Origin of the sequence: Limnothrix redekei LRLZ20PSL1 (assembly GCF_043235035.1) — a bacterium.
Classification (GTDB): Bacteria; Cyanobacteriota; Cyanobacteriia; order CACIAM-69d; family CACIAM-69d; genus CACIAM-69d.
Map to the genome: position 1 here is coordinate 1 of NZ_JAZAQF010000086.1, position 115,343 is coordinate 115,343.

Sequence of the window (115,343 nt, forward strand, 5' to 3'; positions counted from 1 at the left end):
AGTATCGGTGATTCTCAGTCGGTGAAAACCACGGAAAAAAGGGGGTGGTCTACGGCTTCGATGGTGGCAAAAAGGTTAAGGGACGTAAACGCCACATTATCGTTGACTCGCAAGGGTTCCTAATGGGGGTGTTGGTGACTGAAGCGAATGCTTCTGAGCGATTGGGAGCAATTGTGGTGTTAGGGGAAGTGAAAGAGAAGCTATCTCGGCTAGAGGTCATTTGGGTTGATCAGGGGTATTCCGGGAAAAAGTTTGCGGATGCTGTGAAGCATGTGTGTGGTGAGAGTGTGCGCGTGGAGGTGATCAGCCGAATCGGTAAAGGGTTTGAGACGTTGCCCAAGCGATGGATTGTCGAGCGGACGTTTGGCTGGCTGAACCGATTTCGGCGATTGAGCAAGGACTATGAGTTGTATTCGGAGACGAGTGAAGGGATGATCTATGGCTGCTTAATGCATTTGATGGTGAGAAGATTGGCTGCTCTAGATGCTTAATAATTGATTTATAAATCAGCTCTCAGGCCCATATCCAAAACGGACAACAAGATCAGATCTGAGATCACCAATATCAAGCTAATTAGCAAATTGTGAACGCAATGATGAAACTTCAACCGGCTGGTTCAAGAATGCGTTTTCGATGCCTAATGCAGTTGTTCGCAACGCAAAATGCTCGTAACATCGTCCTGTTTCGACCAATGTTTCTTTTTAAAAAAAAGTGCGATCGCCCGTTTCACTTCACTGGGTTCTCAGTCGCCAGACTGTTCATCCCCCAAGCGTTGTGCATTGTTCACAGCAAGATAACGTTTCGGCTGAGCGGCTACCGATACCCTGGACAACACAACTGAATTTATCAACAGTCCGTTCTAGTTGGGTTGTTATGCGGCCGCAACGGCTTAACTGGATTGCTCTGATTCAAGCGGTAATTCCGAGGGGTTTGTCCTGTCCAGCGCTTGAAGGCACGATGGAAAGCGCTCGGCTCTGAGAAACCTAAGAGAAATGCCAGATCATGGATGGAGGTACCGGGGAGATTGAATTGACTCAGGGCAAGCTCTCTGCGAGTTTCATCGAGAAGCTGTTGGTAGGAGGTGTTCTCAGTTTGTAACTCTCGTTGAAGCTGGCGCACACTGAGCATTAAGTGATGCGCGATCGCCTCAATCGATGGCACTTCTCCCTGTAAGCGATGGGTGATCGCGGTGATTACTTGTTGACGATAGCTCTGGGTCTCCGTTTGCGCATGGAGCATTGTGTTGGCGTGAAGTTCAAACACGGAGAGCAAGCTTGGATTTGATGATCGCACCCGCCAATTCAAATAAGGTTCTGGAAAGATGATGCGGTTTGCCACCTGGGAAAACCAAACGGTGGTTTGAAAAATTCGTTCATGCTCCGAGGTGTTTTCGGAGCGGGGATGTTGAAACCAGACAGCATCGGCTTTGAGGCGATTACCGGTTAACTGTTGAGTTGCAGTGATGAGGGCGGAAAAGGTGCTTTCGATCGGATGGCGCGGTTCATCCAGCAAATAATTTTTGATATTGCCAACAATATCGCAATCACAATGTACCCAGCCTGCCGAAACATGATGGTGAATGGCAACACCTCGGCTAAACAGGCGTGTGTATTGAGAAAGCTTTTCTAACACTTGTCCATAGGTTTTGCAATTCAGCAACACATAACCAACAATACCGATCGCCGCAAGATCGAAGGCTTCCCCAATGTGTAAGCCCAGATCGCGATCGCCCGTTTGTATAACAGCTTCCCGCCACAACTTTTGAAGAACTTCGCTGCCAACCTGGCGATCGGGGTCATCCAACCAGGATGGGGAAATTTGAGCAGCCCGGTACAGCTTTGGGGCGGCAACTCCCTGGGCTACGGCATATTGCACAATGTCCCGGACGATCGCGGTTGAAAAAGTTGCCTCTTGCATACGGGACTCTTCAGATTGGCATCATGGGTCAACTTTCTGGCGCAGTGCGTCAATTCTTACCCTAACAGAAAGCCTTACCGTTGAATTGTTCAACCAAGCAATCAACCTTACGAAGAACGCAGGGCATGGCAAGCTCAGAAACAACCGAAATGGAAACCATTGTGAACCCAGTGACGGGCGATCGCATGACCTTCATGCAGCCGTCCTCCCAACATCAAGGGCAGTACGCCAAAATTCGCTTTGATTTGCCCCCTGGTGCAAAAGGGAGTCCTTTGCACTACCACACCAAAATGGATGAAACATTCACGGTTTTAAGCGGCTGTTTGGATATGGAAGTGGGGCGAAAAAACAACCGTCGCACGTTGCAAGCCGGGGAAAGTTTACAAGTACCCGCAGGAATGCACCATAGCTTTTGCAATTCTTCTGGCGAATGGGTCACGTTCACCACAGAAAATCGCCCCGCCGCAGGATTTGAGCAGTTTCTGCGCGGACTTTATGGCTTGGCGATCGACAGCAAGGTGAACAGTGACGGGATGCCGACTAATGTCTTAGAGATGGCTATTTTACTGAAGCTGTCAGATACCATTCCTGTCGGTATTCCATCCTTTCTCTTTGGTCTGCTGTTAAACACTTTGGTGTGGGTCGCTCGAGTCTTCAACGCCGATCATGCGATCACAAAATATTGGCGTTAAAGTCATCCAGGGTTTTAGGGTTCTGACCACTTCCAGCAAATTGTTAGAGCTTCAATCGTTCATTGAGTTTCTTTCACTGACATGCATTCACACATCCAATGGAGATGAATTTTCATGCACCGCTTAAAACTGATTCGGACTACGGGTATTTTACTGATCCTGCTGATCATTCTGTCGAATATTCCGTACATGCTGCTGATAAAAATGTTTGAGTATGACGATATTTTGCGCGAACCAGTCGATGTCGTATTAACAAAGTTCAAAGCTGGTGGAACTGAGTTGATTCTAATTTGGTTTGGCTTTGGTTTGGCGGCGTTACTATTTATTCCCGCCAGCCTGCTACTGCACCAGGTTCTGAATTTACCAACCCAACGCAACGATCAGCCCTATCTCTCTATTACAACGCTGATGGGAGCACTTTCTGGTATCTTGCAGGCGATCGGACTCATGCGCTGGGTCTTTGTTGTACCGGTTTTAGCCAGTCTCTATACCAATTCTGGTGCTAGTCAAACAACCCGTGAGGCGGTGAGCGTAGTCTATCAAGCCGTGCATCAGTACGGTGGCGTTGTCATCGGTGAATATTTGGGGCAGACCTTGCTAATCGGCTGGACGCTGGGCGTTGGCTGGTCTATGCGATCGTCAACCTTGTTCAAATCCTGGGTTGCCTGGTGGGGCTTGTTGACAACTCCCCTACTGCTCTTGGGGCAAAGTGAACTTTTGGCAACCGTGATTCCGCATATGCCCGTCCTGGAAGCCACTCCAATTGGGTTTATCCTCTGGGAAGTCTGGTTGCTAATCGTGGGTATCTGTCTGTTGCGCGTTCCGCCAAGACGACTGATCGCTCAGCCTGAAGCAATGTTCAATCTATCAACGGGGAATAATCCATGAAAACCTTTCGGGCTTTCTTGGCAAAACAATTGGGTCTACCATCCGGTTGGTTTGGACAACTGCTGCTGCGCTTGCTGAATCGCAAGAATGCGCCCATGAACGATCTCGTGTTGTCAGAACTTCAAGTCCAATTTGGTAGCCGCATTCTGGAAATCGGGTTTGGCGGTGGTGATTTGATGGGCAAATTGGTGAAAACAGGACTACCCGCCCAGATTGTCGGGGTAGAGCGATCGCCCGATGCCTTCAAGGTTTGTCAAGATCGATTTCAACGGCTAATTCAACAGGGAGCGATCGAGATCCATTTAGCCGATGCAGCAGCGTTACCATTCTTGGATCAGTCATTTACCCAAATTTGTACTGTCAATACGCTCTACTTTTGGCCAGACGCACCCCAAGTATTAATTGAGTGCCACCGAGTGCTAGCTCCTGGCAGCGCACTGGTGATTGGCTACGCATCCAAAACTTATCTAGAGCAACAAAAACTAGCGCAACATGGATTTGCTGTCTATGAAGTCACTGAAGTGGAAATGATGATGCGTAGAGCGGGATTTACCCGAATTAACACTGTTTCTGGTAATAACAGCCACCAAAAATTTTTCTGCACCTCTGGGCTACGAGATTCTTGATATAAGCAACAAACTGAGAGCTGCTCTTCACAGATAGCTTAAGACCGTATAACGGGTCTGCTGAGCGGCTGCTGCTCAACGTTGCTGTAACATCGATCAACTTTTTCAGCTTGTTCTAACAAGTTCGTTTTACTGCTGGTGCTTATCAAGTAGCTTGCTTTTCTTGAAATGGGCTTGCGTACCACTGTAAGTACCACAGTTCTGAATTCTCATCATTTGAACAGTCTTCATACTTTGGAATATGAATCTGGTAAGAATCATGAAAAAACAAGTAAAGACTGTTATCTTCCAAAAATTCGTACCCTGTAAATACGCTTTGATTTAACGGATGAAATAGATTGCACCACTCTGGGAATCTTAGCCTGTAATCAATATCTTCATGGTGTGGGCACAAGTAGGCATCTGTGATCAGTTCTCCATTCTGCATAAATGACCAAGGTGGGTCAATCCAAATGTAACCTTGCTTTTTTAACTTGTCTCTTTTTTCAAATTGGATTTTGATTGAATTACACGCGATCGAGTAGTAGCAAGTTTCTCCAACGAAATTTCTCAAAATTGGTTCATACTGCTGTCGGTCACTAACGGTGTAATCCAATTTTCTGCCTCATTCCCAGTGCTAAAAATATGCTAACAACCTTCCATCTTCGAGCTATTCACCTTGACGACTGACAAGGGGTCTGCCAGACACGTCTATAACCTTACCGAAACCTTGCCGATCGCCCTGAAAATGCCACAGCCCTAGCCCAACAGCGCGATCGCCCGTTTCTCCAGGTTCGCAGCCATCAAACCATTGAGGCTCATCAGACGATCGGCTCCAGCATCGCACTTGTGCCACCGGTCACGCCCGACAACGCATCACTGAGGGGCGATCGAACGCTGTGCATCATCCACAGCGAGATAACGACCCAGACTCAGCGACCCGGCGCACGGGGCGTAACGATTGCAAACTAGGTGTCATGGTCTGTAACTCTCTCACTTCGGCCTCCAACTCTCCGGCAAGAATCGCCCTAACTACGCGAAAACGTCTTCACCGTAGGCTTTCGCAATCGCGGTGGCGAAACGGCTGGCAAACTCGCAGAACTCCTGCCCCCAACCACTGCTCACACTGACCTCCTGGATTGGGCCGGCGGGAAGAAACAAAAGTTCAATGTCGGAACGCTTGGGTATGTCGCCAGACTCAATGCGAGAAACAATGCTGTCAATCTCTCGAAGTGCTGCCGGTGCATCCTTCCATGAAGACCAATCAAAGTTGTTGTCGGGCCGCGAAAGGAACTGGCGCGCCTCTCGGAGAACCTCAACTAACTGTTGGTGCTTGGAATTCATAGAAAAGTGCGAATGACACCTAATTATTTATTAGACCGCAGTTGCGGGATGACTCTTTCAGCAGAGCGTTGTCAAGCAGTTGCAGTGTAATTTCAGTATGAAGGGGATTATCCCGCAGTTACGAGATAATATCCCCACTTATAGAACTTCTACCGCAACGATCGCCCTGGGATCATCACAGCCCTAGCCCAACAGCGCGATCGCCCGTTTCACCAGGTTCTCCGCCGTCAGACCGTTGAGACCCATCAGTTGATCAGCGGTAGCCGTCGTTTCGCCGCGCTTCCAGGCAAACACATCGCGCGAGGCTGTGCTGCGGGGCCTGCATGGCGATTGCGCGAAGAGGCGATCGAGCATTGTGTATCATCTCACATTAGGATAACGTTGCCCATCACCCGCCGCAAATAATCTTTGCCTTACAACCGATCATCTCTCGGCGGTCGATGTGCATGGGCGTTGTTAGCCTACGCTCACTACGATCGCCGCTCCAAAATTTTTCTGATATTAGGTAAAGCAGCTTCTATAACTTCAGGTGGCGGTGTTGTTTGTTGCCAACTTTCACGCATTGCAAGCCTTTCTGACCAAGCTTTTAGGCGAGGATAGGCATCCAGAGAAAAACCAAACATGGACAGCGAAGGCACTAAAGTTCCAGCAACAATATCTGCCAATGTGATGTCTTCTTCGACAAAGTACGAATCATCGCCTAAAAGATTCTCGTAAAACTGCATAACGGAAATAACTCGTTCTTTCGCAGCGTCAAACTTCTGATTGTCAACATCCAGCCCTACTAAGGGTCGGGTTAACAGCATCGCAGCAGGCTGAAGCTCATTGATAGCGAGCATCTCTACCATCCGAACCGTAGCAACGCTTTCAGGATTGCTCGGCATCAATGAGGGTGTTGGGTATTTTGCTTCTAGGTAATCTAAAATTGCCAACGACTCAATGACCCGAACTCCATCATTCACGATGACAGGAATTCGCTGAAGTGGATTAACTACTGTAAAGGCATTTTCAAACTGATCGCCGTCCAGATTAACCAGAATTGGTTCAAACGGTATTTGTTTTTCCAGCAATGCGATCCACACTCGACGCGCATTGCCAGAGACCGGGTTGTAGTAAAACTTCAGCATTGAAATACTCACTTATAAACTACATTTCCACCGATTCCTTGAAGTCTAACACCAACTGAATTTTGAGCAACAACCACACCGATCGCTTTCAAACAACTCAATCTTGAAAATCCATGGCTATAACCGTAAATTTCTTTTAATTCCTCAGTTGTAATAAATCCGTGTTGCAAGATGTGGTCAATGACTGCTTTCGGTCTCTTGGCTGTTACAGAACGGCAAAGTTCCAGGAAGTCATCGGGTAGCTGCTGCGAATTCTCCATGTGTTTCCAAAAGGGTTAGCTGCTTTGGTTGTTGGTCAATATAGCTAAAATCATAAATTTTAGTATTCATTAAGTTTTTGGATAAGCTTGGTGACAAGTACAGCGACTCAATTGTATTTTCCGCTTTGCCTAGTAAGGTAGACTGTGAAGATCTGCCAACTTCGATTTCGATTTTTTCAAGGTTTAAGCGCTTAGGAAGAACTTTGCCAAACGCCTTGTCACCCAATTTACCGTCATAACTGATGATAAATGCAGATCCTTTGCGATTTAACTGTTCAAGCGCTAACACAAAATCATCGAAATTTATTCCAGACAAATATCTTGAATCTCTATTGCCGCATACGCCTTGATATGGAGGATCCATGTAGATAAAATCATCTTCCTGGATTTGCTCTAATACTTCTCGGTAATCCAAATTGGTAAACTTACATTTGCTTCTGAGCAAACTAGAAACACCGACTATATTTTTTCTCATTGTTTCGGGTCGTGTTCCTTTCCGTCTTTTGTCCGGACTTTGGTTAAACAATCCTTCGGAATTGTAGCGAACTGACCCTTTAACGCATCTTGCTAGTAGATAAAGAAGTAGTTTTGGATCGTTGGTCTCATTGAATTTTGATCTGACTTCAAAGTAATGGTCTACAGAATTGGGATGTTGTTGATTCCATAGCTCTAAGTAAAAATCGGCTATTTCGTCTGGTTTTTCTACAGCTAGTTCTAGGAGCTTGATGAGCGGATGGTTCAGATCATTTAACCAAAAACTCTGGGTGATCTGACTTGCGGACGTAGCAACACTAATTGCAGCAGTTCCAGCAAAAGGCTCTACTAGCCTATTGAATTTTTTGGGAAAGAACTGGAGGATGTGCTTTGCTAGCTTCCTTTTGCTGCCTTGATATTGAATGAAGTGGGGTAGGTTTGCCATCGTCATGCAAGGACAAATGATCTTATAGCGGCTTATCAGGATGGTTTGAGCTTATCGCTTAATTCAAGCATTTTTTTGAGGGCGACAGGGGGGCGAGGCTGAAGTCTAAGACGGCTAACGATTCATTCGGCTGCAATGATCACCTTTCACCAGGTTCTCCGCCGTCAGACCGTTGAGGCTCATCAAACGATCGGCTCCAGCATCGCACTCGTGCCACCGGTCACACCCGACAACGTATCACTGCCAGAGGGGCGATCGAGCGTTGCATCATCCACAGAAAGAGAACGGCAAAATGCAGCGGCGCGGCAGACAACCTTAAACTGAGCACCAGCGGCTTTCGTTCGTCCGTCCGCTACTATGACGTGTTAGGTTGCGCCAGGAAAGGAGAAGTCCAGCAAGCTACCATGATTGCCTGATTTCAAATGTCTTGCCTTGCTTGGTGGCATCCTCAATCTGCTGAAACACATCGTAAACTCCAATGACTATAGGAGTAAAAACTGCTTCCCTTTCTTTAGAGATACTCTTTAAGATGCAGAGACCAGATAGAGAATCTGCTATCCCTGTTTCTAACCCAAAATTATGATAAGAGGTGTCTGTCGTCATCCAAGCAAGATTGAGAGGTAAATAAAGCTTTACATCCTCTACTTGGAGATACAAATGAGGATCTTTTTTGTAAATCCCGTGCATTGTTGGTCTTTCACAGTATTTATCCCAGAATTTGATATTTTTTGCTCTAAAGTCAGTTTGAAAAAATTCAAAAGCACATCCAATAAAATCTTTAGTTAAATTATTTACGTTTTGTAGATTTAAGACTTTAGGTTGCCAGTATTTTAGCACCTGTACTGTAAATGCCATAAGCTCGTGGTAATCGTCATAAGGTAAAGCCCGTATACTACCCAGTTCATCAAGATTCCCTGCCGGAATATCCACAAATTGAAGTCCACTAGCCGCAGCAATACTGAGAAGTCTGTGAACATTTACATAATGAGTAAGCAGAGGTTGATACTGCCAGGTATGCAGTCTATCAGGATCGCAATTTATGCTGTCTAACTTCTTAAACGCACGAATTTCTCTTGCTGTTTTAGATATTTCCGTCTCAATGAAATTATGTATTTGCTCCAACTTCTTGATTTCTAAGCATTGAATTTTCGTGAGTAAGAATTTGAAATCAATGATATTGTTGTTCTCATTAAAATCGAAGTGGTTTTGTGTATCAAATTTCCTATAGCGTTGCTGCCTTCCTTTTAGGATGAAAACATATAACTGTGAGTATTTTTCATAAAGCTTATAGGTAAGAAATTTATCAATTGTTGTCTTAACTTTCTCCCGATTAGTTGTAGATGTAACTTGAACTGCAACTTTATTTACAATGTCACCCAAATCAATACCTGCTTGATTTAAATTGACTGAGTTTAGATTTTTAAGCTGAAAATCAAAGACGATATTGAGCAATTCTTTTACAAAATCTTCTGCAAATATTCCTAAGTCATGCAAATTGGAGGCTGTGCGAAACTCGATAGACTGTTGCAACAATGCTAGGTTGTTACTGATCTCTTTAAAATAGATTTCTCTAGTCAGTACCATGTTAGCGAAATCAGTCCTGTTTTAGCTTACTTTTGTCTTCAAATAGTCAGTGCTGCTTCCCTCAATAGATTCGCAACACTGAATTATTGAAAGGATTTGCAGTAAATAGCTTAACAATTATCAATCTCGTCCCCGAATAGAAAGTTGGTGGTTCCGTCCTAGCCAGCAGCCAAGCAGCATAACTATTTATTAGACCGCATGTGCAGGATAACTCCTTCAGCAGAGTGTTATCAAGCAGTTTCAGTCTGACTCCGGTACAGAGGGCATTATCCCGCAGTTGCGAGATAATACCCCCACTTATAGCACTTCTACCACGACGATCGCCCTGGGATCGTCACAGCCCTAGCCCAACAGCGCGATCGCTCGTTTCACCAGGTTCTCAGCCGTCAGACCGTTGAGGCCCATCAGTTGGCCAGCGGTCGCCGTCGTTTCGCCGCGCTTCCAGGCAAACACATCGCGCGGGGCCGTGCTACGCAGGACGATCGGCTCCAGCATGGCGCTTGTGCCGCCGGTCACACCCAACAACGCATCACCGCCAAACAGCCGATCGAACGTCGCATCATCCACAAAGTGAGCATCCGGCTCCGAGCACATCTCCACCGCCACATCGGTCGATCGGTAGAGGCGACGGGGACTGACCACCGCCACGATCCGCGAGCCGATGCCCTGGGCCGCCAACTGTTCCGCCGCCGTGATCGCCGGGGTCAGCGTCATGTCGCCAATCACCGCCAAGACCACGGTTTTCTCACCGGGCGTTTCTTGCAGCACAAAACCACCATCCTGCAAAGCTTGGCGCGTTTGCTCAAAGGTCGAGACGATCGGCAGCGGCGACTTGCTGACCGTAATCGTGATCCCCTTGTTCACCTGAGCCAGCGCCCACTCATAACAAGCCTGGGTGCTGTTGGCATCGCAGGGGAACAGCGGGAAGATGTTGCCGTTGCGCATCATCGCCGCGAAGTAGTTTTCGATTTCCGGGCGTTGGTGCGTCCAGCCGTTGCGCCCTTGCTCCAGCGCACCCGCCGTGAACAGGCAGACCGTGGCGGGGGTGGGGCGGCGCAGTTCGGCCATGGCTTGAGTGACGGTTTGCCAAATCGGCAGCCCGTTGATCGCAAAGGACTCGTAGGAACACCAGAGCGATCGCGCCCCAAACAGCGCTTGACCCACCGCCAACCCAGCGCAGGCATCTTCGTTCAGGGGTTCGTAGACCTGACCATCGGGCTGTTGGAAATAGGTGGGGTCAGTGGTCGGGTGAACGATTTTCAGGCCCACGTTGATGTTGTTGATGCCCGAAGCGGCGTTACCGTCGGCATTGGTGACAATGAAATCCGGGTCGGCCTTGCCCACTTGCACCACCAGATCGCCCATGGCCGTGGTCGAAACTTTCTTTTCGCCGGCCGGGAATTCCACCAGGTTCAGCGCGCCCAACTCCGCCAGGGGGCGAACGCTTTCGGTGACGGCCACTTGGGAGCCGGGGCCACCGCCCGATCGCTCAAAATTCGTCCGCACCAGTTGCCAGGCTTCCGGCGACAGGGCCCGTTCCTTCAGGGCCGCCACAATGTAGTCCCGTTCCAGGTTGTCGCCGGGATAGAGGTTGTGAGATTGGGCCCCGCGCTTGTGAACACCCGCCCCCTTCAGTTGCTTGATGATCAACACCGTCAGCTTGCCGCCCAAGGCCAGTTTCGCGGCTTTGTCGGTGGCTTCCAGCACCGCCTGGGCAAACACCAACCGCTGGGCAAAGGAGAACTGGGTGCTATCGACGTAATTGCCCGGTTGGTTGGCATCGTCAAAGGCCTTGGCATCCAGCAGCACCACTTCTTCAAAGCCATTGCCGCGCCAGTAGGCTTCCATGGCGGCGTTGGATTTGGTGGAGACCATGCTGTGGTGCTCTTGGCTGTAGCCGTTCCAAATCAGAATCGGCAGGAAGTTGGTGGCCTGCGGATAGGCGGTGTTGAAGTGGCCAAAGCTGCTCATGATGTAGGGTTCGCCCAGGCCGCCATCCCCGATCGTCACGGGGAAGAGGGTTCCGGGGAACAGCTTTGCGCCGGCCATGGCGAAGTGCTGGCCCTGGCCGAGGGGGCCGGCGGGTGCGAGCAGGCCGGGAATTTGTCCCGACAGGTGACCCAGCAGCCCGTGGGTTTCCCGGAACCGATCGCGCAGTTGCTGCACCGTCGTGATGCCCATGGCTTCGAGCGATCGATCCAAGAACACCTGGGAATAGAAACCGGGCGCGTGGTGGCCCACTTCGGTGGTGAAGTTCTTGTAGCCCAGCATGATCAGCGCCGCCATCACATCGGCGGCACTGGCATAGCCGCCGGGGTGGCCCGATTCCTTGCTGGCGGTCATTTGCACGGTCAGGTAGCGCAGGGCATCGGCCGCCAGGAGAGTTTGGAAGGCCGCCGCTCGATCGCTCGGACTGGCGATCGCCCCTGTGGTCGCATCCACGGCTGGCGCAGCACCCAGGGTGTCAAATTCGGGCCAAGGCGCACCGAAGTATTGAATGCCGTCGCAAAACGCAGGCGTGGTCGTGGGTGCGGGGGTTGTGGCGGTCATGGGCAATTCACCTAGTGGTTCGACTCTCTCGACTGTAAGGCCAGTCTTGAGGCGATATTTTACAACCTTGATGTTGCTAAAGTCGCAAGCCGATCAAAACCGGCCCCTTGGCTGTCTGTGGTGCGGGTGGCCAGTTGGCGGGCAGCGGGCGGCGACCATCGGTCAAACTAGCTGAATAAAAATCAACATGGGTCACTGGTAATGTGGTCTTCCCAGTTGCGATCGCTGTTAATTGGTGAACTGAGTTGGCAGCGATTGATTCGATCGGTTGTTTTTGTGTATGTGGCGATTACGCTTTATGTCTTCTTTCGGGCGGATAGCATGATCTTTTTGCCACCGCCGCCGAGCTATGTTGACAGTCCTGAAATTTTGAAAATTCCGGTCAACCCTCGGGAAAAAATTTCAGCCCTTTATTTGCCACAGAAAAACGCCCGATCGACCATTCTTTATATTCATGGTAATGCCAGTGACTTGGGGCAAATTCGGCCCTGGCTGTTTCAGTTGCATAACTGGGGCTATCCGGTGTTTGCCTACGATTATCGTGGTTATGGAACCAGTGACGGCAGCCCCAGCGAGGCCAAGGCCTATGAAGATGCGGAAGCGGCCTATCAATATCTCACCCAAACTTTGAAAATTGCGCCGCGCAATCTTCTGGTTTATGGGCAATCGCTCGGGGGTGGATCGGCCACAGAGTTGGCGCGACGGCATCCGGTGGGAGGCTTAATTTTGGAAAGCACTTTCACCTCTGCTTTTCGGGTGGTGTTGCCGATTGCGATTTTCCCCTTTGATAAGTTCACCAATCACAGTAAGTTGCCCCAGGTGCGATCGCCCGTTTTAGTCATTCATGGTCAACAGGATCGAACGATTGATTGGTCTCATGGGCAGCAACTCTACGCCGCCGCCCCCGGAATGAAGCGATCGCTCTGGATCGCTGGTGCCGGCCACAATGATTTGAGTGAAGTGGCGGGCGATCGATTGCGGCAGTCTCTCGCTGAATTTGCCGCCCTAGTCCAGACTCAAAACACCGCGCCCTAGGCCATCAAGCCTGTTGATAGACTGGGGGAAATTCCCCGATCGAAACTGGTCGCCTATGTTGACCCTGGCGCAATGGACTGTGGCGGAATATCACCAAATGATCGCGGCGGGCCTGCTGGTCGATCGCCGCGTGGAACTGTTGAACGGGCAAATTATTGAGATGTCACCGGAAGGGCCGGAGCATACCTATCGCGGCGAAACCCTGGCGGAGTGGCTGCGCGATCGCCTGCGGGGGCGAGCCTATGTGCGGGAAGCGCGACCGATTACCCTAGACCATTCGGAACCGGAGCCGGATATTGCAGTGGTGCGGGGCGATCGATCCCAATTTGTCCAACGACATCCCGGCGCGGCGGATCTGTTTTGGGTGGTGGAAATTTCCCGATCGACCCTGACCACAGACCTGACCCACAAGCGGGATCTCTACGCGCGGGTGGGAATTCCGGAATATTGGGTGGTGGATTTGGTAAATCGGCGGGTGGTGGTGTTTCGGCAACCGGAGGCGGGCCGCTACAGCCAAGAGGAAACGGTGAGCGATCGCCCGATCGCACCGCTGGCCTTCCCGGACTGCGCGATCGACTTAGCCCAGCTCTTTCAACCGTAGGAAAACCGGGCGTAGGAAAATCGAGAATTTCCTGCGCTATGGGCCGGTGCGAAACGAGGGCAAGGCTTCAAATTGGGCAAACTCCGATTCAAGTTTCCACTGCACCCGGGCGCGATCGCTCTGGGCCAAAAAGCCCCGACAACCCGCCGAAATGGAAGCAGCGTTGGGCGAATCTTGGGCACAGGCGGCAGTCACTGCGTCAAAATTTGACGAATTCCAAAGACTGGCTCCCGAGAGGAAACTATATTCCAAACTATTGCGCGCCAACCGTTTGAGATCGGCATAGCTCAACTGATAGCGCAGGATCGCCAATCCATACTCGTTGCTCAAATCAATGCGAGCAATGCCCTCATCATCGGAAGCCAACGTCATCGGCACACCGGCCGCGAGATATTCGCGGAAGGGATGTTGGTTGCCAGCCACATTCAAAATCACCTCATTGCTGGTGAGGCAAATTTCGACTAACACCCCCCGTTTGCGCATTTCTGCCATCAGTTGAAAGGGGTTGTTTTCATAGAGAATGCTCACCCCATGGCCAATGCGACTGGCCTGAGCCACTTCCACCGCTTGATGAATATGAAAACGCAGATCATTTGGTGGCACTAAGCCCAGGGTTAATTCCCCCGCATGAAGAGAAATTTTGACTTCCGGAAACTGCGTTTTTAGAAATTGCAACATCTGCATTTGTTGCTGGTAGTCGCGCAGGGCCACCGGGTTATCTTCGGGCGCAACTAAGTTGATCCCCACAACGCGGGAATTCGCTTTGGCCAACTCAAAGGCATAAACAAATTGGGCAAAAACTTCTTCGGGCGCTTTGGTGCGTGTGGTTTGTTGCAAATAGCGCACCGTCACTTCACAGCCCGGTTGAGCCATGGGCGTATCGCAGCGTAAAGTGCTGGCGACCTGGCGTTCAAGATTCGCCACCTCCTGGCTCCCTCGGGCAACCAGATCCATTAAGCCGCGATCGAGCAGCGCGCGCCGCATTTGGGCAAAGTCGCCACTCCAGCCCACCGCCCGCCCCAGTTGACGCACTTCAGCGCCTTGAACGGTCATCAACAGTTCTAAATAGAAAATATGCTGATCAGCAGCGCGATTGGCGACCTCCGCCACCATGTCGTCCTGGCGCGACGGAGCAGAAGAAATCTCCGAAAAGCCGCCAAACGCCTGGAAAAATTGATCATGTCCCGATCGATTGGCAAAAGGCAGATTGCGCGTTGACCACAAATTAATCAGGGCATCGTAGGTGTCAGGACGATTGGGCAACTGCGAGGCGGGAAAATAGCGGCTGTTTTGGCCACAGGCACTCGGTGGAATCAGGGTCAGGGCCTGGGGATCAATGCAGTAGCCATCGGCGGCGGCCCACTCCAAATAACGCTCCGCATAAACGGCCCCGCTCAGGTGTGTATGAATGTCGCCTCCTTTCGGCATTCGCTGCACAAAGGCCCGGATCGCAGGGGGACTGGCGCGGTGTTGCTCCAGCCATTGGCTCACTTGGGCTTCGGCATCACGGCGCGATCGCAGGTTTACGGGAGCTTCTTGGGCGGCAACGCTGGAAACAACCAGGCCAGAACCAAGCAACAGTCCCCATAAAACAGCGAAGGAGGAAAGTTTGGGCATGGAAAACCGGGGAGCGGTGGGAGAATTTTGGTGAACTGTACCGCCAATTTTTGCTCAATCATTCAAGCATATTCAAATTCTAAATAAATTTACATTTTTGTTCTCAATATCTGTCTAAAAATTGGCTAAGGTTTGCAATATCTTTCTGGAAATTATCCATTGTTTACATCGGTTACCTTGTTAACAAGGGGCTTAAGCTCCTTGTTTCACATGATTTCATGGCGGCAATGTCAAGGTTTTGGGTGATTTGATTAATGGCTTGAAGCCCTTTTTTTGTTGATTAATGGACTGAGCATTAGATCAGTGTTTGGCTTGATTCAGTGTTTGGCTTGATTTGGCTTTTTAAGCATCCTCTAGGGGCTGTTTTTGGGTTTGGAATCAGCTTGAAACGGTTGCAAAATTGCTTGGGTTTCCGGGTTGTAGAGCCGGAGATAATTCCAATAATTGCCCAACACGTTTTCCACATAGCCGCGCGTTTCCGAAAAGGGAATCTGCTCCACAAATCGATCGAGATCCGCCGTGCCAAATTGCTTCACCCAGCGGTTCACATTGCCCGGCCCGGCGTTGTAGGCGGCCACGGCTAGCAGACTGTTGTTGTCATATTCCCGGTGGGTATAGTCCAAAAACCAAGTGCCGAGTTTGATGTTGTCCGGGGGATTTTCCAGGGTGTAATCCTTGAAGCCGATTTTGTTGGCTACCCATTCGCCCGTGGAAGGCAACACCTGCATTAAGCCCACGGCATTGGCGATCGAGCGAATGTCGCGCTCAAAGTGAGACTCTTGGCGAATTAACCCCAACACGAGGGCCGGATTCAGGTTTTGGGCCCGGGCCCCGGCGGCGATCGCATCCCAATAGGGACGGGGATAGAGCCGCCGCCAATAGTTCAGGTCTCGACGGGCGGCTGCAAACTGTTCCCGATCGCCCGGTTCCTCTCGCCACCGCAAATTGGCCAGGGCAAAAAGACCGGCTAAATAATCGCCATTGCCCAGTCGCAACGTGCCGTCCGTATATTGCTCTGCAAAGGTGGGCTGGTTGCGGTTTTGGAATTCCGTTTGCCAATAGTCAAAGGCGGCGCGGTCTTGCTCCAGTTGATAGAGCGCTTGCAGGGTGGGCGATCCGGCGGGTAAGGGAGAGCGGGGCGGCGGCGGTTGCAGGGTGGGTTGCCCCGATCGAATGGTGGTGAAATCTCCGACCGGTAACCCCAACTTCACCGCCGATCGCCAGGCGTAGTAGGACTCGGGATACTGTTGCAGGGTGTGGCGGTAGGCCGCTTGGGCGGCCGCTTGGTCTCCCAACTGGGCGGCCCATTGCCCGGCCCAAAAGCTGGCCCGGGGGGCATCTTCATGCTCAGGGTTCTGTTGCACCAGGGCGATCGCCCATTGGCGGGCCGCTTGGGGGCTGGTGGTGGCGGCTTCTTCGGCCAGTTGCCAGCGCAAATCGCCGGCCGCGTCGCTGTTGCTGAAGGTTTTGAAGAGTCGATCGCGATCGGCCGTGGTGGGCTGTTGCTGATTTTTCAGGATCCGCACTCGCTCCAGCAGGGCCCGAGGGGCATGGTTGGGGTTGGCCAGGGCGCGATCGAGCAGGGCCAAACCTTCGGCCGGCGGCACTAACCGGGCCAAACGGGTCATGCCAAAGGCCGCTTCTGGAGCTTGGGGAAATTGCTGAATCAGACGACGATAGCGGGCGATCGCCTCGGGCCGTTTGCCGCCCAGTTGCGCCCCCCGCCCGGCCCGATAGGCATGGAGGGGGTTAGGGGTGGCTTTGGCGTAGGCATCACCGGCCTTGGCGTATTGACGACGATCCCAATAAATCCGCCCGATCGTGGCCCAATCGGCGGGGGTGATGGCGGTGGCGAACTGACTTTCTAAGGGCCCCAGATAGTTGCCCACGTCCCGCGCATCGGGGGCATGGCGCAATAGATATAGGAACCAGTCGGGGCGATCGGGTGTTTGGGCTAACCGTTGCTTGGCTACCGCGATCGCCCGGGGATGCGATTTCCAGGGAGAATCGGCTGCCACCAGGCGATCGAGCCACTTTGGATCCTGTTGACCCAACCCATAGAGCGCTTCCGCCGTGGCCGGATCCTGGGGAAATTGCTTCAGCAGGGTTTGCCAGGTTTGGCTGGCCCCAGCCCGATCGCCCCCTTGGAGTTGCGCCTTGGCCCGCAGGGCCAACACCGGAGCCAACAGCACCGGATCATCAGCATTTTCCAGCCACTTCAGGGCCGTTGCATGGTCTTTGACGCTCAGGGCTTCCGTGGCCAACACATAGCGTGCCCCCGATCGAGTCAAGGAGTTGGCCGATTCCGCCAACTCTGTCAGGGGAGGCACTTTGGCCGCTTTGGGATCCTTGGCCTCGGGACTGGGCGTTTCTTGGTGAATTCGGGCCGCGGCCACTTCGGCTAATCCCGTTGTGGGAGGCTGGTTAGCCTGACGATTAGCCAACCAATCTCCCATGGGCGACAGGGCCGCACCAACCCCCAAGGCCACGGCTCCCGCAGCCCCCAAACCCACCACCCAGGGGCGATCGCGCCACAGGTGACGTAAACCCACTGTCCAAGTTGCAAACTTCACGGCCAGCCTCGATCGCAAGACACCTAGCCATTGTGCCGCAGTCCCTAGGCCGATGTGGGCTGGGCCACCACCTCCGCCACCGGCACCACCTCCGCCCCTTGACAAGCCGGCAAGGGTTCAATCAAGGGTTGATTCAACAACACCATCGTGGTGCTTTGGTTTTCCTGGAAACCAATCCGTTCATAAAACGCCTGTTGATTGGTTGTCATTAAATAGACCCGCTCCACCCGGCAGAGTTGCGGGTGCGCCAAAACCGTTTGCACCAATTTGCGCCCAATGCCAGCCCCTTGATAGGTGGGATGAACCACCACATCCCAAATCGTGGCCCGATAGATGCCATCGGAAGTGGCCCGGGCAAACCCAATCAACCGATCGCCATCCCAAGCGCTAATGACCGGCAAACTGTTGGCCACGGCCAATTCCACGTCCTCTCGGCGGCGATCGCGCGCCCAAAATGCCGTGTCCTGAAACAGTTGATGGAGCTGGTCAAAATCAATCTCTTCGGCGCGATCGCGAAACTGAATATGGCTGCAATCGAGAGGCATGGCAGTCGCAGGCAAACAACGACAATTGCAGTTGATGGTAAACGACCCATCCCAACTTTGGCAGCGTCCTGGCACACGGAAATGCAGCCAGGTTCGATCGGCTCAAAACGCTTTCCCAAATTCCTTGCTCCGAAGCCTGGCCCTAATCAGTCTCTAACCCGTTCCTAATCGATCCCTAACTTGTCTCTGGTAGGGTGCTGGGCAATGGCTGCCGGGAATGTATCGCCCCCCGCCAGCGCCCGATCGCGCCCTTGATCCCGACTCGATCCAAAAGCTGGGATCAACAAGCCGGGATCAGCCTTTGCCGCAACATCTGAAATATGAAGGGCGATCGCGTTAATTTTCCCCAACCCGCTAGCAAGCACTATTGGGTTCATAACCATTTGTAAGCAAATCGCAATTAAAAAGCCCCATTTTTGACTTCTTTATTGCTATAGATCGCATTTTTTTACAGTTGCGAATTATTTCCACCTATGGGGATCAAACCCATTAAAATCAAATCAGTTAGCGCTAGATAGCCTAGTTAGTTAACTCTCTTAACCATCGTTTCAAGTTATTGCCTCGTTTCGTAGAGGGCTACATAAACCTTGTGGCTCTGTTCGTTAACCAAAACCCCAGTGGTTTTGATGGGCTTGTAACATGCAGCATTGTCATTGATTCTGAATCAGAATCCCCTCGGAAGTCTTAGTTGGCTAAAATAATCATTAGCCAATTCGTTAGCCAATTAGTTAGCTCAGTTAAAGCGCAGTTGGTTATCCGTCTTTCGCAGTTGGCTTGTCACGATTTTGCGGTTCGCTGTTTCTCATTGATCGTTTGATCAGTCAGTTCTTGCTTGTTTTGTGGAACTGCTGGCAACTGAAGACAGGCTTTCTCGGCTTTTCGACCTTGATGATGTTGATGGCTGGCTTGAGTTCTGATTAACTCGCTGGCTCCGCTGAACATCACGGGTCACCCTTTCGATATCTCAAAATCTCAAACATTTCGCCTCAAATATTTCTGATGACTTAGGAGGTTCCCTAATTCCTCTCTGATTGCTGTTTGATTTTGATTTGACTTGCATTTGACTTGTATTTGACGACGATTGATGGTGTTGAATTTTGGTTGGGCTTGGTTTGACGAAAACTGGATTAAGTCGTTTTCAGTCTCAAAGATTCAGTTGGAAAGATTCAGTCGGTCTGAATTCGCCTAATGCCAAGCCCCCATTCCACCATCCAATTCTCAAGTATCGGCCATGAGCATGGTGATCTGAGGCTCAAAACAAGACCGGAAACGGCCATGTCGGCAACCGCTGGAGCACTGTCCTAGCAATCGCCAGCCCAAGCATTGGCCTCGATTTGGTCAAAGGGTTTGGGTCGCCTGTGTCGGTTGCAAGCCTGCCCATGGCAACGTTTGTTGTTGATGTTTCTGAGGTTTTTGAACGTTTCTTGCCAGAAGCTTTCCTGCCGAAGGCTTGCTGTTGAATTCCGAACTGTTTCCATTGTCGAATTGCGTCCAATTATTTCAATTGAAAATTCAATTGAATTCTGAAGGTTCATTCCATTAGCTGAATTAGCCGAGTCAGTCGGCTGAACATTGGGAGCTTGCTAGATCAAATCTCGAACGTCGAATCTCGAATCTCGAACCTTGACTAAAAACTGAATACTGATCGAAGAATCCTGATCGAAAGGGGATTGATATTGATCGAGTTCGGGTTGGGGCCTTGAGTCCTGAACGAACGCTAACCGAATGCTAATTGTACATTAGCTGATCAATTCGAGGCTTTAAGTCCTGAGAAATTGCTAATTACAAATTGGCTAGTTGAACACAGATCGAACGCTGATCAAATACTGATCAAACATTGCTTGAATAATGGATCAAAGAGCCACCCTCATCGGGTGGTTTCTTTTTGGGATGATTTGCTGGGAGATGATTTGCTGGGAATTAGCCACAGCTTCCTGGAGGAGAAATTAGGAGTTCGGAGAGGTGCGATCGGGCGGCTTTGGTTGCGGCGCAGTTTCTTGGGCGATCGGTTGCACCACTTTCGCGATCGCCTGTTGCACAAACCGTTTTACAAACTGATCGCGTTGTTCTAGCTGAAACTGTTTTTTGACCACTTCGCTAATGCCACCATCGCCCCAATCTTGATCGTGACGAAAATATTCAATGAAACTGCGGCCGGCAATGCGGGTTAAATAGGCCGCTGTCACCGCTTGGATGGCTCGGCTGATGATGGCAGTAGCGATGTTCACTTGGAGCGCAGTAGTCAAAATCCCCATGGCTCCCTTGACAATGCCCAAGCCGGTCATGGTTTTGGCGAGGGACAGGGCCAACTCCTGCGCCCGATCGCCACTTAAGTTGCAGCCATAAACCTTGCCCAACTCCAAAATCATCTGGGCATTGACCGCCGCCGTGGCCAGCAAATCCACCACCGGAATAGGCGTGACGGCCACGGCTCCCGCCCCCAGCCACTGATAGCGATCGACCACGGCTTCGGCCTGTCGTCGTCGCTGGGCATCAATGAGTTGGCGGGCCCGATCGCTCAAGCGCTGGGCTTGCAGCAACATATTGTCCGCAATCAATTCTTCCCCTTCGGCCCGCAACACCGCCACGATCCGCCGAATCAGGGGCATAATTTCCGGGTCGGGGGTCAGGGTTTCCCCGTTGGGCAACCGCACCGCCGCCGGCCGCGCCGCGATCGGGACAATATCCGCCGTGGGGAGCTGTTCTGCCAACCGTTCCCGCAACTTGGCCAAAATCGCCGTGCGATCGGCCTCGGGGTAGCGATCGGTTTTGTTGAACGCCAGCAGCGATCGCTTCCCGATCGCCAACAACTGTTGCAATGGCTCCAATTCCGACTGCTGCAAGTCGCCTTCCACCACAAAAATCAGCAAGTCCGCTTCAGCCGCCAGCCGCCGTGCCTGGCGATCGCGCTGGGTTCCCGCCACCCCCGCTTCCAAAATGCCCGGCGTATCCGTAATCAACACGGCGCGATCAATTTCCGGCAACGCCAGCCGATAGGTTTCACCCTCTTCCGTTGTGCCCATGGTGGGGCCAATGGTTCCGGCCACCCGTCCCAGCAGGGCATTCACCAAGGAAGTTTTGCCCGCTGACCCCGTGCCAAACACCACCAACAACAACTCGCCCCGGGCCAAGCTGCTTTCAATTTCGCGCGATCGATCCAACAGGGCCTGCCGCGCCACCCGATCGCGAATTAAGTCCACCTGGGCCCGCACGGCCTCCAGCGCCGCGCCGGCCGCTTCGGTTTTCACTTCGGAAACGGTGGGGTTGGGTTCCGGCGGAGTGGGGGGCGTTTGTCCGGTGATCGATCGTTGGGTCACCTGCCAGAGCGATCGCCAATCTTGGGGCCAATCCAGGGGCCGCACATACCGAAAAAACGCCACCAGCAAGGCCCCCAACAGGGCCAAGGTCAACAGGACGACCACCGGCCCCAAAAATGGGGCTGTCCAACTCACCTGCCAGTAGAGCTGTTGCAGGGCGCTGACGAGCCAGAGCACCAGCGCCAAGATGACGCAAAGCCCAGTCAGGACAACAATAAAGCGAGTTAGGGTCACGAGAGTTGGGTGATGGCTCCACCAAATTTTGTTTCCCTAACCAATACCATCAATTTCAATGGTCATGGCCTGGGCAAAATCGAAGGGTGGCGCGATCGGGAACGTGTCAATGGCTAATCGCGTTTCGGCTGCGGCTTGCTTGCGGGCTTTGGCATAACCTTTGGCAACGGCTGCCGCCAGCCAAGGTTGGAAGCTGGGGTTATCTTCCAGCAATTCTTCAATTTCGATGCGAGCATTTTGAATCGACAATTCCCAAGAGCGCGATCGTCTTTGGGGTTGGTGTTGCCACTTCAAGAGGTGGAGATACAGCCGTGCAATTTGGTTAACTAATGCAGCCCGTTGCGATGCCCCCAAACCCTCGATTTCCTCAATCAAATGTTCAAGATCTAGTTCTGTGAGTTGCCCAGTTTTCAGCAGTTTCACCTGTTGCTGAATCCAGCCATAATAGTCTGATTCATAGGTGATCGAATCAGTCGTATTCATAGGGCGATCGTTTGCAGTGAATACTGATTGATTAACAGTATTGTCCGTCTGGCCCCCACGATGTCAACGTGGTGCTCTCGCAAGCACAATTTGCGGTCGCCATTGACGTGTCGCCAAGCACGGTAAGCAACTGGGAGAGGGGTAAATTTTCTAACCAGAAGTTTACCCTGCCTCAAATCAAGAGACTGATGGACATAACCGGCTGCTCGTTTGAAGAGATTCTGGCCGCGTTCGAGCCAGAGCAATGCGGATTGAACTGATGCGCCATCCAGCAAAGCCCACCCGATCGGTCGAGTGGGCTTTGTTTTTTGTGACTTCGATCGCCATCAGTGCTCACACTGGGCTGTAGAGTCTCGGCAGCATCAACGGTGACGGCAATGGAAGACTTAGTGCTGACAGAACTCAAGGAAGCTCGCCGTAAGGGCTGGCGGCGAGTCAAGGAATTGGTTGGCGAGATGGCCGCTGAGTGGCTATCCCTAGACGAAGAAAACCCATCACCAGAAACCGAAGAGCGCCTAGAAAATTTGAAACAGCAAGCCTTTGAGCTGCTAGACACGCTCATCCCTGACTGCGGGTGGATTCGCTATGGGGTCTACGATCCTGAAGATGGCAACGTTGGAATCGTGATGGTCAGAATTTGCCACAATGACGTGGATTTTTCGCGAAGTGAGTGCATCACCACACCGATCGTGCGTCCCGCCACCGAGTCACCAGCGCCTGAGTCATCCGCGATCGACCTGCTGAAGGCCCTGGGGGAATAGATGCGGGGAATCGTTGCGTTTTTCGCTTGGGCCGCCATGGGTGGGGCGATCGGCTGGGGCTGGGCTGCAATCAAAGCCGCTCTAATCGCCAGTGACCCCGCCTGGGGGGGAGGATTCTACATACTCACCATCTTTGTTTGGCTGCTGAGCATCGCGGCTGGATGTGGACTCCTGGCGAGTTTTTTTTGGATGGAGCGCCGGGCAGCGATCGCCCTCGGACTTTTAGCCGTCTTCACCTGCGTCCTGGGCGAACTGACCCACGACTATCGGCGCTGGCTCTCAGCCCAGCCGCCCACCAAGCCCGCAGACCTCACCACACCACTCGCCTGGTGGTCGCAAGCCAGCAACGAAGAAATCCAAAGCCGCAGTCGTCGCCGTGGCACGGTTGGCCTTCCCCGGTGGCTGGACTTGGGATTGCAATGGGGCATTGTCAGCTTTGTTGTAGGAGGGGCAATCGGCAAGCATTACGACGACTAATCGATCGCCGTAATGATGTTCCCTACGAAAGCTTACCCCCTGAATAGTTATGCAAGGACTGACTGGATTTTTGGCTGTGTCTGTGGTCAACTATGTGATCGGACTGCTTGTGGCCTGGCTGCGCCGCCTGGTGCATCATCCATCGTTTCACCCGTTGGTGGGTGCAATTTTTGATGTTCTCGATCCCTATGTCACCGGATTTGTGTTGATTGCAATCCTGGCCGTTGTGAATGGGTCACTCCTGAAACGGTTTGGGCTTTGGGGTTTAGGTGCAATCTCAATCAGCATTTGGGGGTTCTTTCTCGCCTGGATGGCCAACCAAGTCAGCGACTATCACGCTTGGCTAGCCATCCAGTCGCCCAAGGCTCCTGATGTCCTAAAAACACCCCTTTCATGGTGGTCACAGTCCGGGGAGAAAGAAGTCATTGGCTGGCACAACCGCCGCACCGGAGATTCAGTGCCGATGCCTTTGTGGGTGGCGCGTTCTCTGCAATTGGCGATCGGTTCCCTAGCGGTTGGCTTCAGCAGCACCAGCAACGACGATTAGGCGATCGCTAGGATATGGCCGCGCATGTCAACGTCAGTTCTAATGTTTTTCTGTGTGAGAAAAATCAAGAAAGACGTGATCTAAGAACCGGATTCAACGCTCTGTTTACCAACCGGAATGAGATAAATTGCGCCGGAGATGATGGTTAGGGCCACAGAAGCCCAGAAGAGACCGATCGCCCAAAGGGAGTAAGCATCCATCACTGGGGCCAACAACAGGGCGATCGCGGCAATTTGGCTGACGGTTTTCAGTTTGCCCCAGAGGTTTGCCCCCGAAATGCTGGTTTGGTTCACGCGCCAACCGGCGATCGTCAGCTCCCGCGCCAAAATCACAAAAACGCCCCAAGCCGGAATCTGCCCCAGTTCCACCAACAGGAGCAGGGGAGCCAAAACCAGCAACTTATCGACCAACGGATCCAAAAATTTGCCCAAGTCTGTCACTTGGTTCAGCTTGCGGGCCAAGTATCCATCCAGCCAGTCTGTGCCCGCAGCCAACAGAAACACACCCAATGCCCACCAGCGATCGGCTGTGGTGGGTTCGCCGCTGAGCCACCACAACAATAGGGGCACGGCTGCCAACCGTGACACGGTGATCCAAGTGGGCAAATTCACGACTGTTTCTCCAATGCTTGGGTTTGCTGACGAGCAACGGTGAGCAGACCATCGGCCAGGCTGGCTCCATTTACTCCCAAAATCGATCGATCTTGAACGGCTTGAATGCCCGCTTGGGCGTGCCACCAGGCGGCTGTGGCGGCCCAATAGCCCCAATCGGTGAGGGCGGTGGGGCGGGCTTGGGCCACCAATCCCCCCAGTAACCCGGCCAAAACATCGCCGCTGCCACCCCGAGCCAGGCCGGGAGTGCTTTCGGGCACCATCCAGCTTTGGCCGCCGGGTTCGGCCACCACGGTGCGGGCCCCTTTCAACAGGACGATCGCCCCGGTTTGCTGGGCCGCCCGCTGGGCTAGTTCCAGTCGATCGCTGGTTTGGGCGACCAAGTTGGGAAACAGCCGCTGAAATTCTCCCCAGTGGGGGGTGAGAACGACGGGGCCTTGGCGATCGCGCCAACCCAGTTGGGCCAGGGCGTTTAACCCATCTGCATCCAGCACGAGGGGCCGATCGCTCTCCCAAACCGCTTGGACGATCGGGGTGGCTTCTCGGGTGAGGCCACAACCACAGGCGATCGCGTCGTAGCGAGCGAGATCCAAATCAACGCGGGCAATTTTGCCCATATCCGTTTCGGGACAGGCCACCACGAGGGCTTCGGGAATTTGGGCCACCAACCAAGGCTTCAGACTGGCGGGCACGGCGACGGTTAACATGCCCACGCCGCTCGATCGGGCCCCCAAGGCGGCCAGGAATGCGGCCCCCATATAAACAGCGGAACCCGCCACCACTAGCAAGTGACCTTGCTCGTATTTGTGGGTGGCGGGCGATCGGTTGAGGGGTAATTGGGCGAGGTGGGCGGTGATTCGGTTCAGTTGGGGGTCTGGGCCCAGGATGGCTTGAATGTCGGCTAGGGGCAGGTCAAAGTCAATCAGTTCCGCTTGGCCGACCCAATCCAGGGCCCGATCGAGCAGAAGGCCCCGTTTCCAAAGGCCCAAACAGAGGGTGAGGGTCGATCGAATTGCTTTGCCCAGGACTGCGCCGCTGTCGGTGTGGAGGCCGGAGGGGAGATCAATACTCACGATCGGTTTGCCGCTGTTGTTCACCTGATCGATCGCCTCGGCCAAGGCTCCCTCGATCGGCCGTTCCAAACCAAAGCCAAATAATCCATCCACCAGCCAATCGGCCGCCAAAACGGGGGCTAGATCAGGACTGACCTCAATACCCAGGCTGGCGGCGTATTGGGCATGGCGATCGGTTAGCTCCTTGCGCCGTTCAAAGGGGAGGTAAACGGCAACTTGATAGCCGCGCAGGTGTAACTCTCGGGCCACCACCAGGGCATCACCGCCGTTGTGGCCGGGGCCGGCCAAAATTCCCACCCGCGGCCCTTGGGCGATCGATCGCCAAGCCATGACTCGCTGGGTAATGAGTCCGGCCACTTTTTCCATCAAGGCTGCGACGGGCATTCCCGCCGCAAACACCCGAGACTCGATCGCCTGCATTTGGGCCGCCGTGACGACGTAGCGATCGCGCATCCCCCCCATTGGCCCGTTTGACGGTTGCACACCAAGCTTCCTCAAAACCATGCCTCCTCAAAACCACGGAGCAGGGACTGGCCAACCCAGCCAGACCCGATCGTACAGGATTGAGAGGCTAGGGATAGCTCAGTGGCTCAATCCTGTCGATGAATGGCTTTGCTGCAAAAATTGGCCCCATCGGGTATTTTGCGCCACAAGTTTCAGTTTCAATGGCCGCTTTTAGCGTTGGGTTCTTGTGGACGGCGCTAGCGGCTGATTGTATGGGCCATTGCTAGATTAGCGATCGCTGGCCTGTTGCGCCTCTTTGATCATGTCTACCAAAACATGATGGGCGGCCTTCGCGTCGGCCAGAGGTGCTTTGAATTCGATGCGCAGGGGCTGGAGATGGCCGTCCACTTCCACGGCTAAGTCCATGCCGGCCGCGTCGATCAACCGCATTCGGGCGCTGGTGGCCGTCGTGATCTGGCCGAAATATTGGGCATAGACCAACACCGCGTCGGCGTGGTCATCGTTCATGTGCTTACAGATTCGATCGCTCACTTGGGCCGTGAACGGATTTTCGGGGGCTGCGGTTGCCGAGTCGCTCATGGGTCTGGATGGTTTGAAATCGATTTTGCTGTTTTGGGGTTACGAAAGCCGGTTGAAGTTGGGATGCAACCCAGGCGAAATATTGGGCGCGATCGTTAGCAGATTTTGGGAGCAAGGGGCTTAAGCCCCTTGTCTTTGTCCTTATTAAGGCTTTTTCTATTCAACCATTTCTGCCACCACGTCCCGGAGGGTTTGGGCCAGCGATCGGGGTTGCCAGCCCAGCTCTTGACGGGCTTTGGTGGCATCCACTCGTACACAGCGATCGTAGATGTAGCGAACGCGCTCGCGGCTGAGGGGTGGTTGCCAACGAAATAACCGCCCGATCGGGTCGAGAATTGCCCCCAAAATTCGCACCAGCCAGGCGGGCACTTCCTTGGGGGGAGGGATTTCAGTCGTCTCGCCCACCATCCGAAACATTTCCCGCGTGGGGCATTCTCCAGCCGAGAGGATATACCAGCCGCCCGGTGTGCCCCGTTCGGCTGCCAAGATCATGCCCGCCACCAGGTCATCCACATGCACAATCCCGGTGGGGCGATCGCCCCCGACCCAAAAGGGCAGTTTCCCGCGCAAAAACTGGCGCAGGACGGGGCCAAAGTGTGGATCATCGCCACCAAAAATGCCGGAGGGCATGACGCTGATGGTGTCCAGACCGTTTTGGGCTGCGCGATCGACCAGCACTTGGGCTTCATATTTGGTGTGGTCGTAGGCGGAATCAAACTGAGCCTGTACCCGCTGGAACGTTTCGTCCACCACTTGACCAAAGGTGTGGCCAAACACCCCGATCGTGCTGCAATAGACCAACCGTTTCACCCCAGCGGCCTGGGCCGCCGCCAGCACTTGGCGGGTTCCTTCCACGTTGGTTTGCCACATTTTTTCGCTGTCCACCAGGCCCAATTCCACATAGGCCGCCGTGTGAAATACCCAGTCCGCTTCGGCCATCCCTTGGGCCAGGGCAGCGGGCTGCTGAAGATCGCCTTCAATGATTTCAATGGGCAGGCCGGCCAGGCGCGATCGATCCGCCCGGGGCCGCACCAGAGCCACCACCCGATCGCCCCGTTTCACCAGGGCCCGCACCAAATGAGACCCGGTAAATCCCGTTGCACCGGTCACAAATACCCGCACGATCGCCCCCTGCTGTCCTAGCCCAATGGTGTGGATTTGCGGTTTTCGAGCCACAGGGACACGGCCACCACCAGCCCGATCGCCAGCAGCGCCACCCAGGTGAACTGACTAGCCCAGCTCATCAGGGTTTCCAAGGACACCAGCCGCCCGCAGAAGTAGGCCGCTGTGACCGTGACTCCGGCCCAAACGGCGGCCCCGGCTGCGTTATAGGCTAAAAATTTGCCATAGGGCATTTCCACTAAGCCCGCCATGGGGCCCGCAAAAATCCGCAGCAGGGCCACAAAGCGGCCCCAAAACACGGCCTTACCGGCGTTGTTGCTAAATTGCTCGCGAGCGCCTTCCAGCTTCTCTTCACCAATCCGGAAGAGTTTACCCAGCCGCACCAACAGCGACCAACCGCCCCAGCGGCCCAGCCAGTAACCCAGGTTGTCGCCCAAAATTGCGCCGCCGATGGCCGTTCCCAGAACGCCGCCATAGCTCAGTTCGCCACTGCCCGCCAAAAAACCGCCCACAAGGGTGATGGTTTCGCCCGGCAGGGGGATACCGGCGTTTTCCAGGGCAATTCCCAGGAATACGGCCCAGTAGCCATATTCTTGCGCGAGCGCTTCGATAGTTTCGAGCGTAATCAGCTCGGGAATCAAAGCGAGCATGGAGGAGGATAGGGGTGGTGTAAAACTTTGTTAACTCATTCTAAACGGCGGGTTGGCGATCGCGGCCATGGAGTGACGAAGTTTTGGGTGGTTGGGGCGAATCCACACCCGATCGCCCGGGGCCGGCAATTCAAAATAGCCAGTGATAGCCAAGTCAGGACAGCCAGTTCAAGACAGCCGATTCAGGACAGCCAATTCAGGACAGCAACCGACGAATGGAACCAGCGCATTACTCGGAACGGGATTTGGAACAGGATTCGGAGCCTCGGGGGACGCGATCGCCCCGGCCCTATTTGGATGCGATCGCCTATGGCCAGGCCCTGAGCGCTTTGGTGATTACCTGTGTGGATTTGTTGTTCTGCGAGGGCGATCGACGGCTTTTAGGCTTTCGACGACGGCCGCCCCGGGTGGGTTGGTGGTTGGTGGGTGGGCGAATGTTTCCCGGCGAAAGTCCCCAGCGCACCGCCATCCGCAAGGCGAAGGAGGAAGCTGGCCTAGAAATTTTGCCCAGCCAGTTGCAGTGGATTGGGGTCTATTCCACGGAGTTTGCGGAGCGATCGCAACCCCCGGCCGAGGAAGGGTTACACAGCGTGAATCTGACCTTTGCCGTGAGGCTGACGGCAACCCAGGCGGCCCAGGTGCAACTCAGCGAGGATGAATATTCCGAATGGGCTTGGGTGCGATCGAGTGAGTTGCCCCAGTGGGTGACGGGCCAGGGCCCGATGGATGAAGCCCTATTGGCGATCGGGCGGGCTTGCGATCAGTTGAGCAATTGACATACTCCCCGCCCTAAAGGAACGGGGATTCTCTAAGCCTCGCGACCAACATGATTTCGATCAATATTTCGATCAATGCCTCGATCAATATTAGGTATTGATTAACTTATTGAAGTCCATTCCAATTGCCGACCTTGATCGGAATCTCCAACGTGATCCAGAGAGTAATCCAGCGAGCAATCCGAACCATCATCCAACGTCGCTCGGGGCGATCGGCGGGACGACGCTGGCCATTGGGGGCGATCGTCCTGGGGCTGATCCTCTGGTTGGGGGCCAGCAGTCCCCTGAATGCTCAGGCTCCTGCGGCGGCTGGCTCGACCCTGGAAACCAACTGGGCCAATAGCCTCATTCAGCCTTGGGCTGCTCCTTGGGTGGGAGCCGAGGCCGATCGCCCCCAAGCCGCATGGATTGAATTTGATGGGCGGCCGGTGTTCCAGATTGCGGCTCCCCCCAAAGAGTTGGCTCGGCGGACTGCCACCATCACCACCCAGCTACAGGGAGCGGGCGATCGCTTCCTCAGCGACCCCAAGGGATCGTTGGCGGTCACGATCGAACTCAGCGCGTCCGCCCCCGCTACGAATCCCAATCCCAATGCGGCGGTTCCCGGCTCGGGGTCGGCTCCCGCCGTTGCTGCTCCTGCGGCCCCCGCTGCGCCCTTGCCTGCTACGACCTTGCCTGCTGCGGCCTTGGTCGATGCGCCTCGAATTTTGGTCAATGGTCGCTACATCATGACGGTGACGGCCCTGGATGCGGGAACCCAGCTCACCCAGCCCCGAATCTATGCCACTTCTGTGAAAACGGCCATTGAGGAATCCTTGCAACAGGCCCGGGCCGATCGACAACCGGCGGCCTTGGGGCAACAGGTGCGATCGAGCTTGGCCATTTGGTTGGTGGCCTTGGGGGCCCATCTGATGTTGGGTTGGGGTCTGCAACGGCTCGATCGACTTAGCCACAGCACCCCGCCCGTTGACCCGAAACCCAACGACAGTTTTCCTCTGGCCGCTTGGTTGCAACGCCAGCGCCGAGATCATTGGCTGGCGATCGGGCGGATTCTGATTCAAATTGCCCAGCCTTCCGTATGGGCCACCGCCAGTTTGTGGGTGTTGGGCAACTTCCCCGCCACCCGCTGGCTCCAGGCCCGGATCTTTGATGCCCTTGAGGCCTACCTCAAGCTGGGCTTGGCTACCCTGGTCACCTACATTGCAATTTTGTTGAGTTACATCGCCGTCGATCGGGCAACGGCGATCCTCACGGCCGGAACCCAAATTGCTCCCCGCACTCGCCCCCGTTTGCAACAGCGTGTTCTCACCCTATCCAGCATCCTCAAAAGTTTCCTGACCGTGTTGCTGGTCATTCTGGGGGCGATCGTCGGCCTGGCTGGCATTGGCGTAGATGTGGGGCCACTGATTGCCGGGGCGGGGTTAATTGGGGTGGCCCTGTCGCTGGCTTCCCAAAACCTGATTAAGGATGCGATTAACGGGTTTTTGATTTTGGCGGAGGATCAATTTTCCGTGGGCGACGCGATCGCGGTGGGCAACCTGACCGGGCGGGTGGAGGCGCTCACCCTGCGGGTCACGAAGCTGCGGGATGCAGAACAGCGGCTGATCGTGATTCCCAACAGCGAAATCCGCACGGTGGCCAACCTGTCCAACCACTATTCCCAAGCGGATTTGCGAATCCCGATCGCCTATGGAGCCGATTTGGATCAAGCCCTGGCAATTTTGAATCAGCTCAGTGATGATTTGGCGGCGGATCCGCAGTGGTCAGAAATTTTGCTCGATCGTCCCCAAGTGTTGGGGATTGATGAGTTTTCCGCCAGTGGTTCTATGGTGCGGGTTTGGATTCGCACCACTCCCTTGCAACAGTGGGGTGCGGCCCGAGAATTTCGGCGGCGAGTGGCGATCGCCTTCAATGCGGCCCAAATTGGTCTTGCGGGTCAGGCCGAAGCGCCTGTGCCGATCGTGCCTTTGGAAACAGAGGGTAATGGCGCGCGCGATCGGGCAGAGGACCGCGACAATGCGGAGCGCGACACCCTGGCTCAACAATCCCAGCCCCGAAACCCAGACCCTGCAACCATCACAACCACAACCACAACGACCACAACAACCAACAAATCACCGAAGTCCGACAGTAACGGCCAGGGCGCTCACCATGCCCATGCTTCTCGAGATCGGGATGGAGGCGACCCGTCCCCGATTTCCCCGATCGCGGATAGAAGTACCGCTTCTGTGCCCAATCCGGGGGCTGATCTGGATGCGGGCCCGATCGACCCATCGGCAAAAACCAGCTAGCTACCTCGTCCAGGGATTTGCACAGGCCTGGTTGATGCCAGTCTTGTCCGTATTAGTTGTGTTTAAATAGGTTGCAATAATTACCCTTGCCCCCGTGCGATCGTCTCCGATAGGCGATCGCTTCTTTTTTGCACCAATTTGCATCGAATTTGCATCGACCCAAGCAAGGTTCCCCCCGCCGCAATCCTATTGGGGCCGGAGTTTGGGGCTGACCGCGAACTGCACCCTAAACGGCCATAGAACTGTTAGACAAGCATGGAGTCTTCGTAATAGTCACTTTGGGCAGCTAGAACCCAAATTTGACGAAACAGGGTTTATTTAGGAAGGAAAAGCTGCTTTCTGAAATAAAAAGAGGGGAGCTAATCGAGATTAGCTTCCCCAAACTACAGGTTCTTGATACCTGCTATACCATTTCAATTATTGACATAATGATGGCCGCTTTGCCGAATCATCCCGCAGTTAGTAACATTTTGAAGCCAAGCAAAATCAGAATCACACCGCCCACAATCTCCACCTTGCCCACATGGGAGTAGAGTCGGCAGCCAAAAGACTTCCCTAAAAAGACCCCCGTCAAGCAGACTGCAAAGGTGATGAGGCCAATCACGCCGGCCACTTGCAGGATGGGTGTATTGACCACCGTCAGTCCTACACCTGCCGCCAGGGCATCGATGCTTGTGGCGATCGCGAGGCCCGTGAGCATTCTGGTGTCAGCGGGGTTGCAGGCTTGCTCGCTGGGGTTGTTGTCGTCATCCCCCAGGGCTTCGCGAATTGTCTTGGCCCCGATCGCCACCAACAACAAGAAGGCAATCCACTGATCGTAGGCTTCAATGGTCGATCGCCAAGTCAGGCTCAGACCCCAACCCAGGATCGGCATCAACATTTGAAACCCACCAAAAAACAGAGCAATTTTGATGGCTTTGTGCCAGCGAGCATACTTCATCGATAAGCCGCTGGAAACAGAGACTGCGAAGGCATCTGCTGATAGTCCTAACCCTAAAGAAGCCGCCGTTAAAATGTCCATGATGGTTGTTTGGAAACTGAGTTGAGTTGGAGATCAGAGATTTTTCTAAAAATGCTTGATTATTTGTCAGAGATAATTCATCAAGCATTATCGTTAAGCGTAAAATTAAAATTTTTTGATTTCGATTTTGAAACAGTGTCATTATAGATAGAATTCTGATTTCTTTGTTTCATATTCAATTCATCTTTTTGTTTTTAATTCATTTTTAATTCATTTTTTAGCTTCAATCAGCTTCAATGGATTGAGCAAAACTGGATCCGTGAAAAGATCATTCTGAGCAAAATAATTATGCTTTTGAGCTGTCTTCAGACTAAGATTGTGCCTTGATTTGAATTGAAACGTGGGCTTCAAAGACTGATTGACAGAATATTTCAAAGAATTAGGATATGATTTAATCTGGATTGAATGCGTAATAGTAGTGGCTCAGTAATTTTCAAAAATGATGATGAATTCATTTTGATCAAAAAATGAAATGATGATGAATAAAAAATGAATAGAATTTGAATCTCAAATCAAAATCTTGCACTCTATTTTCCGTAATTTCTTGACAGCTTGCGAATGCTTCAAGATACTTTCCGAATGTTCTTTTGATCATTGATCTTGATTTTCAGTAGATGCGGATTGTTTGACATTGTGCAGCCCATTATGCAGCCCATTTTTTCTGAAATTCCTTAAACTATTTAAACGGTATTCAACCAGTGAGATGGTCTTTTACGACGATCTTTTTTAGCCAGTCAGGATGACTTGAGAGGAAAATTCATGGCCAAGGCTCAGCCCTATCAACCTTCGTTATTGCGGTTTTTGCATGGCATCAGCGCCAGCTTGGGGATTGGGGCGATTGTGACGGCGGCCCTGACCTACAACACTTACGATGGCCGGTGGGGACGGTTGCCGTTGCCCCCGATCGCGGACATTGAAGGTTTGCACGGCACATTCGGTCTGTTTTTCCTGGTGATGTTGTTGCCGCTGGCGCTATATAGCTTTTATTTAGGTTCCCATCGGTTGCTTTCGATCGCGGCGCTGCGGCAACTGGGCAATCAGCAGGCGGGTCAAACCTGGCGATCGCTCCATCGCCTGGCGAATACGTTGATGTTGTTGGCGGCGGGGCTGGCGGTGGTTTCCGGCCGACAAATTAAGGAGGAATGGCTGCCGGCCGGGGAGTTTCACCATGTTTGGTATTCCGTACATTTGGCGGCTTGGGTGGTGATGGTGTTGTGTTTGGGGCTGCATGTGGCGGCGGCGTTGCGATCGGGCGGCTGGCCTCTAATTCGATCGATGTTGAGCTGGCAGGTGCGATCGAGCGATCGGCCCCAAGCTTGGTGGTCACAGGTTCAAGGCATTTGGCGACGTTCGTAGGGGCAGGGTTTCCCTGCCCAGTTCCCGTGATCCTTGGGTGTTCCCAGGGGGGGACAGGGTTGCCGCGATCGCCTGGGTTAGGGTTGGGAGACCCAACCCCTACGGTGATGGGAATGACGACAGACCCTAAATCCCTTGTCTGTTTGTTTGTATTTGGGGCATTGGCGATTCAAGGGCAGAATTTGGGATGGCATAGACCGCAGTTAAGGCGCAGTTAAGGCGCAGTTAAGGCATAGGCCGCAATTTTGTATCGCAACTTCTAGTTTCTGGAGTGCCTTGGGACTAACTGACGGCGAGGTCAGGCTTCGTTGGAGGGGGATAGGTCTGTTTTGGGACTGGTTCTGACGGGTCTGTTTTGATAGATTTACCAAAAATCATTTTGGATTTTTAACAAGTTGACAATTTGAATGTTTCTGTTCTTATGAATTTATATTTTGAAATTCTTGAGACGTTGTAAATTCATTAATTCAAATTCTTTGATTCTTGAGTGGCTGGATGGTTGACCAGCGAGCAAGATGGCGAGTGAAGCGGTAGAATTCGCCTGTGGTCTGGGATGTGGGCAAAACCGGTGGCAAGCACAACGATCGCGATCGTGAATCCCAAAGGGGGCGTGGGCAAAACCACAACGGTGCTTTGTTTGGCGGAACTGTTGGCGGCTCGATCGCCTGTGGAATCGCCCGTGGTGATGGTGGATTTGGATCCCCAGGCGCACCTAACGGCCCTGTTGGGGGCGATGGATTCACCCTCGATCGCGACAACGTTGCAAGAACAGGGGGCGATCTGCGATCGACTGGTGGCGGCGGGTGATCGGGGATGGCTGTTGCCGGGTGGTTTGGATTTGGAGTCGGCGGCGGTGGCCTTGGCTCGATCGCCCGAAGGGTTGTTGCGGCTGCGTCAGGCCCTGGCGCAACCTTGGTCACTGCTGGAACCGTTGGGAAAACTGGATGAGCAAAAACCCAAACCATTTTTGGCAACATCTCCCGCCCAAACCCAAAGCCCTCTGGTGTTGCTGGACTGTCCGCCGGGATTGGGGTTTTGGACGCTGAGTGCGTTGGCGGCGGCGGATGGGTTGTTGATTCCGGTACAATGCCAACCCTTGGCCTTGCGTAGTTTGTTGGCTCTGATGGAAACGGTGGCCAGTGTGCGATCGCAGCTCAATCCCAATTTGCGGGTTGTGGGGGTGTTGCCCACCATGAGCGAACGACGGGCCCCTTGGTGTGATCAGGTGTTGGCGGGATTGCAAGATTGGGCCCTGGCCAGCCGAGGCGCGATCGCCCTGTTTCCGCCCATTCCTCGATCGGCTTGTTTCCCCAAGCTCACGGTCGATGGAAAATTGTTGCGATCGGGACTTGCTCGCCAACGCCGATCGGTTGTGTTGCAGGGTTATGAAGCGATCGCGGCGGTTTTGGTCGATCGTCCCTCACCCACCAATCCAACCTGATCAATCGCCGCTACTCATCTCCTCGATGGATGCTGCAACCGATCGACTGATCAACTAATAGACCGATCGACCGATCAACTGATTAATCTGATCGATCAATTCCCCTAATTTTCCCCATCCACTTCTCGGTTCAAATCCCCAATTCTGCAATCCACCATGTCTCCAGAACCCACGGCCGGCGACCAGTTACTAGCGCAATACCTGCAACCCACCGAATCCGAGACGAATTCGCTGCCGCCTGCACCCAAGGGCCAAGCGGCCAGTTTGCGCCGGGCTACTTTTCAAGTGCGGGAGTCAGTGCTGGACGAACTCGATCGCTTCCATTTGGAACTGCAATTGGCCCTGGGCAAAAGCAACGCCCCCTATAAGGAAACGATTGTGGAAGCGGCGATCGTCCATCTCCTGAACCAAGCCAAGGAAGATGGGGGGCAATGGATTGAAAGGTTGCAACAATGGCAGCAAAGCCGGTTGCGATCGCGCCGCTAGCGCCGTTACTTGTCACTGATCGATCGAGGGGCGATCGGGCGGGGCCACTTGGGGGTGTTCCTGGCCCCAGCGATCGAGCCACCGCAACCCCCCATAGCCCAGCAAGGCCCCAAGGCCGTAGTGGACAAAATCCCACCAATCGAAATAGCTGCCAAAAATAATTTGCCCCAGGAAGGTGGCACGAACCGCCTGCAAAATCGGTGGATGCCACAGTTGCAGCAGTTCGATCACGATCGCGATCACCATCACCCAAGCACTCAGCACCCCAGCCGATCGCCGGGGCCACAACCAACGGGCCACCCCAATCAGAAAAATCATCACCAACACATCGCCCAGGTGATGTTGCACCCAATTTTCCAAGGGGCCGTGATAGCGCTTGGTTCCCAACCCGAGGGCCGTGAGCATCCCCAAAATGCCGGCCAATGGCCAACGATTTTGGCGACGATTTTGGGGTCTAGAAGCGGTTGGAGTCGCCATCGAAGGGTTTGGGTCACGTAATGGGGTTTCGACCCCCAATTTAGCGTTCTTGAATGCAAGATTAGTTTAGTAATCTTGCATTGAAATAGCTGATTGCTGCCCTTTTTGGGGTTGCTGACCGTTGCCCAGGCTTTTGACCCGATCGCGCCGCTAACCGAGATGCCAAAATAGCGCGGCGGAGTTTTGGTACAGAGTCATGGGTTCGGCAACGGTAATCGGGGTAGATTTGGGCGGCACGGCCATCAAGTTGGGACGATATACGGCCACGGGTGATTGCTTGGCTTCGTTGGTGATTGATACTCCCCAGCCGGCCACACCCACAGCAGTCACGGAGGCGATCGCCGCCGCCATTCAGCAACTCGACCCCGATCGAGAAGCGATCGCGATCGGGATTGGCACGCCGGGCCCCGCCGACGCGGCCGGGCGGATTGCCCGAGTTGCCATCAACCTGGAAGGCTGGCGCGATGTGCCCTTAGCCGATTGGATGGAAGCGGCCACGGGCCGATCGACCATTTTGGCCAACGATGCCAACTGTGCTGGCTTAGGAGAAGCCTGGTTAGGGGCCGGTCGCCAATTCCAAGACCTGCTGGTGTTGACCCTGGGCACGGGCGTAGGCGGAGCCGTCATTTTGGGGGGTGAACTATTCACGGGCCGCACCGGAGCCGCCGGAGAATTGGGTCTGATTACCCTCAATCCCGATGGCCCCCCTTGCAACAGCGGCAATCAAGGATCATTGGAGCAATACACCTCCGTGCAGGCGGTGCGGCGGCGCACGGGTCTGGAACCCCATGAGGTGGCGGCCAAGGCCGCGGCGGGCGATCTGGAGGCGATCGCCTTTTGGGCCGCCTACGGCCGAGACTTGGGAGCCGGATTAGCCAGCCTAATCTACATTTTCACGCCCGAAGCCGTGGTGATTGGCGGTGGCATCAGCGCCGGGGCCCAGTGGTTTTTCCCGGCCATGGAAGCGGAAGTGAACCGGCGGGTGCTGCCCTCCTCCCGGGAAGGATTGCAAATTGTGGTGGCGGAATTGGGCAATCAGGCAGGCATGGCCGGAGCGGCCCGGTTGGCTTGGCAGCGATTGGCCCCCTAGGGTGCGTCGATCGGGGCGATCGGGTCGGGTGAATCAAAAGCGTCCGGATTCGACCCTGCCAGCCAGAAGAGCAAAGTGGGGATACGACCGCCGGGCCTTGGCTAGACACCGCAAGCCCAGGGTGGTTGTGCTGGCTCAGGCCAATCGCTTGGCCCCCTGATTTGCTGTTTTTTGATCGCTTGATTGACGATCCCAGGTCGTTCCTATGCCGCCGCGCGTCACGCTGAACCCCCATCTCAGCCTCGATCGCCTGCGCGATCGCTACCGTCAAGCCAAGGAAGCCACCGAGGCCCGCCGATGGCACCTGCTCTATTTAATTGCCCAAGGCTGGACCATTACCCAAGCGGCCCGAGTGGTGGACTTGAGCTATGACTATGCCAAGGAGTTGGTTCGTCGCTATAACCAACTGGGCCCCAATGCGATCGACCGGCGACCCAGCCAACGCCACCGATCGGCTCGATCGCTCCTGACCACGGAGCAACAACAGGAATTAGCGCAATTGCTGGATCAACCGGCTCCCGACGGGGGCCCTTGGTCGGGGCCCAAGGTGGCCCAATGGATTGCCGAACGCACCGGGCGCGATCGGGTCTGGCCCCAGCGAGGTTGGGAATATTTGCAACGACTCCAAGAGGGGAAACCGAGCAACCACCGCACCAACGGGAAGCAGCATTAACGGACAACACCAACAGAGGGGTTAATCAACAGTTGTTAATCGGGTTGAACCAGCGACGCTAAAAACGCTTCCCATTGAGCAATTTCAGCAGGATCGGCCTGCGTTTGCTGTTTCCAAGCCAAAATTCCCTCCGCCCCTTGCCGGGCCGCCGCCAATCGTCCCAACGCCCGATCGGCATAACACCGAAACTCCAGCGCCATAATTTGCAATTGCGGATCCTGGTTTTCTAGCCCAAAACCATTCACATCGGCGCAATGCTCATCCAGCGCCTCCCAAGCGCCGTGATATTTTTCCCAATACAAAACCCAATACCAAACCGTGCGAAATCGCTCGGCATCCCGTAAATATTCCGTGGCTACGTTCATGGCATGGGCAAAGCGATCGATCGCTTCCTCCAGCAAAGACAAATGCCCCAACGTATTGCCATAGGCCAAATAGAAATCAAAAATTTCCGCCGTTTCCAACTGCCCGGCCATGCCCCGATCGAGTGATTGGAAAATTGCCTGAGCCGCTGCATAGTTCCGCAGGCTCATTAGGCAATAGGCCTTGCGCAGTTCCACCAGCGCCAAAAATGGTCCGGTCACCACCCCTGAAGGTTGGTTGCCCAGGTCTGCAAACACCGCCGCATATTGGGCAAGGGCGCTGGCAATGTCTCCTTCGCCGGCCAACCGGGCTGCCTCATTGAAGCGATCGAGACAAACCTGAGGAACAACCTGAGAAACACCAAAAGATGCGGGATCGGCCATGAACCAACCTCAAAAACAAGCGCCATCGCCAGCATAACAACAGCGCGATCGCACCGGAAATTACCAGGCGATCGCGCTGTGAGGGTTCATCAACAGCTTATTTGGCGGTCTTGAACGTCTTGTGGTGGGTTGCAATGGCAGGGGGCGATCGATTCCCGATCGCCCCCTGTATCTAGGAATCCAATTGGAACCTAGGAACGAACGAACCCACTAGCCTACGAACCAATGATGCCGCCGTCCTTCTTGCGAATCACCAGCGTGCAATCGCGAGGAATCCGACCGCTACCTTGGGGCGCTGGGAAATTGGTCTTCGCCGGGTTCCCATCCCCAGGGTGTTGCAGATTCACAAACATCGTGCGGCGATCGGGCGTAACCGTAATGCCCGTCACCTCACAGTCCGTAACCCCCGTCAGCAGGCGGCGAATATCACCCGTTTCCAGGTTAGCCACCAGCAACTGATCATTCAGGCCCTTCTTCTGAGTACCATCGGTCTCAATGAACAGACGGCCATCGGGATCCGCCCACAGACCATCGGGGCTGCTGAACGTGCGCTCGTCGCCGTTGCCGTGGGTATCCTTCGCCAGGATGAAAATATCCCAAGTGAAGCTAGTTCCCGTGTAATCATCGCTGTCGCGCCAACTGATGATGTGGCCATCGGGGTTGGGGCCCAAGGGGTTCGCCGCATTCACCTGCGTGTCTTTGCGCTGGGTGTTGTTGGTCAGGGTGCAATAAACCCGTCCATTCGCCGCTGCCGTGATCCACTCGGGGCGATCCATCGGCGTTGCTCCCAGGGCATCCGCCGCCAACCGGGCATAGGTCAACACTTCCGCCTGATCGCTGAATTTGCCGCGCAGAGCTGGGTTGCTGATGTTTAGCTCCAGCCAACTGCCCGTGCCGTTGTCATTGAACTTGGCCACATAGAGCTTGCCTTCGTCCAAGGGGCTGACCCCACGGGCCCGCATCGATCGCCAGTTGTCCGCCGAAACGAACTTGTAGATGTAGTCAAAGCGCTCATCGTCGCCCATGTAGACCACAATCCGGCCGCCGCGACCTTCCACCACTTCAGCCCCTTCATGCTTAATCCGACCCAAGGCGGTGCGCTTGACGGGGGTTTGGTTGGGGTTCATGGGGTCAATTTCCACCACCCAACCGAAGCGGTTTTCTTCATTGGCATGTTCAGCGCTGGCCAAGTCAAAACGCTTATCAAACAGTTCCCAGCCATAACCAGCACCAGCCGCCGCAAAGCCGTAACGCTTTTGGGCATTAGTGGCTTTCCAAGTGCCCGTTTTGGTTTGGGCGTTGTAGGTGCTGTCGCCAAAGTAGCCGTTGAAGTTTTCTTCGCAGGTTAGGTAAGTGCCCCAAGGGGTTTTGCCGTTGGCGCAGTTGTTCAGGGTTCCCAAGGGCGGGTTACCGGCAGCGGTGCGCAACAGGGGGCTGTTGGCAGCGGGGCCGCTGAAGGTGACGGGGGTGTTCACATGGATCCGGCGCGATCGGGGGCTGGGCACTGCTTGCCACTTGGCTCCCCGTACCCGCCGAATTTCCACCACCGAAACTCCGTGGGCGTGCTGTGAAACCCGCACATCTTCCAGGCTGGTGGGCAAGTCTTTGCCAATGACGTGGCTGTTGGTTCCGTACTCGTGGTTAATGGCCAACATCCCGTTGTCGTTGCCTTGATCCAACGGGAAATACCACATCCCATCGTGACCAATGCCAATTTGTTGAGCCTGTTCAGCCGAACTGGGACGACGCTTTGGATCTCCGTTGTAGTTGGGGCCTTGGCCAGGGCCCTGCAAGGGACTGCCCCAAGGAATCAGAATGTCGTATTCATAGGCGGAGGAGATGGCCGGCACCGGGCCCGAACCGGCCGAAACGGGCACGATCGGGAAGTCCACCAATTTCCGCGCTTGGGCCAGCATTTGCCCCCCGACCAGGCCGGTTTCTGAGTTGGCTCCCGTGGCCGCTGCGGCCCCTTGGGCCAGCAGTTTGTCGCCAGCCAAGGCCGCTAAAAAGCCGCTGGCTCCCAACATGGCGCTGCGGGTCAAGAGATTTCGGCGGGACAAGCGGGCGCGCAAAATGTCTTCAAAGGGGCGGTTGTTCGATCGATTGCTGATGCCGTTGTCGTGAATCACGGGTCTTCTCCTAGTCCTGGCGATGCAAGTGGTGGAAACAGGCTGATGAATAGGGCTGGCCCCGGGCGATCGGGGCATCAGGGCCAGGTCACCCCCCAAGCGGTTGCTGTCTTCGTCACTGTTCTAATCGAGGTCGCTGAGATAGTCCTGAGCTTGCGATCGCGTCATTTGACCCGTATCCCAAGCTTGATCAATGGTTGCGCCGCGACCACCCACACCCCGAGGGCCCGTTCCCGGTTGCCCCGACTGCGTTGGGTTAGCCGGTTGCGCCGCCACCACAGAATCGGGCTGCTCTGCAGGCTGAGGATCCGGCCGTTGCAACAGGCGACCGGACGCATAATATTGCGTCCAGGCGCTGACCCGTGGGTTTTGTTGCCACTGCGATCGGGTAACGCTCACCGTCAAAATGGGCACCAAATTTCCATGACGATTGCCCAACACCGCAACCCGAACCATCGAAAGGGCCGGTTTTTGCTGAAATTCCTGCGCGATCGCCGCTTGGGCCATCCGTTCGGCTTGGGCCACTAAATCGCGCTGTTCGGTCAGGGTATAAATCGGCAATTCGAGAGTTAGGCTGGGAGGGTTGGCCAGGGCGGGCTGATCAATCAAAATCAGGCCACTCCCAAGGTTCCAAGGCCCGATCGCGATCGCAACGGGATTCAGAACAGCCATGCAAACTGAGGCCAATGCAAACCTAGCCAAGCTCATAAATTCAGCGACGCACGAGACCCATTTGCCAAAAAGCCAACATCCACCATGTCAGCTTCTGCAAAGAGCCATAGACGCTATTTACGCTAGGTTTCTTCAGTAAAGACAGGGTTAAGTGAAAACTGGATTTTGATTAACTTTTGAGATCCTTGACCCTTAGAAAATCTTAATTTCTTGATTTATTTAATCAAATTCAATCAGAGGCAATTTTGAATCGACCAATCTTAAAATTCTTCGCAATTCGATATACTTCAGATTTTATCCAGGTTTTATAAATTTTCAGCGACTTCGAAAAATGCAATCAAAGATTCAATTTTGAAAGGCTTAATTTTAAGAATTTAAACTCGAAAATTTAGGCTCAGATTGAAGAATTGAGAATTAAAAACTTCAGATCAAAATTCAGAATTAAAAAATCAAGATTGTCAAAAAATTAAAACTAAAAACTAAAGCTAGAATTCAAAACTAATAAAAATCAGTAACTCCCCCCTAGTAACTTGAAATTAATCACTCAAGAGGATCTGAAACCCAAAAAAGTCTTATCCAGAAGCTCTAAAAAAAGGGATAAATTTTAACTTTACCCCTTTGACTAAATCACTCAAACTTTGACTAAATCACTCAAAAACTTGTATCGGTGGCGATCAGGAACGGGGATCGGGAATAATGACACCCCTCGATCCCTATTCCGTAGTCAGATCCCTTGGCTAAATCCCTAAGCCAGGGCCGGCAGCGCCACCCGCAGGTGGGGATAGAGCGGGAAGCGATCGCACAGGGCCGCCACCCGATCGCGACAGGCTTCTTCCACCGACGCATCGGCCGCGTTGATCAACCGCTCGGCGATGATGTCACCGATTTCCGTGAATTCCGCTGCGCCCATGCCGCGCGTGGTCATGGCCGGCGAACCCAACCGGATGCCGCTGGTCACAAAAGGCGATTGCGGATCAAAGGGCACGGTGTTCTTGTTGGCGGTGATGTTGATTTCACCCAGCAGGCGATCGGCTTCCTTGCCGGTCATTTCGATCGAGCGCAGATCCACCAGCACCAAGTGGTTATCCGTGCCGCCGGACACCAGCTTCAGGCCACGCGCCTGCAACTGAGCACCCATGGCCTGGGCGTTTTCAATCACTTGAGCGGCGTAGGTCTTGAAGTCCGGGCGCAGGGCTTCCCCAAAGGCCACCGCCTTGGCAGCGATCACATGCTCCAGGGGGCCGCCTTGGCTGCCGGGAAACACCGACTTATCAAACTTCTTGCCCAACTCCTCATCGCGGCACAGGATCAAGCCGCCGCGAGGGCCGCGCAGGGTTTTGTGGGTGGTGGTGGTCACCACATCGCAGTAGGGTAGGGGGTTGGGATGCAGGCCAGCAGCCACCAGCCCGGCAATGTGGGCGATGTCCGCCAGCAAGTATGCGCCCACTTCATCAGCGATCGCTCGGAATTGGGCAAAGTCGATCGTCCGAGGATAGGCGGAATAGCCACAGATGAGCAGCTTGGGCTTGTGTTCGATCGCCAGTTTGCGGATCAGATCAAAGTCCAGTTGCTCGGTCTCGGGACTCACGCCGTACTGCACCACCTTGAACCACTTGCCGGACACATTCACCGGTGAACCGTGGGTCAAGTGACCACCATGGGACAAGTCCATGCCCATGATCGTGTCGCCCGGTTGCAGCAGGGTCAGGAACACGGCGAAGTTGGCTTGCGCGCCCGAGTGGGGTTGCACGTTGGCCCAGGCCGCGCCGAACAGTTCCTTCACGCGATCGATTGCCAACTGCTCAGCGCGATCGACAAATTCACAGCCGCCGTAGTAGCGCTTGGCGGGCAGGCCTTCTGCATATTTATTGGTCAGCACCGAGCCTTGGGCCGCCATCACCGCCGCCGAGGTGAAGTTTTCGCTGGCAATCAGTTCCAGGTGGTCGCGCTGGCGCTGTAACTCGAGACCGATAATTTCGGCCACGAGGGGATCGGATTCGGCCAAAAAATCCAGGTTCGTGCGAGTCACGATGTCAGTTTCCTTGCTTGTTGCGTGGGGGTTGAAAGGGCTGGGGCGAGTGAGGGTCGCGCGATCGATCTGGCTCGGGTTTCGGGTTGCGAGCGCGATCGGCTAACTGTGGCGAAAACACCCCAAGCCAATCATCATACGGCCGATTGGACGGCGGGGCGATCGATCCATAATGGAATCAAAAATGCAATCAGCAGTTTCATCAGCCCCGACGGGGGGCGATCGATCATGGTGACGTGGAAATCTTTAAGTGAGCAAGCCGAGCAACTGTCCTGGCGCGATCGGCTGATGTTGATCTGGCAACTGGTGCGATCTCTGGGCAGGCGATCGGCTCAAGTTCAGCCACCGAAAACACGATCAGTGTTGGACGTTCTCCAACCATTTGTGGGTGTTGGTGACGGACCTGAAGACCTATCAACAAATCCTGCCTACCTAGAAGGTTATGGTGAGCCTCATTCCAAATTGAGCGATCACCTTGATCAGGATCAGCAGTCATAACTGATGCTGTGGCAATGATTCAGGGTTAGTTTGTATCCCCGATCGCCACGAAGGCCGCCCAGTTTTGGGGCCCGGGATATTGCTCCCGCACCTGCAACATGGCCGATCGCAACGCCACCGCTGGATCGCTGCCCGCTGCTCGTTCTGCATAGAAAATTTGCATCATCAGGGCTGTGGGTTCATCCGGCACTTTCCAAAGACTTGCCACCACCGTTGGCACACCGGCCTTGAAAAATGCCCGTGCCAAACCGATCACCCCTTCACCGCTGACGGTTCCTCGGCCCGTGTCGCAAGCACTCAGCACCGCCAGCCGCGCTTGCAAATTGCGATCGAAGATTTCCGCGATCATCAATCGCCCGTCCTCCTTGCCGTCGGGAACCAGGGCCAACCAACTTTCCAACCCGCCATCGGCCGTCCTGGGCACAACCCCATGGGTCGCAAAGTGCAGCAGACCCGCGCGATCGATCCGTTCTTTCACCTTCGATTCAGTAGCTTGGGCCCCAATCAAAGGCGTAGCATTCAGGGTTTGGGCGATCGCCCGGGCCTCAGACTCTGCGCCCTGCAACGGGTTCAAATTGTCCGGCATCGGGTCAGGATTGCCCACAATCAGCGCTGGGCCGTTGTTGGTTTGGGGGCGGCGGGCCGCTTCCGCCAACACCGACACCGAAGGCGCAAAGGCCAGGGTATAGCGATCGATCAAAAATTTGCCCGACTCATCCCGCAGGGCCGCAAAGGGAACCACCGCCAATTCACGATGGGGAATGATGATCAATTTGCTGCCCGTTTCTGTGGGTAATAAATCAGCGATCGGCTTGATTAACAGGTCATAGCCTTGTCGTAAATCCGTGGGATTTTCAGTGATCTGTTCGTTGCCCGTTCCTCGTAATTGATTAGCAAGATCACTCAATCCTTGATCATTGCCCCGCATACTGATTAACCGCAGGGTAACCGCACTGTTTCGCAAAGCTTCCGCCGTTTGACCCAGACCTTTTGCAGATTCGGGTAAGGGAACCTTCCGAAAAGCGATCGCCCCCTGAGGTGGAATCACCCAAATATATAGCTCTCTCCAAACAGTGGAATAGTGAATAATTGTGCCGTTTTGTTGTTGAGCGATCAACTGCATTTCAGCAGCCGTTAGGGATGAATTTGGGGATGTGGGATTGGACTGCAAAAAAGACAGCAGCGATCGGGCCCGACCGCGATCGGCAACGACAACTCCTTCAGCCATTTGATTCATAGCGATCAAGGTTCGTTGCAAAGCTTGATAAACATTTTGTTGGGTTTCCAGCAGCGAGATGCGATCGCGATCGTTCTGCCCAAAATCAGCTTGAATTGCTTCCAAAAGATCTAAGCTAGATTGCAACGCTTTGGCGGATTCTGCCAATCGATTGGTATAGAAATTGGCAAGACCAAGATTGCTGAATGTCATGGCTGCCACCTCGCGACTGCCAATGGAGCGAGCGATCGCCAAAGACTGTTCGTAATATTCAATGGCACGCTGATATTGATTAAGAGCGTGGTAAGTCATCCCGAGGACAGTCAGGGAATAGGCCTCTCCGGCTCGGTTGCCAATTTTGCGCTTGATTGCTAGGGATTGTTCGTGATAGGTAATGGCGCGTTGATATTGCCCAAGGTCGTGGTAACTGTTGCCCAAGCTGCTCAAAACCACGGCTTCATTTTCTCGATCGCCGATCGCCCGCTGAATGGCTAAGGCTTGCTCGTAATAATTAATCGCTTGCTGATGCTGACCCAGATTGTTATAAACATTGCCTAAATGATTTAGAGAAATCGCTTCTCCGTTGCGATCGCCAATCTCGCGCTTAATCGCCAGGGCTTGCTCTTGATAGTCAATTGCTCGTTGCTGCTGACCGAGGGAATTGTAAATCTGACCAAGATTACTCAGAGAAATCGCTTCTCCGTTGCGATCGCCAATTTCGCGCTTAATTGCCAGGGCTTGTTCTTGATAATTGATCGATCGCTGATATTGACCCAGTAAATTGTAAATAGTGCCAAGATTACCGAGTGAGATGGCTTCTCCCTGGCGATCGCCCAATTGGCGATCGAGAGTCAAAGATTGTTCATGATAGTCAAGGGCGCGTTGATAGTTTCCCAAGGATTGGTAGGCTAATCCCAAATTGCCTAAAGAAGCAGAAATTCCTTGCTGATTGCCGATCGCGCGGTCAATTTCTAGGGATTGTTCGTAATAGGTAATGGCGCGTTGGTATTGTCCCAAACGGTTATAGGCATTGCCCAAACTGCCGAGGGAATCGGCCAGACCCGATTGATCGCCCAATTGACGCTCGATCGCCAGGGATTGTTCGTAATAGGTAATGGCGCGTTGATGATCTCCGAGGGATTGATAAGCATTGCCCAGGTTATGGATTGACTGGGCGACTCCCTGGAGATTGCCCCGTTGGCGATCGAGCGCTAAGGACTGCTCGTGATACTCAATGGCGCGTTGGTATTGACCCAAAGCATCATAAGCATTGCCCAAATTCCCGAGGGCCGCTGCTTCCCCGCTCTGAGACCGAAGGGCGCGATAAATCTGAAGGGCGGCTTCCCAAGACTGAAGGGCCGCCCGAAACTGACCGGTTCGGTATTGTTGAATTCCCTGTTGCAACAGCCGATCGGCCGCTGGTTTGGAGGGCAAATCCGTAGGCGACTGGGCGGGTTGCGCCGATCGAACCGGCTGGGGCAGGGCGATCGCGGAGGTTGCGCCTAACAGCCACACCAACCCGCCCAACCAGAGTCCACGCATGGCCCAATTCCCCCGCACTGGATCGCCTTGCCACCCACCATAGCCTCAACCCAATCGCGATCGCCCCCTCAACCAGTTGCAGCCGACCGTTGATTCACCCCAACCGCGATCGCCCCCTCAACCAGTTGCAGCCGACCGTTGATTCACCCCAACCGCGATCGCCCCGGCAGACCATGGCAGAATGAGAACCGGTTTTCCGTCCCAAATCGCAACCCGGTAACTGTCCTATGCCTCCCCGTTGGCCCCGTGAACCCGATCGCGCCGATCCTGAATATCGCAAACTTGACGATCGGATGACCTTTGCGACCCACGTGGCGATTTTTGCCGCCAGTAACTCGGGTCTGTGGTTTTTTGAAACCCTGAACCGGGCGAGTGATCCTTGGGCCGTTTGGGTCACCCTGGGCTGGTTGGGAGCCTTGACCCTCCATGGGGTTTATATCTTCGCGATCGCGGACTATTCCGCTTAGATGGGTTGCCCATGACTGCGCTGCTAGAGGCGATCGAACAAGCCCTAGATCATTGGGATCGTCAGCCCTTTGCGTCGGAACCCCTGGCCCAATTGCGGGATCTGCGTCGTCAATTGGCGGAACAGTGGCTGGCCACGCCGGACGCAGCCATGGCGACCCAATGGGAAACCGGCCGCGCCGCCCAAGCGGCCCTTTGGGATTGCAACTTGCGCTATGAGGCCTTGACCCCCGAGGAACGCCAGTGGCTGGAGCCGATCGAGCGGGAATTGGCCGCCACTTGGCCAGCTCCCCGCCTCCAAGCGGTTTGGGCGATCACCCTCTATCAACGGGCCGAAACCTGGTTACCCGATCTGCATGGGTTGCAACTGCCGCCTTGGGCGATCGAACCCTTTTTTGACTATTGCTTGGCTTTTCCCTGCTTTTTTCGAGAATTGGGCGAGGTCGATCGCTATGCCAACTTCACCATCGCCCTGGTGGACTATTTACATGAACAAATTTTCCGCTATCCACAATCGGCACAATGGCAAAAAATCGCCCTGACTTTTAGTAATTTGGCGAACCTTGTCCCGCTTTATTTTTGCGATCGGAACTTGCGATCGACCTTTGCCAAACGGGCTGCGATCTTGGAATTTTCCCTGCGGTTGGCGGGCCATCAATTGGAATATGACTTTGCACCCCGACCGCCCGATCGCCCCAAGATTCGACTCGGAATTCTGAAAACCAATTATTTATCCCACCCGGAAACCTTCACAACCTTTCCGGTGTTTGAATGGCTCGATCACGATCGGTTTGAAGTGATTTTGTATGTCATTGATCGCGATCCAGATCTGCTAGATGCCTATCAACAACGCCGATCGGGAGATGCGATCGTGCCGCTGGTGGGTGATCTCAAACAACAGGTGGCCCGAATTCGGGAAGATGATTTGGATTTGCTGTTGGTGGCCACGATCGTCACCAATTCCCTACATCGGGTGTTGATGATTGGGGCCCATCGGTTGGCGCGGGTGCAAATCCATTCCGTCTCTTCCCCCGTCACCAGCGGCATGACCCATATGGATTACTACCTGTCGGGTCAGCTCACGGAAATCACCAACGCCGCCGCCCATTATCAGGAAAAATTGCTCTGTGTGTCGGGGCCGGCCCACTGTTTTGACTACTCCTTGGAAGCCGCCGAACCGCGATTGGTCATCGATCGGGCCAGTGTGGGGATTCCTGAGGGGGCGATCGCCTTTGTTTCGGGAGCCAATTTATATAAAACCATCCCCGAACAACGGGAAACTTGGGCGAAACTGCTGGCCCAGTTTCCTGATAGTTATCTCTTGCTTTGTCCCTTTGGAGCCAGTTGGAAGCGCAACTATCCCAAGGTGCAGTTTTGGCGGCGCTTGCGGGAAACTTTGGCCGCCCACGGAGTCAATCCCGATCGAGCCATTGTGTTTGACCAATTGCCCAGCCGCGCCGATGTGAAAGCGGTGTTGCAACTGGCTGATATCTATCTCGATTCGTTTCCCTTTGGTGGGGCGAATTCCATTGTGGATGCGATCGAGGTGGGGTTGCCGGTGGTGGCCCGCGAAAGCAACTGGTTTCGATCGCGCCAAGGGGCTGCCATTTTACGCGATGTGGGTTTGGGGGATTGGGTCGCCCGCTCAGAGGCAGATTACCTGGCTCTGGCGGGGCGTTTGGCGGCGGATCCAACCCTGCGGCAATCAATTCGCCAGCACCTAACCCAAGCCTTGGCCCGGCCGCCGCGCTGCCTGGATAGCCGAGCCTACGCGGCCGAGGTGAGCCAGCAGTTGATGCGGGTGTTGGAACAGTGGCAGGGCGATCGGGTTGAGTGATCGATTTCGTGACCGAACCTAGGGCGAAATTTGGCCGTCGCCGGTCGATCGTTGCATTTGCAGCAGCGACCCGTTGTAAGGGTTCGGCAAGTCCTGTGTCCGAATCCAGGGATCCGACAGGCTTTGGCGTTGCAGCACTTCGTAATACAAGCGGCTGATGTTGCGGCTGTCAGCATTAGTGCCCTTTTCGGGGAACGGCAGCCCTAGGATGACTTGCAACTGTCCCCAAATCGTTTGATCGGTTTGGGTTGGGGGGTTGTGGCGATAAAACGTTGCGTCAAAGGCTTGGGGAATGGTGGTGATCGGAATGGCGGCCGATGAACGACTGCCGGGAGTGCCGGTTTGCACCGTGCCGCTGCCCAAGGGGTCGTTTGGCCCCGGCACAATGACCCGATCGCCATAGTCAGCCGACTGGGCCAGGGCGGGGCCCACGCTCAAAACCGTGGCGGCGATCGCCGAGCCGATCACAGTAGCCCAAGTGGTGGTCTTCATTTGCTTTGCTCCTAATCGATCGCAGTCTTGCATCGTGCTCGATCGCTTCTCAGACGACCGCCAACGAGTCACGGGCTAATGGCTCCAAAGATCAGCCCCATCTTGCCACGGGTTCCCGAAAGGATGCAATGGATGGAAATTTTGCAGAATTTTGCAGAATGCTGTTGCTAACTCATTTACTAACTGCTTTGCCAGCTCCTTAAAGATCCAGATAGCGCCCAGAACTGTCCTGGGGGCGGGCATGGAGATAGCGGCCCGTGGTGGCAATGCTGGCATGGCCCAGGGTGGCTTGCACCAGGTGAATCGGCGCACCCCGATCGAGGCTGTGGCTGGCGTGGGCGTGGCGCAACCAGTGGGGCGAAACATTGGCCTCAATACCCACTCGCTGGGCCGCCGATCGCACAATTCGCATCAGTTGCGAGGGATCCAGGTGGCCCCCCTTACGGCTCCGAAAGATCGGGTCTTGGCGATGGGGCAACGGCTCGATCGACTCGCGATAGGCCTGGAGTTCTTGCCAGAGCGTTGGTGGCAGCAACACCGCGCGGGTTTTGTTGCCTTTGCCATAGACCGTCACTTGGCCCCCATCCCCTCGGGGTTGCAAATCTCGCCAACACAGTCCACAAAGCTCACTAGCCCGCACCCCGGCCGCGTAGAGCAATCGCAACATTAATCGATTTCGGAGCTGGGGTTCTGCTGCCAGCATTTCTTGTACCTGAGTTTCACTTAAAATCCGCTCCGAAAGGGTGTCTTTCGTGCTGGGGACTTTAAAAGCCACCGCCGGATTGTCGGGAGCCAGGCCCATTTGATGCGCAAACCGCAGCAGGGATTTAATCGCCGAGATCGAACGGCCCATGCTGCTCGGAGCCAGTCGATCGCGCTCCAACTCATCCAAAAACCCCTGCACATCAATGGCGCTCACCTGCTCGATCGGGCAATCCACAAAAGCCAAAAACCGCAAGGCCTCTCGCTGGTAATAGCGACGGGTGTGGCGGCTTTTGCCATGGAGCCACAGGGCCAGGAGCCGCTCATGGGCCGGCGAAAGGGGCAAATCAGGGCGATCGACCCGATCGGCTTCGGGCCGTGAGCCGATCGATTTTCGAGAAGTGCCGCCCAATTTCGCCATGGAACCTTCCCCCAGAACCTATTTCATAATCATCATAATTGTTTGAAAAGAAGTTTAAATTCTCAAAGCTTGTAACAACCAAGTTTTAAGCGAAGGTCTAGGATGTCTAAAAAGCCCAAGTTAATCTGCTGTTGATCTGATTGATGATCACTTAGATCATTCGATTGATCGATGAAAATATCGATAAAAATAAGGGCTACCGATCAATCAAGACAAGGGGCTTAAGCCCCTTGCTCCCAGGTGATTGAAACTATGATCGAAAAATGACCACCAATCCCACCACAATCATGATCACCGCCGCCACCCGATTCATCATCACCCCTAGCCGTTGACCAAAACGCAACCTCGCACGACTTGCAAAATAGGCATATCCCAATTTAACGCCACCCACCGCCAACGCCGCAATTGCCATCAAAATTAGAATATCCAAGGTTGTCAATTGCTTCAAATTAACAAACGCTGGCAAGAATCCTAAATAAAACAAAACAGCCTTTTGATCACCCAAAGTAATCGCTAAGCCGGTGATGAAATGCCCCCAGTTGGATGGCTGCACAGAAATAGTTTTAGTGGGTTCCAATTCTTCTATCTCACTCAAGGAGTCATGGTGAATAGTCGATCGCCCCGTTGAACGCCACAACAAACAGCCGATCGTCACCAAATAAGCGCCGCCCAAATACCGAATGATGGCGAAAGCACTGCCTAGCGATTCAACCAACAGAGTCAACCCAAAAACCGCCAGCAAAATCAACAGTAAATCCCCTAGAACAATGCCCAGCGTTGTCCAAACACCTGGCCGGAATCCCCCTTGGGCTGCTGCCGCTACCACCGTGAACACACTGACGCTGGGTAATGTGGCTAGGATTGTCATTGCCCCAAAGAGTGCAACTAGGTTAGTCCATTCAAGATTCATTTAAGCCACACAATTCATTGGACAAATTTAAAATTTATTTAGTGATTTGCTTTGTTTAATAAATAAAAATCCAAATTAATAAATTATTTGAGGTTATTACTTTAAATATCACTTAGATTACTTAAGATTTACCTTTATTGCACCAACTGTAACGCAAACAGGAGCGATCGCCCCTCAAAACCAGCCCATCAGTCGCCATGATCATGATTGCGGCCTATAAATTACGATACAAAACCACAAAACTACAAAACCACAACATGGAACCGCCCGGCCGCGCCGATCGCCCCATTGCGCCCAATCGAGGCCAGCCCTCGATCGCCAACCAAGACCCCATGGGCAATCCAGAACTTGGAACAGTCAACAAGACCAGCGAAATGAGTCGTTTATGATATGCACAATCGTGCAGCGGGGCTGATGGCTAGCTCGCACGGGGTGAGGAGTTGCGCCGGGTTTCAGAGCTATGCAGTCGCCAGGAAATTTGCCCGATCGGGAGCCGGATCAGCCCTCCGAGCTTGAGCCATCCCCACCCAGATCGCGCCGTCCCCAAAGGAATCGAAGATCCCTGTGGCGTTGGGTGGGACGGGCGGCCGTTTTGGGGTCGATCGGGCTGGTGGCTGGGGGTCTGGGGTTTGGTTGGTACTGGCTGCACTATCGATTTTCGGATTTTTTGTCCGCGGCCCTCAGCGATGCCCTGATGCGGCCGGTGAAGGTGGGGCCCCTGACGGGATTGTCTTTGGGCGGGCTGACCTTTGGGGAATCGGCCCTGTTGCCCACTGCGCAGGATCCTGACCAGGCGAAGGCCGGTGCGGTTGAGGCCAGGTTTGATTTTTGGTCGATCGCCCAGTTGCCTAATTTGCTGGGCGATCGCGTCATCCCGATCGCGATTACCTTTCGGGAGCCGTCGGTGTATGTGGAGCAAACCAACGACGGCAATTTGTTTGAAGTGCGCTTGAAGTCGGGCCCTAAGCCGCCCTTTGAGCTGCGTCCCAGTCGTTTTGAGTTCCAAAATGCCCAGGTGACCTTGGTGCCTGCGCCGGCCTTGGTGAATCGGCCCCGGCGATCGACCCCGCCGTTGCCCGTGAAGATTGTGGCTTCCGGTTCGGCGGATTTGGAGCAGTGGCGTGCTGGCCAGCCGGAATTGGCGCGGTTTTCGGTGGTGGGAACCGTGGGGCAAGCGCGGCCCGGACAGTTTGACCTCAAAGGAGAGTTCAAAATTCCGACCCAGGAGTTGGCGGTGCGATCGCGCCTACAAAACCTGGATGTGACTGGATTGGCCCAGGCCATGCCCGCCCCGATGACGATCGAGCGGGGACGGGTGGACGGGGTGGCCGATGGGCGATATCAATTGGGGAAAAGCATTCCGGCGCTTCAGGGCACGCTGCAATTGCGAGATTGGCGCATCACCAGCCCCCTCGTGCCCAAGCCCATGGCCCTGGCCACGGGGCGGTTGCGGTTGCGGGGGCCCGTCGTGACGCTGGATGAGGCCCAAGGTCAATATGGATCCTTGCAGGCGATCGCGAATGGGCCGGTGGATTTTTCAGGAACGGTGTTGAATCTGCAAAATCCCCTCAAAACCACCCTGGAGGCTAAATATGATGTGACGTTGCGGGCGGAGGCGTTGCGGCCGGCGGATCTGGCAACCACGCTTGATCAGACCTTGCCTCTCCCGATCGTGGGGCCGGTGGAGGTGAATGCCAGGCTACGGGGAACGCTCGATCGCCCGCAAATTACCGGCAATTTTGTCTCGGTGGGCGGCTTACGGGTCGATCGCCTGACCTTTCGGCGCGTTCAGGGCAATTTCTCTGCGATCGGCCAAGGATCGGAACCGCCCAAAAATTCGCCCCTTCGCCTGTTTGAAAATTGGCAAAGTCGATTGGTGCGGGCCTTTCCCCTGGCGGCTCGGCTCGATCAGCTGCGCGTTGAACCAACGGCCGGGGGCGCAATCACCGCCGATGGTTCGGCCCGTCTGTTGGCGAATGGGGCCTTGGATCGGTTGGGCATCGATCGGCTGTCGGCCGATTGGCGGGTTCAGGATCTGCCCCTGGCCCCGATCGCCCAAGCCTATGGCCTGAATTTACCCCAGAATCCGGGGCCGGTCTCCGTCACGGGGCGATCGCGCGGCAACCTAACCGCGCTGGACACGGAGGCCCGCACGGAACTGCTGGGCGGGCAAATCACAACGGCGGTGCAACTGCGCGATCGGGCTTGGGCCGGCTCGGCCCGGCTGCAAAATCTGCAAGTGGGGCGGGTGATTCCGCAACTCTCGGGCCAATTGACCGCCACAGCCCAAGCCCGGGGCACTTTAGACCGCCCCTTGACGGGTTTGGCTGTGCAGGCGGCGGGCAACTTGCAGAATTTGGCCGGCGGCAAGCTGGATTGGGCCGCCCAGGCCACGGGCGATCGTTGGCAATTGCAAACCCAGTTGGCAGGTATTCAGTTAGCGCGGATCGTGCCCCAAGCCACCGGACAACTCAGCAGCCAGGTCACGGCCCAAGGAACCGTCGCCGGCCTGTTAGCCCGCAATCCTGCTTCGATCGCGGCCCAAGTAACGGGGCAACTGAGGCCGGGCGATCGCTCCAGTTTGTTAACCGTTGCCCAAGCCAACTACCTCAACCAACGGCTGCCGATCGACTTCGCGGCCCGTTGGGATGGGCAAGCGATTCGGCTCGATCGGGCCGTGGGGCCCGGGTTGCGGGCTGAAGGTTCCTTATTTCCCTCCATTCCCCCACAACTGGCCAGCTTGCCCACCCTCCGCCATCTGGATTTGCAAGTGGCGGTGCAAAACGTCAATTTGGAACCCCTGCCCGGCTTGGTTCCTAATCTAATTCCGGCCGGGGTGCGGGATGCGTTTCGCGATCGGCCCCTGCTGGCGGGGCGGGCGAATTTTACTGGTCAAATCAATGGCCCTCTAGCCGGTTTACGGGCGATCGGGACGGCCAACTTGGTGGGGTTGGAAGCGGCGGGCGCAAACTTTAACCTGCTGATGAGTGGGCCCGTGGACGTGAGCTTGAATCGGGGATTATCGATCGACCTGCGGGGCGAGTCCGATCGCCTGGCCCTGCGGCTCGATCGACAATTTCTACCCACCGGCTTGGATCTGCAATGGCAAGGGGCCACCGCCACCGGCCGCCGCCAAGGGCGAGATTTTTTGGCCGAGCTGGCGAATTTGCAATTGGAGCGGTTGCGTTGGCCCGCAGCCCTCACGGAACCGGCCGGCATTCCCCGAGGGACGATTGCCGCCCGAGCACGCCTGAACCTCGATCGCTTCACCGCCCAGGGGCAAATCAGCGCCGAACAACCGGGCGTGGGGGTGGCCTTTGGCGATCGATTCACCGGACTGTTTGGGTATGCCAACAACCGCGCCGTGCTGACCGATGGCAAGTTGACCCAAGGGGACAGTGAATATCTGGTGGGGGCGGAGTTGGTGGTGGCCGCTGACCCGCGCTTCAAGGGCCAGGTGCAAGCCCGCAACGGCAAGCTGGAAACCCTAATTCGGATCCTGCAACTAACGGATTTTGAATCCGCAGCCCAATGGGCCAAAAACCTGCGGCCGCCCACCTATGCCGCTGCTGCCCAGGTGGCTCCCTTGGCGGTGGAAATGGCTGATCAACCCCTTTCCCAGCAGTTGCGGAAGTTAGCGGAAATCAAGGCCCTGCTGAACCAGTCGATCGCCGATCGCTGCAATGCCAGCCCGATCGTCAATCTCGATCGAATCCGGGGCGGATTTGGGGCCAATCTCACCTTCAATGGCAGCGTGCAAACGGGCATTGCCGCCAAGTTCAATCTCTCGGGTCGCGACTGGAGTTGGTTACCGGAAGAGGCCTGTAGCCTGGCTCAAGTGGCCCTGAATGCGGATCAGGTGGATATTCGCGGTGACTTCCAAGACAACACCCTCACCCTGGCCCCCTTGGAATTTCGCCGCAACGATATCCTGCTGGCCTTTGCGGGGCAAATTGGCAAAACCCAATCGGGTCAATTTCAGCTCACCAACTTTCCCGCCGAATCCCTGGAAAATATTCCCCAAGTCCGCGAACTCTACGGCCGCACCGGTTTGCCCCGCCTCAGTGGCCGGGTGAATATCACGGCGGCCCTGGCCGGCACGATCGACGATCCAAGGGCCGTGGGGCAGGTGGTGCTCAACAGCGGCAAACTGAACAACACCCCGATCGAAACGGCCACTAGCAACTTTAGCTATGCCCAAGCGCGGCTGAATTTCAGCAGTGCCGTGGCGGTTCAAGGCAGCCAAGACAAAGATCCGATCGCCATTACCGGCAGCATTCCCCAAAAGCTCCCCTTTGCCAAGGTGGAACCCGACAACGACAGCCTGCGCCTGAATGCCGAATTGGAAGACAAGGAATTGGGGTTGGCGAGCTTGCTAATTCCACAATTCCAATGGCTGGGTGGCCAGGGGCGCGTGCGGCTGAGTGTGGGCGGAACCTTGGCCCAACCCCAGGCCACCGGAGAAGCCCAGTTTGCCAACGCGGCGATCGGGTTGCAGGGTCTCTCCCAAACCGTCACCAACATCAACGGCCAAGCCACCTTCACGGGCGATCGGCTGGTGGTGAACGGCATCAACGGAGCCTTTGGCCAGGGACAAATTCGCGTGGGGGGCATGTTGCCGATCGCCGACACCAAAGCCCTAGGGCCCAACGATCCACCCCTGAATGTGGCTTTGGATCAATTGCAGCTTAATTTACGAGATCTCTACGAAGGAGGCGTGAACGGCCAAATCAGCATCACGGGCACGGCCCTCAAGCCGATCGTCGGTGGCAGCCTGGGCCTCGTCAATGGTCGGGTGATCTTGCCCACGGATCCGGCGGCCCTGATGGCCAGCGCGCCCAATGCCGCCACCGTGGGGATCACCCCTCGCTTCCAAAACCTGCAAGTGAACTTGGGCCGGGGTCTGCAAATTTTGAAATTGCCCGTCTTAAACTTCCTGGCGGAGGGTGGCCTGGAACTGAACGGAACCTTGGCCGATCCGCGCCCCAGTGGCCGCATTCGACTGCAACGGGGCTTAATTAACCTGTTCACAACGCAATTTACCCTGGAGCGCGGCGAACCTCAATTTGCGGAATTTCGCCCCCGATCGGGTCTGGATCCCTACCTAGATGTCAAGATGGTGGCCTTTGTGCCCGACTCCAGCCGCAACCCCCTGCAAACGGACAATACCAGCGGCTTCAATCCCGCCGAAATTCGAGAAAGTGTGGTTGGATCCATGGGTTCCGCTCGCACCGTTCGGATCAAGGCCACCGTCCAAGGTCGCGCCAGCCAACTGCTGGACCAAATTCGCCTCACCAGTCGGCCCGCCCGCAGCGAAGCACAAATTTTGGCCCTGATTGGTGGCAGCTTGATCAACACCTTTGACGATCGCAGTGGTGGGGCCGTGGTGCTGGCCAACTTGGCCGGCGCTGGGTTGCTCAACAACATTCAAACCAACATTGCCACCGCGATCGGGCTGACGGATTTTCGGATTTATCCCACCACCGTCACCGCCCGCCCCCGGGGCGACAACAACCGGAACGATCGAGCCACCGCCCTGGGTCTCGGCATTGAAGCGGGCATTGACCTGAATAACAATCTTTCCGTTTCGATCGCTCAGATCATCTCAGAAATTAACAACACCACCCGTCTCAATTTGGACTATCGCCTCAACGACGACACCGTAATTCGCGGCTCCACAGACTTTGCGGGCGAGTCGCGTCTTTCGGTGCAATTCGAGCGCCGCTTTTAGAGGGCTAGTTCACCGTTGATTAACCCCCAGTATCTTGCAGCATACCTAGCGAGCTGCCGCCGCCAAATAGCGGGCAATTTCCATCAGCTGATCCTTGGGGAACGTGGAAATCAGAATCCGAGCAGCACCCTTGGGATCCCGAGGAATGCTGACTTGGCCATTGGCCGGGGCTGGGGCCGGAGTAGCGGCCGGAGCGGCTGGGGTCGCGGCGGCAGCGGCGGCAGCGGCTGGTGGAGCAAATTTTTGGAGTTCGGGGCCCAGGGTGATGCTGTGGCCTTTGCCCCCGGCCATTAACTCAGTGGCCTGTTTCAGATCCCGCACCACGATCGGGGCGATCGCATTGAAGGGCACTTTGGGATGGGCGATCGCCCGGCGGGTGGCTTGGATCAGAGTTTGCCAAGTGGCATAGCCATCACCCAATTGCAGCAGCTTTTGACAGAGGCGATCGAGCTGTGAGCGCAACTCCGGCGTGGCCGGTTGCTTAAACAGCACCACCATTTGCTTCAGCGCTTCCATCACCAACGGGCCAAAATTGGCCGGCAGTGGTTTAGCCGCTGGGACAGGTGCTGGGGCAGGTGTTTCCGGTTCGCCCGCCGCCCGCTTCTTAATTCGTTCGTACAAGGCCTCTAGAGCTGGCCGCAGACTGTCCACCGCCGGAACCGCCTGCTCGTCGTTGTAAGTGCCACCCTCCAGGGCCCGAGTCAACTTCTCCAAAAGGGCAACACCATTTGCGAAGTCTTTGTGATCTCTGGCATCTAACTTGATAGGATTTTCGCGCAGGAACTTAAAACAGTTTTCAAGCAACAAAGCCAGGTGGCGCATTCCCTCAAAGCCAAGCATGGCCGCACTGCCCTTAATGGTGTGGGCGGCTCGGTAGATGGTGTTGCACTCCTCATATTCTTCGATGACTGCTTGCAAGTTCCCCAGGGCCGCCTGCATCGCCTCCAGATGCTCATTGGCTTCCATGATGAAGTACTTGACAACTTGTTCGTTACCACTCACGGGCGGCACTCCTCGCGACGACAGGACGGAAGCAGCGGCCGGGCTAGGATCCAGGGCAATCAAAAGGGGGGCAAAACCCCTGGAAGATGTGATGCCGCTGAACTAGCCCGCGTTGGTTGGCACGGCTGGGGAATAGCTACGCCCGCGCCACTGCGTCGGCGTTTGCACCGATGATAGCCCAATTCTCAGGGCGGCCAAGGGATCCGCCAAGGGCGACAGGAAGAAAAGCCAGGGAAGCTTTGCGCCGCTGAGGTTATAGGACGGTGCGATCGCCCAATTTAAGGCAAATCGGATTAGCAACAGCGCCAGATTCAGGCCCCAGGCGGCGGTTACCAACCAGGAAGCACTGGCACAGGCCGGCTCGAATAATAACAATACCAAGGGTAAGGGCAAGCCCTGCACTGCTAACAAAAAGAGACAATCCCCCAAGGTTTGGGCCCGGGGGCTGGCATCCTTAAGATCAAGCGATCGGCCCCACTCTTTCCAGGTTTCGGCGGCCCCTTCATACATGCGCACCTCGATCAGCTTGCCCCCATCCAAAAAGCCCACCTTCATTCCCTGGGCCGCCGCCGCCCGCGCCAGGGTCACATCATCACAAAAAGACCCCCGAGCGCTGCTGTAGCCGCCCAAGTCCACGAGCCGATCGCGCCGCACCAAAAAGCACTGACCATTGGCCATGGTGCGAGTGGGCCCCCCGATCGAGCTGCCCGCCGGCCCAAACCGATACACCAGCGTCATCAACAGGGCCGGTTGCAAAATCAGCTCACCGGGCGTTTGCAGCAAAAAGCGCGGCGAAAAAGAAACCAGGTCATAGCCCCCCGCTTCGGCCGCCGCGATCGCCGCCGACACCAAGCCCGCCTTGGGCCGAGTATCCGCATCAATCCCCAAAATCCAACGGCTTTGTTCGCTGCTGTGGCGAAACCCTGTGTGCAACGCCCAGGGCCGCCCCACCCAATCCCCCGGCAAGGGATCATCCGGCAACAATCGCAGGCGGGGATCTTGGCGACCAGCAGCCTTCACCAGTTCCGGCGTGCCATCGGTGGAGTCGCTATCAATCACCAAAATTTCCCGCACCTCGTAGCCCTGAAGCCCCAAGCCCGTTAGGCAGGGCCCCAGCCTGGCCGCCTCGTTCAGGGTGGGCACTAGAATGCTGACGGAGCCGAGCTGGTCGTGGGTGGTGTCCCTGGGTTGTAGGGGTCGTTGGCGATTGGGGCCTTGCATCAAGCGAGCCAACAAAATGGCAACGGCCGGAAGCTGCACCAATAACAACCCAAGGGCGATCGCCCCCCAAACTACCGCTCCGGTCTCAGTTTCCGCTCCGGTCACCATGCTGCTGTTCTCCAGTGGGATTGATCGCAGTGGGATTGATCGCAAAGGGCGATCGAAATAAGGCGCAATATCAAAGCGCAATATAGAACGCAATACAAGGCACAATGCATCAGCCCAAGGGGTTTGTGAACACCCGCGAGGCTCTCAACGTGAATTTTACAAGGGGCGTGTGGCCAATTGGAGCTTGCCTGCTTGGCTGAATGCTTCACCGAACAACAACCCCCCGCACCCGCTCAGAGGGGATTGGGGGGAAAAGATTGGGGTTATGTTGCGATCGGGCGATCGGCCAAAAGCGGCCAAGCTCCCGTTCGTTACTCAGTAACCACTACTTAGCAACCACTTCCATCGGGGGAGCATTCAGAGGCTCAGTCTCCGCCGATTCCGCATTGGGAGCCTCCGTCGGCGCGATCGCCCACAACAGCACCGCCGGCAACACCCCGATCGCCACACTCATCATCGTGGGCACCAGGAATCCCGGATCCAGCGAAAACACCGTAATCGCCGCCCCAAAGGCAAAATTCACCAGATAGACAATCACTGGAACCGTCAGTTGCGATCGGGTCAAATTTAACCGCTGACCACGCCACAACAGCGCCGCCACCGACATAAACACCATCCCCGTCGCCACCCAACCCGACAGGTTGCGATAGGGCATTCCAAAGAACTCGCCAATTTCCTCAAATTCCCAGAAGGGTAAAGACGTTTGGCTCATGGCCGGATCCAACACCAGATCCCAAGCCATCAGCAACACCGCGCCACCCACCACGGCCCCCGCCTGGCGCAGCAGCCCCGGCAAATTCAAACGCTCCAGCCCCACCATCACCAGCAGGTAGCAAACCGCACCCATATAAAACCAAGACAGCGGAATCGTGAACGGCACCAAACCCGCAACCTTATATCCCAACCCCGACAAGTAGTGATAGTGACCAAAGGGGAAGCCAGTGCTGGTTCCGAGCAGTTCGCTGCCCAAGGACAGGCCCACCGAGGGCAAGAAAAACAGCAACATCCGTTGCCAACCCAAAACGCGGGCCAGGTACAGGGCCACGGCCGCTGCACCCAGGATGATGTAGCCAACACCCCCCTGACCCATACTCCATTGAAAAAACTGGATTCCAATGGGCGGCAAGCTGGCGATCAGGTCAGGACGAGGCAAGACGTACAGCAACCCAGCCAGGCCAAACGCCATGGCAATAATGTGACCTATCAGGCAAGCGCGCTCAATCAACGAGAGCGGCTGTTGGGGCAGTGACTTCATGACACTCCTCAAAGTTTCGAGACACCGATCGCATCCGGCCAGTTGGGCCCGGATGGTGTCTAACTAGTTTACGAATCTTTAAGAGAATTTTTTAAAAAAGATTAGATTTTGCCAAGCGGGGGCCGATCTCTCGATCGGATTGTTGCCAGCTCAGCCAGATCGTTGCCAACGGAAGGCCCTGGCCCAAGGGATGGCCCTCAAGGGATCCAGAGACCAAGCCCTAGGTTTCTGGATGGGCCGTCGGGCCCGTTTGATGGTGCGGAATTTCAATGACAAAGGTAGCTCCTTGGCCGGGCGCAGATTCGCAAATCAAGCGGCCCCCATGGCGCTCCGTCACGATTTGATAGCTGATGGACATGCCTAGCCCCGTGCCCTTGCCCACGGGCTTGGTGGTAAAGAAAGGATCGAAGAGCCGTTGCTGGATGTCTGGTGCGATGCCTGGCCCGTTGTCTGAGAGTTGAACTTGCACCCAATGCGGGTTGATCGCCCGGGTCGTGATCGTGATTTGGCTTGGGTGGTTTTTGATGGCTTCGGTGTCACGGAGGCGATCGCGCTCTTCAAGGGCATCGATCGCATTCACCAAAATATTCATAAACACCTGATTGAGCTGTCCGGCATAGCATTCCACCCTCGGCAAAACACCGTACTGCTTCACCACCTGAATGCCCGGATGCTCCGGCTTGGGTTTCAGGCGATTTTGCAGAATCAGCAGGGTGCTATCAATTCCCTCGTGCAAATCCACCTCCTTCACATCCGCCTCGTCTAGGCGGGAGAAGTTCCGCAGGGAGGAGACAATTTCGCGAATTCGATCGGTGCCCACCCGCATGGATTGCAAGAGCTTGGGCAAATCTTCCGCCACAAATTCCAAATCCACTTGCTCAATCAGGTCGTTGAGGTCTGGGTCTGGGTTGGGAATTCGTTCTTGATAGGCTTGCACAATTTCCAGCAGGTCTTCCGCGTAGCGATGGGCATGGCTGAGGTTGCCATGGATGAAGTTCACCGGGTTGTTAATTTCATGGGCAACTCCCGCCACCAACTGCCCCAAGCTGGACATTTTTTCGCTTTGGATCAGTTGATTTTGCGTATGTTGCAGATCCAGCAGTGCCGCTTCTAGGTCGGCGGCCTTTTGTTGGAGGGCATCTTCGGCTTGGCGACGCTTGGTGATGTCGATCGAGGTGGCCACAATTCGATAAACACGTCCCTTCTTGTCAAACAGCGGGTTCAGGGTGGTCAGCAACCACAGATGCCCCTTCTGGGTGGTGACATATTCATCCTGAACAATGGTTTGGCGTTGGTCTACGCAACTCCAGTAATGGGCTTCCAAAATGGTTCCGTATTCTTCGCCAAACACTTCAGTGGGGGTGTGGTGATAAACCCGAGACTCGTGCAGTCCGGTTAAGCGGGCGCTGGCCGCATTCCAACCGATATATTCCAACCGGCGATCGGGCAGGACGGCCAAAACAAAAATGGGATATTCCACCCCGTCAAAGATGGTGCGCAGGAAGGCTTCGCGATCGAACAGTTCCAGTTCTGCCAACTTCCGATCGGTAATATCCGTGTGAACCCCCACCCATTCATAGACACTGGCCACATCATCCAAAATCGGCACAGCCCGCACGCTCATGTAGCGATATTGCCCGTCATAGCGTCGCAACCGATGCTCCAGGGTGAAGGGTTGTTTGTTGATGATGGAACGAGACCAGGCGGTCTCCGTGGCGGCGCGATCGTTGGGGTGAATGGCATTGAGCCAACCCCAGCCCAACAAATCCTGGCGCGATTGGCCCGTAAAGGCCCGCCACTTGGGCTGATCGGCGGCAAACTCTCCCAGGCGACTGGTGACCCAAACAATTTGTGAGGTGGCCTCAATCAGGGTGCGGAACCGCACTTCGCTCCGGCGACGGATGGCCTCCGCCTGTTTGAGATCGCTGATATCCATCAAAATGCCGTAGACCCGTGCGATTTGGCCGTTGGCATCTCGCTCCGGCAGTCCCTTGACTCGGAAGTAGCGCGGTAACCCGTTGATTTGTTCTATACCTTCGAGTTCCAAATCGTAGGGTTGACCGTCGTTGAGGCATTCTTCAAATGCCATCCGCAAGCGTTGCTGGGAGGAGGGGCTGTAGAGGGTAACCGACTGATCAAACTCCGGCACCCCTTCCTCGATCGGGTAGTTAAACAGCCGGAAAATTTCCTCTGACCAACTGACTTGACCGGTCGCCACGTGATATTCCCAGGAGCCCAAATGGGCCACGCGCTGGGCCTCTTGCAGGCTCTCGGTGAGGCGACGGAGCCGCTCTTGGGCTTCGTAATATTCCGTCACGTCATACATCACAACCATGGCCCCAATTTGGTAGCCGTCGCTTTCCCGCAGAGGTTCCGCATGGCAAACAATTCGATGGGGGTCTTCGTTGGGCACGTGAACCACCATCTCAAAATCATGCACCGATTCCCCTAGGATCGCCCGGCTCAAGGGCATCTGGGCCGGGGCGATCGGGGTGACGCTATCCGGTTCCAGGACGGTGTAGAGGCTCATCCATTCTTCGGGCACAAGGCCTTGCAGACTACAGTTGTACCACTGCCGGGCCGTGTGGTTGGCGAGGGTGATTCGCCCAGCCATGTCACAGGCCATCACCCCGTCGGAAACGTTATCCAACACCAACTGCATGAGCGATCGCTCCTGTTGCAGGGCCACTTCAGCGGCCTTGCGATCGGTCACATCCAAAACCAATCCATCCCAGATCGATCGCCCATCGCTTAGGAACCGTCCCCGAGCAGCAGATTGGAGCCACTTCACTTCCCCTTGGGGGGTAATGATCCGATATTCATGCTGCCAATTGGTGCGGGTTTCAATGGCAACCCGAATGGATGCTTGGACACCAAGCAAGTCATCGGGGTGGGTCAGCGTCCAGAGACTGAGGGGGTCGTTTTGACCGCGGATGGGGTCAATGCCATAGACCTCCTGGCAGCCGGGACTGAGATACAGGAAGCGCCCCAAGGGATCGTTGCCAGACGTTTCGTACTGATAAATCACGCCGGGTATGCTGTCCGCCAGTCGCTGGAACCGATCGCGCATTTGCTCTAGGTTTTGCAGCGCCAACTGTCGGTCGGTAATGTCCAGCAGCAACCCATCGGCATGTAGCGTGCCTTCTTCATCCATCACCATGCGTGAAATGCCTTGAATCCAGCGCAATTCACCCGAGGGCAACAGAATTCGATATTTATGTCGCCATTCCAGTCCATGGTTCACGGCTCGCTCCATGGATTCTGCGAAGATGGCCACATCATCGGGATGCACACAACTCCACATGGCAGCCGAATCTGCCAGAATCGCATCTGGTTCCACATGGAAGATTTCGCGCACCCGGGAACTGATGTAGATAAATTCCCCTAGGGGGTCGCCGGTTCTGCGGCGGTACTGGAAGACAATGCCCGGTAGGTTATCGGCAATTTGTTGGAACCGTTGGTTGGCCTGGCGCAAGGCCGTTTCGATCCGCCGCTGCTCCGTGATTTCAACCACGATCGTCCCGATCGCGCTAATGGTTCCTTCTCGATCCCAAATGGGAAAATAGGACAGGTTCCAAACCCGATCGGGGTCGGGGTGATGCAGTTGGGCCCCGGTCACCTCCAGGTTGGAAATGGCTTGGCCCGTTTGCCACACCTCTTCATAAAGACGCTCTAACTGAGGGGCCAAGTTGGGCGCGGTGGCCTGCATCGTTTGTCCGAGGTGGTCTGCCACCGTGAGGCCATTCAACTCGGACAAGCGATGATTGGCTTCCAGAATGCGGTAGTGGCGATCGGTAATCGCAATCCCGATCGGGGCCGCCGCAATCAGCGACTTCAGCAACGCCTGTTGCCGCAACAACTCCTGCTCAGACTGGTAGCGCTCCGTCACATCCTCATAAATCGCCATCAGGTATTGCGGGCGATCGCCATTCCAAATGGCAATGCGGCGGCTTTGTAACCAACGCTGCTCACCACCAATCAGCATGGTTGTGGGTGGCTGATCCAAAATTTGTCGCTGTGCCAAGGCCGCCCGATCGCTCGCTCGGATCTCCGCTGCCTGTTCCGGCGCAAACAAATCATCCATGGGCCGGCCCAACAAATCCGCCGCCGCCACCCCAAACAACCGTTCTGCGGCCGGGTTCAAGGTGCTGACTCGCAACCCCGCCGCCTCCTTCACCACCACCGGCATCGGCAAAGCATCCAACACCGCCGACAGGAACCGTTGAGTGCGCCGCAGCTCCTCCTCCGCCTGCCGCTGTTGTGTCACATCAATCACCAAGCCATCCCAAAGCGTCCTCCCATCGGCCAAGCGCTCCGGCCGGGACACCAAGCGCAACCAACGCTCTTTCCCTGAGGGCAACATAAACGGCCCTTCCCAGTGAAAATCCGACAGACTTTGCTGCGATCGCTCCGTGGCCTGCCTCAGCGCTTCCTGATTGACCGGCGACAACATCTCAAACACCTGGATCATCGCCTCCGGTTCCACCTCGAATAGCTCACGACAGCCGATCGAGGCGTAGGGAAACGTCATTTCACCCGCCGCGTCTACTTGGAATTGGTAGACCACGCCCGGTAGGTTTTGCGTCAGACGATCAAACTGAGTTTGCTGCTGATGAACCTTCAGGCGCAGGGTTTCCAGCTCTTGCTGAAGAGCATTAAACACTTCAGGTTCCAGAACAATCGAAGCAGTCATGGCAGGCGCAGGATGGGGAGAAGGAGCAACTAGGAAGCAACTGGAGATGAACTAGAACCAATCGGTCAACCTCAGTTGGCGGATCTGAAGAGCAACTAGAACCAATTGGTCAACCTCAATTGATTAATTTGAAATGGTGAAATATGAGCAAAACATGACGAAAATCCAGCAAAAACACAATATTTTACGGCTCTGCTTTATGTCATGATTTTTACCTCAGTCACAAGAAAAAAATTCGTGAATTCACTAGCAGTAATTGATAGCAATTGATCATTATCGATCACTATCGATTAATGACTTAATCACCAGCATCCGTGAAAGCACCCACAATTACCATTTGTGATCGATATCAACGATCAACGATCATCATTCGTGATGGTCACTAGTTATAGCCACTGATTATTGCATCCATAGAGATTGATCATTTTCCCCAAAAGTAATCAATCGTGGAAGTACAAAATTCGTGAATGCTGATTAATGATCTAGAAAGTGTCGATCGGTGCAGAATTTTGGAATTGAAGATGAAATGTAACCTCAATTCGTGAAATTGCGCCCCAAGATTGCTCTAAAAGATCACCAATCTCCAAAACTCATTCCAAAAACCAAGGCAGGACGTAGACGTTAGGAACTAAGCTGGCAAAAACGGAGAACCCCGCAGGACTGATTCAAGGCGCTGCTACCCAAAGGGTGGTTGGCACTTCTTCGTTTTTGTGAATGAATTTTCGGGATCCCGGATGATTTGACCCGATCGACCTGAGTTCAGCCTATTGACGCAAATCCGGGAGTGATGCATTTGCTGATAGTCTAAGTCTATTCATCCACGATCCCCAAGCATGAGGATGCCAAGGCTTTTTGGGGCTTGGAGATTGCAGCTCAAAAATGTGCATCGGGATTGTGCCTCGGAAATGCGCAATCGAATCTTCAAATTGCAGCATTGGGTAGAGCAGTGACGAGTTTGGCTGCGATCGAGAGAGCATTAAGGCGATGGCCGTCCCTCGAACTCTCATCAAGACTGAAGAAGCACCCAAAACTGAACAATTACCCATGCATCACTCGTGAATCATTATGACTCTTTGCAGCATAAGGGAGTGTAAGTAAAATGACTCAGCGGGCGATTGCCCAATGGTGGCCCTTGGCTCAATTGCCAGGGCTGAGTGCGAAGGATTTGTTGCAACTTCAGGAATTGGGATTGGTTGATACCCGATCGCTCCTGCGATCGGCTGCGAGTCGCGACCAACAACGAGCGATCGCCGCCCAATTGCAACTCCATGAGCACCATGTGCGTAAATGGGTTGCCCTGGCGGATTTGGCCCGGGTTCCCAGCGTGGGACTAGATCACTGTGGTTTGCTGCTGCATTCAGGCATCATCAGCACCGTGCAACTGGCACAGCAACCGGCCCACAAACTCCATCAGCAGGTGTTGCGGTTGCATGTGCGAGAGTTGCAGCAGCGCAATCTCTGTCCTGACTTAGGCAAAGTGACGCGCTGGATTTTGCAGGCCCGAGAGGTGCTGGGGCGATCGCCGTCCTGATCGTCTCCCCCGATTGCGTGAATCCCCGGTGGATTCCAGAGTGAATCCCCGGTGGATTCCGGCGGCGATGGCTAAATCACGCGCAGAACGCTGGCTACCGATCGAATGGCATCGCTGGCGTGGATGTCGGCCAGGGCGGCACGGAAGTCCCCTTCTCGCACCGCATGGGTAACTACCACCACTTGGGCTTCGTCGCCGTTCACCTCCGTTTGCACCAGCGATTCCAAGCTGACCAGACGGTTACCAAAGCAACTGCCGATATGGCCGATCGTGCCGGGGCGATCGCTCGTCAGAAAGCGAACATAGAACCGGGTTTCCAGATCATCCAGGGAGGCGATGGGGCAAAAATCGCTGTGGCTACAAGCCAACATGGGATTAATGACCGGTGTGGCCCGTTCGCCCATGGCTTGCATGGCCGCCGCCACATTCAACACGTCGGAAACCACGGCGCTGGCGGTGGGGCCAGACCCGGCCCCGGGGCCAAAGAACATTACCTGCCCGATCGGCTGGCCTTCCACAAAAATTGCATTGAATGCGCCGTCCACACGGGCCAGGGGGTGGCTGTGGGGCACAAGGGTAGGATGCACCCGCAGAGATACGGCAGGCCCCTGGCGACGGGCGATCGCCAGCAGTTTGATCGCAAAGCCCAACTTATCCGCGTAGGTAATATCCGTGGCGGTGATGTTGCGAATGCCTTCCGTATGCACCGCTTCCCGCTTGATGCGGCCCCCGAAGGCTAAGGAGGCCAGGATCGCGATTTTGTCGGCCGCGTCCAGGCCATCCACGTCGGCGGTGGGGTCGGCTTCCGCATAGCCCAACCGTTGGGCATCGGCGAGCACATCACCAAAGTCGGCTCCTTCGGCGGTCATCCGCGACAGGATGTAGTTGGTGGTGCCGTTGATGATGCCGGTGATTCCATTGAGGCGATCGCCCCCCAGGGATTGCTTCAGGGGTTGAATGATTGGGATGCCACCGCCCACGGCCGCTTCCAGCATCAAATAAACCCCCGCTTGCTTGGCCGCATCAAATAGCTCTGGGCCAAAGCGGGCGATCGCGGCTTTGTTGGCGGTCACCACATGTTTTCTGTGGCGGATGGCTTCCAACATCAGCGATCGCGCCGGTTCCAGTCCGCCAATCACCTCCACCACAATGTCCACATTGGGATCGGTGACGATCGATTGCAAATCGGTTGTGAGCTGTTCGCGCGGAATTTCCACCGGCCGGGGCTTATCGAGCGATCGGGCCCCTACCCGATAGAGTTCCAACGATTGCAGGAGCGGGCTGCGGCCGGTCGCGTCCAGCAAAATCTGCGCCACACCCGCTCCAACGGTTCCGAGACCCAACAGACCGACTTTGAAACCCACGACTTTTCCCAACTTTCTCTAAACAATTCGTCCTGGGTCAGGGCGGCCACCCACGGCAGCCACTGACGGGGAAAACACCCGATCGCGATTGGGGCCGCTTGCTCAACGAGCCTGCTCAGCAAACCTCCCGCACCAGTTTTCGGAGTTTCGCGATCGATTTAAATTCCCAATCGTCAAATTCCTGACCATGGATATTCTGACATTGGGCGGCCCGCTCAAACGGGCCGGTTCCTCGGGTTTGTCCATCACCAAACGATCGCCAGGCAATCACCAGACAATCACCAGACAACGGCTGGGCTATCGGCCCTAGGATTCCGAATCCAGTTGCTCTAGGTCGATTTGATTCAGGTCGATTTGATTCAGGTCGATTTGATTCAGGTCGATTTGATTTAGGTCGATCGGTTGCAGTTGCGATTCAAAGGGCTTGGTGAATCGGGCAGCAGCAATTTCGTTTAACTTGTCCAGCGGCGTATCCCAAATCAACTGGGTCGCAGCCTTGGCAAATTCCTGATTTGGGCATTGGTCACCCAAAACGCAACCATTGACACAGGCGGTCTTACAGTCGATCGACCGGGGATCCAGGGAATTCGTCATTTGGCTCATGAAATGATTTCGGCTCTTCTCTGGCCCCTTAACATAGCTGATTTTCCAGTTCAAGCCATCGCAGGTAAGTTGCTCAGTCCCCTGGTTCCCCAGGATTTTGCGATCTCAGAATTAGGGTTTCAAGGATTCTTGGCCGATCGCAGATTGATCGCAAGTCGATCGCAGGGATCTAAAAACTCGCCCTAGCTGTGAACCCGTGCTTGGGGATGCAGCGTCGCCAAAACATCGCTTTCGATCGCCGCCAACTCCGCCAGCCGTTCCATCACCACCGGGCGATCGTAGTAGGTATCCGCCAAAACCCAATAAATCCCGTAATGTCGCGCTTCGGAAGCCATTAAGCTGCGATAGAAGGCCGCCAACTTCGGATTGGGGCAATGCTGCCCCAACAGGCCCAGTCGTTCATGGCTGCGGGCTTCGATTAGGCCCGCCACCAGCAGGGAATCCAGCAGGCGACCGGGTTCCTGGCGGCGAATTTGCGATCGCAGGGTGGCCCCATAGGGCGGAGCTGCCAAGGCCCGAGGGGCAATCCCCAGGCGATCGAGCCATTGGTTCACCTGCTCAAAATGCTCCAGCTCCTCTTGGGCGATCGCGGTGAGCTTGCGCACCAGCAGCGTTTTTGTGGGGTATTGGCCCATCAGTTGCAAGGCCACCCCGGCCGCCTTTCGCTCGCAGTTGGCATGGTCAATTAACACCTCATCCAAATGGGCGATCGCCTGGTTCACCCAAGATTGGGAGGTGGGCTGCTGCAAAAAACGCACCGAGGGCAACTCAGAAACGGCCGGCTGCGGCAGAGAAGGGGAAGACATGGCGATCGGGAGGAAATTGCAAAGAACTGGAACCGTCGATCGAGCAAGTGAATCAACTGGGCGATCGATATCAATGCGAAATTAATGCGAACAAATCCAGTGAACCAGGCCATTGAACAACTGATCAACCCAAGAGGCCCAAATATCTCAAACCGGCAGCGGGCGATCGGGACTGCTCCGAAACCATCCCGGAATTCGCGAAATACAATGGCAAACGTTTCCTAGTCAATTCCTGGTCGATCGGGCCCGTTCGCCGCCCTGTCTGCAACCCACGCTGCCGCCCCTCACTCTCCCCACCCCCGTCTATGGCCGTCGCTCGCAAAGCCAAAGCCCGCCCCACGAAAGCCAAAAAACGCAACACCAAAACCAAGAAAAAACGCAATCAGAAGCGAAAAAATACCAAGGTCAAAGTTGATCCCAAGGAGCTAAAAAAACGCCAACGGGAACAAGCCAAAGCTCGCCAAGCCTTTATCCAATCCCTCATGCCGTCCCTAATTGTGGGTGTGATTTTAGGGGCGATCGCTGCCGTTGCCGTTGATCCCAAAATGGGCGTAGTGGCCGGTGCTGCCATTCCAGTTTTGTCCCTATCTTTGAAATATCCGCGCCAGGCTTTTTGGGGCTTTTTAATGTACTTGCCCCTCAGCGGCACAGTCACCTATGCCTTGGGTGGCAGCGTGGTGTTGCAACTGGCCAAAGACGGCATTTATCTGCCTGCTTTGATTGGCATTTGGCGATCCTGTCGGCAGATGCGAATTCCTTTCTGGGCCTCCAAGGCCTTGAAACCCACACTCTTGATTTTGTTAACTTGCTGCATCATCACGCTGCTATCTGTGAATGGAATGCAGCAGCTTAAAAAGCCCTTTCCCGATGATAAATCGCCGCTTGCTTTAGGGATTTTGGGCTTTAAGGTTTTCATGGGTTACATTCCCATTATTTTCTGCACCTATCACCTCATTCGCAGCAAGAAAGAATTGCTCTTTGCCACGCGCATCACATCGGTTTTATCCATTATTTGTTGTGCATTGGCCTATGTGCAATATTACTTTCTGCTGACGGGGCGCTGTGCAGGCACTGACCACTTGGAAGGATCGGGATTGTTCAAGGCCTCGATCGATGCTCGTTGCTTTGTGGGCGGCTCTTTGGTTTGGAGTCCATCGCAAAACATGGTGCGACTGCCGGGAACCTTCGTGGCTCCCTGGCAGTGGGCTTGGTTTCTAATTTCCAATGCCTTTTTCACCTACACCACTGCGTTTAATGATCCATCTCCCCTGTGGCGGCTGATTGGCTTGGGAGCCATGGGTGGAATCTTCATGAATGCGGTGATTTCAGGCCAGCGAATTGCCTTGGCGCTCGTGCCAGTAGTAACAGTCATTCTGTTGGTTTTAACGGGGCAAGTCACCAACTTAAAACGCTTTTTGCCGATCGCTCTGGGATTAGTGGCCCTGTTGGGTGGTGCGGCGGTTTTATTCCCTGATGTATTGCAAGAACGGATTGATAGTTTCACCAGCCGCTGGGCCGCTTCTCCGGCTGATGAGTTCATTGGGGAACAATTTGGATTTGTGCTTAAAAAAGCCCAGAACAATCTCTTTGGAGCGGGCTTAGGCCGAGCCACCAATTCAGCGCGGGTTTTTGGTCGCACAACCTTAATTGAAACCTGGTTTCCCAAGGTGATGTGGGAGGTGGGGTTTCCGGGCATTGCGGCGTTTTTGGCCTTCGTGACGGTGATTACCGTAACCACGTTTAAGGCCTATCGATCGGTCAAGGAAAAAAATCTGCGCGGCATCGGAGCCAGCTATTGGGTGTTTGTGCTGTTCATCAGTTATCAAACCTATTACTACCCATTGGATGTGGATCCAGTGGCGGTTTATTACTGGTACGCAGTCGGGGTGTTGTTGCGATTGCCCGAGATCGATCGCGCCGATCGCAAGCAACGACTCTTGGAAGCCGAGGCCAATTCAGAAGACTTAGAGGCAGATTTAACCGATGATTTAGAGGAATCAGCCAATAATGGAACCAGCCGCCGGGGAACCGCCAAGGCCGCTCCCGGTTAGCATTTGGTTTTAGCATCTCGCTATAGGAGCGTCAGGGAGCTTTGTGGATGAGACTGACACCCAACACCAAGGTTTTGATTTGTGGGATTGCCGAACCGCTGGCGATCGCCCATGTGCCGCTGATGCGGGACTACGGCACACAGGTGCTGGCGGGTGTCAGCCCCGGCGAAGGGGGCCGATCGATCAATGAAATTCCCGTTTTTGATTTGGTAGAAGAGGCGATCGCCACGGTGGGGCCAATCGATGTGGTGATCGTTTTTTCGCCAGCCTATGCGGCGGTCGATGCAGCTTTGGAGGCGATCGCGGCCGGCATTCGCCAGGTGGTGATGGTGTCGGCCGGTGTGCCGCCGTTGGATATGGTGCGCCTGGTGCGGCGAGCAGAGGCCACCGATACGTTGGTGCTCGGCCCCAATTGCCCGGGAATTATTGTGCCGGGACAGGTGCTGTTGGGGTTGCACCCGGCCGAATGCTATCAACCGGGGTCGATCGGGATTGTCAGCCGGTGCAGCACCCTGGCCTATGAGGTGGCGCTGCAACTGACGCGGGCTGGGTTTGGCCAATCGATCGCCGCTTGCATTGGGGCCGATCGCGTGGTGGGATCGTCGTTGCTGCAGTGGCTGCAAATGCTGGATGAGGACGATCGCACCGAGGCCATTGTGTTGATTGGCGAAGTCAGCGGTGATGGGGAACTGCGAGCCGCGCGTTACATTGCCGAAACGATCGATAAGCCTGTGATTGCCTACATTGCCGGACACTTTGCCCCCGTGAACCGCTCGATTGGCCATGCCAACCAGATCGTGGCCTCGCGCACGGAGTTGGGCAAACGGGGCAAAACCGATGTTGCCACCAAGGTCGCCGCGCTCAAGGCCGCCAAGGTGAGAGTGGCCGATCGCCCCTCCAAAATCCCCGAGCTATTGCAAAGGGCCCTGAACACCAAAGCCAAGGCCCCTAGCGCTAAGTGATAACCGGTGGAGCTAGATCTGATTGTCGGCCAACCTAAGAAGCAGCCAGCAACTCATCTAGCTTGCCTTCCTGCTCCAGGGCGTGGATGTCATCACAGCCGCCCACATGGTGGTTATTGATAAAAATTTGGGGAACCGATCGCCGACCATTGGCCCGTTCCGCCATCTTGGCCCGCCCTGGCTCATCGCCGTCTAGGACATATTCCGTATATTTCACCCCTTTGTGGTCGAGCAATCGCTTGGCCCGAATGCAAAAGGGGCAAGTTGTCCAGAGATAAATTTCAACGTTGGCAGCCATAGGATGCGATCGCAGTGGTGTTCAAGATTTATGAAGGATTGTATCTAGTTTCTCGATCGCTTGCGGCCTAGGCCAGGCTTCAGCCCGCCTTCAGACACCAGAAGGGCGATCAACCCGTCGGTCGATCGCCCTTCCATTCAGGCCCCATTGAGCCGAGACGCATTGGGATCAGCACCCCAATTAGCCACCGCGATCAACCGGTGTTCCGCATTCCGGCCGCAATCCCGTTAATGGTCAGCAGGGCCCCGCGCAACAGCTCGCTGCGGCTATAGCGCGATCGCGCCATGCCAGTTGCTGACTGTTGTTTGTGTTGGCGTAACCGCTTGAGCAACGACGCTTGCAGGAAGCCCAGGGGCACGATCGTACCGTTACGCAACTGCACCGATCGCTGCAACGCCGGGTCTCCATCCAACAGGCGCTCATGGCCTGTAATTTTCAGCACCAGATCCCGAGTCGTCATGTACTCATGGGCAATTTGCTCAAACAAAGCCTCAAACCGGGCCCGGTTAGCCGGCTGCGTCAACTCATTGGTGTAGTGGCGAGCAATTTGCAGATCCACCTTCGCCAACGTCATTTCCACCTTCGAGATTGCCATCTTGAAGAACGGCCACTTGAAGTAGAAATATTGCAGCAACTTCAGGTGTTCTTCCGGCTCCTGATCCACAAAGTCTTGCAGGGCCGTGCCCACCCCATACCAGGCAGGCAACAAGAAGCGGCTTTGGGTCCAGCTAAACACCCAGGGAATGGCCCGCAGGCTGCTGAGATCTTTCTTGCCGCCCCGGCGGGCCGGTCGCGAAGAGATTTGCAATTGACTAATTTCCTCGATCGGGGTGACCTCATGGAAAAAGTCAATGAAATCCGGTTGCTCATAGATCAGTGCCCGGTAATGTTCCCGCGATCGCGCCGACAGGGACTCAACAATCTCATTCCAAGCCTCAATGTCATCAAACCCCGTGCCCAGCAGGCTTGATTGAATCGTGGCGGCGGCCACCTTCTCCAGGTTATAGAGCGCCAACTCGGGTAAGGAATATTTGGAAGCCAGCACTTCCCCCTGCTCCGTGATTTTGATGCGGCCTTGGATACTGCGGCCCGGTTGGGCCAAAATGGCCTCGTAGGCTGGGCCACCGCCGCGCCCCACGGATCCACCGCGCCCGTGGAAAATCTTGAGGGCCACCCCAAAGCGATCGGCCACCCCTTGCAACGCCTTTTGGGCCTTGTGAATTTCCCAATTACTGCTGAGGAAGCCCGAGTCCTTGTTACTGTCCGAGTAACCGAGCATCACCTCTTGCTGATTGCTGGTGGGGGTGTGGGGGCGCATTTTGGCAAATTCTGCGCCTGTTTGCCCTTCGGTAGTCGCTTCCAAAACGGCATCAAGGCGATCGTAGCCACCCGCCAACAATGCTCGGTAAAGCCGCATGGAGAACAGCCCCTCCATCACCGACGGCGCACATTTCAAGTCTTCCACCGTCTCAAACAGCGGCACAACGCGCAGGGTTCCTGACCCGGTGGCGGGGTCATAGAGGCCGGCTTCCTTGGCCAGCAGCAGCACCTCCAGCAGATCGCTGGCGTTGTGGCTCATGCTGATGATGTAGGTTTGGCAGACACCGGGGCCAAACTCGTGCTGTAGCTGTCGCACCACCCGCAGGGTTTCGATCGCCTCGCGGGTTTTGTCGGAAAAGGGCAACTCCGCCGGAATCAAAGGACGACGGGTGCTTAATTCCTGCACCAGCCAGGCCGTTCGCTCTGCCTCGTCCATTTCTCGATAAGGCTTGGGCAACAGTTGCAAATATTCCGTAATTTCATCGATTGCAGCCGAGTGACGGCTACTCTCTTGGCGAATATCCAAATGGGCCAAATTAAACCCAAAGATTTCCACCCGACAAATCAGATCTTCCAAATCTGAGCAAACTAAGCCCGTTTGTTGCAAACTGCGCCGAATGAGGTTCAATTCTGACAAAAATTCGGTGCCCGATCGATAGATGCTGACCGGATTGTTTTCCAACATATCCGAGTGCAATTCATCTCCTTCATAGAGCCGGTTCGATCGCGCCAGGGTGTTAATCAACCGCTGTTCAATGTAAGCCAACTTCAAGCGATAGGGTTCTTGGCGGAAACGCACCGCATATTTTTCGTAAATATCCGGCAGTCGGGCCTGCTCCTGCTCCAGGGATTCCAGCAAATCCGGTAGCACATCGCTCCAGTGCAGAGAAAGGCTCAACAAACTACTGAGACTTTTCACCGATTGCAGATATTTTTTCAGCACCAAGTTGCGCTGATAGCATGCGGTTTTCCAGGTCACCTCTGGCGTGACAGAAGGGTTACCATCGCGATCGGAACCCACCCAAGATCCAAACCGACAAAAGTCGAAACGGGGCGGAGTCAGGCCCGGAAAGGATGACTTCAATGCCCGATCAAACCGGTGATAGAGCTGGGGAATGACCTCAAACAGCACTTCTTCAAAATAGTGCAAGGCATAGTCCACCTCATCCAACACCGTTGGTTTGAATTGGTGTAACTCATCGGTGCGCCACCAAAGGCGAATTTCTTCCGTGAGTTTTTGGCGCAGGGTTTGGGCCTCGATCGAGGTGCTCAGCCCCCGATCGCGCAAATCTTCCTCCACCAAATCCAGCTCCCGCAAAATCTTCACCAACCGTCGCTGTTTGTCGCGAATCGTGTGGCGCACAATTTCCGTCGGGTGAGCCGTAAAGACCAACTGAATATCCAATTGATCAATCAACTTTTGAATTTGCCGGGGTGGCACATTCAGTTGCTGCAAATAGGGAAATAGCCAATAGAACGTACCGCAATTATCCGGAATCTGATCCGGTTTAGGAATGCTCCGCTCCAGCACCTTTGCTTCAATTCCGCCCTTCGATTCAGGATTGTCAAAGGGGCTATGGTTGCTAAAAAGCTTCGTAGAAATGGGTTGACTACTGGCAGTTTCGTATTGTCGTTGTTGATCGCGTTGTTCGTAATGTTGCTCAACGATATTAATCAGTTGAAAATAAAGGGCAAAGGCACGCGCAGCCCGAATTGCCGAATTAAGGTCTAGGTTTTCAACCAGCTTCAAAACATCAGCTTCGCAAAAATCAGCGGCTTGGCCGTCCGGCGCGCAGAGATCCAACAGTCGATCTAGCAGGGATACCAATTCCTGACCGCACTCCTGTTGCAACACCTGCCGCCACAGGTCTTCCATCACCTTGAGACGATGCCGCAAAAACAAGTCTGATGCCGAGGCTGCGGCAACTTCTCGATCGAGCGAATGGATGGTCGAACTCATAGAGCGATCGGCTGGCTCGGTAAGGTTGGTCATGCTCCCTAGATTATAGGAAGGCGGGGCTTTAGAAACCCATCCTCATCCCGCCAGCTCGCTAGCGGTTGGGTTGTTGATGAGGAAGGGGGAACCTGAATCCTGTTTGGGTCTGGGGGTGGGCAGTTCCTCCCCGAGGAGCCAACATGGTGCATGAAATCCCGGATGGATTGTGCGTTTAAACGGCCCCAGAATCGGTATAGCCCTGTACGGTTTCCGGGTTTTGTAGTCGAATTAGATCATTTGCCTGGCGAGTTTGCATGGGATCAAGATTTTTGATCACCAACAGGTATTGATCTTGATCAAGGCGGTTGCGATAGGCCAGCACATCGCCGCTACCTCCCGTCAGGCCTAGGCCGCCTCCAACGGTCACACTGCCCATGGCTCCCCCGATCGCCCCCAACAGGCCACCCACCAAGTGGTTACCCACCGGGCCGGCCCATTCCGTGAAGGTTTGCAACCCCGTCGCCAAGCTGAATCCCACACCGGCCAAAAAGCCAAAGGGAATTGTCCAAAAAGCCATCATCTTAATTTGGCGACGAGCCTGCTGGCTGGGGTCAATGAATCCAAATTCATCGGCGGTTTTGTAGCCCTTGCCCAAAATGGCCATTTGCTTGAGGTCAAAGCCTGCCGCTTCCAGGGCCGTGTAAGCCGCTTCCACGCCCATGCGATCGGCAAAGACAGCAATTAGGTAGTTCATAAACCAGCTCCAAGAAACAAGCCCTAAAAACCAAAATCAGGATTGAGCTTACACTCCATCCTGATTCTGACTCGACAGGCATCATAGCCTACGCACTGTCTTGAGGATTGACACCCGACAATCTGACGAGTTGCGGGGCCGGTTGCTGGTCTATTGATTGGGCAGGTTAATTGCCATCAGCGATCGATCCAAACCCGCCGAAGTGGCCAGCGCTTGCCAAGCGGCTGCTCGATCGCCCGAGCGATCGGCTTCAATCACGCTGCTCACTGCGTCGTACCAAATGCCCGCGCGAGCATAGGCCGCCGCCGCTGCCAGGCGATCGGGAGCTGCCGTTGCTTCCGCCACCGCAGAGCTGGCTTCCACCCGTTGAATCCAGCCGCTAGCGAAGGTGTTGCGCGGTTCTTCGCCGTTAGCCGTTTCGCAAGTTACCGAAACGTACCATTGATAGGCCTTGCCAGCGGTCAGGCCTTGGCCCTTATCCCGCAGCTTCACCTGCACCAAGCCGCCTTCCTGGGGAAGAGCGATGGTTTGCTCATCCAAGTCGGCTTCCGTTTCGTCCGTCAACCGGAAACGGGCCGTGCTACCCATCCCAGCGGGCACATAGACCCACAGCGAAGGATGAGCACTGGCCGTCAGCGCACCCTGTTGACCTGGAACTAAGGGCATGAGGGCCAAGGCCGAGGAACCACAAGCGCCGCGACGGCCTCCACTGACCGTATGGCGAAGGGTGCGATTACCCCGGGGAGCGAACCCAGCTTCTTGGCTCGGGAGCGAATTGAAGCTAACGGTGGGCCCTTCTGAGCCAGCTTGACCGTTAACCAAAGGCATTCCTGCCGAAGCGGTGAAACTTGAAAGGGCGATCGCCCCGACCGTCAAAACCGAGGAAACAAAGAATCGGGAGAGCATGCGATTGGGCACCATAAGAACTACCCCTTATGAGACTGATACAAGCAAAAGCAGTAGCGACCTACAAGGGCTGGATGTTATCTGTCCTCGCGGCTGCTGTTCCCTACCCCTGAGCCTCTATTAAAAACGATACTCGGGAAAAAGTAGTGAATCATGTTCCGCTCGCGGCTTCGGTCGGGCCATGGTCTGGGCCGATTGTGACCATAGCTTGGCCCTACGAACCGCAAACTCAACACCAGGCGAGGACAGAAGCGAATTCCCGTTCAGTCAATAGATGCCCCTGGAAGCCGAGTCCGCCTAGACAGTTAACAAACTGTCTCCTAGTGTATGGCATTCCTCCAGCCCAGCTATGTACCCGTAAACACCCAGTTCACGACGAGCTGGCTGACCTTATCGGCGGGATGACGCGGAACAGCAACCAGAGCGATCGTGCTAAATACTGCGCTGAGTGCTGAACGCCATTTGCTGAGAACGATTCACAGGGTAGGCCCGGGGGACGCTTTCGCCCAGTTTCCCTTAATTCGGAGTTATGAAGAAATGTCAAGAGTCGCAAACAATTGCAAATACAAACTTGAGCTTGGCTTCCTCAAGCTGGATCGAATTTGACTCAACTTGGTGGACTCAACTTAAACCCAATTGAATTTTGAGGAACGGGGCAACGCCTTGCCGGCCTGTTCTGCAAACCGCATTTTTGCCCATTTGCTCCCTAACCCATTAGGATTACTCGATCGAGTACATGGATCACTCCATTGGCTGCTTCGATGTCAGCCGCCAACACCGTGGCATTTTTCACCTCGAAGTTTTTGCCAACCCGCACCGGAATCGGAGCACCTTCGAGCGATTCCAGTTGGGTCACCTGGGCCAAATCCGCTTGGGTGTATTTACCAGCCACCACGTGATATTTCAGGATGCGGGCCAGTTGTGGGGGGTTTTGCACTAGGGTTTGCACCGTGCCAGGCGGGAGCTGCGCAAAAGCCTGGTCATTGGGCGCAAACACAGTGAAGGGGCCTGGACTTTTCAGGGCTTCGACCAATCCAGCCACCTTGACGGCGGTTACGAGGGTTTCAAAGGAACCGGCATTAATGGCAATGTCAACAATGTCGGGCATGGTCAAGGGATGGGGGTGAAGTCCAGGTACAGGGCAATGCAGAGCCACTGGGGCCCGAGGTTGCCGCTAAATCCCAATCATCCTACCGTCGATCGCCTGATCGATTGGAGGTGGGCAATTTTGGAGTTTTAATACCTTCGATTGGGCATGGTTGGCCCGCCCCGCTGTTCTTGGGAGATGGCAGCCATCCCCAGACAGCAGAGCAGGGCTAGACCTAGCAACAATGGGCTACATCTAATGAGCTACTAATGAGCTACTAATGAGCTACATCGATTGGCATTAAGCAATTGGCATTAAGCAATTGGCATTAAGCAATCTGAGATGGATCTGAGATTGGGCTGAGCGATCGATTTGGCAACGGGTCACTGCCTTGTTACCAGCCCAACACGTAGGCAAACACCAACGGAGCCACGATCGTTGCGTCACTTTCAATCACAAACCGGGGCGTGTCGATCGACAGCTTGCCCCAGGTGATTTTCTCGTTGGGTACGGCTCCCGAATAGGAACCATAGCTGGTGGTGGAATCGCTGATTTGGCAGAAATAGCCCCACAGCGGTGTTTCGCGCAGCAGGTCTTGCTGCAACATGGGCACAACGCAAATGGGGAAGTCGCCCGCAATGCCGCCCGCAATTTGGAAGAACCCGATCGACTGGCCGCTCTCGATCGAAACCTTCGTGTAGTAGTCCGCCAGGGCCATCATGTATTCAATGCCCGTGCGCACCGTGTGGACATTTTTGATGTCGCCCTCAATGCAGCGAGCCGCAAAAATGTTCCCCAGGGTCGAATCTTCCCAACCGGGCACAAAGATCGGCAAATTCCGTTCAGCCGCCGCCAACATCCAGGAATTCTTGGGATCGATTTGGTAATACTCCTTCAAGGAGCCATTCAGCAGCACTTCGTAGAAGAATTCGTGGGGAAACTTCCGTTGCCCAGCCGCATCAGCCGCCTTCCACACATCCAGCACGGCCTTTTCCATGCGGCGAATGGCTTCCTCTTCCGGAATGCAGGTATCGGTGACCCGGTTCAGATGCTTGTCCAGGAGTTTTTGTTCATCTTCTGGGGTCAAGTCCCGATAGTTCGGAATCCGCACATAGTAATCGTGGGCCACCAGGTTAAAGATGTCTTCTTCCAGGTTGGCCCCCGTGCAAGAAATCGCGTTGATTTTGCCTTGGCGAATCATTTCCGCCAGCGACAGGCCCAATTCTGCCGTGCTCATGGCTCCGGCCATGGCCAGCAACATCGGATTTCCGGCTTCCACATGCACCTTAAATGCTTCAGCGGCATCCACCAAGGCCGCTGCGTTGAAGTGGCGGTAGTGGTGTTTGATGAACTGACTGACGGGGCCCATAGGTTACTTGCCTTTCAACAAAAGAGTGCGACACAACAGGCAGCCCCAGAGTTTGCATCCAAGGGTCGATCACGCTGCCCCAGCGTTGACCGAGGATGATTCAAGCCCAGCATCCTCCAGCCCAGGGGACGATCGCGCGCAATCGAAAAAACGGGGCTGCGATCCAAAACGATCATCCTACCGCCTTGGCCTCAACGAAACATTAAGAAGCGGCACAAACCTGATTACGTCCCCCATGTTTGGCGGCATAGAGATGGCGATCGGCTTCTGCAATCATCGCCTCATAATCTCCCAAGGCTAAGTGGTCAGAAACACCAATGCTGAGGGTGACGCTGAGTTCTGGGTGAATTTTGGGCCAAGGCGCTTGTTCGATCGCTTGGCGAATTTTGTTGCAAGCCGCCACCGCATCCGCTGAGCCTACGCCCGGCAGTGCAATCACAAATTCTTCGCCCCCATAACGAGCACAAAGATCACTTGATCGCAGATTCGTTTGCAGAATTTGTGCCACCCCTTTCAAGACCCGATCGCCCACTGCATGTGAAAACCGATCATTGATTCGCTTAAAGAAATCCACATCCCCGATCGCGACGCTCAAGGGAGAGCGATAGCGCTGAGCCTGCTCAAATAATTGGCTCATTTGCCCATTAAAGTGACGGCGATTAAACAGTCCCGTCAGCTCATCTCGAATGCTCAATTCTGTGATTTTGGCGTTCGCCTTTTCCAAATCCAAGATCTTTTGATTTAGAGCCTGTTGCAATCGATAAATTTGTAGATGGGTGTTGACCCTTGCCAACACTTCCAACTCTTGAAAGGGCTTGGCGATATAGTCCACACCGCCCACCTCAAACCCCTTAACCTTGTCGTGAACGGCGTTGGCCGCGCTGATAAAAATGATCGGAATAGACTGCGATCGGCAATCAGCCTTCAAGCGTTGACAAATCTCATAACCATCTAAATTCGGCATCCGAATATCTAACAAGATCAGGTCTGGGCGATGGGCCGCGATCGCCTTCAGTGCCTGCTCTCCGCTGTTGACCGGCCGCACCTTGTGCCCCTCCCGCACCAGCAACTGGCTCAAGACTCGCAGGTTCACCAAATTATCATCCACCAACAGGATGTTGCCTTGCACTGTCGGGATTGTGCAGGGCGGTTGCTCCAGTTCATGGATGGCCTCATGCTGGCCATCTTCTGGGGGGACACGATCGATCATGGAATAGTTCATCGGCTCTGCATCCTGAAGATTGTGGTCTTGAGTTTCTGAAAATTTGCAAATTTAATTCACGAATTGTGAAACTCGAATGATGAAATTCGTGAATTTATACTAATTGTCAATGAAGCAAAGAAGCAAAATACAAGAACAATACTTAAAAATTTTACTAAATACCAATTGCAAACATCAGTCAAGTCTCATGATGGGTTTTTACTCAACAATGACTGTAGTTGATCATAATCGTAATCATGCAAAATACGATTCAGTTGAGTAATGATTAACGCCTCTTTTGGGGGCAGCTTGTGAATCAAATATTCCAGCTCAAAAAAGTCCGCTTCTTGGGCTGCTTTGAGCATTTGCTTTCGCCAAAGTTCTGGTAAATTTCGTAGTTTTTGACTCACATGATTCGTGAGTTCAGGGCTGTCCACGGGCGATCGCCCGCTGAAGCTGCTGCTGATCTCGCTTTCCAAACCGGTGGATAGGTTGGCATACAGATAGCGAACCTGGAGATGATGGGCGATCGCATCCAGAATCGTTTGCTCTCGGAAGGGTTTGCGCACAAATCCATCAAAACCGGTTGCTAAAACCTGTTCTTCATCTTCCTGAAAAGCACTGGCTGTCAGGGCCAAAATAGCCACAAACTGCTGTTTTGAACGGGCTAGTTTTTTAATCTGTCTCATGGCCGAAATGCCATCAAGCTGTGGCATCCGTAAATCCATCCAAATTAGGTGGGGCTGCCATTTAGACCACTCCTCGATCGCCTGATAGCCGTCATGAACTTCCCGAACAGCAAACCCCACTCGCTTGAGCAATTGACTCAAAAGGGTGCAATTTTCCGGGCGATCGTCAGCAATCAAAATTCGAGGAATTGGGGAGTCGGGTGCTAACCCAATAATTTGCCTGGGATCGGGGTTGGCGCTGTTCGGCTCGCCAATGGGCGCACTGATCCAAAAATGAAAAGCAGTGCCCCGATTGGGCTGGCTTTTGACCGTAATTTCACCCCCCATGAGTTGTATAAAAGAGCGACTGAGGGCTAATCCCAATCCGGTTCCCACGCGGCTCGATCGCCCCGATTCGGTTTGCTCAAAAGACTGGAATAACTTGGGCAACTCAGCCGGTTCAATGCCCACCCCGGAATCAATCACCTCCACCATCAGACGATCGGGTGGTGCATATTGCACTTGCACAGAAATGCCCCCTTCCGGCGTGAACTTAATAGCATTGCCTAATAGATTGACCAACACTTGGCGCAATTTTCCATCATCCATCACCACATAAGCAGGCAAGGCGGAATCCAGTTCAAAATCGAGGCGCAAACCCTTTTGATGAGCAGCCAACTCGAACATAGCCACGACTTCTTTAAAGAGCGATCGCACCTCGATCGACTGTGTAACGAGTTCCGCCTTGCCCGCTTCAATCTTGGCCATTGATAGGAAGTTATCAATGAGTCTCAATAAATGCTCGCCGCTCATTTGAATCACGGCCAGGTTAGTTTTTTGCTCCTCAGTTAAGCCAATATCGCGCTTCATTAGTTGCGAAAATCCGATGACAGCATTCAGCGGCGTTCGCAACTCATGGCTCATATTCGACAAGAACTCACTCTTAGCCTGATTGGCTAATTCTGCCTGGTGCTTGGCTGCTTCAGCCTGTTGCTTTTGGCGTGCTAATTTTTGTTCTGCCAGTTGACGTTGGTGTCGCATGGCCACAAACTCAGTCGCCAGTTGGCCAATTTCACCATTCGCCTTAACCTCGATCGCGCGGTTTAAATCACCTCGCTTCATCAAACGAACGGCTTCTGTCAATTGCTCCAAAGGCTGAGCGATCGTGTTTCCCCAAAAATAACCCATCATGCCAATGGGAAGTGTTGTGACCAAAAAAGCCAATAAAAAACTAACCCGTACACTTTGTTCATAGGCAAGGAAACTGTCATCTACTTCCGAATCATTTTCAAATACAATGAAGCCAATAATTTGCTCATCTAATTGCAGCTCAGAAATGCGCTGTGACCATACTTGAGACCACCAACGTTGCAAGTCGAAAAATGGGACGCGATCGCCCCGCGCGGCCCGCTCGGATGGCAGGATATAGTTGCCTTCTGAGTCCACCACGGAAAACAGCGGGCGGCTGGGGGGCCAGGCTCGCTGGTCAGTTCTGGTTTGTCCTGGCTTGGGAGGTGGAAACAGGCCAGGAATCGTTGCTGGATCTTCTGGCAACTCCGGGAAATCCGGTGGCAAAGCGGCTTCCGAATTGCACGATGATGCCCCTAATCCCCCATGGGTCACGGGAGGCGGAGAGGGTCGCCCAAACATCACCAAAGGGCCTAGCCAAGCCTTGAGCCGCTGAAGCCAGCTTTCAACAGGACAATCGATCGGGCGGGGATCCCTAGGCAGGTCAGCGGCGCGATTGCGGGTCAGTGCTGCCCGACGGCGCTGGATGAAGTGGCCTAGATCTTCCCGCTGCTTGGCTACGTCCCAAGATCCAGCCGATTGGTAATAGGCCAATACGTGCGATCGATACTTTTCCTGGTGTCCCTGCACGGTGGCCGGCGAAAAAGAAGCCCGCATCATTTCCAGGGCCAAGTGACCGACCAACGCCGCCCCCAGCCAGCCACTAGCCACCACAGCAAGGACAATTTTGGTGCGCAGGGGCAAAAATTTCATGGGCAAATTAGGGGCTGAAGGCCCTTGCTTCTCACCAGTTCAGTCTGCGATCAAAGTCCACGATCGTGCCCCACGATTGGAGTCCACGATCGCACCCCATGATCGCCAGAGGGCAGACTTGGGAATCAGGAGATCAGGGGATCAACTTATCCCTTGGCGCGGCGGCGGTGCTTGCGAGCAGTCCGTTCCACTTGATCTTGCTCGTAGTCAATCAGCCGGCCAAAGTAGGGATGTTGTCCCAAATCGAGCGACATGTAAACGTGGCGGCGCACATTGTCAAAGCCCTTGCGGGTAAAGAACTTCACCGCCGGTTCATTGGCGGGATCCGTATCAATAAATAGGCTGCGGGCTCCTTGGTGGATCGTGCGCTCCACGAATCGATCGACCAAGGAGTCGGCCACGCCCCGGCGCTGGAATCGGTGATCAACCCCTAGCCAATTGATGTAGCCGTAGGTTACCTGCTTCTCAATCACCGTACCCAACACAAATCCCGCAAACTCGCCTTCCACTTCCGCAATGAGGCAATATTCCGGATCCGTGTTGTAGAGGCCCGTGACCTCCCACTCATCCCAAGTGCGGTAAAGCGTGGGATACAACTCATTTTGAAAAAGCTGTTCACCCAGGTGAAAGACTGGAGCGAGATCATCGATCGTCATGTCGCGAGTGATCACCGCATTGGTCGGGGCCGCATTGGCGGCCGCAGATTCCGCAAGGGGTGAAGACTCAGACCCGAGACCAACATTAGCCCCAGCCTGCGATTCGGACGACTGAGAAGATAGATGAGGCGGATGAGAAGGCGATGCGTCAATGGTCACAATAAACCCTAGGGCTGGTTGAACAACACCAAAACCAGCCCGCGATCGCCATTTTATGCGATCGCCATTTGATGGGAACGGATGCGGAGGGACTCGAACCCCCGACCCTCAGAACCGGAATCTGATGCTCTATCCAACTGAGCTACGCATCCAGGGTCGGCTATGCAAGCGGCCGCGCAAGTGCCACTCAACATCGCTTGGCTATATTACCACTTCTGACAGCGATCGCCCCTCTCATTTTAAAATTTTAGGGTTGTAAAAATGGTTTGATATTCGCCAACCCCATCACAACCAACCATTACACCCAACTAAGGAGAAGCTCGCTGTGGTTGCCACTGCCCTTAACACCACCCGTTCAGAAGAAATTTTTGCCGCTGCCCAAACGCTGATGCCCGGCGGCGTGAACTCGCCCGTGCGCGCGTTCAAGTCCGTGGGTGGTCAGCCGATCGTGTTCGATCGCGTCCAGGGAGCCTATGCCTGGGATGTGGACAACAACCGCTACATCGACTACGTGGGCACTTGGGGCCCCGCCATCTGCGGCCATGCCCATCCCGAAGTGTTGGAAGCCCTGAAAGCCGCGATCGACAAAGGAACCAGCTTCGGTGCGCCCTGCTACCTAGAAAACGTGCTGGCCCAGATGGTAATTGATGCCGTCCCCAGCATTGAAATGGTGCGTTTCGTCAACTCCGGCACCGAAGCCTGCATCGCCGTCCAGCGCCTGATGCGTGCCTACACCGGCCGCACCAAACTGCTGAAGTTTGAAGGCTGCTACCACGGCCACGGCGACATGTTCTTGGTCAAGGCTGGCTCCGGCGTGGCTACCTTGGGCTTGCCCGACTCCCCCGGTGTGCCGAAAAACGTCACCGCCGACACCCTGACCGCCCCCTACAACGACCTAGAAGCCGTCAAGGCTCTGTTCGCGGAATACCCCGGCGAAATCGCGGGCGTAATCCTGGAGCCGATCGTTGGTAACGCGGGCTTCATCGTCCCCGAACCTGGCTTCCTGGCCGGCCTGCGCGAAATCACCAAGGAAGACGGGGCGCTGTTGGTGTTCGACGAGGTGATGACCGGCTTCCGGATCGCCTACGGTGGCGTGCAAGAAAAATTCGGCATCACCCCCGACCTGACTACCCTCGGCAAGGTGATCGGCGGTGGGCTGCCCGTGGGCGCTTACGGCGGCCGCCGCGAAATCATGCAAATGGTCGCTCCTGCGGGCCCCATGTACCAAGCGGGAACCCTGTCGGGCAACCCCTTGGCCATGACCGCTGGCATCAAAACCCTGGAGCTGTTGCGTCGTCCCGGCAGCTACGAATATCTCGACCAAATCACCGGCAAGCTGATCACCGGCCTGCTGGCGATCGCCCGGGAAGCGGGTCACGAAGTCTGCGGCGGCCACATCAGCGGCATGTTCGGCATGTTCTTCACGGCGGGCCCCGTGCGCAACTACGAAGAAGCGAAGGCCGCTGACCTGACCAAGTTCAGCCGCTTCCACCGGGGCATGTTGGAGCGGGGTGTGTACCTGGCTCCCTCGCAGTTTGAGGCGGGCTTCACGTCGTTGGCTCACACGGACGAGGACATCGAAGCCACCTTGTCCGCCGCTCGCGAAGTGCTGTCGAGCCTGTAATTCTGTGGATTGCGCGGGGTGAATTCTTAGAACTCTTAGCCCCTGGTTTGGTACTAGCCTAATCATCGAGGGTGTGGGGACTAGCAACCCTGCGCCCTCAACTATTTTCAAGACAATTCATCTTCATAAGCCTGGGCAAGGTTTTGATCAATTCTTGTATTTTCAAAGTCCTCGGATTGATCAAGAGTTAATGTGCCAAAGCATTGTTCAAAAGGACTTTTAGAATCTGATTTGATCGCTACTTCAGAAGCTTCAAGTGACTCATTAGGAGACTTGCTAGAATTTTTCAGGTAACGACTCTTTAGGAAAAGCGCGAATTCGAGAACTAGTTCCAAAGCGGGTTCAGGTAATTCGTCAATCAAGATTAGTAATTGCTCTTTGGCAGTCATCATTTGTTAGCTCGCTAGGGTTGATAGAAGGCTTTGTTGGTGCGCTCAATCTGTAGTGGGGCATCGAACGATCGATCGAGTTCTTGGGCGCGATCGGGCAGCACCTTCAGCCTAGATTATTGCAAGATTGGTGCTAGGGGACGAGGCAAGCGATTGCCCGATTGATCGCCGTTGCGACATTTGGGCAGTGACCCTTGAGGATTATCGTACTAAAATCAAATAATGGTTGCCGTAACCACTGTTGTTGCAGTCCTTGTTGTAACCATTGTTGCGGCCGTTCCAATAGTCTCTGATGGAGGAGGCGCGATCGATGAAAGGTCACTGTCTGTGTGGGGCGATCGCCATTGAAGTTCCCGACAAAACCACCGTGGATGCTTGTCATTGTGGGATGTGTCGTCGGTGGGGTGGCGGCCCAGCGCTGGGAATTGCTTGCGGTTCCGATGTGCAAATCGAAGGAAGCGAGAAACTGAAGGTTTACCGATCGTCCGACTGGGCTGAGCGAGCCTTTTGCGGTGAATGCGGCACGCATTTGTTTTATCGGCTGGTTCCGACTCAGGACTATTTTGTGCCAGCGGGATTATTTGCCGATGACCAGCCTTTTGAATTCACGGAGCAAATTTTTGTCGATCGCAAGCCCCATTACTATGACTTTGCGAACCAAACGGTGAACCTGACGGAGGCGGAAGTGTTTGCCAAGTTTGCCGCGATCGCCCCTGATTCTTCCGAAGGGGAACCCGCATAGTTCCGAATTAATTTGCTGAGTTGAAATGTCCCATGATTTTGAGTTTTCAACTCGATCGGGGCATTGCAATGTTGACGGTGAATCATGAAAAACACTGGCAGGGCGATCAATCATTTTTGATCAGCTTGCCAGTGTTTTGGGTGGACTGGTTGTTCATGAATTGCCCCAAAAGCCCATTAACGTTGATTGTTGGGTTATTGATTTTTGGGCTGCAAAAATGTGGTTCCTAAATTTGTTCGGGAACCCCAATTTTCATCACCTTCATGGGCGTGGTGATGCGTCTGGCTGTCAGGGCTGCGGCGAACTGTTCCGGTGTGCCCGGCAGCGAAAATAAGCCGTAATGCATGGGCACCACTAATTTGGGGCGCACCAATTCCACCGCTTCAGCGGCGCGATCGGGGCCCATGGTGAATTTGCCGCCAATGCAGGTCAACATCAAATCCACGGGGCCAAATTTTGGAATGAGGGCCATGTCGCCAAACAGGTCTGTATCGCCCGTGTGGTAGAGGGTGGGGCCGTTTTTCACCTTGATCCAAAAGCCGCCCGGGTTACCTGCATAAAAGGGTTGGGCGCTGCCATCTGTGCTGACGGTGGAACTATGAACCGCTGGCACGAATGCCACTTCCACTTCCCCATCCAGCAAGGAAATTTGACCGCCGAAGTTGCCCAGGGCCGGAAATTGCAATTGCTCTTTGGGGTAGCCCAACACGGAAACCAGAGCATTGGCCAAGTCAAAGGTGGCCACCAATTGGGCCCCGGTTTTTTGGCCGATCGCCACTGCATCTCCCACGTGATCGTTGTGGCCGTGGGTGACAAGCACCAAATCAGCCCGATCGAGCTGGTTCAGAATGGCTTTTCCTTCGGGGTTGGCCGGATTTTGCAGCCAGGGATCGAGCCACAGCACTTTGCCCGAAGGGGTGGTGAGCTTGAAGGCCGATTGGCCATACCAAACCAGTTCCGTGCCGCCGGGGGTTGCGGCCTGGCTGGGCTGGGTGGCTCCCCAACTAACGATGCCCCCGATCGCGGCCAGGCCAATGACCAACGCGGCCAAGAATCCCCATTTCAGATGGCCCAAGGGGGGCCAGTGGGGCCGCCAACGGGGCGATCGCGCCGCCAAATTACGCATATTGATCAACCTCTCAATCTCTGAATTTCTGCAACCAAGGTTCTACGAAGGCTTGACGAAGGCTCGATGGTCGAGTTTTCTCGAAGTTTTGCGATCGAATCACCGCCCCATCACCCCCTCATCACCGCTCCAAACGGCATGAGGCGATCGATCCTCTGCGGTGATAATGACCACCCCATGGGGAATTCCCTGGGGTAGATCAGGCCAATGGTAAAGTAGACGGCGTTTGGTGTGCGGGTGCTAACTGCATTCCCGCCCCCTTAATTTCCCGTCACTTTCCTGTTTTTTGAGGCGATTATTTCGCATGAGTAGCAATCCCCCAAGCATCGCTAACCATCCCGCTCTGGTGGATCAAAATGAGCCAGGCGATCGCTCTGGGGAAATAGCCTATCCTGCTTTTTCTTTGGTGTTGCCGATTTTTAATGAAGAATTGGGCGTTGCTCCCACCATCGAACATCTGCAAGCCACCCTCAGTGCTTATCCGGGTGTCTATGAAATCATTGCCGTGAATGATGGTTCCAGCGATCGAACCGGTGAAATTTTGCATCAATTGCCCGGTATTCGGGTCATTGATCACAACATCAATCGGGGTTATGGTGCGGCCTTAAAAACCGGAATTCGTCACGCCAAGTATTCTTTGATTGTAATTACCGATGCGGATGGAACCTATCCCAACGAACGGATTCCGGCCTTGGTGAATTTAATTCAACTGGCGGAAGCGGACATGGTTGTGGGGTCGCGGACTGGGGAGAATGTGCAATATTCCAATTTGCGGAAAATTCCCAAGTGGTTTCTCGTTCGCTTTGCGGAGTGGATTACCAAAACCAAGATTCCTGATTTGAATAGTGGTTTGCGGATTTTTCGGAAGGAAATTGCCGATCGGTTTTTGAATATTTTGCCCAATACCTTTAGCTTCACCACCACCATTACGGTGGCCATGCTCACCAATGGCTATACGGTGCATTACGAGCCGATCGACTATCACCCGCGCCAAGGTCGCAGCAAAATTAAACCGATTCGGGACACTTTGCGATTTGTGCAAATTATTCTGCGCACGGGGCTGTATTTTGCGCCGATGCGAATTTTGATGCCCGTTTCAGCGGCCTTTGCGATCGGGTTTTGCGTTTCGTTGGCGCAAGATATTTTTGTGCGCAATGACTTGACGGAAGCCACCCTAATTTTGCTGTTGGCTGCCACCCAAACGGCCATTTTGGCCTTGCTGGCAGACATGATTGATAAACGGCTTTGAGGGCTGTTTCGTGGATTTTGCGTGGATTTTGCGTGGATTTTGCGTGGGCTTTACGTGGGACTTGCGAATCAGCGCGAATCAACCGATCGCCCCATAGCCCCTTAAAACTTATTGGGTTCGGGCTTGGGGGCTTCGCAGGGTTGCCGCACCAACGTGCCATTGGGCAGGGTTGCCCCACATAACTCGGCTCCGTCGCTCCGAATATTCACCAGGTGAGCATCCCTGAGATTGGCATTGGCCAAGCTGGCTCCCCGCAAGTCCGCAAACATCAAATTGGAGCGAGCAAAGTTCACTCGATCGAGCTGAGCTGCACTGAAATTGGTGGCCCGTAAATTGGCCCGTTCTAAATTGGCCCCTCGAAAATCTGCCCTGGTGCAGTCGGCTGCGCCTAAGTTGGCCTCTGCCAAGTTTGCCCGCTGGAGATTGACGTTTCGCAGGTTGGCTCCGTAGAGGTTGGCCGATCGCAGATCCGCATCTTGCAGGTTCAAACTGGTGAGGTCTCGATAGCGCAAATCGCAGCCTCGGCAATGGTTGAAAGCCCGCAGTTGCGCCAGCGGATCCAAATTGGGGCGGGCGGCAGAAACCTGGGCCACAGGGGCCAACGGCAACCCGATCGCCAGGCCAACCCCCAAAGCCATGCCCCCGATCGCCCCTAAACGGGCCAGTCGATCAAGATTGCGCAAAGACTGGTGAGCGGTAATTTTGGCCACGAATCCGGATCCTCAGGGGAAATTGCTAACAATGACAGGCTGGAGGGCAACATCCGGCAGCAACGGTTGGGAAAGCGCCTCTATCCTAACCAGGCTCGGGGGCGACTGACAGCCGCTGAAGGCCGCTCGATCGCCCCCCAACACACCGCTCGCGAAAAAACCTTGAAAAACCTTGGTCAAAGCTTTGCGTTTTTTCAAGAGATCATGGTATGGTGATAACCCGTTGCGGACGTATAGCTCAGTTGGTTAGAGCACCACGTTGACATCGTGGGGGTCACTGGTTCGAGTCCAGTTACGTCCATTAAGGCTCCGCAAATTCTTTTACAACACCTGGCAAAAGAATCTGGCAAAAATTAGCCAGATCATTTGCTCGATCGCAACTGGGTGACCAACGCCCGCAGCCCCAGCCGGTAGCTTTCGGGGCCAAAACCGGAAATTTGCCCGATCGCCACGGGAGCAATGTAGGAATGGTGACGGAAGCTTTCCCGTTTGTGGATATTGCTGAGATGTACTTCCACGGTGGGAATAGCCACCCCGGCGATCGCGTCGCGGATGGCCACGCTGGTGTGGGTGTAGCCACCGGGATTAATCACCAAACCGTCAAATTGCCCCAGAGCCTCATGGATCCAGTCAATTAACGTTCCCTCGTGATTGGACTGGCGACAATCGATCGCCACTTGCAGCTCCGCCGCATCCTGTTCCAAACGTTCGTTAATGGCCGCCAGGGTCAGAGTTCCATAGACTCCCGGTTCCCGTTGCCCCAGCAAATTCAGGTTGGGGCCATGCAAAATCAAGATTTTCACGCGGATCTCGGCGCTCTTTCGCGGTCTAAATTCAATGGACTGAGTAGCCCATTCTCGCAAAATTTCAGCCCCAGTTTTTCCGAGGGTCGCGCCAACCTCAGATCGGAATCCGCTCCCCCAATCCCCTAACTCCACCGTGGCGAGATCGTGGGGAGCAAGGGGCTTAAGCCCCTTGTCTGTCGTGTTTGGGCGTGGTTAGGGCTATGGTTGGGACTGCCGTGGTTGGAACTATGGTTTGGATCAAAAAATCAGCATTTTCACGGGGTTGGCTGATAGTGCCCACCCCCCCTTCAAAGCACAAGCAAGAGGATAGTCCCCTTGCTTGGCGAATCGTCGGTTTAAATCGGTTGTTGAAAGATACGAACGCTTGACGCTAACTTCCCAGGACAAATATCCAATTAGCGGCGGCGATAGGCGCGATCATCCACAGGCACGGGAATCGGTTCCGCCTCCGGCTGGGCCTGTGGGCCAAGCAGCGCTTCGATCACCTTTTGTGCCCACTGTTTCAGCTTTTCTATCACCTGTTCGATATAGTCCATTAATCGAAGGCTCCTTGACGGCGGTTCGATCGACTGTTGAGGGATCGCTCAGAGTCGCATGTCTTTAGATTAACCCAATCCTCCGTTGAGATGGTGCAAATTTGGTTGCAGTTTGCCCGTTGATTTTGCGCTGAATCCCGATCAAAGGGCGGGGTGGCCGCTCTGGGGCGTTGGGTATGGATCCGTTAAATTTGTTAATCTTGCGAAATTTGCTAAATTTGCGAAGTTAAGTGTAAAGCCGAGCGCAATGTTGTGCCCTTGGCGCGGGGCTGACCGATGCTTTGGCTCTCCTGCGCTCTGGCCAGGGAACGAGCGATCGCGCAACGAGCAAGGACGAAACCGTGAGTGTAAGTGATCTGTTTACCAAGGGCGGCCCGGCCATGTGGCCGTTGTTAACGCTGTCGGTGCTGTCAGTGGGGACGGTCTTTGAGCGCTGTTGGTTTTGGGGGCGCATTTTGCTGCGGGAACGGGAGGTGGCCGATCGAATCTTGGAGTCGGCCCGCAATGACTGGAGCAGCGCCGGCCCGATCGCCAGCAAGGCCCGCGACCAACCGATCGGGCGGTTTTTGGCGGCTCCCCTGAAGCTAGAAGACCCAGACCCGGAACTCTTTCGCTTGGCCCTGGAGTCGGCCGCCGAAGAAGAACTCAGCGCCATGCGCAAGGGCGACAAACTGCTAGAGGCGGTGATTGCCCTTTCGCCCCTGTTGGGTCTGTTGGGCACGGTGTTGGGGCTGATTGGCTCCTTGGGATCAATCCGAATTGGGCAGTTGGGAACCGATGCCACGGCGGGGGTCACCCTGGGCATTGGGGAAGCGCTGATCAGCACGGCGACGGGGTTGGTGGTGGCGATCGGGTCGTTGGCGTTTTATCGTCTCTTTCAGGGGCTAGTGTTTACCCAAGCCAAGCTATTTCGGCGGGCGGGCAACGATTTGGAGTTGCTCTATCGACAATTGTGGGCCCAGCGGCGCGATCGCCCCGTGCCCAATGGGGAAACGGGGCCAACCCCGGAAGCCTAGGACATTTGATCTACATTTGATCTATTGATCTATTGCGATTGATTCTGTGTTGATCGGCATTAATCTGCACTGATCTGTTCTGTACTGACTCATTCCATATCGATTCGATATTGATCGCAATTGATCGCAAGCGATCGCGGCGATTCGTCACAGCCGATCAACCCTTACCATCTCGACCCTCGTTATCACCGACCGTAGCGATTATGGCGCTGTTAAATTCTGATTCCATGCAGCAAGCATTAACCTGCGATCGCCTGCCTCTGGCGGTTTACCGTGAACTGGCGGCCCACCTGAACTTGGTTGCTGGGGTGCAGGCGGTCTTGCTGCCCCAAACCTCCCAAGAGTTTGATTATTTGCAAAGTCAGGTGGGAGGCGTGGCGATCGAACTGGATCCGGTGCTGGGCGATCGGGCCCGGCAACAGGTGGAAGCAATTTTGGATCACTATGCCGATCGGTTTGGCCCCTGGCGATCGCTCCCCACGACCTAAGCAGTTGCGGGGATTAATCAACAGAATTTGCAGGATCTCGGGGCCCCAACCGCTCTAGGATATTGAACGCTTCACCACCATTTCAATTCGATTCTTTCACCTCGACTCGATCGCCTGCCATGACTGCCATTCAAGCCCTACGCGGAACCAAAGATATTTTGCCGACCGAAATCGGCTATTGGCAGCACGTGGAAGCCACCGCCCGCCAAGTGCTGGGCCGCGCCGCATTCCGGGAAATTCGTACCCCCATCTTTGAGCAAACGGAGCTGTTTGCCCGGGGCATTGGGGAAGCAACGGATGTGGTGGGCAAGGAAATGTATACCTTCACTGATCGAGGCGATCGCTCCTTGACCCTGCGGCCGGAAGGCACGGCGGGCGCAGTGCGGGCCTTTGTGGAGCACAAGCTTTTTGCGGCCGGCGGCCCCCAACGGTTGTGGTATTGCGGCCCCATGTTCCGATACGAGCGACCCCAGGCGGGCCGGCAACGGCAGTTTCACCAAATTGGCGCGGAGCTGTTGGGTAGTGGGGATGCGCGGGCGGATGTGGAAGCGATCGCAGTGGCCGTGGAGCTGCTGAATCACTTGGGGTTGAAATCGTTGCGGATGTTGCTGAATTCCGTGGGCGATCGGGTCGATCGCGCCACCTACCGGGCCCAACTGGTGGACTACCTCACGCCCTATTTTGCGGACTTGGATCCGGATTCCCAAGATCGCCTCAGCCGCAATCCCCTGCGGATTTTGGATAGCAAAGTGGCCAAAACCCAGGAAATTTGCCAGGAAGCCCCCAGTATTTTAGATGCCCTCTCGCCCGAGTCGGCCGCGCGGTTTGCCAAGGTGCAACAGGCCCTGACGGATTTGGGCATTGCTTACCAAGTGGATTCACGACTGGTGCGAGGGTTGGACTACTACAGCCACACGGCCTTTGAAATCCAGTCCGATGACTTGGGCGCACAGGCCACCGTTTGCGGTGGTGGTCGCTACGATGGCTTGGTGAGCGAGCTGGGCGGCCCGGAAACGCCGGCCGTGGGCTGGGCGATCGGGATGGAACGGTTGATTTTGTTGCTGCAACAGTTGCAACCCTTGACGGGCGATCGGGTGGATTTTTACGTGGTTTCCCGGGGCGAACAGGCCGAACAACAGGCCTTGAAAGTGGCCCAAGTTCTGCGGCAGGGGGGCTTTGCGGTGGAAATGGACTTGAGCGCCAGTGCCTTTGGTAAGCAATTCAAACGGGCCGATCGCGCCGGAGCTGCCGCTTGCGTCATTTTGGGTGATGCGGAGGCCGAAAACAGCACGGTGCAGCTCAAATGGCTGGCTTCTGGGCATCAGGAGGCGATCGCCCAAGTGGACTTGGCGGCCAAGGCTGAACAGTTTCGTCAGCAGATTACCCAACAGATTTCTCAGTAAATTTCTCAGTAAATTCCCCGCTAAATCTGCAAAAGCACTGCAAAGGAGCCAAATCAGCGCTTATTCGCGCTCATTTCTGATCTGCTCATTTCTGATCTTCAGAGGCGCGATCAGGAATGCGGGCCGCCGTGCGCAGGATTTGGCCCGCCAGGATCGCCGCCCCGAAGCCATTGTCAATGTTCACCACTCCCACGCCCGCCGCGCAGGAGTTGAGCATGGTTAGTAGCGGGGCCAATCCATTGAAGTTTGCCCCATAGCCCACGCTGGTGGGCACGGCCACCACCGGCACATCCACCAGCCCCGCCACCACGCTGGGCAGGGCCCCTTCCATCCCCGCCACCACAATCAACACGTCAGCCTGGGCCAGGCGATCGCGGTGGGCAAACAGCCGATGAATGCCCGCAATTCCCACATCCCAGAGCCGATCGACCCGAAATCCCATTAACTCAGCGGTCACCGCCGCCTCCTCCGCCACGGGTAAATCAGCCGTTCCCGCCGACACCAGGGCGATCGTGCCGGGCCGAAGCTGGCGACGCAAGGCGGCCGGCGACTGCCAAGCGCAAATCCGCGCCAAAGCGTGGTAGTACAAATCCGGCACGATCGCGGCAATTTTGTCATAGGCCGCGCGATCGACCCGCGTCGCCAAAATTACGGGCGCGCCCCGATCGCGCATTGCCAACATAATTGCTGCGATCTGTTCCGGGGTTTTGTTTTGGCCCCAAATCGCCTCCGGAAACCCCGTGCGCCGTTCCCGTTGCCAATCCACCTTGGCAAACCCTTCCACCGCAAAAAAACCCTGATCTTGCAGGTTGGCCATGGCCTGTTCAGGGGCCACCCGCCCCGCTGCGACCGCCTCCAGCAACCGTTTCAGATCCTCCATGGGTGCGCCCTGCTCCATCCTTGCCTTCACTTTCCCAAAATTGCCCAGGTTCCGCGCCCATCCTGGCTCCTAGAGATCCAGTTGCAAAATGGGCGATCGGGGATTTGCCATGGTTCTGGCAATGATCTCCGCCACCAATTCTGGCGCTTCTTGAATTTGCTGCCCCCCTTCCAGAGGCAAAAACGCCTGTCGAGTTTGGGCTAACCAAGCCGCATGGGGGCCTTTGGCCGAACGCCCCCGATCGCGCCCGGTTTCGCGCACAGCCCGCAGCGTCCAAACCGGACAAACCAGACTATCCCAATTCTTCGTTTCCAAAATTTCGGCCCGAACCGTGCCCCATTCCAGAGCAATGGGTGATTCAGGCGATCGAACCGCCCGCTTCAGCAAGGCTTGGGCCGCCGTTTGCCGCCTGCGACGGGGAGAACCCAACTGTGGCCACCGGAATCGTAATTGAGCGCCTTTCAAGGTTTGCTCCGGATCCACCAGCAACACCCCCAGCACGCGATGGGGACGATACAGGGCATAGCTGATGGCAATCCAAGCGCCCAAGTCAGCTCCCAACAGCCACAGCCGATCGACCCGCAGCGCGTCTAACCACTCATCGATCGCCGCCAGCAACCCCGGCAACGACTCCCAGCGCGGCCGCCCCGACTCCCCCACTCCGGGCAAGTCCGGCGCAAGGCAATGGGTCGATCGTCCCAACGCTTCCACAAGCCCCTGCCACTGGCCGCCGTCATGGGCTGCCCCGTGCAAACAAACCACCGTCAGCGAGTCCGGTTTTCCCGCCTCTCGCCAAAACCAGTCCCCTCGCGGCAACCGCATTCGGGCATTACGCACCAATTGAGCCGCTTCCTGGGGCTTAATCCACAACGGCTTGGCCTCTGAAATAATCCTGGACTTGTCTCGCATGATCGTGCGCCAACAACATCCCCCCAATCGAACTTGGCGCAAACAAGCCCACTTCTGCGATTTCCAGTTGATCCACCGGGGCGATCGCTCCAGTCACCTGCACTTCCACAGAAATGTTCACGGCATGGATTCGAGGGTCGCGGTCAAAGGCCGAATAAACCCCCACTAACCGCCCCACCGCCACAATGGTGAGACCCGTTTCCTCCGCCAGCTCACGGTGAATGGTCGAAGCGATCGTGTCGCCCCAATCCACCAAACCACCGGGTAACGACCACAGGCCGTTATCCCGTCGCCTCACCAGCACCAACCGGCCATCCGGCATCACCGGAATCATCGTCACACCCACCAGGGGATGGCGAAACACCACACCCAAAACTGTTTTGACATAGCGCCAAACTTGGGCCAAAGGACGAAAACCGGTCACGGCCAAACTTCCCAGTTCATTCAGGGGATGCCAACGGGGTTGAAAGGTCAGCAAGAACCTGAGTTGGATGAGTTTCAGGCTTCACTTTCCGATAGATTTGTTCAATCCTACCATCTACCCCAATAACGAAAGTCTGTCGGAAAACTCCAATATATTCTTTGCCCATGAATTTTTTAGGGCCATAGCTCTCATAGGCGGTGGCAACGGAACCGTCGAGATCACACAGTAACGGGAAAGGAAGTGAAAATTTCTGAGTGAATTTCTGGTGAGCTTTTGCGTCGTCTGTACTGACACCCAAGATCACGGTGTTTGCTGCTTGGAATTCAGCGTGGTGGTTGCGGAAACCACAGGCCTCTTTGGTGCAACCGGGTGTGTTGTCTCGGGGATAGAAATAAAGCACCACCCGCTGGCCCCGCAGTGCCGACAGTTGCACCAAGTTGCCTTCGCCATCGGGCAGGGTGAAATCGGGGGCGAGATCGCCAACTGAAAGGGTCATAGGCCAAAAAATTCACTGCAAGGGGGATCTGGAAGCAACGGAGCTGAAACCAACCGAAATTCAGGCTGAATTCAACCGAGATTCAACCAAAATTCAAATAGCCAACTCCATCGCAAAACAGCAAAACCCGATCGAGTCAGGCCAATCCCACAGCAGGGCAGCACCTGAACGAGATCGGGTTGCCAATTCGTTCACCAAACCTGTTAAACGGTCATGATGTCCTTTTCTTTTTCCGCTAGCAAGCTGTCAATTTTGGAGATGAATTTGTCCGTGGTTTTTTGCACCTGATCTTGCAAATCACGGGCTTCATCTTCTGACAACTCGGCACTCTTTTCTTGCTTACGAATTTGATCGATCGCCTCTCGCCGCACGTTGCGAATGGCGACCTTGCCTTCTTCGGCATACTTCGAGGCCACCTTCACCAGTTCCTTGCGGCGCTCCGAGGTGAGCGGCGGAATATTCAGGCGAATCACCGAACCATCGTTATTGGGCGTGAGGCCAATATCTTCATCCATCGAGATCGCTTTTTCGATCAACGACAGGGTGGTTTTATCGTAGGGCTGAATCGCAATGGTGCTGGCATCGGGGGTGCTGATGCCGGCCAAAGACTTCAAAGGTGTAGGAGTGCCGTAATATTCCACCACAATTCGATCGAGCAGGGAGGTGTTCGCCCGCCCCGTTCGAAGCGTATTAAAAGAGCGCAGGGTGGCTTCCACACTCTTTTGCATGTTGCTTTCAACGTCAGCTAACTTCACAGCGTCCTCCTACAATCGTGCCGACTGATTCTCCCATGACCGCGCGCTGAATATTGCCGCTAACGGTCAAGTCAAACACTACGATCGGGATGTTGTTTTCCTTGCACAGGGCGATCGCGGTGCCATCCATCACGCGCAGATCCTGCGTCAAAACATGATTGTAGTTGAGGCTGGTGTAGCGTTTTGCCTCAGGATTGGTCTTTGGATCCGCGTCGTAGATCCCATCCACCTTCGTGGCTTTAAAGATCACATCCGCATCAATTTCCGCCGCTCGCAGCGCTGCCGTTGTGTCAGTGGTAAAAAACGGGTTGCCGGAACCAGCCCCAAAGATCACCACTCGCCCCTTTTCCAGATGACGAATGGCGCGCCGTCGAATGTAGGGTTCAGCCACTTCTTGCATGGCGATCGCGGTTTGCACTCGGGTGGGCACCCCTTGGCGCTCTAGGGCATCTTGCAGGGTCATGGCGTTCATCACCGTGGCGATCATGCCGATGTAGTCACCCGTGGCCCGATCCATGCCGCCGGCCGCCGCCTTGACTCCTCGGAAAATATTGCCACCGCCCACCACGATCGCCAGTTGCACCCCCGTGGCCATCACCTCCGCCACTTCGCGGGCAATGCCGTGGACAATTTCGGGATCGATGCCATAGGACAAGTCACCCATCAGCGCTTCGCCGCTGAGCTTCAGTAGAATTCTTCGGTATTTAGAGTCCATTCGGCTACGATCTCGCGTTGCTAGAGTCCAAGCTTCCCCCATAGGATATCGCAAGGCATTCCATGCGCATCAGCTTGGCTGAAAGGGTTGTGGGATGTCCCTTGGGCGATCGGGCAATCTCTATTAAACTCTTTATGGCTATCCAGTTATACTTATTGGGTCATCTCATTGGGTCATCTTGCATTGGGCCATCTTGCTCCTGTGCTCCCATGCTGAATTGCCCTCACCAGCAGCCTGTTTGCTCCCAAACGCTTGCATATTCTCCAACGCCATTGCTTGGCCCCCTTCTGGCATGACTGATCAAGATTGCAACCCGCTGACCCCTGAAGTTCTGACCTCGATCGCCGACTATTTCAAGGTGCTTTCGGAAGTGAGCCGCTTGCAAATTTTGTGTTGTTTGCGATCGGGGCCCATGAACGTGATGGAACTGACGGAAGCGACGGGTTTCAGTCAAGCCAACTTGTCCAAACACCTGAAGATTATGACCCAAGCGGGCATCTTGTCCCGGCAGCCCAAGGGCGTTAGCGCCTATTACGAAGTGGCGGATCCCAAGGTGTTTTTGCTTTGTCAGAGTGTTTGCGATGGCATTGGCGATCGACTGCGACAACAGGCTCAACAGTTCCAATTGGGCCCAACGGGAGTGGGCGATCGAGCAGGGCGATCGGCCGCCCAAAGCCACCCTGGATGATCGCGGCAGTCGTGCAGCAGCAACCATTCAAGCGACCATGATTAGCGGCCATGATTAAACGGGCTTTTAACCGAATTCATCGATAGGAAATCACGGACTTTATGGACGTGCAAGAACTGATTCAGCGCGGTGCAGCGGGTGAACGAAAATTCCATCTCATCCAAATGCGGGATGTGGAATTAACCGCCATGGATTTCCGGGGGTTTGATTTTAAACAAGCGGATTTTCGGCAAGCAAGATTAGGCAAAAGCAATCTCAGCCACTGCAACCTGCAACAGGCGGATCTGAGTGAATCGCTGCTTTGGGGAACAAATTTGCATGGAGCAGATTTGAGCGAGGCAACGCTGCGAGAGGCAGATTTAACGGGGGCAATTTTGACGCAAACTTGCTTGAAGTTCGCCAACTTTTGCAAGGCAATTTTGAGCGGCGCGGATTTGGCGCGGGCAGATTTGCAAGGGGCTGTTTTGTATGAGGTGGATTTTCGATCGACCCCTAATCACCACACGAATTTGCAGCACGCCCACTTTGCGGAGGCAGATTTGAGCTATAGCCAACTGAATGGGGCAATTTTGCGCCATGCATCGTTGGAGGGAGCCAAGCTCTGCCGCGCCAATTTACGCCGTATTTCCGGCGCAACGCCTCTGATTACGGATCTGACGGGGGCCAATCTGAAGCGTGCTGACCTCAGCTATGCGGATCTGACAGGGGCGATTTTGCGGGATGCGGATTTGCGCGGAGCGGATCTGACCGGAACGCTGCTGGGACAAGCAGATTTGCAGGGGGCCGCTCTGCCAGATGGCTTTGCGTTGCCGGTGTCCTAGGGGCGATCGCCCGATCGGGTCGATGGCTCGATCGGCTCCATATCGTTCAGGCGATCAACTCAGGCTGTTGAAGCGGCTCAAGATTGCCAGCCGCTGCCAGCACTCATCTTTTGGCTATCTTCCGGCCATTGCTCCGGGACATGTTCGGGATATGTTTGGGATATGTTTGGAACATTAGAGATCATCCGTTTCCTCGATCGCCTGGTGCTGCAATCGGCGGGAAGTGCGGCGAAATCGTTTGCTATTCAACCGGGGTTCCAGGACTTCGCGCCCATCTCGTTGGATTTTGCGCTTGAAGGAGCTTTCGGTTTGGCGTTGGCGCTCTTGGGCGGCTTCGTAATCGATCGCCTCCTCAAGCAGCTCCAGATAGAAAGGATATCGCTCCCAGTCGCCGCGAACGGCACAGTCTGGCTCATTGTGGTGGCGACAATCCCCATAGCGACAGGGGGCGATCGCTAGCCGTTGCTGAATTTCGGGAAACAGGGCCGGAATGGCAGCCGGGCCACAGGTCAGTTGAGGCTGATTGAATCCCGGCGTATCCGCCAGCAGACCACCATCCGGCAGCTCAAATAGCTCCACGTGGCGGGTGGTGTGGCGGCCGCGGGCCAATTTGCCGGAAACGGCGGCCGTTCGCAGATCTGTGCCAATTAAGGCTCCGATCGTGCTGGACTTGCCAACGCCGGACGGGCCTGCCACAACGGTTGTTTGCCCCGAAAGGGCCTCATGCAGGGTTTGAAGTCCCTGTTTTTGATAAACACTAATCAGTAATGGGTCATAGCCCCAATTTCGCAGCCGATCGCGCCATTGTTGGCAGTCCGCCGCCGACAGCAAATCCCGTTTGTTCAGGCAAAGGGTGACCGCCAGGCCCGTAGACTCCGCTTTCACCAAGAATCGACTCAGTTGATGGGGATCCAAGGTGGGTTCCGCCAGGGCAAAGACCAACAACACCCGATCCACATTGGCCACGGGCGGCCGATCGAGCCAACTGCGGCGGGGCAGGACTTCTTCGATTGCCCCCCGTTGGCCTTGCCAGTCCGGTTCCACCACCACCACCCGATCGCCCACGGCCACTTGCTGACCCACCTTTTTCAGGCGGGCCCGCCGCAAACACAGCAACCGTTGAGTGGCGCAGGTGGCGGGAATGGGAGAACCAGGGTCAAGCTGCACCCAGTAATAGTTGGCTTGCACGGCCAAAACCGTGCCCGTTAACCGTTCGATCGCGATCGGTTCAGAGGAGGGAGTCGTTGCTTGCCCGGTCATGACTCCGCAGCAGCAGCGGCCGGCTTGCGCACTTGCAGCACAAAGTGGCCATCTGCCGCCTCGGGTTGGGGGCCCAAAAACTCGATCGCATAGCCCGCCATGGTTAAACTATCGGGCACTTGCTCGATCGGCTCCCCCGCGTCCAGCCACACTTCCAGCAACGCCCCGGCTGCCATCTGTTGCAGTTTCAACTTGGTGCGCACAAAGTTGATGGGGCAGGGCGTTCCCCGCAGATCAAGCTGTTCATCCGGCTCCAGGGCGATCGTCGCCATCTTATCGACTCCCTTTCCAGTCCTCTAATGAAACAAATTACCTAAAAAACCGCGTCCCCCCTTGTGGGTCGAGTCGCCACGCAGGGCTGCCAATTTCTCAAGAATTTCCCGCTCCTCATTGCTGATCCGCGTGGGAATTTCAATCTGCACCGTAATCAGGTGATCGCCCCGCTGGCTGGGGTTTCCCAAGCGAGGCACGCCCTTGCCTTCCAGGGTTAACACCGTGCTGGGTTGGGTTCCGGCCGGAATTTCCAGCGCCTCCGTGCCATCGATCGTTTCCACCTCGATCGTGGCCCCCAAAATTGCCTGCAAATAGCTCACGGACAGTTCCGAGAGAATATTGATGCCATCCCGTTGGAACTGTTCTTCCTCATTCACAAACAGGTAAACGTAAAGATCCCCAGGCGGGCCGCCGGCCTTGCCCGCGTCGCCTTCGTTGGAAACCCGCAGTCGCGTGCCGTTGTCTACCCCGGCTGGGATGGAGATTTTGAGCTTTTTGGTGACCTGTTTGGTGCCGCGGCCGCCGCAGTCGGTGCATTTGTCCTCAATCACTTGACCCGTACCGTTACAGGTGGGGCAAACGGACACTTGCGCAAAACTGCCGAAGGGCGTGCGGGTGGCTCGGCGCACTTGGCCCGAACCGCCACAGGTGCCACAGGTTTTGGGGCTGGTTCCCGGCTTGGCTCCGGAACCGTTGCAGGTGTTGCAGGTTTCCAGATGGCTAATCCGGATTTCCTTTTCGCCACCGAAGATGGCTTCCTTGAAATCCAAACGCAAATCGAGGCGGAGGTCATCCCCACGCACCGGCCCGCTGCGTCGTCGGCCACCACCGGGCCCCCCAACCCCGCCAGTTCCGGCAAACCCGCCAAAGAAGGTTTCAAAAATGTCAGCGAAGCCCCCCATATCGCCCACACCAAAATCGCTGAAGCCTGGCCCCCCGGCGGCTCCCGACACACCGGCTTCACCAAAGCGATCGTACCGGGCCCGCATTTCTGGCTCCGAGAGCACTTCGTAGGCTCGGTTAATTTCCTTAAACCGCTCTTCTGCCCCCGCCTCTTTGTTCACGTCGGGGTGATACTTCCGAGCTAACCGACGGTAGGCTCGCTTAATTTCGTCCTTATCTGCGTCGCGAGATACGCCGAGAGTCTCGTAGTAATCAGCCATAGCGCGATTTCAATCGGTGTGTGGGTGGTTAGGGGCAACTCCAACAGACGAAACTTAACAAAAGGGGGTGTAACGCTGCAACTGGCGAGGGGGCGTAATTGCCGTCTATGGATGAGGGGGGTTACCCAGGCCAATCTTTGGAGAGTTGGCCTGGGCTGGCGACTGTTGGAATGGGTCGAAATTGGATTGAGAATTGGATTGGGAATTGCTCGGGACTGGAGCACTCGGGCGTTTAGTCCTCGATCGCCTCGTAGTCGGCCGCGATCGTGGAGTCATCGTATTCCGAATCGTCATCCTCCGGTAGCTCAATGCCCAAATCTGTGAGGGCGATCGAGGCGATCGGGGACGGCGGATCCACGCTCAATTCCGGCATCGAAAGGCTATTCCCATCCCCATTGGCCAGCAGGTTCACCGCAGGCACAGCAGGGGTGACCGCCGGAACCGGGCTGGGACTCGGGGCGCTGACAGGCGCGGGACTGGTGGCCACGGGAGTCACGGGCGGCGGCGTGACCGGGGTGGGGGCGATCGGGGGAGAGCTGAATATTGAACTGGTCGGCCCCGTCACGGAAGGAGCGGGAGCGGGAGCAGGGGATGGGAATTGCGGGGAAGATGGGGGCTTGTTGGCAGCTTCCGAACTCTGATAAGCCCGTTTACCCACCGAAAGCAGGGATTCTTGAAGCGCATTGAACGCCGATTGCAAATCCTCAAAGCGTGCCTCTGGATCGCTATCCAATCGACCAAGGGTGTCAGCCTGGGTTTTCAGCACTTGGCGCAGCGAATCATCGATCAGATTGGCATTGCTTTGGAGCGCCGATTCATAGCTATACATCAGGCTATCAATCTGGTTTTTCAGATCCACGCGCTGCCGTCGGCTGCGATCGAGATCTGCAAATTTTTCCGCATCCTGCCGCATCCGCTCCACTTCTTCCGTGGACAGGCCGCCGGTATTGGTGATCCGGATACTTTGTTTTTGGCCCGTGCCTTTGTCTACGGCCGAGACCTTGAGGATCCCGTCAGCGTCGATTTCAAAGGAGACTTCGATTTGTGGCAGGCCGCGGGGAGCGGGGGGAATGCCGGTTAGCAGGAACCGGCCAAGGCTCTTGTTGTCGGCAACCATGGCCCGCTCTCCTTGGGCCACGTGGATTTCCACGGAGGTTTGACCATCGATCGCGGTGGAGAAGACTTGCGATCGGCAGGTGGGAATTGGGGTGTTGCGATCGACAATCCGCGTAAACATGCCCCCCAGCGTTTCCAACCCCAAGGATAGGGGAGTCACGTCTAGCAACAGCAGGTTTTGCACTTCGCCGCCCAAGACTCCCGCTTGGATGGCGGCACCCAGGGCCACGGCCTCATCGGGATTCACGGAGCGATCGGGCTGACGACCCGCAAACCTGGCGCTGACGGCCTGTTGGACGGCGGGAATGCGAGTGGAACCCCCCACCAAAATGATTCGATCGATCTGATCGGGCGAAAGGCCTGAGTCCCGAATGGCTTGATCCACCGGGTCGAGCGTGGCCTGCACCAAGTGTGCCACCAGTTCTTCAAACTTGGTGCGGGTCAGCTCCATTTCCAAATTCTTGGGCCCCGTTTCATCGGCGGTGATGAACGGCAGGTTCAGGGAGGTGGTTGGGGAACCGGACAGTTCAATTTTGGCCCGCTCTGCCGCTTCCCGCAGGCGCTGGAGGGCCATCTTGTCTTCGAGCAGGTCAATGCCCTCGATCGCCTTGAACTCTTCGATCGCCCAGCTAATGATGCAGTTATCAAAGTCATCGCCCCCCAGGTGGTTATTCCCGGCCGTGGCCTTCACCTCAAAAACCCCATCCCCCAGTTGCAGCACCGACACATCAAACGTGCCGCCACCCAGGTCAAACACCAGCACCGCCCGATCAACATCCTGCTTGTCAACACCGTAGGCCAAAGCCGCCGCCGTCGGTTCATTCACGATCCGCAGCACTTCCAGACCCGCAATTTGGCCCGCGTCTTTTGTGGCCTGGCGCTGGGCATCGGTGAAATAGGCAGGAACCGTGATCACCGCTTGAGTGACCGCCTCTCCCAGGTAGGTCTCCGCGTCCTGCTTCAGCTTATTCAGCACCATGGCAGAAATCTGCTGGGGCGTGTAGGACTGGTCGCGAATTTTCACATCCACGGTCTCATCGCGCCCAGCCACGCAGGTGTAGGGCATGACACGCCGCTCGGACTCCGTTTCATTCCAACGGCGACCGATAAAGCGCTTAATGCTGAAGACCGTGTTTTCGGCATTGGTGACCGCCTGCCGTTTGGCCAGCTCCCCCACCAGCCGTTCGCCCCCCTTGCCAAACCCGACAATGCTGGGAGTGGTGCGGGCCCCCTCCGAGTTGGGAATGACGATCGCTTGGCCGCCTTCCAGAACGGCGACGCAGCTATTGGTCGTGCCAAGATCAATCCCGATAACTTTTCCCATAGTTTTCAACTCAATGGCAGCAGCGGTTCAATCATCCCCATGACGGCAAGATTGATCGATACCTCATCAATACCCAGGCAGTTTCTATTGGCCTTCATATTGACCGGTTTTCGGAACAAGCGCACCGCAACCCGGCGATGGATGATTCAAAGCTCAATTTCTAGAACTTTAAGCTCGAGAGCTGAGAGTGCCGGCACTCGAATTTTTTTTGGAACCCCAACGGTCAGAACCTAAATTTCTAGAACAAGCTGCTAGAAGGAATTGCCAGGTAGAGCCAATGACGAAATTGGGCTGAAGAGGAGGCCACCACATCAGCACTGAACCCGGAACCATACCCAGAGTTGCTGGGCCAGAGCCTGGGACGATCGATTAATAGGGGCGATCGCCCCAGGGCCATTGCTGAATCATCATTGACCCTGGGCCCAACGGGTGCGCCATTGCTCATCCAGCGGCCCTTAGGACTCAGAGGCGGCCTGGTCGTTGTCCTCAGACGCTACCACAGGCTCACCGGGAGCAGCAACTTTCACCATGGCATGGCGCAACACCCGATCGCCCAACAGATAACCATCCTGTAACTGCTCCAGCACCGTGCCTTCTGGGTGCTCATTGGACGGTTCCCGCATCACCGCCTCATGCAAGTTCGGGTCAAATTCTTGGCCCTCGGGACGCATTTTCACCACCCCTAACCGCTTCAGGCTATCCACCAACTGGCGATAAATGCCCTGATAACTCTTGTGCAGATTCAATTCCCCATCGGTTTGGGGCTTGATGAACGATCGAGCCCGCTCAAAGTTATCAATAACTGACAACAGCTCGCGGATCGTGTCGCAGCGAATCCGCAACTCCAACTCTTCGCGCTCTTTGGCGGTGCGGCGACGGAAATTCTCAAAGTCAGCCGTTAAGCGCATGTGCTGACTGGTGCGATCGTCCAGTTGCCCCTTCAAGCCCTCAATTTCCCGCAGCAAATCCGCCACCTGTGGCCCATAGGTTCCTTCGGCCGCCGGTTCTTCCAACTCAGACAAGTCCAGGTCATCCAGGGTGGCCGGTGCTTCCTCGGTCGCGCCGGTTTCGGGGGTGGCGGTTTCGGGGGTCGGCGCTTCTGCGGCCGGTGCTTCTGCTGCCGCTTCGGGGGCCGGGGCATTCACCGAGGCATTGTCTTCCGTCAGGTTTTCTTCAGGGCTGTAGGTCATTGGTTCCTCGCTAGCAGTGATCACAGTTGAGTTTTTGTTGAGTTCTTGTTGAATTTTGACAATCAACAGTCCAACAACAGTCAAATTTCCTGACCTGTGCAAATTGGCCAAATCGGGGCGATCGCCCGTGGGTGGCCCTCACCACTCCAGTGCTCGCTGAAGTGCAGATTGCCCATCACCCACCTGTCCCGCAGGGCTGCCCGGACAGTGACCCGCACAGGCTCAACCTATGTTAGAACGCCACCCGGCCGAATCGAACATTTCCCGTCCTGGCCCCTGCCTCAGATGCAAGCTCTAGATGCGAGCTTTCCCGAGACCTTTGGCTTAGGATTGATTTGGTTTTGAATCTATTGGCTTTGCATGACCCGCCAACCCACCCCGAAACCGATCCGAGAACAGGCTCGAAACCATGGCCCAAAACTCGAAACCATGGCCCAAAAACCAATCAGTGTCAATTCCTTCCATCCCTAAGGATCCAGCTTCGGGATCTAGCTTCGATCTTTGAGGCTGCGTGGCTGTGGGCTGTTGTTTTAGAGAGGTAGACCGGGGTATACCTTGGTCATGCTGTAGCTGAGTTGGGCCCTGTAGCTGAATTGATTGCCCGTCCGTTTCGCTCCTCGCGCCCGATCGCCCGATCGATGCGCCTTCGATCCCGCTAGGTGTCACCTGCTATGACAAACTCCATAAACCGGCGCGCCCTGGTTGTCCAAAGCAATTTTTCGCCCTTCGGTAACAAACTTGTGCAGTCGGGCTATGTGGATCCCGACCAAATGAGCCGCGCTTTGGCTGAACACCGCCAGTCGGGCCGGCCGCTGATGGAAGTGCTGGCAGCGATCGCCGGCAAAGAAGTGCCGCCGGAATTGGTGCGCCAGTACAAAAAGCAACTGCTGTTTGAACTCAAAATTCTCCACGGGGTTGAGGCGATCGACCCGGAAATTGAAGAAGTGTCCGCGGCCCAGGTGGAGCAATGCATTGAAACCTTGATTCCGGTAGATGTTTGCCGTCGTTATCGGTTGCTGCCCCTGGGGCGGGCCCAACGGGGCGACGCACCGGCCATGATGGTGGCCATGGCCGACCCGGACAACCTGGACGCGCTGGACGATTTGAATCGCATCCTGCGGCCCCAAAACCTGGCCCTGATTCGGCGGGTGATTGCCCCCGAAGATTACCAGTCCATCATTAGCCAATACCTAGACGAAGCGGCCCGCAAGTCCCAACAGGCTTCCCGCCAAACTTCCGCCGCCGTCAGTTTCGATGAGTCGGATTTGCAGAACCTCGAAGCCATGCAAATGGAAGAGGCTTCCGACGAATTGGAGACGGACGACCTGGCCAGCTCCATGAACGATGCGGAGTCAGGGCCGATCGTCAACCTGGTGAATAAGGTTTTGATTAAGGCCCTGCAAGACGGCGTTTCGGATATTCACGTGGAACCCCAAGAGGAAGAAATGCGGATTCGGTTCCGCAAAGATGGGGTGCTGCAAGAGGTGTTCCGGCTCCCGAAAAAGGTGGTTCCGGCCGTGACCTCCCGGTTCAAAATCATTTCCAACCTGGACATTGCCGAACGACGGGACACCCAAGATGGGCGGATTCGTCGGGTCTTTGAAGGGCGGAAAGTGGACTTTCGGGTCAATGTGCTACCCAGTCGCTACGGCGAGAAGATTGTGTTGCGGATTTTGGATAACTCCTCAACACAACTGGGTTTGGATAAGCTGATTGGCCGACCGGAATCGTTGCAGTTGGTGCGGGAGATGGCCAGCCGCCCCTTTGGCTTGATTTTGGTGACGGGGCCGACGGGTTCCGGGAAGTCCACCACGCTCTATTCCATTTTGGCGGAACGGAACGACCCGGGCATCAACATCAGTACCGCTGAAGACCCGATCGAATATGCCTTGCCCGGGATTACCCAGGTGCAGGTGATTCGGGAAAAGGGGCTGGACTTTTCGCGGATCCTGCGAGCATTCCTGCGCCAAGACCCGGATGTGATTCTGGTGGGTGAGACGCGGGACAAGGAAACGGCCAAAACGGCGATCGAGGCGGCCCTCACGGGGCACTTGGTGTTAACCACCCTGCACACCAACGACGCATCCGGGGCGATCGCCCGCTTGGATGAAATGGGCGTGGAACCTTTCATGGTGGCAGGGGCCCTGTTGGGCGTGGTGGCCCAGCGGCTAATGCGGCGTGTTTGCAGCGAATGCCGCGTGCCCTACACCCCCACCCCCGAAGAGTTGGCCCGCTACGGCATGAGCGCCAACCAAGAATCCCACCTGACCTTCTACAAAGCCAATGTGGTGTCGCCCGATGAGCGCAAGACCCTGGGCGAGATGGGCAAACTTTGTCCCAAGTGTGGCGGTGTGGGCTACAAGGGCCGTTGCGGGGTTTATGAGGTGTTGCAAGTGACGGAAACCTTGCAAAACCTAATTACCCAAGGGGCCCCAACCGATCGCATCAAAGAAGCCGCCGTTGAAGAAGGGATGGTCACCCTGTTGGCCTACAGCCTGGATCTGGTGCGGGAAGGGCTGACCACCTTTGAGGAAGTGGAGCGGGTCACCTTCACCGACACCGGGCTAGAAGCAGAACTGAAGGCCAAACGCAAGAGCGCCCTCACCTGTCGCACCTGCGCGGCAGAACTCCAGCCAGACTGGATGGACTGTCCCTATTGCCTCACGCCTCGGTTTGAAGAGCCGTTGGTGACCGGTCGCTAGCTTTTGGCGATCGCTCATGAATGGCTCGCCGGTTACCAGGGAATGCGATCTTGATACGATCGCCCGCCCAATTGGGCATCCTCAGGCCAACTTCACGGCTGAATTCACGGCTGAACTCATCCCCGGTTTCGACGCTTCCCCATGGTTGGCCCCGCTCGAATTGTTCAAACCCTGCCAACTTTTCGGGCCCCGCCAGCGTTTTGATCCCGATCGACCCCCATTCGATCGACCCCTCATTCGACCTAACCTCACTCGACAGGAGTAGCGACCATGCCACTGGATTACATGATCGAAGACGTGATGGAATCGCTGATCGAACAAGGCGGCTCCGACATGCATATCCAAGCCGGTGCGCCCATCTATTTTCGGATTAGCGGCAAACTGACCCCCCAACCGCAATTTGGTGAAGTTCTCGACTCCCAGGACTGCCAAAAGCTGATTTTCAGTATGCTCAACAACAACCAGCGGAAAGACCTGGAGCAAAACTGGGAATTGGACTGCGCCTATGGGGTCAAGGGTCTGTCGCGGTTTCGGGTGAATGTCTATCGCGAGCGGGGCTGCTGGGCCGCCTGTTTGCGGGCCCTGGCTTCCCAAATTCCCAACTTTGAAAAACTCGGTTTGCCCCAAGTGCTGCTGGAGATGGCGGAGCGGCCCCGGGGCATGGTGCTGATCACGGGGCAAACGGGATCCGGCAAAACCACCACCCTGGCGGCCTGTCTGGACTACATCAACCGCACCCGCGCGGAGCATGTCCTGACCGTGGAAGACCCGATCGAGTATGTGTTCCCGAACATGAAAAGCCTGTTCCATCAGCGACAAAAGGGCGAAGACACCAAGAGTTTTGCCAACGCCCTGAAGGCAGCGCTGCGGGAAGACCCGGATATCATCCTGGTGGGGGAAATGCGGGACTTGGAAACCATTTCCTTGGCCATCTCCGCCGCTGAAACCGGTCACTTGGTTTTCGGAACCCTGCACACCAACTCCGCCGCCGGGACGATCGACCGGATTTTGGACGTGTTTCCCCCCATCCAACAGCCCCAAGTCCGGGCCCAGATGGCCAACTCCCTTGTGGGGGTTTGCTCACAAAACTTGGTCAAGAAAGTTGGGGGCGGTCGCTGTGCAGCACACGAAATTATGCTGAATACCCCCGCTGTGGCGAACCTGATTCGGGAGGGCAAAACCTCGCAAATCTATTCCACCATTCAAATGGGTGGTAAGCAGGGGATGCAAACCATGGAATCTTGCCTGGCGAAGCTGTACCAAGAAAACAAGATCACCTACGAAGATGCCCTGGGCAAAAGCTCCAAACCCGACGAGCTACAGCGGTTGTTGGGTGGCAAGGTGGGTGCTGGTCGCTAGGAACGCGGCATACCTTCCCTCATCAGGCGGATCCAATGAGGCGTACCTAAATTGGCATCATCGATCGAGCGCATATCGGGCGCATAATCGATCAACAGAAGGTAACGACGGGGCCGATCGCTCGGCGAACCCTCGGGCGATCGGCCCCAGCCCAAACCCCACAGCCCCTTTTCTCCCTGTGCCGCCCCCCCTGGCAACGGACTCTCGACAGAATTCTGAGGACTCACGTAGTTTGAGCAGCGCCCTATGGCTAAATTCATCGCCACCATCGCTGGCCCCGACGGCAAAGGCAAGCGCGAAGTTGTTGAAGCAGAAAGCATCAACGGGGCGCGTAATAAACTGATTGCCGCTGGGTTTAGCCAAGCCCAAATTCGCGATCTCAAGGAACAGAAAAGCGGTCTAGACATTGACCTCGCTAGCCTCACGGCCAGCGTGACCGTAAAAGATTTGGCCGTGTTTTCTCGGCAATTTTCCGCCATGTTCAATGCGGGCATTGCCATGGTGAAATGTTTGGATATTTTGAGCAATCAATGTGAAAATCCCAAACTGAAAAAAGCCCTATTTAAAATCAATGCTGATGTGCAAGAAGGGGAAACCCTGTCTTCTTCGCTGAAACGACACAGCGACATTTTCAGTAAGCTCTATTGCGCCATGGTGGAAGCGGGTGAAATTGGGGGGGTGCTCGATGAAGTGCTCACCCGACTGGCAACCCTGCTGGAAAATGCCGCCCGACTACAAAACCAAATTAAGTCCGCCATGTCCTATCCCTCCACAGTGGGATCCTTGGCGGTCATTATCTTTTTGGGAATGACCATTTTCCTGCTGCCAACCTTTACGGGAATTTTCGATAAGTTGGGGGCTGAATTGCCGGCGTTCACGCAAATCATGATTAATATCAGTGAGTTTTTGCGTGGCCCCACCTTCCCCGACGATGATCCCAAGGGGCGCAAGAATTTCTATGTGGTGTTTTTGGTGATTGCCTTGGTCATCGGCAAGGTTGTCTATGACATGTGGTACAAAACACCGGCTGGCAAGCGCCAAATGGATGCCGTATTTCTGAAGTTGCCGATTTTTGGAGACATCATTCAGAAAAGCTCGGTGGCTAGTTTTTGTCGCACCTTTGGAACATTGACGCGATCGGGCGTACCAATCATTCAAGCCCTCGAAATTTGTAAAGATACCGCCGATAACCAGGTGGTTTCGGATGCGGTGGCTTCCTCCATTACCGAAATTCAAGGTGGGGGAACGATCAGTGCGGCGATCGAGCGATATAAGGTTTTCCCGGCCATGGCCATTCAGATGATGATGATTGGTGAGGAAACCGGGGAACTCGACAAAATGCTGATGAAAGTGGCGGACTTTTATGAAGATGAAGTGGAGCAAGCAATCAAGGGTCTAACCAGTATGTTGGAGCCGTTGATGATTGTGGTGATTGGGGGGATGGTTGGTTCGATTTTGTTGGCGATGTATTTGCCCATTTTTGCGGTGATGGATGCGATTAAGTAGTGCTGCAAGGCAACGCTATTAGCCATCAAAATTCCAAATATTGACCACCAAAACTCCAAGGCAAAGCGATCAATCATCAAAACTTCAGGCAATTTTTTTCGGGCAAATTCTTCTGGCAGATAGTTCTTGCGACTGGGTAGGTTAGAGACATGACTAATGGAGTCTGTTGAGTTGATCAATGACAAGCTAACGAAGTTAGCTTTTTTTACTTCTCAAACATTTCAAACATTCTCTAACCTTCAACCCAGCGATCTAACACCGGTTAGCTATATTGGATGCGACCACTACTTAGACACAGCCCACGATCGCACCTTGCCGAGAGTCACTGGCATTCGATCACTAACATCAATGGTGAATCGAAACACCCGTTTAGCTCGTCGCCCATTGTCTGGGTCGAAGAATTTAAGTTTCACATCCCAGCAGTCACTGCCATAGCGGCAGAATGGACTTTTCTCAACATCAATATCTGCCAATTCCATCCCCTGTGCTACAGCATTGGAGAAAGTTTGTACGGCTTGGAAAGCATTGGTTGCTGCAAAGTTGAGGGCGCGATCGCGAGCTAGCTGCCCTAGATTTCGCAAATCATAGTAAACCCGATTCAAAAAACTGGTTAGCGATCGCCGCATCCGATTTTCATCCGCCATCTCTTGTTCAGCACCGACAATTTGCAATGCTGAATCGACTAAGGAGTTAACCTTCCAACCATACATCCCACGCGGACTGTTCACCTTCAAAATCGGCACTTCCTGCCCCGAAAATAAGCGCACCATTTCATCGGTGACAATCCCCGGTATGCTGACTCGCTCCACATAATCAGCATCTTCTTCTGCCAGTACCTGCCCCGCTAATAGATAAGTTAGCAGTTCGTAGATATCCGCCCCAAATGCGCCTACGGGTTTGATGGCATAAACTGGGGTGAGTTCCAAGTTGAGCGTCCAAATCAGCGATTTGGCTTCAAACAAATTGGCTTCTAAATAATCCGCCATTTGGCGAGCATCGTAGGGGTTGGCAGGAACTTGGGTGCTGCCGATCGCAACAGAAGGCATGAATTGCTTAAACGTGTCCCGGCGGGCTTCGGTGCCGAAGTCATACCCAATTGTGCCCAGGGCATAGACCAAGTTGGATCGGGGGCTGGCTGTGGCCGCACTCGGGGTAATGGAGGGAGCCGAGATCGCCCCAGTCATCGCCCCAGTTATTGCCGGTGTGGTTTCAACCGCAGCCGCAACGATCAACGGTTCTTGAGGTGGGGCAACGAGGGCAACATTGGGGCTAGATTCGGGGGGGCTAAATTCGGGAACAAGCATCAAAAACGGCTTAGCTAGTTCCTGATCACCGTCAAGTTTCGGAGCCGCCGCCGTTGCCGAATCACTATCTGCCAAGAGATCACTCGTCTCACTACTCGCTGCAAGAGTTGATAAGGGTGTACCCGTAATCAACTCATAGGCTCCAGCAATGTTCACTCTTCCTAGTAAGCACCGTTCTGGCTCTTCCGTCGTTTCCGGATCGCAGGGAATAGCACTATTGAGCAAGGCTGCCCGTACCGCTTCTGCATCGGGAGCTAAACCCTGTTCCAATTGCAAACTCATCAGGAGGGCGGCTGTTCCCGTAATGATCGGGGCAGCACAGCTCGTACCTTTTTGGCGGATGGGGATATCGGTACCCGGCAGCGCACCAAGAACATTTTCGCCAGGGGCTAAAATGCCTTGGCTGGCGTATTTACCGCCAAAGTTACTGAACTTAAATGGTTCGCCCGTATCTTTCATCGCACCGACCGTCAGCACATGATCGAGGACGGCCGGAATACACCAACATTCACCCTTATCGTTACCGCCTGGGGCAATGACTAAAATATTATTTTCCTGCGCTTGTTTAATAGCTTTTTCAATAAATTCGTGGGCGATACCACTTTGGGTAGGATGGCAAGCGGCACAGTGAATAATGTTAACGTCCTGCTCGATCGCGGTGCTAATAGCTCGAGAGAGGTTCAACGGATTGATGAAATCTTCCGCATTAACCGCAATAGGAATATTAATTACTGTTGCCCTAGGAGCAATACCCTCCACAGGAGAGCCTGGTTGGCCGCAAATCGTGCTGATGATGTGGGCAGCATGACTCTGTAGGTGAATGCTACTGCGAATGTTTGCA

The 115,343-nt window shown here is 55.0% G+C and carries 98 protein-coding genes, 2 tRNA genes and 2 pseudogenes (1 of these 102 running past the window's edge); 37 read left to right on the forward strand and 65 right to left on the reverse strand.

Features of this window, described 5'->3' with window-relative positions; translation table 11 throughout:
* A pseudogene (locus VPK24_RS14710) lies at positions 1-491 on the forward strand (transposase); the annotation flags it as partial.
* Positions 492-846: 355 nt separating this feature from the next.
* Here the strand turns inward: VPK24_RS14710 and VPK24_RS14715 are convergent.
* On the reverse strand, positions 847-1,917 hold the full coding sequence (locus tag VPK24_RS14715; RefSeq protein WP_393014466.1) for an AraC family transcriptional regulator: 1,071 nt from the start codon (positions 1,915-1,917) through the stop codon (positions 847-849).
* A gap of 125 nt (positions 1,918-2,042) precedes the next feature.
* Here VPK24_RS14715 and VPK24_RS14720 point away from each other — a divergent pair, with 125 nt between their 5' ends.
* From VPK24_RS14720 to VPK24_RS14730, 3 genes are all read left to right on the forward strand, one after another.
* Entirely contained in the window at positions 2,043-2,609 is a 567-nt protein-coding gene (locus tag VPK24_RS14720) for a cupin domain-containing protein (protein WP_393014468.1), read from the forward strand.
* A gap of 114 nt (positions 2,610-2,723) precedes the next feature.
* Positions 2,724-3,497 (forward strand): DUF4386 domain-containing protein, encoded by a 774-nt coding sequence (locus tag VPK24_RS14725; RefSeq protein WP_393014469.1) that lies wholly within the window; start codon positions 2,724-2,726, stop codon positions 3,495-3,497.
* A complete protein-coding gene (locus VPK24_RS14730; RefSeq protein WP_393014471.1) occupies positions 3,494-4,123 on the forward strand; it encodes a class I SAM-dependent methyltransferase in 630 nt (209 codons plus the stop codon). The genes VPK24_RS14725 and VPK24_RS14730 overlap by 4 nt, the downstream gene beginning before the upstream one ends.
* 145 nt (positions 4,124-4,268) lie before the next feature.
* Here VPK24_RS14730 and VPK24_RS14735 read toward each other — a convergent pair whose 3' ends face one another.
* The 7 genes and pseudogenes from VPK24_RS14735 to VPK24_RS14765 form a co-directional block, all read right to left on the reverse strand.
* Entirely contained in the window at positions 4,269-4,718 is a 450-nt protein-coding gene (locus tag VPK24_RS14735) for a hypothetical protein (RefSeq protein ID WP_393014473.1), read from the reverse strand.
* Between the two features lie 416 nt (positions 4,719-5,134).
* Entirely contained in the window at positions 5,135-5,446 is a 312-nt protein-coding gene (locus tag VPK24_RS14740) for a hypothetical protein (RefSeq protein ID WP_393014474.1), read from the reverse strand.
* A gap of 470 nt (positions 5,447-5,916) precedes the next feature.
* Positions 5,917-6,573: a glutathione S-transferase family protein gene (locus VPK24_RS14745; protein ID WP_393014475.1), complete on the reverse strand. Its 657-nt coding sequence runs from the start codon at positions 6,571-6,573 to the stop codon at positions 5,917-5,919.
* Positions 6,574-6,686: 113 nt separating this feature from the next.
* Positions 6,687-6,833: pseudogene (locus VPK24_RS14750) on the reverse strand (HNH endonuclease); the annotation flags it as partial.
* Positions 6,805-7,752, reverse strand: a complete 948-nt coding sequence (locus tag VPK24_RS14755) for a DNA adenine methylase (RefSeq protein WP_393014476.1) — start codon at positions 7,750-7,752, stop codon at positions 6,805-6,807. The gene VPK24_RS14755 and the pseudogene VPK24_RS14750, both read right to left, overlap by 29 nt.
* A 399-nt stretch (positions 7,753-8,151) precedes the next feature.
* Entirely contained in the window at positions 8,152-9,336 is a 1,185-nt protein-coding gene (locus tag VPK24_RS14760; RefSeq protein ID WP_393014478.1) for an SMEK domain-containing protein, read from the reverse strand.
* A 342-nt stretch (positions 9,337-9,678) separates the two neighbouring features.
* Positions 9,679-11,886: a phosphoketolase family protein gene (locus VPK24_RS14765; protein ID WP_393014480.1), complete on the reverse strand. Its 2,208-nt coding sequence runs from the start codon at positions 11,884-11,886 to the stop codon at positions 9,679-9,681.
* Between the two features lie 201 nt (positions 11,887-12,087).
* On the opposite strand from VPK24_RS14765, the gene VPK24_RS14770 reads away from it, so the two are divergent.
* Positions 12,088-12,921, forward strand: coding sequence for an alpha/beta hydrolase (locus VPK24_RS14770; RefSeq protein ID WP_393014482.1), 834 nt, complete (start codon positions 12,088-12,090; stop codon positions 12,919-12,921).
* A gap of 55 nt (positions 12,922-12,976) precedes the next feature.
* On the forward strand, positions 12,977-13,522 hold the full coding sequence (locus tag VPK24_RS14775) for a Uma2 family endonuclease (RefSeq protein WP_393014484.1): 546 nt from the start codon (positions 12,977-12,979) through the stop codon (positions 13,520-13,522).
* A 36-nt stretch (positions 13,523-13,558) separates the two neighbouring features.
* On the opposite strand, the gene VPK24_RS14780 is transcribed toward VPK24_RS14775, so the two are convergent.
* From VPK24_RS14780 to VPK24_RS14790, 3 genes are all read right to left on the reverse strand, one after another.
* On the reverse strand, positions 13,559-15,139 hold the full coding sequence (locus VPK24_RS14780) for an adenosine deaminase family protein (RefSeq protein WP_393014486.1): 1,581 nt from the start codon (positions 15,137-15,139) through the stop codon (positions 13,559-13,561).
* Between the two features lie 353 nt (positions 15,140-15,492).
* Complete coding sequence (locus tag VPK24_RS14785; RefSeq protein ID WP_393014488.1) at positions 15,493-17,712, reverse strand: lytic transglycosylase domain-containing protein; 2,220 nt, start codon at positions 17,710-17,712, stop codon at positions 15,493-15,495.
* 44 nt (positions 17,713-17,756) lie between these two features.
* Positions 17,757-18,257 (reverse strand): GNAT family N-acetyltransferase, encoded by a 501-nt coding sequence (locus VPK24_RS14790; RefSeq protein ID WP_393014490.1) that lies wholly within the window; start codon positions 18,255-18,257, stop codon positions 17,757-17,759.
* A 217-nt stretch (positions 18,258-18,474) separates the two neighbouring features.
* Here VPK24_RS14790 and VPK24_RS14795 point away from each other — a divergent pair, with 217 nt between their 5' ends.
* Complete coding sequence (locus VPK24_RS14795; protein WP_393014492.1) at positions 18,475-18,597, forward strand: hypothetical protein; 123 nt, start codon at positions 18,475-18,477, stop codon at positions 18,595-18,597.
* A 1,606-nt stretch (positions 18,598-20,203) separates the two neighbouring features.
* Here the strand turns inward: VPK24_RS14795 and VPK24_RS14800 are convergent.
* Positions 20,204-21,808 carry a YcjF family protein gene (locus tag VPK24_RS14800; protein WP_393014494.1) on the reverse strand — a complete coding sequence of 535 codons (1,605 nt, stop codon included), beginning with the start codon at positions 21,806-21,808 and terminating at the stop codon, positions 20,204-20,206.
* A gap of 36 nt (positions 21,809-21,844) precedes the next feature.
* The gene (locus VPK24_RS14805) at positions 21,845-22,291 is read right to left on the reverse strand and encodes a DUF29 domain-containing protein (RefSeq protein ID WP_393014496.1); all 447 of its coding nucleotides are present in this window, start codon (positions 22,289-22,291) and stop codon (positions 21,845-21,847) included.
* A gap of 71 nt (positions 22,292-22,362) precedes the next feature.
* Between VPK24_RS14805 and VPK24_RS14810 the strand changes: the two genes are divergently transcribed.
* The 4 genes from VPK24_RS14810 to VPK24_RS14825 all read left to right on the forward strand — a co-directional run bounded on the left by VPK24_RS14810 (position 22,363) and on the right by VPK24_RS14825 (position 24,076).
* Positions 22,363-22,551 carry a helix-turn-helix transcriptional regulator gene (locus VPK24_RS14810; RefSeq protein ID WP_393014973.1) on the forward strand — a complete coding sequence of 63 codons (189 nt, stop codon included), beginning with the start codon at positions 22,363-22,365 and terminating at the stop codon, positions 22,549-22,551.
* A 117-nt stretch (positions 22,552-22,668) separates the two neighbouring features.
* Entirely contained in the window at positions 22,669-23,052 is a 384-nt protein-coding gene (locus tag VPK24_RS14815; RefSeq protein ID WP_393014497.1) for a hypothetical protein, read from the forward strand.
* On the forward strand, positions 23,053-23,529 hold the full coding sequence (locus VPK24_RS14820) for a hypothetical protein (protein WP_393014499.1): 477 nt from the start codon (positions 23,053-23,055) through the stop codon (positions 23,527-23,529).
* Positions 23,530-23,578: 49 nt separating this feature from the next.
* Entirely contained in the window at positions 23,579-24,076 is a 498-nt protein-coding gene (locus VPK24_RS14825) for a hypothetical protein (protein ID WP_393014500.1), read from the forward strand.
* A gap of 80 nt (positions 24,077-24,156) precedes the next feature.
* Here VPK24_RS14825 and pgsA read toward each other — a convergent pair whose 3' ends face one another.
* The 5 genes from pgsA to VPK24_RS14850 all read right to left on the reverse strand — a co-directional run bounded on the left by pgsA (position 24,157) and on the right by VPK24_RS14850 (position 28,576).
* Positions 24,157-24,687, reverse strand: a complete 531-nt coding sequence (gene pgsA, locus VPK24_RS14830) for a CDP-diacylglycerol--glycerol-3-phosphate 3-phosphatidyltransferase (protein ID WP_393014502.1) — start codon at positions 24,685-24,687, stop codon at positions 24,157-24,159.
* Entirely contained in the window at positions 24,684-26,222 is a 1,539-nt protein-coding gene (locus VPK24_RS14835) for an NAD(P)H-hydrate dehydratase (RefSeq protein WP_393014975.1), read from the reverse strand. The genes pgsA and VPK24_RS14835 overlap by 4 nt, the downstream gene beginning before the upstream one ends.
* A gap of 270 nt (positions 26,223-26,492) precedes the next feature.
* Positions 26,493-26,804 carry a DUF2470 domain-containing protein gene (locus tag VPK24_RS14840; protein ID WP_393014504.1) on the reverse strand — a complete coding sequence of 104 codons (312 nt, stop codon included), beginning with the start codon at positions 26,802-26,804 and terminating at the stop codon, positions 26,493-26,495.
* Positions 26,805-26,960: 156 nt separating this feature from the next.
* On the reverse strand, positions 26,961-27,926 hold the full coding sequence (locus VPK24_RS14845; protein ID WP_393014977.1) for an NAD-dependent epimerase/dehydratase family protein: 966 nt from the start codon (positions 27,924-27,926) through the stop codon (positions 26,961-26,963).
* 17 nt (positions 27,927-27,943) lie between these two features.
* Positions 27,944-28,576: a DedA family protein gene (locus VPK24_RS14850; RefSeq protein WP_190355983.1), complete on the reverse strand. Its 633-nt coding sequence runs from the start codon at positions 28,574-28,576 to the stop codon at positions 27,944-27,946.
* A gap of 215 nt (positions 28,577-28,791) precedes the next feature.
* On the opposite strand from VPK24_RS14850, the gene VPK24_RS14855 reads away from it, so the two are divergent.
* A complete protein-coding gene (locus VPK24_RS14855; protein WP_393014506.1) occupies positions 28,792-29,352 on the forward strand; it encodes an NUDIX domain-containing protein in 561 nt (186 codons plus the stop codon).
* 152 nt (positions 29,353-29,504) lie between these two features.
* Positions 29,505-31,643 carry a mechanosensitive ion channel family protein gene (locus tag VPK24_RS14860; RefSeq protein WP_393014507.1) on the forward strand — a complete coding sequence of 713 codons (2,139 nt, stop codon included), beginning with the start codon at positions 29,505-29,507 and terminating at the stop codon, positions 31,641-31,643.
* A gap of 448 nt (positions 31,644-32,091) precedes the next feature.
* Here VPK24_RS14860 and VPK24_RS14865 read toward each other — a convergent pair whose 3' ends face one another.
* On the reverse strand, positions 32,092-32,664 hold the full coding sequence (locus VPK24_RS14865) for a manganese efflux pump MntP (protein ID WP_393014509.1): 573 nt from the start codon (positions 32,662-32,664) through the stop codon (positions 32,092-32,094).
* 759 nt (positions 32,665-33,423) lie between these two features.
* Here VPK24_RS14865 and VPK24_RS14870 point away from each other — a divergent pair.
* The 3 genes from VPK24_RS14870 (at position 33,424) to VPK24_RS14880 (ending at position 35,947) form a co-directional block, all read left to right on the forward strand.
* Entirely contained in the window at positions 33,424-34,020 is a 597-nt protein-coding gene (locus tag VPK24_RS14870; protein WP_393014511.1) for a cytochrome b/b6 domain-containing protein, read from the forward strand.
* Positions 34,021-34,588: 568 nt separating this feature from the next.
* Complete coding sequence (locus VPK24_RS14875; protein ID WP_393014513.1) at positions 34,589-35,461, forward strand: ParA family protein; 873 nt, start codon at positions 34,589-34,591, stop codon at positions 35,459-35,461.
* A 156-nt stretch (positions 35,462-35,617) separates the two neighbouring features.
* A complete protein-coding gene (locus tag VPK24_RS14880; RefSeq protein WP_393014515.1) occupies positions 35,618-35,947 on the forward strand; it encodes a hypothetical protein in 330 nt (109 codons plus the stop codon).
* A gap of 12 nt (positions 35,948-35,959) precedes the next feature.
* On the opposite strand, the gene VPK24_RS14885 is transcribed toward VPK24_RS14880, so the two are convergent.
* The gene (locus VPK24_RS14885; protein WP_393014516.1) at positions 35,960-36,424 is read right to left on the reverse strand and encodes a ribosomal maturation YjgA family protein; all 465 of its coding nucleotides are present in this window, start codon (positions 36,422-36,424) and stop codon (positions 35,960-35,962) included.
* Between the two features lie 196 nt (positions 36,425-36,620).
* Here VPK24_RS14885 and VPK24_RS14890 point away from each other — a divergent pair, with 196 nt between their 5' ends.
* Both VPK24_RS14890 and VPK24_RS14895 read left to right on the forward strand, forming a co-directional pair.
* Positions 36,621-37,514 carry an ROK family protein gene (locus VPK24_RS14890; RefSeq protein WP_393014518.1) on the forward strand — a complete coding sequence of 298 codons (894 nt, stop codon included), beginning with the start codon at positions 36,621-36,623 and terminating at the stop codon, positions 37,512-37,514.
* Between the two features lie 205 nt (positions 37,515-37,719).
* Positions 37,720-38,187, forward strand: coding sequence for a helix-turn-helix domain-containing protein (locus VPK24_RS14895; RefSeq protein ID WP_099534218.1), 468 nt, complete (start codon positions 37,720-37,722; stop codon positions 38,185-38,187).
* 35 nt (positions 38,188-38,222) lie between these two features.
* Here VPK24_RS14895 and VPK24_RS14900 read toward each other — a convergent pair whose 3' ends face one another.
* The 5 genes from VPK24_RS14900 to VPK24_RS14920 all read right to left on the reverse strand — a co-directional run bounded on the left by VPK24_RS14900 (position 38,223) and on the right by VPK24_RS14920 (position 47,019).
* Positions 38,223-38,933, reverse strand: coding sequence for a hypothetical protein (locus VPK24_RS14900; RefSeq protein WP_393014520.1), 711 nt, complete (start codon positions 38,931-38,933; stop codon positions 38,223-38,225).
* A 215-nt stretch (positions 38,934-39,148) separates the two neighbouring features.
* Complete coding sequence (locus VPK24_RS14905) at positions 39,149-41,062, reverse strand: PhoX family protein (protein WP_393014522.1); 1,914 nt, start codon at positions 41,060-41,062, stop codon at positions 39,149-39,151.
* A gap of 123 nt (positions 41,063-41,185) precedes the next feature.
* Positions 41,186-41,734: a hypothetical protein gene (locus VPK24_RS14910; RefSeq protein ID WP_393014523.1), complete on the reverse strand. Its 549-nt coding sequence runs from the start codon at positions 41,732-41,734 to the stop codon at positions 41,186-41,188.
* A gap of 745 nt (positions 41,735-42,479) precedes the next feature.
* A complete protein-coding gene (gene glyA, locus VPK24_RS14915) occupies positions 42,480-43,763 on the reverse strand; it encodes a serine hydroxymethyltransferase (RefSeq protein WP_393014525.1) in 1,284 nt (427 codons plus the stop codon).
* Between the two features lie 523 nt (positions 43,764-44,286).
* Positions 44,287-47,019: a CHAT domain-containing tetratricopeptide repeat protein gene (locus VPK24_RS14920; protein ID WP_393014527.1), complete on the reverse strand. Its 2,733-nt coding sequence runs from the start codon at positions 47,017-47,019 to the stop codon at positions 44,287-44,289.
* A 227-nt stretch (positions 47,020-47,246) separates the two neighbouring features.
* Here VPK24_RS14920 and VPK24_RS14925 point away from each other — a divergent pair, with 227 nt between their 5' ends.
* A complete protein-coding gene (locus VPK24_RS14925; protein ID WP_099534230.1) occupies positions 47,247-47,486 on the forward strand; it encodes a 2TM domain-containing protein in 240 nt (79 codons plus the stop codon).
* 11 nt (positions 47,487-47,497) lie between these two features.
* Complete coding sequence (locus VPK24_RS14930; protein ID WP_393014529.1) at positions 47,498-49,321, forward strand: O-linked N-acetylglucosamine transferase, SPINDLY family protein; 1,824 nt, start codon at positions 47,498-47,500, stop codon at positions 49,319-49,321.
* A gap of 18 nt (positions 49,322-49,339) precedes the next feature.
* Here the strand turns inward: VPK24_RS14930 and VPK24_RS14935 are convergent, their stop codons facing one another.
* The 3 genes from VPK24_RS14935 to VPK24_RS14945 form a co-directional block, all read right to left on the reverse strand.
* On the reverse strand, positions 49,340-49,885 hold the full coding sequence (locus tag VPK24_RS14935; protein WP_393014531.1) for a hypothetical protein: 546 nt from the start codon (positions 49,883-49,885) through the stop codon (positions 49,340-49,342).
* A 127-nt stretch (positions 49,886-50,012) separates the two neighbouring features.
* A complete protein-coding gene (locus tag VPK24_RS14940; RefSeq protein WP_393014532.1) occupies positions 50,013-50,936 on the reverse strand; it encodes a tyrosine-type recombinase/integrase in 924 nt (307 codons plus the stop codon).
* Positions 50,937-51,186: 250 nt separating this feature from the next.
* Positions 51,187-51,804: a LysE family translocator gene (locus VPK24_RS14945; protein ID WP_393014534.1), complete on the reverse strand. Its 618-nt coding sequence runs from the start codon at positions 51,802-51,804 to the stop codon at positions 51,187-51,189.
* Between the two features lie 239 nt (positions 51,805-52,043).
* Between VPK24_RS14945 and VPK24_RS14950 the strand changes: the two genes are divergently transcribed.
* Both VPK24_RS14950 and VPK24_RS14955 read left to right on the forward strand, forming a co-directional pair.
* A complete protein-coding gene (locus VPK24_RS14950; RefSeq protein WP_393014536.1) occupies positions 52,044-52,235 on the forward strand; it encodes a hypothetical protein in 192 nt (63 codons plus the stop codon).
* Between the two features lie 71 nt (positions 52,236-52,306).
* On the forward strand, positions 52,307-57,577 hold the full coding sequence (locus VPK24_RS14955) for a translocation/assembly module TamB domain-containing protein (RefSeq protein ID WP_393014538.1): 5,271 nt from the start codon (positions 52,307-52,309) through the stop codon (positions 57,575-57,577).
* Between the two features lie 45 nt (positions 57,578-57,622).
* Here VPK24_RS14955 and VPK24_RS14960 read toward each other — a convergent pair whose 3' ends face one another.
* The 4 genes from VPK24_RS14960 to VPK24_RS14975 all read right to left on the reverse strand — a co-directional run bounded on the left by VPK24_RS14960 (position 57,623) and on the right by VPK24_RS14975 (position 65,856).
* Positions 57,623-58,579: an Hpt domain-containing protein gene (locus VPK24_RS14960; protein ID WP_393014540.1), complete on the reverse strand. Its 957-nt coding sequence runs from the start codon at positions 58,577-58,579 to the stop codon at positions 57,623-57,625.
* 102 nt (positions 58,580-58,681) lie between these two features.
* Positions 58,682-59,908: a 2'-O-glycosyltransferase CruG gene (gene cruG, locus VPK24_RS14965; RefSeq protein WP_393014541.1), complete on the reverse strand. Its 1,227-nt coding sequence runs from the start codon at positions 59,906-59,908 to the stop codon at positions 58,682-58,684.
* 325 nt (positions 59,909-60,233) lie between these two features.
* Positions 60,234-61,163, reverse strand: coding sequence for a gamma-carotene 1'-hydroxylase CruF (gene cruF, locus VPK24_RS14970; protein WP_393014543.1), 930 nt, complete (start codon positions 61,161-61,163; stop codon positions 60,234-60,236).
* A gap of 220 nt (positions 61,164-61,383) precedes the next feature.
* On the reverse strand, positions 61,384-65,856 hold the full coding sequence (locus VPK24_RS14975) for a PAS domain-containing protein (RefSeq protein ID WP_393014545.1): 4,473 nt from the start codon (positions 65,854-65,856) through the stop codon (positions 61,384-61,386).
* 1,099 nt (positions 65,857-66,955) lie between these two features.
* On the opposite strand from VPK24_RS14975, the gene VPK24_RS14980 reads away from it, so the two are divergent.
* Positions 66,956-67,387 carry a DUF4332 domain-containing protein gene (locus VPK24_RS14980; protein ID WP_393014547.1) on the forward strand — a complete coding sequence of 144 codons (432 nt, stop codon included), beginning with the start codon at positions 66,956-66,958 and terminating at the stop codon, positions 67,385-67,387.
* 71 nt (positions 67,388-67,458) lie between these two features.
* Here VPK24_RS14980 and VPK24_RS14985 read toward each other — a convergent pair whose 3' ends face one another.
* The 4 genes from VPK24_RS14985 to miaE form a co-directional block, all read right to left on the reverse strand.
* Complete coding sequence (locus VPK24_RS14985; RefSeq protein ID WP_393014549.1) at positions 67,459-68,751, reverse strand: homoserine dehydrogenase; 1,293 nt, start codon at positions 68,749-68,751, stop codon at positions 67,459-67,461.
* A gap of 115 nt (positions 68,752-68,866) precedes the next feature.
* Positions 68,867-69,022, reverse strand: coding sequence for a hypothetical protein (locus VPK24_RS14990; RefSeq protein WP_393014550.1), 156 nt, complete (start codon positions 69,020-69,022; stop codon positions 68,867-68,869).
* A gap of 35 nt (positions 69,023-69,057) precedes the next feature.
* Positions 69,058-69,345, reverse strand: a complete 288-nt coding sequence (locus tag VPK24_RS14995) for a hypothetical protein (RefSeq protein WP_393014552.1) — start codon at positions 69,343-69,345, stop codon at positions 69,058-69,060.
* Between the two features lie 191 nt (positions 69,346-69,536).
* Positions 69,537-70,160: a tRNA-(ms[2]io[6]A)-hydroxylase gene (miaE, locus tag VPK24_RS15000; protein WP_393014554.1), complete on the reverse strand. Its 624-nt coding sequence runs from the start codon at positions 70,158-70,160 to the stop codon at positions 69,537-69,539.
* 305 nt (positions 70,161-70,465) lie between these two features.
* On the opposite strand from miaE, the gene hpsL reads away from it, so the two are divergent.
* Both hpsL and VPK24_RS15010 read left to right on the forward strand, forming a co-directional pair.
* Positions 70,466-72,211 (forward strand): hormogonium polysaccharide biosynthesis protein HpsL, encoded by a 1,746-nt coding sequence (gene hpsL, locus VPK24_RS15005; protein ID WP_393014556.1) that lies wholly within the window; start codon positions 70,466-70,468, stop codon positions 72,209-72,211.
* Positions 72,212-72,258: 47 nt separating this feature from the next.
* The gene (locus VPK24_RS15010) at positions 72,259-73,173 is read left to right on the forward strand and encodes a succinate--CoA ligase subunit alpha (RefSeq protein ID WP_393014557.1); all 915 of its coding nucleotides are present in this window, start codon (positions 72,259-72,261) and stop codon (positions 73,171-73,173) included.
* Between the two features lie 34 nt (positions 73,174-73,207).
* Here the strand turns inward: VPK24_RS15010 and grxC are convergent, their stop codons facing one another.
* The 10 genes from grxC to VPK24_RS15060 all read right to left on the reverse strand — a co-directional run bounded on the left by grxC (position 73,208) and on the right by VPK24_RS15060 (position 85,680).
* Positions 73,208-73,471, reverse strand: a complete 264-nt coding sequence (gene grxC / locus VPK24_RS15015; protein ID WP_099532050.1) for a glutaredoxin 3 — start codon at positions 73,469-73,471, stop codon at positions 73,208-73,210.
* Between the two features lie 193 nt (positions 73,472-73,664).
* Positions 73,665-76,751 (reverse strand): phosphoenolpyruvate carboxylase, encoded by a 3,087-nt coding sequence (ppc, locus tag VPK24_RS15020; protein ID WP_393014979.1) that lies wholly within the window; start codon positions 76,749-76,751, stop codon positions 73,665-73,667.
* Between the two features lie 208 nt (positions 76,752-76,959).
* Entirely contained in the window at positions 76,960-77,481 is a 522-nt protein-coding gene (locus VPK24_RS15025; RefSeq protein WP_393014559.1) for a hypothetical protein, read from the reverse strand.
* Between the two features lie 150 nt (positions 77,482-77,631).
* Positions 77,632-78,402 (reverse strand): DUF928 domain-containing protein, encoded by a 771-nt coding sequence (locus VPK24_RS15030; RefSeq protein ID WP_393014561.1) that lies wholly within the window; start codon positions 78,400-78,402, stop codon positions 77,632-77,634.
* Positions 78,403-79,093: 691 nt separating this feature from the next.
* Complete coding sequence (locus VPK24_RS15035; RefSeq protein WP_393014563.1) at positions 79,094-79,495, reverse strand: fasciclin domain-containing protein; 402 nt, start codon at positions 79,493-79,495, stop codon at positions 79,094-79,096.
* Positions 79,496-79,868: 373 nt separating this feature from the next.
* The gene (locus VPK24_RS15040; RefSeq protein ID WP_393014565.1) at positions 79,869-80,843 is read right to left on the reverse strand and encodes a deoxyhypusine synthase family protein; all 975 of its coding nucleotides are present in this window, start codon (positions 80,841-80,843) and stop codon (positions 79,869-79,871) included.
* Positions 80,844-81,045: 202 nt separating this feature from the next.
* The gene (locus tag VPK24_RS15045; RefSeq protein ID WP_393014567.1) at positions 81,046-82,065 is read right to left on the reverse strand and encodes a diguanylate cyclase; all 1,020 of its coding nucleotides are present in this window, start codon (positions 82,063-82,065) and stop codon (positions 81,046-81,048) included.
* Between the two features lie 185 nt (positions 82,066-82,250).
* Positions 82,251-84,713: an ATP-binding protein gene (locus tag VPK24_RS15050; protein ID WP_393014569.1), complete on the reverse strand. Its 2,463-nt coding sequence runs from the start codon at positions 84,711-84,713 to the stop codon at positions 82,251-82,253.
* Positions 84,714-84,859: 146 nt separating this feature from the next.
* Positions 84,860-85,369, reverse strand: coding sequence for a GNAT family N-acetyltransferase (locus VPK24_RS15055; protein WP_393014981.1), 510 nt, complete (start codon positions 85,367-85,369; stop codon positions 84,860-84,862).
* Between the two features lie 237 nt (positions 85,370-85,606).
* Positions 85,607-85,680: transfer RNA gene (locus VPK24_RS15060), tRNA-Arg, on the reverse strand.
* A gap of 173 nt (positions 85,681-85,853) precedes the next feature.
* On the opposite strand from VPK24_RS15060, the gene hemL reads away from it, so the two are divergent.
* Positions 85,854-87,152 (forward strand): glutamate-1-semialdehyde 2,1-aminomutase, encoded by a 1,299-nt coding sequence (hemL, locus tag VPK24_RS15065; protein WP_393014571.1) that lies wholly within the window; start codon positions 85,854-85,856, stop codon positions 87,150-87,152.
* Positions 87,153-87,259: 107 nt separating this feature from the next.
* Here the strand turns inward: hemL and VPK24_RS15070 are convergent, their stop codons facing one another.
* Positions 87,260-87,544 carry a hypothetical protein gene (locus VPK24_RS15070; RefSeq protein ID WP_393014572.1) on the reverse strand — a complete coding sequence of 95 codons (285 nt, stop codon included), beginning with the start codon at positions 87,542-87,544 and terminating at the stop codon, positions 87,260-87,262.
* 307 nt (positions 87,545-87,851) lie between these two features.
* Here VPK24_RS15070 and VPK24_RS15075 point away from each other — a divergent pair, with 307 nt between their 5' ends.
* Positions 87,852-88,283 (forward strand): GFA family protein, encoded by a 432-nt coding sequence (locus tag VPK24_RS15075; RefSeq protein ID WP_393014574.1) that lies wholly within the window; start codon positions 87,852-87,854, stop codon positions 88,281-88,283.
* Positions 88,284-88,509: 226 nt separating this feature from the next.
* Here the strand turns inward: VPK24_RS15075 and VPK24_RS15080 are convergent, their stop codons facing one another.
* Entirely contained in the window at positions 88,510-89,409 is a 900-nt protein-coding gene (locus VPK24_RS15080) for a metal-dependent hydrolase (RefSeq protein WP_393014576.1), read from the reverse strand.
* 304 nt (positions 89,410-89,713) lie between these two features.
* On the opposite strand from VPK24_RS15080, the gene VPK24_RS15085 reads away from it, so the two are divergent.
* Positions 89,714-90,658 (forward strand): glycosyltransferase family 2 protein, encoded by a 945-nt coding sequence (locus VPK24_RS15085; protein ID WP_099532066.1) that lies wholly within the window; start codon positions 89,714-89,716, stop codon positions 90,656-90,658.
* Positions 90,659-90,759: 101 nt separating this feature from the next.
* Here VPK24_RS15085 and VPK24_RS15090 read toward each other — a convergent pair whose 3' ends face one another.
* Positions 90,760-91,368: a pentapeptide repeat-containing protein gene (locus VPK24_RS15090; RefSeq protein WP_393014578.1), complete on the reverse strand. Its 609-nt coding sequence runs from the start codon at positions 91,366-91,368 to the stop codon at positions 90,760-90,762.
* Positions 91,369-91,595: 227 nt separating this feature from the next.
* Here VPK24_RS15090 and VPK24_RS15095 point away from each other — a divergent pair.
* Positions 91,596-91,669: transfer RNA gene (locus VPK24_RS15095), tRNA-Val, on the forward strand.
* A 61-nt stretch (positions 91,670-91,730) separates the two neighbouring features.
* Here VPK24_RS15095 and aroQ read toward each other — a convergent pair.
* Positions 91,731-92,171, reverse strand: coding sequence for a type II 3-dehydroquinate dehydratase (aroQ, locus tag VPK24_RS15100; protein WP_199858076.1), 441 nt, complete (start codon positions 92,169-92,171; stop codon positions 91,731-91,733).
* Between the two features lie 398 nt (positions 92,172-92,569).
* Positions 92,570-92,710 (reverse strand): hypothetical protein, encoded by a 141-nt coding sequence (locus VPK24_RS15105; protein WP_190355392.1) that lies wholly within the window; start codon positions 92,708-92,710, stop codon positions 92,570-92,572.
* Between the two features lie 341 nt (positions 92,711-93,051).
* On the opposite strand from VPK24_RS15105, the gene VPK24_RS15110 reads away from it, so the two are divergent.
* From VPK24_RS15110 to hisS, 3 genes are all read left to right on the forward strand, one after another.
* Entirely contained in the window at positions 93,052-93,726 is a 675-nt protein-coding gene (locus tag VPK24_RS15110) for a MotA/TolQ/ExbB proton channel family protein (RefSeq protein ID WP_393014580.1), read from the forward strand.
* Between the two features lie 227 nt (positions 93,727-93,953).
* Positions 93,954-94,214 (forward strand): hypothetical protein, encoded by a 261-nt coding sequence (locus tag VPK24_RS15115; protein WP_393014581.1) that lies wholly within the window; start codon positions 93,954-93,956, stop codon positions 94,212-94,214.
* A 119-nt stretch (positions 94,215-94,333) separates the two neighbouring features.
* A complete protein-coding gene (gene hisS, locus VPK24_RS15120; RefSeq protein ID WP_393014583.1) occupies positions 94,334-95,617 on the forward strand; it encodes a histidine--tRNA ligase in 1,284 nt (427 codons plus the stop codon).
* A gap of 85 nt (positions 95,618-95,702) precedes the next feature.
* On the opposite strand, the gene larB is transcribed toward hisS, so the two are convergent.
* From larB to pyrH, 6 genes are all read right to left on the reverse strand, one after another.
* Complete coding sequence (gene larB / locus VPK24_RS15125) at positions 95,703-96,497, reverse strand: nickel pincer cofactor biosynthesis protein LarB (protein WP_393014585.1); 795 nt, start codon at positions 96,495-96,497, stop codon at positions 95,703-95,705.
* A gap of 69 nt (positions 96,498-96,566) precedes the next feature.
* Positions 96,567-97,367: an alpha/beta fold hydrolase gene (locus VPK24_RS15130; RefSeq protein WP_393014587.1), complete on the reverse strand. Its 801-nt coding sequence runs from the start codon at positions 97,365-97,367 to the stop codon at positions 96,567-96,569.
* Positions 97,357-97,884, reverse strand: coding sequence for an NUDIX hydrolase (locus tag VPK24_RS15135; protein WP_393014589.1), 528 nt, complete (start codon positions 97,882-97,884; stop codon positions 97,357-97,359). Before VPK24_RS15135 ends, VPK24_RS15130 begins: the two co-directional genes overlap by 11 nt.
* Positions 97,847-98,326: a thioredoxin-dependent thiol peroxidase gene (gene bcp / locus VPK24_RS15140; protein ID WP_393014591.1), complete on the reverse strand. Its 480-nt coding sequence runs from the start codon at positions 98,324-98,326 to the stop codon at positions 97,847-97,849. Before bcp ends, VPK24_RS15135 begins: the two co-directional genes overlap by 38 nt.
* A 203-nt stretch (positions 98,327-98,529) precedes the next feature.
* Entirely contained in the window at positions 98,530-99,081 is a 552-nt protein-coding gene (frr, locus tag VPK24_RS15145) for a ribosome recycling factor (protein ID WP_099532072.1), read from the reverse strand.
* Positions 99,068-99,796 carry a UMP kinase gene (gene pyrH, locus VPK24_RS15150; RefSeq protein ID WP_099532073.1) on the reverse strand — a complete coding sequence of 243 codons (729 nt, stop codon included), beginning with the start codon at positions 99,794-99,796 and terminating at the stop codon, positions 99,068-99,070. The genes frr and pyrH overlap by 14 nt, the downstream gene beginning before the upstream one ends.
* A gap of 292 nt (positions 99,797-100,088) precedes the next feature.
* On the opposite strand from pyrH, the gene VPK24_RS15155 reads away from it, so the two are divergent.
* Both VPK24_RS15155 and hetL read left to right on the forward strand, forming a co-directional pair.
* Positions 100,089-100,484, forward strand: a complete 396-nt coding sequence (locus tag VPK24_RS15155; protein WP_393014593.1) for an ArsR/SmtB family transcription factor — start codon at positions 100,089-100,091, stop codon at positions 100,482-100,484.
* Positions 100,485-100,585: 101 nt separating this feature from the next.
* Positions 100,586-101,305 (forward strand): heterocyst differentiation pentapeptide repeat protein HetL, encoded by a 720-nt coding sequence (hetL, locus tag VPK24_RS15160; protein WP_393014595.1) that lies wholly within the window; start codon positions 100,586-100,588, stop codon positions 101,303-101,305.
* 174 nt (positions 101,306-101,479) lie between these two features.
* Here hetL and rsgA read toward each other — a convergent pair whose 3' ends face one another.
* From rsgA to VPK24_RS15195, 7 genes are all read right to left on the reverse strand, one after another.
* Positions 101,480-102,565: a small ribosomal subunit biogenesis GTPase RsgA gene (rsgA, locus tag VPK24_RS15165; protein ID WP_393014597.1), complete on the reverse strand. Its 1,086-nt coding sequence runs from the start codon at positions 102,563-102,565 to the stop codon at positions 101,480-101,482.
* Positions 102,562-102,837, reverse strand: coding sequence for a sulfurtransferase TusA family protein (locus tag VPK24_RS15170; RefSeq protein WP_393014599.1), 276 nt, complete (start codon positions 102,835-102,837; stop codon positions 102,562-102,564). The genes rsgA and VPK24_RS15170 overlap by 4 nt, the downstream gene beginning before the upstream one ends.
* Before the next feature lie 24 nt (positions 102,838-102,861).
* Entirely contained in the window at positions 102,862-104,001 is a 1,140-nt protein-coding gene (gene dnaJ / locus VPK24_RS15175; protein ID WP_393014601.1) for a molecular chaperone DnaJ, read from the reverse strand.
* A gap of 232 nt (positions 104,002-104,233) precedes the next feature.
* Positions 104,234-106,441, reverse strand: coding sequence for a molecular chaperone DnaK (gene dnaK / locus VPK24_RS15180; protein WP_393014603.1), 2,208 nt, complete (start codon positions 106,439-106,441; stop codon positions 104,234-104,236).
* Between the two features lie 238 nt (positions 106,442-106,679).
* Positions 106,680-106,886, reverse strand: a complete 207-nt coding sequence (locus tag VPK24_RS15185; protein ID WP_393014605.1) for a hypothetical protein — start codon at positions 106,884-106,886, stop codon at positions 106,680-106,682.
* Positions 106,887-106,896: 10 nt separating this feature from the next.
* Positions 106,897-107,631, reverse strand: coding sequence for a nucleotide exchange factor GrpE (grpE, locus tag VPK24_RS15190; RefSeq protein ID WP_393014606.1), 735 nt, complete (start codon positions 107,629-107,631; stop codon positions 106,897-106,899).
* Between the two features lie 80 nt (positions 107,632-107,711).
* A complete protein-coding gene (locus VPK24_RS15195) occupies positions 107,712-107,849 on the reverse strand; it encodes a hypothetical protein (protein ID WP_393014608.1) in 138 nt (45 codons plus the stop codon).
* A 453-nt stretch (positions 107,850-108,302) separates the two neighbouring features.
* On the opposite strand from VPK24_RS15195, the gene VPK24_RS15200 reads away from it, so the two are divergent.
* The 3 genes from VPK24_RS15200 to VPK24_RS15210 all read left to right on the forward strand — a co-directional run bounded on the left by VPK24_RS15200 (position 108,303) and on the right by VPK24_RS15210 (position 113,198).
* On the forward strand, positions 108,303-110,333 hold the full coding sequence (locus tag VPK24_RS15200; RefSeq protein ID WP_393014609.1) for a GspE/PulE family protein: 2,031 nt from the start codon (positions 108,303-108,305) through the stop codon (positions 110,331-110,333).
* A 270-nt stretch (positions 110,334-110,603) separates the two neighbouring features.
* Positions 110,604-111,692 (forward strand): type IV pilus twitching motility protein PilT, encoded by a 1,089-nt coding sequence (locus VPK24_RS15205; protein WP_099532084.1) that lies wholly within the window; start codon positions 110,604-110,606, stop codon positions 111,690-111,692.
* 246 nt (positions 111,693-111,938) lie between these two features.
* Positions 111,939-113,198, forward strand: coding sequence for a type II secretion system F family protein (locus VPK24_RS15210; protein WP_393014611.1), 1,260 nt, complete (start codon positions 111,939-111,941; stop codon positions 113,196-113,198).
* Between the two features lie 284 nt (positions 113,199-113,482).
* On the opposite strand, the gene VPK24_RS15215 is transcribed toward VPK24_RS15210, so the two are convergent.
* A protein-coding gene (locus VPK24_RS15215) for a S8 family peptidase (protein ID WP_393014613.1) crosses the window boundary here: on the reverse strand, positions 113,483-115,343 show its 3' portion. Its footprint extends 275 nt past the window's final position; only the last 1,861 of its 2,136 coding nucleotides appear in the window; the start codon falls outside the window, past its right edge; its stop codon occupies positions 113,483-113,485.

Excerpts from the sequence above, each read along its gene's own strand:
- VPK24_RS14715 (WP_393014466.1), bottom strand. The coding sequence starts at position 1,917 with ATGCAAGAGGCAACTTTTTCAACCGCGATCGTCCGGGACATTGTGCAA.
- VPK24_RS14720 (WP_393014468.1), top strand. The coding sequence starts at position 2,043 with ATGGCAAGCTCAGAAACAACCGAAATGGAAACCATTGTGAACCCAGTG.
- VPK24_RS14725 (WP_393014469.1), top strand. The coding sequence starts at position 2,724 with ATGCACCGCTTAAAACTGATTCGGACTACGGGTATTTTACTGATCCTG.
- VPK24_RS14730 (WP_393014471.1), top strand. The coding sequence starts at position 3,494 with ATGAAAACCTTTCGGGCTTTCTTGGCAAAACAATTGGGTCTACCATCC.
- VPK24_RS14740 (WP_393014474.1), bottom strand. The coding sequence starts at position 5,446 with ATGAATTCCAAGCACCAACAGTTAGTTGAGGTTCTCCGAGAGGCGCGC.
- VPK24_RS14745 (WP_393014475.1), bottom strand. The coding sequence starts at position 6,573 with ATGCTGAAGTTTTACTACAACCCGGTCTCTGGCAATGCGCGTCGAGTG.
- VPK24_RS14755 (WP_393014476.1), bottom strand. The coding sequence starts at position 7,752 with ATGGCAAACCTACCCCACTTCATTCAATATCAAGGCAGCAAAAGGAAG.
- VPK24_RS14760 (WP_393014478.1), bottom strand. The coding sequence starts at position 9,336 with ATGGTACTGACTAGAGAAATCTATTTTAAAGAGATCAGTAACAACCTA.
- VPK24_RS14765 (WP_393014480.1), bottom strand. The coding sequence starts at position 11,886 with ATGACCGCCACAACCCCCGCACCCACGACCACGCCTGCGTTTTGCGAC.
- VPK24_RS14770 (WP_393014482.1), top strand. The coding sequence starts at position 12,088 with ATGTGGTCTTCCCAGTTGCGATCGCTGTTAATTGGTGAACTGAGTTGG.
- VPK24_RS14775 (WP_393014484.1), top strand. The coding sequence starts at position 12,977 with ATGTTGACCCTGGCGCAATGGACTGTGGCGGAATATCACCAAATGATC.
- VPK24_RS14780 (WP_393014486.1), bottom strand. The coding sequence starts at position 15,139 with ATGCCCAAACTTTCCTCCTTCGCTGTTTTATGGGGACTGTTGCTTGGT.
- VPK24_RS14790 (WP_393014490.1), bottom strand. The coding sequence starts at position 18,257 with ATGCCTCTCGATTGCAGCCATATTCAGTTTCGCGATCGCGCCGAAGAG.
- VPK24_RS14795 (WP_393014492.1), top strand. The coding sequence starts at position 18,475 with ATGTATCGCCCCCCGCCAGCGCCCGATCGCGCCCTTGATCCCGACTCG.
- VPK24_RS14805 (WP_393014496.1), bottom strand. The coding sequence starts at position 22,291 with ATGAATACGACTGATTCGATCACCTATGAATCAGACTATTATGGCTGG.
- VPK24_RS14815 (WP_393014497.1), top strand. The coding sequence starts at position 22,669 with ATGGAAGACTTAGTGCTGACAGAACTCAAGGAAGCTCGCCGTAAGGGC.
- VPK24_RS14820 (WP_393014499.1), top strand. The coding sequence starts at position 23,053 with ATGCGGGGAATCGTTGCGTTTTTCGCTTGGGCCGCCATGGGTGGGGCG.
- VPK24_RS14825 (WP_393014500.1), top strand. The coding sequence starts at position 23,579 with ATGCAAGGACTGACTGGATTTTTGGCTGTGTCTGTGGTCAACTATGTG.
- VPK24_RS14835 (WP_393014975.1), bottom strand. The coding sequence starts at position 26,222 with ATGGGGGGGATGCGCGATCGCTACGTCGTCACGGCGGCCCAAATGCAG.
- VPK24_RS14840 (WP_393014504.1), bottom strand. The coding sequence starts at position 26,804 with ATGAGCGACTCGGCAACCGCAGCCCCCGAAAATCCGTTCACGGCCCAA.
- VPK24_RS14850 (WP_190355983.1), bottom strand. The coding sequence starts at position 28,576 with ATGCTCGCTTTGATTCCCGAGCTGATTACGCTCGAAACTATCGAAGCG.
- VPK24_RS14855 (WP_393014506.1), top strand. The coding sequence starts at position 28,792 with ATGGAACCAGCGCATTACTCGGAACGGGATTTGGAACAGGATTCGGAG.
- VPK24_RS14865 (WP_393014509.1), bottom strand. The coding sequence starts at position 32,664 with ATGGACATTTTAACGGCGGCTTCTTTAGGGTTAGGACTATCAGCAGAT.
- VPK24_RS14870 (WP_393014511.1), top strand. The coding sequence starts at position 33,424 with ATGGCCAAGGCTCAGCCCTATCAACCTTCGTTATTGCGGTTTTTGCAT.
- VPK24_RS14880 (WP_393014515.1), top strand. The coding sequence starts at position 35,618 with ATGTCTCCAGAACCCACGGCCGGCGACCAGTTACTAGCGCAATACCTG.
- VPK24_RS14885 (WP_393014516.1), bottom strand. The coding sequence starts at position 36,424 with ATGGCGACTCCAACCGCTTCTAGACCCCAAAATCGTCGCCAAAATCGT.
- VPK24_RS14890 (WP_393014518.1), top strand. The coding sequence starts at position 36,621 with ATGGGTTCGGCAACGGTAATCGGGGTAGATTTGGGCGGCACGGCCATC.
- VPK24_RS14895 (WP_099534218.1), top strand. The coding sequence starts at position 37,720 with ATGCCGCCGCGCGTCACGCTGAACCCCCATCTCAGCCTCGATCGCCTG.
- VPK24_RS14900 (WP_393014520.1), bottom strand. The coding sequence starts at position 38,933 with ATGGCCGATCCCGCATCTTTTGGTGTTTCTCAGGTTGTTCCTCAGGTT.
- VPK24_RS14910 (WP_393014523.1), bottom strand. The coding sequence starts at position 41,734 with ATGGCTGTTCTGAATCCCGTTGCGATCGCGATCGGGCCTTGGAACCTT.
- VPK24_RS14920 (WP_393014527.1), bottom strand. The coding sequence starts at position 47,019 with ATGCGTGGACTCTGGTTGGGCGGGTTGGTGTGGCTGTTAGGCGCAACC.
- VPK24_RS14925 (WP_099534230.1), top strand. The coding sequence starts at position 47,247 with ATGCCTCCCCGTTGGCCCCGTGAACCCGATCGCGCCGATCCTGAATAT.
- VPK24_RS14930 (WP_393014529.1), top strand. The coding sequence starts at position 47,498 with ATGACTGCGCTGCTAGAGGCGATCGAACAAGCCCTAGATCATTGGGAT.
- VPK24_RS14940 (WP_393014532.1), bottom strand. The coding sequence starts at position 50,936 with ATGGCGAAATTGGGCGGCACTTCTCGAAAATCGATCGGCTCACGGCCC.
- VPK24_RS14945 (WP_393014534.1), bottom strand. The coding sequence starts at position 51,804 with ATGACAATCCTAGCCACATTACCCAGCGTCAGTGTGTTCACGGTGGTA.
- VPK24_RS14950 (WP_393014536.1), top strand. The coding sequence starts at position 52,044 with ATGATCATGATTGCGGCCTATAAATTACGATACAAAACCACAAAACTA.
- VPK24_RS14955 (WP_393014538.1), top strand. The coding sequence starts at position 52,307 with ATGCAGTCGCCAGGAAATTTGCCCGATCGGGAGCCGGATCAGCCCTCC.
- cruG (WP_393014541.1), bottom strand. The coding sequence starts at position 59,908 with ATGGTGACCGGAGCGGAAACTGAGACCGGAGCGGTAGTTTGGGGGGCG.
- cruF (WP_393014543.1), bottom strand. The coding sequence starts at position 61,163 with ATGAAGTCACTGCCCCAACAGCCGCTCTCGTTGATTGAGCGCGCTTGC.
- VPK24_RS14975 (WP_393014545.1), bottom strand. The coding sequence starts at position 65,856 with ATGACTGCTTCGATTGTTCTGGAACCTGAAGTGTTTAATGCTCTTCAG.
- VPK24_RS14980 (WP_393014547.1), top strand. The coding sequence starts at position 66,956 with ATGACTCAGCGGGCGATTGCCCAATGGTGGCCCTTGGCTCAATTGCCA.
- VPK24_RS14995 (WP_393014552.1), bottom strand. The coding sequence starts at position 69,345 with ATGACGAATTCCCTGGATCCCCGGTCGATCGACTGTAAGACCGCCTGT.
- miaE (WP_393014554.1), bottom strand. The coding sequence starts at position 70,160 with ATGTCTTCCCCTTCTCTGCCGCAGCCGGCCGTTTCTGAGTTGCCCTCG.
- hpsL (WP_393014556.1), top strand. The coding sequence starts at position 70,466 with ATGGCCGTCGCTCGCAAAGCCAAAGCCCGCCCCACGAAAGCCAAAAAA.
- VPK24_RS15010 (WP_393014557.1), top strand. The coding sequence starts at position 72,259 with ATGAGACTGACACCCAACACCAAGGTTTTGATTTGTGGGATTGCCGAA.
- grxC (WP_099532050.1), bottom strand. The coding sequence starts at position 73,471 with ATGGCTGCCAACGTTGAAATTTATCTCTGGACAACTTGCCCCTTTTGC.
- ppc (WP_393014979.1), bottom strand. The coding sequence starts at position 76,751 with ATGAGTTCGACCATCCATTCGCTCGATCGAGAAGTTGCCGCAGCCTCG.
- VPK24_RS15025 (WP_393014559.1), bottom strand. The coding sequence starts at position 77,481 with ATGAACTACCTAATTGCTGTCTTTGCCGATCGCATGGGCGTGGAAGCG.
- VPK24_RS15030 (WP_393014561.1), bottom strand. The coding sequence starts at position 78,402 with ATGGTGCCCAATCGCATGCTCTCCCGATTCTTTGTTTCCTCGGTTTTG.
- VPK24_RS15035 (WP_393014563.1), bottom strand. The coding sequence starts at position 79,495 with ATGCCCGACATTGTTGACATTGCCATTAATGCCGGTTCCTTTGAAACC.
- VPK24_RS15040 (WP_393014565.1), bottom strand. The coding sequence starts at position 80,843 with ATGGGCCCCGTCAGTCAGTTCATCAAACACCACTACCGCCACTTCAAC.
- VPK24_RS15045 (WP_393014567.1), bottom strand. The coding sequence starts at position 82,065 with ATGAACTATTCCATGATCGATCGTGTCCCCCCAGAAGATGGCCAGCAT.
- VPK24_RS15050 (WP_393014569.1), bottom strand. The coding sequence starts at position 84,713 with ATGAAATTTTTGCCCCTGCGCACCAAAATTGTCCTTGCTGTGGTGGCT.
- VPK24_RS15055 (WP_393014981.1), bottom strand. The coding sequence starts at position 85,369 with ATGACGATCGATGATCTCGCTCCAGTCTTTCACCTGGGTGAACAGCTT.
- VPK24_RS15070 (WP_393014572.1), bottom strand. The coding sequence starts at position 87,544 with ATGATGACTGCCAAAGAGCAATTACTAATCTTGATTGACGAATTACCT.
- VPK24_RS15075 (WP_393014574.1), top strand. The coding sequence starts at position 87,852 with ATGAAAGGTCACTGTCTGTGTGGGGCGATCGCCATTGAAGTTCCCGAC.
- VPK24_RS15080 (WP_393014576.1), bottom strand. The coding sequence starts at position 89,409 with ATGCGTAATTTGGCGGCGCGATCGCCCCGTTGGCGGCCCCACTGGCCC.
- VPK24_RS15085 (WP_099532066.1), top strand. The coding sequence starts at position 89,714 with ATGAGTAGCAATCCCCCAAGCATCGCTAACCATCCCGCTCTGGTGGAT.
- VPK24_RS15105 (WP_190355392.1), bottom strand. The coding sequence starts at position 92,710 with ATGGACTATATCGAACAGGTGATAGAAAAGCTGAAACAGTGGGCACAA.
- VPK24_RS15115 (WP_393014581.1), top strand. The coding sequence starts at position 93,954 with ATGCAGCAAGCATTAACCTGCGATCGCCTGCCTCTGGCGGTTTACCGT.
- hisS (WP_393014583.1), top strand. The coding sequence starts at position 94,334 with ATGACTGCCATTCAAGCCCTACGCGGAACCAAAGATATTTTGCCGACC.
- larB (WP_393014585.1), bottom strand. The coding sequence starts at position 96,497 with ATGGAGGATCTGAAACGGTTGCTGGAGGCGGTCGCAGCGGGGCGGGTG.
- bcp (WP_393014591.1), bottom strand. The coding sequence starts at position 98,326 with ATGACCCTTTCAGTTGGCGATCTCGCCCCCGATTTCACCCTGCCCGAT.
- pyrH (WP_099532073.1), bottom strand. The coding sequence starts at position 99,796 with ATGGACTCTAAATACCGAAGAATTCTACTGAAGCTCAGCGGCGAAGCG.
- VPK24_RS15155 (WP_393014593.1), top strand. The coding sequence starts at position 100,089 with ATGACTGATCAAGATTGCAACCCGCTGACCCCTGAAGTTCTGACCTCG.
- hetL (WP_393014595.1), top strand. The coding sequence starts at position 100,586 with ATGGACGTGCAAGAACTGATTCAGCGCGGTGCAGCGGGTGAACGAAAA.
- rsgA (WP_393014597.1), bottom strand. The coding sequence starts at position 102,565 with ATGACCGGGCAAGCAACGACTCCCTCCTCTGAACCGATCGCGATCGAA.
- VPK24_RS15170 (WP_393014599.1), bottom strand. The coding sequence starts at position 102,837 with ATGGCGACGATCGCCCTGGAGCCGGATGAACAGCTTGATCTGCGGGGA.
- dnaJ (WP_393014601.1), bottom strand. The coding sequence starts at position 104,001 with ATGGCTGATTACTACGAGACTCTCGGCGTATCTCGCGACGCAGATAAG.
- dnaK (WP_393014603.1), bottom strand. The coding sequence starts at position 106,441 with ATGGGAAAAGTTATCGGGATTGATCTTGGCACGACCAATAGCTGCGTC.
- VPK24_RS15185 (WP_393014605.1), bottom strand. The coding sequence starts at position 106,886 with ATGAGCAATGGCGCACCCGTTGGGCCCAGGGTCAATGATGATTCAGCA.
- grpE (WP_393014606.1), bottom strand. The coding sequence starts at position 107,631 with ATGACCTACAGCCCTGAAGAAAACCTGACGGAAGACAATGCCTCGGTG.
- VPK24_RS15200 (WP_393014609.1), top strand. The coding sequence starts at position 108,303 with ATGACAAACTCCATAAACCGGCGCGCCCTGGTTGTCCAAAGCAATTTT.
- VPK24_RS15205 (WP_099532084.1), top strand. The coding sequence starts at position 110,604 with ATGCCACTGGATTACATGATCGAAGACGTGATGGAATCGCTGATCGAA.
- VPK24_RS15210 (WP_393014611.1), top strand. The coding sequence starts at position 111,939 with ATGGCTAAATTCATCGCCACCATCGCTGGCCCCGACGGCAAAGGCAAG.